96 protein-coding genes and 2 tRNA genes (1 of these 98 only partly in view) are annotated in these 108,386 nt (G+C 65.4%); 81 read left to right on the top strand and 17 right to left on the bottom strand.

Going from position 1 to position 108,386, the window contains the following annotated elements:
* The 18 genes from BLS91_RS05730 to BLS91_RS05815 form a co-directional block, all read left to right on the top strand.
* A protein-coding gene (locus BLS91_RS05730) for a peptidoglycan D,D-transpeptidase FtsI family protein (RefSeq protein ID WP_092339759.1) crosses the window boundary here: on the top strand, window positions 1-1,055 show its 3' portion. Its footprint begins 763 nt before the window's first position; 1,055 of the gene's 1,818 nt are visible here — the last part of the coding sequence; its start codon lies off the left edge, out of view; its stop codon occupies window positions 1,053-1,055.
* 15 nt (window positions 1,056-1,070) lie between these two features.
* Complete coding sequence (locus BLS91_RS05735; RefSeq protein WP_092339760.1) at window positions 1,071-2,615, top strand: Mur ligase family protein; 1,545 nt, start codon at window positions 1,071-1,073, stop codon at window positions 2,613-2,615.
* Window positions 2,616-4,025 (top strand): UDP-N-acetylmuramoyl-tripeptide--D-alanyl-D-alanine ligase, encoded by a 1,410-nt coding sequence (locus BLS91_RS05740; protein WP_092339761.1) that lies wholly within the window; start codon window positions 2,616-2,618, stop codon window positions 4,023-4,025.
* Window positions 4,022-5,113 carry a phospho-N-acetylmuramoyl-pentapeptide-transferase gene (mraY, locus tag BLS91_RS05745; RefSeq protein ID WP_092339762.1) on the top strand — a complete coding sequence of 364 codons (1,092 nt, stop codon included), beginning with the start codon at window positions 4,022-4,024 and terminating at the stop codon, window positions 5,111-5,113. The genes BLS91_RS05740 and mraY overlap by 4 nt, the downstream gene beginning before the upstream one ends.
* On the top strand, window positions 5,113-6,597 hold the full coding sequence (gene murD / locus BLS91_RS05750) for a UDP-N-acetylmuramoyl-L-alanine--D-glutamate ligase (protein WP_092339763.1): 1,485 nt from the start codon (window positions 5,113-5,115) through the stop codon (window positions 6,595-6,597). The genes mraY and murD overlap by 1 nt, the downstream gene beginning before the upstream one ends.
* A gap of 5 nt (window positions 6,598-6,602) precedes the next feature.
* Window positions 6,603-7,988 (top strand): putative lipid II flippase FtsW, encoded by a 1,386-nt coding sequence (gene ftsW / locus BLS91_RS05755; protein ID WP_092339764.1) that lies wholly within the window; start codon window positions 6,603-6,605, stop codon window positions 7,986-7,988.
* Window positions 7,985-9,076, top strand: coding sequence for a UDP-N-acetylglucosamine--N-acetylmuramyl-(pentapeptide) pyrophosphoryl-undecaprenol N-acetylglucosamine transferase (locus BLS91_RS05760; RefSeq protein ID WP_092339765.1), 1,092 nt, complete (start codon window positions 7,985-7,987; stop codon window positions 9,074-9,076). Before ftsW ends, BLS91_RS05760 begins: the two co-directional genes overlap by 4 nt.
* Window positions 9,077-9,136: 60 nt before the next feature.
* Window positions 9,137-10,558, top strand: coding sequence for a UDP-N-acetylmuramate--L-alanine ligase (gene murC, locus BLS91_RS05765; protein ID WP_092339766.1), 1,422 nt, complete (start codon window positions 9,137-9,139; stop codon window positions 10,556-10,558).
* Between the two features lie 313 nt (window positions 10,559-10,871).
* On the top strand, window positions 10,872-11,768 hold the full coding sequence (locus tag BLS91_RS05770) for a cell division protein FtsQ/DivIB (RefSeq protein WP_233197509.1): 897 nt from the start codon (window positions 10,872-10,874) through the stop codon (window positions 11,766-11,768).
* 410 nt (window positions 11,769-12,178) lie between these two features.
* Window positions 12,179-13,390 carry a cell division protein FtsZ gene (ftsZ, locus tag BLS91_RS05775; RefSeq protein ID WP_092339767.1) on the top strand — a complete coding sequence of 404 codons (1,212 nt, stop codon included), beginning with the start codon at window positions 12,179-12,181 and terminating at the stop codon, window positions 13,388-13,390.
* Between the two features lie 93 nt (window positions 13,391-13,483).
* The gene (locus tag BLS91_RS05780; RefSeq protein WP_174775004.1) at window positions 13,484-14,200 is read left to right on the top strand and encodes a YggS family pyridoxal phosphate-dependent enzyme; all 717 of its coding nucleotides are present in this window, start codon (window positions 13,484-13,486) and stop codon (window positions 14,198-14,200) included.
* 35 nt (window positions 14,201-14,235) lie between these two features.
* Window positions 14,236-14,778 (top strand): cell division protein SepF, encoded by a 543-nt coding sequence (locus BLS91_RS05785; protein WP_092339768.1) that lies wholly within the window; start codon window positions 14,236-14,238, stop codon window positions 14,776-14,778.
* A gap of 8 nt (window positions 14,779-14,786) precedes the next feature.
* A complete protein-coding gene (locus tag BLS91_RS05790) occupies window positions 14,787-15,089 on the top strand; it encodes a YggT family protein (protein WP_174775003.1) in 303 nt (100 codons plus the stop codon).
* A 148-nt stretch (window positions 15,090-15,237) separates the two neighbouring features.
* Window positions 15,238-15,840, top strand: coding sequence for a DivIVA domain-containing protein (locus BLS91_RS05795; RefSeq protein ID WP_092339770.1), 603 nt, complete (start codon window positions 15,238-15,240; stop codon window positions 15,838-15,840).
* Window positions 15,830-16,468, top strand: a complete 639-nt coding sequence (gene lspA / locus BLS91_RS05800; protein ID WP_241983184.1) for a signal peptidase II — start codon at window positions 15,830-15,832, stop codon at window positions 16,466-16,468. Before BLS91_RS05795 ends, lspA begins: the two co-directional genes overlap by 11 nt.
* The gene (locus tag BLS91_RS05805; RefSeq protein ID WP_092339772.1) at window positions 16,465-17,415 is read left to right on the top strand and encodes an RluA family pseudouridine synthase; all 951 of its coding nucleotides are present in this window, start codon (window positions 16,465-16,467) and stop codon (window positions 17,413-17,415) included. Before lspA ends, BLS91_RS05805 begins: the two co-directional genes overlap by 4 nt.
* Before the next feature lie 111 nt (window positions 17,416-17,526).
* The gene (dnaE, locus tag BLS91_RS05810; RefSeq protein ID WP_092339876.1) at window positions 17,527-20,994 is read left to right on the top strand and encodes a DNA polymerase III subunit alpha; all 3,468 of its coding nucleotides are present in this window, start codon (window positions 17,527-17,529) and stop codon (window positions 20,992-20,994) included.
* A 67-nt stretch (window positions 20,995-21,061) separates the two neighbouring features.
* Window positions 21,062-21,847 (top strand): lysophospholipid acyltransferase family protein, encoded by a 786-nt coding sequence (locus BLS91_RS05815; protein ID WP_092339773.1) that lies wholly within the window; start codon window positions 21,062-21,064, stop codon window positions 21,845-21,847.
* Window positions 21,848-22,050: 203 nt separating this feature from the next.
* On the opposite strand, the gene BLS91_RS05820 is transcribed toward BLS91_RS05815, so the two are convergent.
* Complete coding sequence (locus BLS91_RS05820) at window positions 22,051-22,605, bottom strand: flavin reductase family protein (protein WP_092339774.1); 555 nt, start codon at window positions 22,603-22,605, stop codon at window positions 22,051-22,053.
* 82 nt (window positions 22,606-22,687) lie between these two features.
* Between BLS91_RS05820 and hisD the strand changes: the two genes are divergently transcribed.
* The 7 genes from hisD to BLS91_RS05855 all read left to right on the top strand — a co-directional run bounded on the left by hisD (window position 22,688) and on the right by BLS91_RS05855 (window position 29,571).
* A complete protein-coding gene (gene hisD / locus BLS91_RS05825) occupies window positions 22,688-23,992 on the top strand; it encodes a histidinol dehydrogenase (protein WP_092339775.1) in 1,305 nt (434 codons plus the stop codon).
* 106 nt (window positions 23,993-24,098) lie between these two features.
* Entirely contained in the window at window positions 24,099-24,617 is a 519-nt protein-coding gene (gene nrdR, locus BLS91_RS05830; protein WP_092339776.1) for a transcriptional regulator NrdR, read from the top strand.
* A 13-nt stretch (window positions 24,618-24,630) separates the two neighbouring features.
* Window positions 24,631-25,671, top strand: a complete 1,041-nt coding sequence (locus tag BLS91_RS05835; RefSeq protein ID WP_092339777.1) for a quinone-dependent dihydroorotate dehydrogenase — start codon at window positions 24,631-24,633, stop codon at window positions 25,669-25,671.
* A 207-nt stretch (window positions 25,672-25,878) separates the two neighbouring features.
* A complete protein-coding gene (locus BLS91_RS05840; protein ID WP_092339778.1) occupies window positions 25,879-26,964 on the top strand; it encodes an ABC transporter substrate-binding protein in 1,086 nt (361 codons plus the stop codon).
* 179 nt (window positions 26,965-27,143) lie between these two features.
* Window positions 27,144-27,956 carry an ABC transporter ATP-binding protein gene (locus tag BLS91_RS05845; RefSeq protein ID WP_092339877.1) on the top strand — a complete coding sequence of 271 codons (813 nt, stop codon included), beginning with the start codon at window positions 27,144-27,146 and terminating at the stop codon, window positions 27,954-27,956.
* Window positions 27,953-28,765 carry an ABC transporter permease gene (locus BLS91_RS05850; protein ID WP_233197511.1) on the top strand — a complete coding sequence of 271 codons (813 nt, stop codon included), beginning with the start codon at window positions 27,953-27,955 and terminating at the stop codon, window positions 28,763-28,765. The genes BLS91_RS05845 and BLS91_RS05850 overlap by 4 nt, the downstream gene beginning before the upstream one ends.
* The gene (locus tag BLS91_RS05855; RefSeq protein ID WP_092339879.1) at window positions 28,762-29,571 is read left to right on the top strand and encodes an ABC transporter permease; all 810 of its coding nucleotides are present in this window, start codon (window positions 28,762-28,764) and stop codon (window positions 29,569-29,571) included. Before BLS91_RS05850 ends, BLS91_RS05855 begins: the two co-directional genes overlap by 4 nt.
* Before the next feature lie 20 nt (window positions 29,572-29,591).
* Here the strand turns inward: BLS91_RS05855 and BLS91_RS05860 are convergent, their stop codons facing one another.
* Window positions 29,592-30,665 (bottom strand): App1 family protein, encoded by a 1,074-nt coding sequence (locus BLS91_RS05860; protein WP_369831317.1) that lies wholly within the window; start codon window positions 30,663-30,665, stop codon window positions 29,592-29,594.
* A gap of 97 nt (window positions 30,666-30,762) precedes the next feature.
* Here BLS91_RS05860 and BLS91_RS05865 point away from each other — a divergent pair, with 97 nt between their 5' ends.
* The 5 genes from BLS91_RS05865 to BLS91_RS05885 all read left to right on the top strand — a co-directional run bounded on the left by BLS91_RS05865 (window position 30,763) and on the right by BLS91_RS05885 (window position 34,876).
* Window positions 30,763-31,440, top strand: coding sequence for a TetR/AcrR family transcriptional regulator (locus tag BLS91_RS05865; protein ID WP_092339780.1), 678 nt, complete (start codon window positions 30,763-30,765; stop codon window positions 31,438-31,440).
* A gap of 185 nt (window positions 31,441-31,625) precedes the next feature.
* Complete coding sequence (locus tag BLS91_RS05870; RefSeq protein ID WP_092339781.1) at window positions 31,626-32,531, top strand: ABC transporter ATP-binding protein; 906 nt, start codon at window positions 31,626-31,628, stop codon at window positions 32,529-32,531.
* Window positions 32,528-33,217, top strand: a complete 690-nt coding sequence (locus BLS91_RS05875; RefSeq protein WP_092339782.1) for an ABC transporter permease — start codon at window positions 32,528-32,530, stop codon at window positions 33,215-33,217. The genes BLS91_RS05870 and BLS91_RS05875 overlap by 4 nt, the downstream gene beginning before the upstream one ends.
* Window positions 33,214-33,969, top strand: coding sequence for an ABC transporter permease (locus BLS91_RS05880; protein WP_092339783.1), 756 nt, complete (start codon window positions 33,214-33,216; stop codon window positions 33,967-33,969). The genes BLS91_RS05875 and BLS91_RS05880 overlap by 4 nt, the downstream gene beginning before the upstream one ends.
* Window positions 33,953-34,876 (top strand): ABC transporter substrate-binding protein, encoded by a 924-nt coding sequence (locus BLS91_RS05885; protein WP_092339784.1) that lies wholly within the window; start codon window positions 33,953-33,955, stop codon window positions 34,874-34,876. Before BLS91_RS05880 ends, BLS91_RS05885 begins: the two co-directional genes overlap by 17 nt.
* A gap of 11 nt (window positions 34,877-34,887) precedes the next feature.
* On the opposite strand, the gene BLS91_RS05890 is transcribed toward BLS91_RS05885, so the two are convergent.
* Both BLS91_RS05890 and BLS91_RS05895 read right to left on the bottom strand, forming a co-directional pair.
* Window positions 34,888-35,877: a M56 family metallopeptidase gene (locus tag BLS91_RS05890; protein WP_092339785.1), complete on the bottom strand. Its 990-nt coding sequence runs from the start codon at window positions 35,875-35,877 to the stop codon at window positions 34,888-34,890.
* Window positions 35,878-35,921: 44 nt separating this feature from the next.
* A complete protein-coding gene (locus BLS91_RS05895) occupies window positions 35,922-36,308 on the bottom strand; it encodes a BlaI/MecI/CopY family transcriptional regulator (protein WP_092339786.1) in 387 nt (128 codons plus the stop codon).
* Between the two features lie 105 nt (window positions 36,309-36,413).
* Between BLS91_RS05895 and BLS91_RS05900 the strand changes: the two genes are divergently transcribed.
* From BLS91_RS05900 to cydC, 4 genes are read left to right on the top strand one after another with little or no spacing between them, the layout of a single operon-like run.
* Window positions 36,414-37,826 carry a cytochrome ubiquinol oxidase subunit I gene (locus BLS91_RS05900; protein WP_092339787.1) on the top strand — a complete coding sequence of 471 codons (1,413 nt, stop codon included), beginning with the start codon at window positions 36,414-36,416 and terminating at the stop codon, window positions 37,824-37,826.
* Window positions 37,827-37,838: 12 nt separating this feature from the next.
* The gene (gene cydB, locus BLS91_RS05905) at window positions 37,839-38,843 is read left to right on the top strand and encodes a cytochrome d ubiquinol oxidase subunit II (RefSeq protein ID WP_092339788.1); all 1,005 of its coding nucleotides are present in this window, start codon (window positions 37,839-37,841) and stop codon (window positions 38,841-38,843) included.
* Window positions 38,844-38,863: 20 nt separating this feature from the next.
* The gene (gene cydD, locus BLS91_RS05910) at window positions 38,864-40,540 is read left to right on the top strand and encodes a thiol reductant ABC exporter subunit CydD (RefSeq protein ID WP_092339789.1); all 1,677 of its coding nucleotides are present in this window, start codon (window positions 38,864-38,866) and stop codon (window positions 40,538-40,540) included.
* Entirely contained in the window at window positions 40,533-42,230 is a 1,698-nt protein-coding gene (cydC, locus tag BLS91_RS05915; protein WP_092339790.1) for a thiol reductant ABC exporter subunit CydC, read from the top strand. The genes cydD and cydC overlap by 8 nt, the downstream gene beginning before the upstream one ends.
* A gap of 4 nt (window positions 42,231-42,234) precedes the next feature.
* Here the strand turns inward: cydC and BLS91_RS05920 are convergent, their stop codons facing one another.
* The gene (locus BLS91_RS05920) at window positions 42,235-42,870 is read right to left on the bottom strand and encodes a DedA family protein (protein WP_092339791.1); all 636 of its coding nucleotides are present in this window, start codon (window positions 42,868-42,870) and stop codon (window positions 42,235-42,237) included.
* Between the two features lie 87 nt (window positions 42,871-42,957).
* Between BLS91_RS05920 and BLS91_RS05925 the strand changes: the two genes are divergently transcribed.
* From BLS91_RS05925 to holA, 5 genes are all read left to right on the top strand, one after another.
* A complete protein-coding gene (locus BLS91_RS05925) occupies window positions 42,958-44,394 on the top strand; it encodes an anthranilate synthase component I family protein (protein ID WP_092339792.1) in 1,437 nt (478 codons plus the stop codon).
* 97 nt (window positions 44,395-44,491) lie between these two features.
* Complete coding sequence (gene leuS, locus BLS91_RS05930) at window positions 44,492-47,077, top strand: leucine--tRNA ligase (RefSeq protein WP_369827367.1); 2,586 nt, start codon at window positions 44,492-44,494, stop codon at window positions 47,075-47,077.
* A gap of 137 nt (window positions 47,078-47,214) precedes the next feature.
* Entirely contained in the window at window positions 47,215-47,937 is a 723-nt protein-coding gene (locus tag BLS91_RS05935) for a helix-hairpin-helix domain-containing protein (RefSeq protein WP_092339794.1), read from the top strand.
* Complete coding sequence (locus BLS91_RS05940) at window positions 47,934-50,366, top strand: ComEC/Rec2 family competence protein (RefSeq protein ID WP_092339795.1); 2,433 nt, start codon at window positions 47,934-47,936, stop codon at window positions 50,364-50,366. Before BLS91_RS05935 ends, BLS91_RS05940 begins: the two co-directional genes overlap by 4 nt.
* A gap of 38 nt (window positions 50,367-50,404) precedes the next feature.
* A complete protein-coding gene (holA, locus tag BLS91_RS05945) occupies window positions 50,405-51,460 on the top strand; it encodes a DNA polymerase III subunit delta (RefSeq protein ID WP_134505348.1) in 1,056 nt (351 codons plus the stop codon).
* Window positions 51,461-51,475: 15 nt separating this feature from the next.
* Here holA and BLS91_RS05950 read toward each other — a convergent pair whose 3' ends face one another.
* The 4 genes from BLS91_RS05950 to BLS91_RS05965 form a co-directional block, all read right to left on the bottom strand.
* Entirely contained in the window at window positions 51,476-52,105 is a 630-nt protein-coding gene (locus BLS91_RS05950; RefSeq protein WP_092339796.1) for a hypothetical protein, read from the bottom strand.
* Window positions 52,106-52,349: 244 nt separating this feature from the next.
* The gene (rpsT, locus tag BLS91_RS05955; RefSeq protein ID WP_092339797.1) at window positions 52,350-52,613 is read right to left on the bottom strand and encodes a 30S ribosomal protein S20; all 264 of its coding nucleotides are present in this window, start codon (window positions 52,611-52,613) and stop codon (window positions 52,350-52,352) included.
* 258 nt (window positions 52,614-52,871) lie between these two features.
* Window positions 52,872-53,900 carry a S66 family peptidase gene (locus BLS91_RS05960; RefSeq protein WP_092339798.1) on the bottom strand — a complete coding sequence of 343 codons (1,029 nt, stop codon included), beginning with the start codon at window positions 53,898-53,900 and terminating at the stop codon, window positions 52,872-52,874.
* Between the two features lie 60 nt (window positions 53,901-53,960).
* The gene (locus tag BLS91_RS05965; RefSeq protein ID WP_092339799.1) at window positions 53,961-54,689 is read right to left on the bottom strand and encodes an alpha/beta fold hydrolase; all 729 of its coding nucleotides are present in this window, start codon (window positions 54,687-54,689) and stop codon (window positions 53,961-53,963) included.
* 115 nt (window positions 54,690-54,804) lie between these two features.
* Here BLS91_RS05965 and BLS91_RS05970 point away from each other — a divergent pair, with 115 nt between their 5' ends.
* The 6 genes from BLS91_RS05970 to hemW all read left to right on the top strand — a co-directional run bounded on the left by BLS91_RS05970 (window position 54,805) and on the right by hemW (window position 60,296).
* Window positions 54,805-56,028, top strand: a complete 1,224-nt coding sequence (locus BLS91_RS05970; RefSeq protein ID WP_092339800.1) for an amidohydrolase — start codon at window positions 54,805-54,807, stop codon at window positions 56,026-56,028.
* A 63-nt stretch (window positions 56,029-56,091) separates the two neighbouring features.
* Window positions 56,092-56,214 carry a hypothetical protein gene (locus BLS91_RS20935; protein WP_255410058.1) on the top strand — a complete coding sequence of 41 codons (123 nt, stop codon included), beginning with the start codon at window positions 56,092-56,094 and terminating at the stop codon, window positions 56,212-56,214.
* 7 nt (window positions 56,215-56,221) lie between these two features.
* Window positions 56,222-56,362 carry a YciI family protein gene (locus tag BLS91_RS19895; protein ID WP_158252883.1) on the top strand — a complete coding sequence of 47 codons (141 nt, stop codon included), beginning with the start codon at window positions 56,222-56,224 and terminating at the stop codon, window positions 56,360-56,362.
* A 183-nt stretch (window positions 56,363-56,545) separates the two neighbouring features.
* Window positions 56,546-58,396 (top strand): translation elongation factor 4, encoded by a 1,851-nt coding sequence (gene lepA, locus BLS91_RS05975; RefSeq protein ID WP_092339801.1) that lies wholly within the window; start codon window positions 56,546-56,548, stop codon window positions 58,394-58,396.
* A gap of 5 nt (window positions 58,397-58,401) precedes the next feature.
* Complete coding sequence (locus tag BLS91_RS05980; RefSeq protein WP_092339802.1) at window positions 58,402-59,052, top strand: DUF1990 family protein; 651 nt, start codon at window positions 58,402-58,404, stop codon at window positions 59,050-59,052.
* A 20-nt stretch (window positions 59,053-59,072) separates the two neighbouring features.
* Complete coding sequence (hemW, locus tag BLS91_RS05985) at window positions 59,073-60,296, top strand: radical SAM family heme chaperone HemW (RefSeq protein WP_092339803.1); 1,224 nt, start codon at window positions 59,073-59,075, stop codon at window positions 60,294-60,296.
* 22 nt (window positions 60,297-60,318) lie between these two features.
* Here hemW and BLS91_RS05990 read toward each other — a convergent pair whose 3' ends face one another.
* The gene (locus BLS91_RS05990) at window positions 60,319-60,705 is read right to left on the bottom strand and encodes a DUF4870 domain-containing protein (protein WP_233197512.1); all 387 of its coding nucleotides are present in this window, start codon (window positions 60,703-60,705) and stop codon (window positions 60,319-60,321) included.
* A 91-nt stretch (window positions 60,706-60,796) separates the two neighbouring features.
* Window positions 60,797-61,279, bottom strand: coding sequence for a DUF4870 domain-containing protein (locus tag BLS91_RS05995; protein WP_092339804.1), 483 nt, complete (start codon window positions 61,277-61,279; stop codon window positions 60,797-60,799).
* Window positions 61,280-61,518: 239 nt separating this feature from the next.
* Here BLS91_RS05995 and hrcA point away from each other — a divergent pair, with 239 nt between their 5' ends.
* From hrcA to era, 8 genes are all read left to right on the top strand, one after another.
* On the top strand, window positions 61,519-62,538 hold the full coding sequence (gene hrcA / locus BLS91_RS06000) for a heat-inducible transcriptional repressor HrcA (protein WP_092339805.1): 1,020 nt from the start codon (window positions 61,519-61,521) through the stop codon (window positions 62,536-62,538).
* Between the two features lie 66 nt (window positions 62,539-62,604).
* Window positions 62,605-63,711, top strand: a complete 1,107-nt coding sequence (dnaJ, locus tag BLS91_RS06005) for a molecular chaperone DnaJ (protein ID WP_092339806.1) — start codon at window positions 62,605-62,607, stop codon at window positions 63,709-63,711.
* A gap of 1 nt (window position 63,712) precedes the next feature.
* Window positions 63,713-64,453 (top strand): 16S rRNA (uracil(1498)-N(3))-methyltransferase, encoded by a 741-nt coding sequence (locus BLS91_RS06010; RefSeq protein WP_092339807.1) that lies wholly within the window; start codon window positions 63,713-63,715, stop codon window positions 64,451-64,453.
* A 19-nt stretch (window positions 64,454-64,472) separates the two neighbouring features.
* The gene (locus BLS91_RS06015; protein WP_092339808.1) at window positions 64,473-64,850 is read left to right on the top strand and encodes an HIT domain-containing protein; all 378 of its coding nucleotides are present in this window, start codon (window positions 64,473-64,475) and stop codon (window positions 64,848-64,850) included.
* 28 nt (window positions 64,851-64,878) lie between these two features.
* A complete protein-coding gene (locus tag BLS91_RS06020; RefSeq protein WP_092339882.1) occupies window positions 64,879-65,892 on the top strand; it encodes a PhoH family protein in 1,014 nt (337 codons plus the stop codon).
* Window positions 65,889-66,353, top strand: a complete 465-nt coding sequence (gene ybeY / locus BLS91_RS06025; RefSeq protein WP_092339809.1) for an rRNA maturation RNase YbeY — start codon at window positions 65,889-65,891, stop codon at window positions 66,351-66,353. The genes BLS91_RS06020 and ybeY overlap by 4 nt, the downstream gene beginning before the upstream one ends.
* Window positions 66,353-67,699: a hemolysin family protein gene (locus tag BLS91_RS06030; protein WP_092339810.1), complete on the top strand. Its 1,347-nt coding sequence runs from the start codon at window positions 66,353-66,355 to the stop codon at window positions 67,697-67,699. Before ybeY ends, BLS91_RS06030 begins: the two co-directional genes overlap by 1 nt.
* Window positions 67,696-68,613 (top strand): GTPase Era, encoded by a 918-nt coding sequence (gene era / locus BLS91_RS06035; protein ID WP_092339811.1) that lies wholly within the window; start codon window positions 67,696-67,698, stop codon window positions 68,611-68,613. The genes BLS91_RS06030 and era overlap by 4 nt, the downstream gene beginning before the upstream one ends.
* 135 nt (window positions 68,614-68,748) lie before the next feature.
* On the opposite strand, the gene BLS91_RS06040 is transcribed toward era, so the two are convergent.
* Window positions 68,749-70,635: an HNH endonuclease signature motif containing protein gene (locus tag BLS91_RS06040; RefSeq protein WP_092339812.1), complete on the bottom strand. Its 1,887-nt coding sequence runs from the start codon at window positions 70,633-70,635 to the stop codon at window positions 68,749-68,751.
* A 281-nt stretch (window positions 70,636-70,916) separates the two neighbouring features.
* Here BLS91_RS06040 and BLS91_RS06045 point away from each other — a divergent pair, with 281 nt between their 5' ends.
* On the top strand, window positions 70,917-71,210 hold the full coding sequence (locus BLS91_RS06045; protein WP_092339813.1) for a hypothetical protein: 294 nt from the start codon (window positions 70,917-70,919) through the stop codon (window positions 71,208-71,210).
* A 69-nt stretch (window positions 71,211-71,279) separates the two neighbouring features.
* Here BLS91_RS06045 and BLS91_RS19555 read toward each other — a convergent pair whose 3' ends face one another.
* The gene (locus BLS91_RS19555) at window positions 71,280-71,573 is read right to left on the bottom strand and encodes a GNAT family N-acetyltransferase (RefSeq protein WP_134505347.1); all 294 of its coding nucleotides are present in this window, start codon (window positions 71,571-71,573) and stop codon (window positions 71,280-71,282) included.
* A 650-nt stretch (window positions 71,574-72,223) separates the two neighbouring features.
* Between BLS91_RS19555 and BLS91_RS06055 the strand changes: the two genes are divergently transcribed.
* The 6 genes from BLS91_RS06055 to leuA all read left to right on the top strand — a co-directional run bounded on the left by BLS91_RS06055 (window position 72,224) and on the right by leuA (window position 82,723).
* Entirely contained in the window at window positions 72,224-72,700 is a 477-nt protein-coding gene (locus tag BLS91_RS06055; protein ID WP_092339815.1) for a DUF2975 domain-containing protein, read from the top strand.
* Window positions 72,700-72,948 carry a helix-turn-helix domain-containing protein gene (locus tag BLS91_RS06060; protein ID WP_092339816.1) on the top strand — a complete coding sequence of 83 codons (249 nt, stop codon included), beginning with the start codon at window positions 72,700-72,702 and terminating at the stop codon, window positions 72,946-72,948. The genes BLS91_RS06055 and BLS91_RS06060 overlap by 1 nt, the downstream gene beginning before the upstream one ends.
* Entirely contained in the window at window positions 72,945-76,694 is a 3,750-nt protein-coding gene (locus BLS91_RS06065) for an SCO7613 C-terminal domain-containing membrane protein (protein WP_092339817.1), read from the top strand. The genes BLS91_RS06060 and BLS91_RS06065 overlap by 4 nt, the downstream gene beginning before the upstream one ends.
* A 209-nt stretch (window positions 76,695-76,903) precedes the next feature.
* Entirely contained in the window at window positions 76,904-78,223 is a 1,320-nt protein-coding gene (locus BLS91_RS06070) for an alpha/beta hydrolase (protein WP_241983183.1), read from the top strand.
* Window positions 78,220-80,778, top strand: a complete 2,559-nt coding sequence (locus BLS91_RS06075; RefSeq protein ID WP_092339818.1) for a DUF2156 domain-containing protein — start codon at window positions 78,220-78,222, stop codon at window positions 80,776-80,778. The genes BLS91_RS06070 and BLS91_RS06075 overlap by 4 nt, the downstream gene beginning before the upstream one ends.
* A 178-nt stretch (window positions 80,779-80,956) precedes the next feature.
* Entirely contained in the window at window positions 80,957-82,723 is a 1,767-nt protein-coding gene (leuA, locus tag BLS91_RS06080) for a 2-isopropylmalate synthase (protein WP_092339819.1), read from the top strand.
* Window positions 82,724-82,849: 126 nt separating this feature from the next.
* Here leuA and BLS91_RS06085 read toward each other — a convergent pair whose 3' ends face one another.
* On the bottom strand, window positions 82,850-83,527 hold the full coding sequence (locus tag BLS91_RS06085; protein ID WP_198412839.1) for a hypothetical protein: 678 nt from the start codon (window positions 83,525-83,527) through the stop codon (window positions 82,850-82,852).
* 170 nt (window positions 83,528-83,697) lie between these two features.
* Between BLS91_RS06085 and recO the strand changes: the two genes are divergently transcribed.
* The 16 genes from recO (at window position 83,698) to BLS91_RS06160 (ending at window position 100,110) form a co-directional block, all read left to right on the top strand.
* Entirely contained in the window at window positions 83,698-84,438 is a 741-nt protein-coding gene (gene recO, locus BLS91_RS06090) for a DNA repair protein RecO (RefSeq protein WP_092339820.1), read from the top strand.
* On the top strand, window positions 84,435-85,253 hold the full coding sequence (locus BLS91_RS06095; RefSeq protein ID WP_233206245.1) for an isoprenyl transferase: 819 nt from the start codon (window positions 84,435-84,437) through the stop codon (window positions 85,251-85,253). Before recO ends, BLS91_RS06095 begins: the two co-directional genes overlap by 4 nt.
* A 61-nt stretch (window positions 85,254-85,314) precedes the next feature.
* Window positions 85,315-86,040: a DsbA family oxidoreductase gene (locus tag BLS91_RS06100; RefSeq protein WP_241983182.1), complete on the top strand. Its 726-nt coding sequence runs from the start codon at window positions 85,315-85,317 to the stop codon at window positions 86,038-86,040.
* A gap of 78 nt (window positions 86,041-86,118) precedes the next feature.
* Window positions 86,119-86,253 (top strand): hypothetical protein, encoded by a 135-nt coding sequence (locus BLS91_RS20940; RefSeq protein ID WP_276326787.1) that lies wholly within the window; start codon window positions 86,119-86,121, stop codon window positions 86,251-86,253.
* A 138-nt stretch (window positions 86,254-86,391) separates the two neighbouring features.
* Window positions 86,392-87,576: a tRNA dihydrouridine synthase DusB gene (dusB, locus tag BLS91_RS06105; RefSeq protein WP_092339822.1), complete on the top strand. Its 1,185-nt coding sequence runs from the start codon at window positions 86,392-86,394 to the stop codon at window positions 87,574-87,576.
* On the top strand, window positions 87,569-88,819 hold the full coding sequence (locus BLS91_RS06110) for a deoxyguanosinetriphosphate triphosphohydrolase (protein ID WP_092339823.1): 1,251 nt from the start codon (window positions 87,569-87,571) through the stop codon (window positions 88,817-88,819). Before dusB ends, BLS91_RS06110 begins: the two co-directional genes overlap by 8 nt.
* A gap of 317 nt (window positions 88,820-89,136) precedes the next feature.
* Window positions 89,137-91,008: a DNA primase gene (dnaG, locus tag BLS91_RS06115; protein WP_092339824.1), complete on the top strand. Its 1,872-nt coding sequence runs from the start codon at window positions 89,137-89,139 to the stop codon at window positions 91,006-91,008.
* A 217-nt stretch (window positions 91,009-91,225) separates the two neighbouring features.
* Window positions 91,226-92,860, top strand: a complete 1,635-nt coding sequence (locus BLS91_RS06120; RefSeq protein WP_092339825.1) for an ABC transporter substrate-binding protein — start codon at window positions 91,226-91,228, stop codon at window positions 92,858-92,860.
* 100 nt (window positions 92,861-92,960) lie between these two features.
* A complete protein-coding gene (locus BLS91_RS06125; RefSeq protein ID WP_092339826.1) occupies window positions 92,961-94,052 on the top strand; it encodes an ABC transporter permease in 1,092 nt (363 codons plus the stop codon).
* A 2-nt stretch (window positions 94,053-94,054) separates the two neighbouring features.
* Window positions 94,055-95,143 carry an ABC transporter permease gene (locus BLS91_RS06130; protein ID WP_092339827.1) on the top strand — a complete coding sequence of 363 codons (1,089 nt, stop codon included), beginning with the start codon at window positions 94,055-94,057 and terminating at the stop codon, window positions 95,141-95,143.
* Window positions 95,143-96,846: a dipeptide ABC transporter ATP-binding protein gene (locus BLS91_RS06135; protein WP_092339828.1), complete on the top strand. Its 1,704-nt coding sequence runs from the start codon at window positions 95,143-95,145 to the stop codon at window positions 96,844-96,846. The genes BLS91_RS06130 and BLS91_RS06135 overlap by 1 nt, the downstream gene beginning before the upstream one ends.
* A 5-nt stretch (window positions 96,847-96,851) precedes the next feature.
* Window positions 96,852-97,742 (top strand): ATP-binding cassette domain-containing protein, encoded by an 891-nt coding sequence (locus BLS91_RS06140; RefSeq protein WP_092339829.1) that lies wholly within the window; start codon window positions 96,852-96,854, stop codon window positions 97,740-97,742.
* Between the two features lie 230 nt (window positions 97,743-97,972).
* Window positions 97,973-98,045, top strand: a tRNA-Asn gene (locus BLS91_RS06145).
* A 122-nt stretch (window positions 98,046-98,167) separates the two neighbouring features.
* On the top strand, window positions 98,168-99,043 hold the full coding sequence (locus BLS91_RS06150; protein ID WP_092339830.1) for a sensor histidine kinase: 876 nt from the start codon (window positions 98,168-98,170) through the stop codon (window positions 99,041-99,043).
* Between the two features lie 21 nt (window positions 99,044-99,064).
* On the top strand, window positions 99,065-99,808 hold the full coding sequence (locus BLS91_RS06155) for an AzlC family ABC transporter permease (protein ID WP_092339831.1): 744 nt from the start codon (window positions 99,065-99,067) through the stop codon (window positions 99,806-99,808).
* Complete coding sequence (locus BLS91_RS06160; RefSeq protein ID WP_092339832.1) at window positions 99,805-100,110, top strand: AzlD domain-containing protein; 306 nt, start codon at window positions 99,805-99,807, stop codon at window positions 100,108-100,110. The genes BLS91_RS06155 and BLS91_RS06160 overlap by 4 nt, the downstream gene beginning before the upstream one ends.
* Here the strand turns inward: BLS91_RS06160 and def are convergent, their stop codons facing one another.
* A complete protein-coding gene (gene def, locus BLS91_RS06165) occupies window positions 100,111-100,683 on the bottom strand; it encodes a peptide deformylase (RefSeq protein WP_092339833.1) in 573 nt (190 codons plus the stop codon).
* Window positions 100,684-100,723: 40 nt separating this feature from the next.
* Here def and BLS91_RS06170 point away from each other — a divergent pair, with 40 nt between their 5' ends.
* The 5 genes from BLS91_RS06170 (at window position 100,724) to BLS91_RS06190 (ending at window position 104,776) form a co-directional block, all read left to right on the top strand.
* Window positions 100,724-101,638, top strand: coding sequence for a DMT family transporter (locus BLS91_RS06170; RefSeq protein WP_092339834.1), 915 nt, complete (start codon window positions 100,724-100,726; stop codon window positions 101,636-101,638).
* A gap of 155 nt (window positions 101,639-101,793) precedes the next feature.
* Window positions 101,794-103,074, top strand: coding sequence for a glycosyltransferase (locus tag BLS91_RS06175; protein ID WP_092339835.1), 1,281 nt, complete (start codon window positions 101,794-101,796; stop codon window positions 103,072-103,074).
* Window positions 103,075-103,107: 33 nt separating this feature from the next.
* Window positions 103,108-103,181 (top strand) — tRNA-Ile (locus tag BLS91_RS06180).
* Between the two features lie 54 nt (window positions 103,182-103,235).
* Window positions 103,236-103,589: a helix-turn-helix transcriptional regulator gene (locus BLS91_RS06185; RefSeq protein ID WP_233206253.1), complete on the top strand. Its 354-nt coding sequence runs from the start codon at window positions 103,236-103,238 to the stop codon at window positions 103,587-103,589.
* Complete coding sequence (locus tag BLS91_RS06190; protein ID WP_092339836.1) at window positions 103,586-104,776, top strand: tyrosine-type recombinase/integrase; 1,191 nt, start codon at window positions 103,586-103,588, stop codon at window positions 104,774-104,776. The genes BLS91_RS06185 and BLS91_RS06190 overlap by 4 nt, the downstream gene beginning before the upstream one ends.
* A gap of 149 nt (window positions 104,777-104,925) precedes the next feature.
* Here the strand turns inward: BLS91_RS06190 and BLS91_RS06195 are convergent, their stop codons facing one another.
* Complete coding sequence (locus tag BLS91_RS06195) at window positions 104,926-106,278, bottom strand: hypothetical protein (RefSeq protein ID WP_092339837.1); 1,353 nt, start codon at window positions 106,276-106,278, stop codon at window positions 104,926-104,928.
* Window positions 106,279-107,745: 1,467 nt separating this feature from the next.
* On the bottom strand, window positions 107,746-108,303 hold the full coding sequence (locus tag BLS91_RS21135; RefSeq protein WP_158253364.1) for an HNH endonuclease: 558 nt from the start codon (window positions 108,301-108,303) through the stop codon (window positions 107,746-107,748).
* Window positions 108,304-108,386: the final 83 nt, after the last annotated feature.

Here is a 108,386-nt window from a genome sequence, read left to right on the forward strand (position 1 = left end):
TCCAGTGGTTCGTGCAGCAGACCCTCGCGGCCCGGGCGCAGGAAACCGGGGCGGCCTGGGCGACCGCTGTCGTGCTGGACGCCAAGACCGGCAAGCTCCTCGCCGTTGCCGATTACCCTTCGGTCGATCCGAACAACGTCGGCGGTACCGAGAACCCCGAAGACCGCGGCTCCCGGGCCTTCACCCAATCCTTCGAACCCGGCTCGACCTTCAAAGCGCTGACCGCGGCATCCGTTCTCGATTCCGGCGTCGCCACCCTGCAGACCGGAATCGTCGCGCCTTACCGGTATTTGCCGGCCAACGGCGCGAACATCAATGACAGCCATTCGCACCCGGACCAGAACATGACCCTCACCGGCGTGCTGATCGACTCGAGCAACACCGGCATGTCCAAGTTCGGTGAGAAACTCACCGACCAGCAGCGCTACGACTACATGAAGGCGTTCGGCGTTGGCACCCCGACTGAAACTGGCTTTCCGCGCGAAGACGGCGGAATTCTGCACCCGGTCGACGAGTGGGACAACCAGACCAGCTACGCGACCATGTTCGGACAGGGTCTGACAACGAGCGCGCTGCAGGTCGCGAGCATCTACCAGACCATCGCCAATGACGGTGTTCGCATGCCGGTACAGCTGGTCGAGGGCTGCCGTCAGGCTGATGGCACCATGACTAACGTGCCCGATGCCACCGGAACCCGGGTGCTGTCCGAGACGGCGGCGAACGAAACCAGCGACGTGCTCGAGATGGTGTACCAGAAGAGCTGGGTGCAGAGTAAGTGGAACATTCCGGGCTACCGCGTGGCCGCCAAGACCGGAACAGCGCAGATGCCGGACGGCAAGGGCGGGTACTCTAACGGGTATCTGGTGTCGGTGTCGGGCTTCGCACCGGCCGACGATCCACAGTATGTCGTCTCGGTCAACATCGCCGACCCTGTTAAACTGAATACGTCTGCCGCACCGGCTCCGGTCTTCCAGGAGATCATGAGCCAGGTGTTGAAAAAGTACCGGGCGGTTCCCTCGGGCGCGACTGCGCCTGACCTCCCTTCCACCTGGTAAGAAAGCGAGCCCTGCGTGTCTGAATTGGCGCCGTCGGCTCTCCGTCCCGAGCACCCCGTTCCGCGGTCCTTGTCGGGATTGGTTGCCGAATTTGATCTGGAACTACGTGGAGACATCGACGGTCTCGAAGTCACCGGAGTGAGCCTGAGTTCGCGCACGGTGCAACCAGGCGACCTCTACGTCGGCGTTGCCGGGGCACACCAGCACGGTGCCACCTTCGCCGCGGCGGCCGCTGAAGCCGGGGCTGTGGCTATTTTGACCGACGAGGCCGGAGCGCTGCTCGCCGCGGCCAGCGGCCTGCCGGTTTTGCTGACACCGGATGCCCGCGCCGCGCTCGGCGCCGTCGCCGCCTGGATCTACCGCACCGACGACAATCCCGCGACCCTGTTCGCCGTCACCGGCACCAACGGCAAGACCAGTGTGGTCTACCTGCTGTTCGGCATCCTGAACCAACTCGGCGTCGTCTCCGGACTCACCTCCACCGCCGAACGTCGTATCGGCGACCTCGCCGTCACGAGTTCGCTGACCACGCCCGAAGCCAGCGAACTGCACGCCCTGCTGGCCCGCATGAACGAGGCCGAAGTGCGCGCCGTCGGCATTGAAGTCTCGGCGCAGGCCCTCAGCCGCTACCGGGTCGACGGCCTCGTCTTCGATATCGCCGCATTCACCAACCTCAGCCACGACCACCTCGACGACTACGCCGCGATGGACGACTACTTCCAGGCCAAGCTCGAGCTATTCCAACCCGACCGCTCGCACCGCGGCGTGATCACCGTCGACACCGACTGGGGCCGCCGCGTCGCCGACGAATGCCGCATTCCGGTGACGACCATCACCAACCGGGCCGATGTAGACGCCGACTGGCGCATGACCGTGGTCGGTGAAACCGCGTCCCACACCGACTTCGTACTCGACGGTCCCGACGGTCGCCGCCTGCACACCCGGGTGCCGCTGCTCGGCTGGTACATGGCCGCCAACGCCGCCCTGGCCATCGTCATGCTGGTCGAGAGCGGATTCGACCTCGACGCGATCCAGCACACGCTGAACCGCGACGGCGGCATCGTCGCGTTCATCCCCGGGCGCGCCGAGCGCATCTCCGGCGACCTGGGCCCGCTCGTCTACATCGACTACGGACACAGCCCCGATGCGTTCCTGAACACCCTCGCGGCCCTGCGCAAGTTCACGCCGGGCAAGCTGATCATGCTGTTCGGCGCCGACGGTGACCGCGACACCACGAAACGCGCCGATATGGGCCGAATTGCAGCCCAGGGCAGCGATATCGTGGTCGTGACCGACTTTCACCCGCGATTTGAAGACGCCGCGAGCATCCGCGCCGTACTGCTGAAAGCAGCGCGCGACGCCGTGCCAGACGGCGAGTTCTACGAGGTGGCCAACCCCCGTACGGCATTCCGTGCGGCGTTGTCACTCGCACACGAAGGAGACACCATTCTGTACGCCGGCCCAGGCCACGAGGACTACCACGAGGTACAAGGCGTGAAACTGCCGTATTCGGCCAGGGACGACTCCCGCCAGGCGCTCCGCGACGCTGGGTGGCTGTAAATGATCGCCCTCTCCCTGGCCGAGATCAGCCACGCCGTCGACGGTGCGCTGCACCTGACCGGCGCGGCCACCGCCGCTGACCTGATCGACGGATCGGTGCAGACCGACTCCCGCCTGATCGAACCCGGCTCGATCTTCGTCGCCAAGCCCGGCGCCGTCACCGACGGGCACGTGTTCGCGCCCGTCGCCGCCGCGCAGGGCGCCGCGCTGCTCATCGTGGAACGCCTGCTCGACCTGCCGGTCAGCCAGATCGTCGTCGCCGACGTCGTCGCCGCACTCGGTGCCCTCGCCTCCACGGTCGTCGCCCGCGTGCGCGCTGACGGAGCGCTCAAGATCGTGGCGGTCACCGGTTCCAACGGCAAGACCACGACCAAGAACCTGCTCCGCAGCATGCTCGAGCGGGTGGGCCCGACCGTCGCCCCGCGCGGCTCCTTCAACAACCAGGTCGGCGCGCCGATGACCATGCTCGAGGTGACCCCGGGCACGCGTTTCCTGGTGATCGAGATGGGTGCCAGCAGCGAGGGCGCCATCGCGCACCTCGTGCGTCTGGCGCGCCCCGACGTCGGCATCGTGCTCACCATCGGTCTCGCCCACGCCGGCGAGTTCGGCGACCTCGACGCCACCGTGCGCGCCAAATCCGAGATGGTCACCCACCTTCTTCCCACGGATGTCGCGGTGCTGAATGCCGACGATCCGCGCGTCGCGCAGATGCAGGCGATGACCCCGGCCCGTGTCGTTCGCTTCGGCGAATATGGTCAGGTTGATGTGCGGGCGAGCGACCTGCACTCCGGACGGACCGGCACCACCTTCACCCTGCACCTGGCGAGCGGGCAGAGAGCACCGGTCACCTTCCCGGTGCTCGGGGAGCACCACGTGATGAACGCCCTCGCCGCGGCCGCCGCTGCGGAGGTGCTCGGGGTATCACTCGGTGATATCGTCGCCGCTCTCGAGGCAACCACCCGGGCCGAACGCTGGCGCATGGAGGTGCTCGGCGGCAAGGATGACGTCACCGTCATCAACGACGCTTACAACGCGAGCCCCGACTCCATGAGCGCAGCGCTCAAGACGCTCGCCCAGATCGGCACTCCGGGACGGCGCACCATCGCGGTGCTCGGCGAGATGGCCGAACTCGGTGCACTAGCCGGTGAAGAGCACGATCGCGTCGGACTGCTCGCCGTGCGCCTGAACATCTCCCAGATAATCGTGGTCGGCCCCGCCGCCCGCCGCATGCACATCAGTACGATCAACGAGGGGTCCTGGGACGGCGAATCGGCGTATGTCGACACGCCCGACGAAGCCTTCGAACTCGTGCGCACCAGCGTGAATCCGGGGGACACCGTGCTCGTGAAGTCATCCAACTCCGCGGGTCTGCGATTCCTCGGCGATCGACTGGGAGACTTGTTCTCGTGAGAGTCCTTCTGCTGTCCGGAGCGTTTTCGCTCGCGTTCACCCTGTTTCTGACCCCGCTGTTCATTCGTTTGTTCAAGAAGTTAGGCTGGGGTCAGTTCATTCGCGACGACGGCCCCAAGAGTCACCACGCCAAACGCGGCACCGCCACCATGGGTGGCATCATCATTATTCTGGGCGTGCTGATCAGCTATTTCACAGCCATGCTGATCGAACAACGACCGTTCACCCCGTCGCCGCTGCTCGTTCTGTTCATGATGGTGGGCCTCGGCCTGGTCGGTTTTCTCGATGACTTTCTGAAGACCCGCAACCAGCGCAGCCTCGGCCTCGGCGGCTGGTCGAAGGTACTCGGGCAGGTCATCGTGGCCGGCGCCTTCGGTGTGCTGTCGCTGCAGTTCGTCGACCGTAACGGCCAGACGCCTGCCTCGACCAGCATCTCGTTCATTCGCGACCTGCCGCTGGACTTCATGAAACTCGGCACCTTCATCGGTATCGCCGTGTTCCTGCTCTGGATCTGCCTGATCGTCGCCGCGACGTCGAACGGGGTCAACGTAGCCGACGGCCTCGACGGCCTCGCCACCGGGGCCTCCATTTTCGCCATCGGTTCCTTCGTCGTGATCGGGTTCTGGCAGTCCAACCAGAGCTGTTTTGGGGGAGCGGATGCCTCAGACCAGTTCAAGTGTTACCTCGGCCCCGACTCCTTCGACCTCGCCATCGTCTCGGCGACCATCGTCGGCGGGCTGATCGGGTTCCTCTGGTGGAACACCTCACCGGCCAAGATCTTCCTCGGCGACACCGGGTCGCTCGCCCTCGGTGGCGCGCTGGCCGCCCTTGCTATTCTCAGCCGCACCGAACTGCTCCTCGTGCTCATCGGCGGCCTCTTCGTGATGGAAGCCGGATCCGTGATCGTGCAGCGTGCGTACTTCAAAATCACCCACGGTAAACGCATCTTTTTGATGAGCCCGATCCATCACCATTTTGAACTCAAGGGCTGGGCCGAAGTCACGGTGGTCGTGCGGTTCTGGATCATCGGCGGCCTGCTCGTCGCCGCCGGCGTCGGGTCGTTCTACCTCGAGTGGCTGTCTCGCTAATGAGCGACGCTGATCGCCTGAACACACTCACCAGCTGGCACGCCGACTGGAAGGGCCTGCGCGTCGCCGTGCTCGGCCTCGGAGTGACCGGTTTCGCCGCCGCCGACACCCTCGCCGAACTCGGCGCCGACGTGCTCGTGCTCGCGTCGCCCGGCCCCGACGAACGATTCGACCTGCTCACGGTGCTCGGCGTGCCGTTCGTGCAGGCTGACCTGCGCGAGGTGCCCGCGGAACTCGCGGCGCAACATCCGCACGTGATCATCGTCTCGCCCGGCTTCCACCCCGACCACCCACTGCTGGTCTGGGCGCACGAGAACGGCGTGCCAGTTTGGGGCGACATCGAACTGGCCTGGCGGCTGCGCGACAAGGTCGGCTCGCCTGCCGAGTGGTTGCTCGTCACCGGCACCAACGGCAAGACCACCACCGTGCAGCTCACCGCCAGCATGCTCGCCGCCCACGGCAGCCGCGTCGCCCCCTGCGGCAATATTGGTGTGCCCGTGCTCGACGCCATCCGCGATCCCGCCGGCTGGGACGTGCTCGTCGTTGAGCTCTCCAGCTACCAGCTGCACCACCTGCCGTTGAGCGGTCCGGGCGCCCTGCGGCCCTGGGCAAGCCTCTGCCTGAACGTTGCCGACGACCACCTGGACTGGCACGGGTCGGCCGAGGCCTATCGAGCTGCCAAGGCCAAGGTCTACTCGAACACGGCTGTCGCCTGCGTCTACAACACAGCGGATGCCGCGACCCTCGCGATGGTGCAGGACGCCGACGTGCAGGACGGCGCCCGGGCCATCGGTATCGGCCTCGGCGTGCCCGGACCGAGCGAATTGGGCATCGTCGACGGCATCGTCTGCGACCGCGCTTTTCTCGAGGACCGGTTCGAACGCGCCCTGGAATTGACCACCGTGCCGCACCTGGTCGCGGCCGGACTCGGTGCGCCGCACGTGATCATGGATGTGCTTGCCGCGAGCGCCCTCGCGCGCTCGTACGGAGCCCTGCCGGCCACCATTCACACGGCGCTGGAAACCTTCCACCTCGACGCCCACCGCATCGAAACGGTCGCCATCGGCGACGGCGTCGAGTGGGTCGACGATTCCAAGGCCACCAACCCGCACGCCGCCGACGCCTCCCTGGCCGCGTACGAGTCGGTGGTCTGGCTGGTCGGCGGGCTGCTCAAGGGCGTGGATATCGACCAGCTCGTGCAGAAGCACGTCGGCCGGTTGCGCGGCGCGATCATCATCGGCGTGGACCGCCTGGCATTACGCCAGGCATTCGCGCGACACGCCCCCGACCTGACCGTGTATGAGATCGACCCGGACGACACTGAACTAGTCATGACGCGGGCTGTGCGGCTGGCCGCCGAACTCGCTCGGGCCGGTGACACGGTGCTGCTGGCACCTGCCGCCGCATCGATGGACCAATTCGAGAGCTATGTCGAACGCGGGCGACTTTTCAATCAGGCAGTACACGACTTTTTGGGTAGGTGACGCGGATGGTACAGGTGCCGCGTAACCCCTCCTCCCGCACCCGGCCGACCACGCAGGCGCAGGCGTCGGCCTCCGGCTCACGACCTGCTGCCGGTTCACGATCCACGCCCGGATCACGGCCGGCCTCCGGTTCCCGTGCCGCTGCGGGGCGCCCGCCCGGGGCACCCGAAAAACCGGCGGCATCGGACGGCCCGGGCGGACCACAGGTGCGGATCAACCTCGGGCGGGTGTTCAAGTCCGAGGGCGGCAACTACTTTCTGCTGCTCGGCACCACCCTGTTCCTGGTGATCTTCGGCCTCGTCATGGTGCTGTCGTCGTCGTCGGTGGACTCGTTTTTGGCCGACATGGGCTTCTTCGGCGGACTGCTGCGTCAGGGCATGTTCGCGCTGATCGGTATTCCGCTCATGCTCGTGGTCAGCCGACTGCCGCTCGCGTTCTGGCGGCGCGTGGCCTGGCCGGCGATGCTCATCACCTGCTTCTTTCAGTTTCTGGTGGTGGCTACCGGGCTCGGCCGCGGTACCGGCGGTAACACCAACTGGCTGAACATTTTCGGCATTCAGTTCCAGCCGTCCGAGGGCATCAAGGTGGCCCTGGTCATCTGGCTCGGTGTGATCCTATCGAAGAAACAGCACCAGCTCGACGACTGGAAGCACGTGTTCATTCCGGTGTTCGGGGTGGGTGGCGGCGCCGCTTTGCTCGTCATGATCGGCGGCGACCTCGGAACCACCATGATCATGGCCGGCATTCTGTTCGGCGCTCTGTTCTTCGCCGGCGTCAAATTGCGCCTGCTCGCCGTGCCCCTGCTGGTGGGAGTGGGTGGCGCTATCGTTCTGGCCATTGCCAGCCCCAACCGTCTGACCCGCATCATGAGCTTTCTCAACGAGGGCTGCACCGAGCTGAGCGGTGAGATCTCCTCGAGCTGCTGGCAACCGCTGCACGGCACCTGGGCGCTGGCCAACGGCGGCGTCTTCGGCGTCGGCCTCGGCAACTCCAAGGCCAAATGGTCCTGGCTGCCAGCCGCCGACAACGACTACATCTTCGCCATCATCGGCGAAGAGCTCGGCCTGATCGGCTGCATAGTCGTGCTCGGCATGTTCATTCTGCTGGCCTTCGCCTTTCTGCGCGTCATGCGCACCGCCACGACCGTGCAGGCCAAGGTCTCCACGGCCGCCGCCATGGTCTGGATCATCGGCCAGGCTTTCGTCAACATCGGCGTGGTGCTCGGAGTGTTCCCCGTGTTGGGCGTACCGCTGCCGCTGATCTCGGCCGGTGGCACCGCTCTGCTCACCACCCTGGTCGCGATCGGCATCGTGCTCTCCTTTGCGCGCGGTGACCGCTCGAGCGAACCCCAGAACGATTTCACCGACTCCATTGAGGCTAACCGGGCATGACCACGTACCTTCTCGCGGGCGGCGGAACCGCCGGCCACGTCAACCCCCTGCTCGCCGTCGCCGACCGCATCCGTTTTTTTGAAGCGGATGCCACGGTGCTGGTTCTTGGAACCGCCGAGGGCCTCGAGGCTCGCCTGGTTCCCGCGCGCGGCTACGAACTCATCGTCGTTCCCCGGGTGCCGTTTCCGCGCCGCCCGAATCGGGCCGCCCTGCGCTTTCTGCCGCGCTTCAGCGCCGCCGTGCGACTGGTGAGAGACGTCATCCGCTCAAGGCACGTCGATGTCGTCGTCGGTTTTGGCGGGTACGTCTCCACACCGGCCTACCTCGCCGCCCGCCGTGCCGGGGTGCCGATCGTCATTCACGAGGCCAACGCCAGGCCCGGGCTGGCCAACAAACTCGGCGCTCGCTTCACCCGGCACGTCGGAGTCGCCTTCAGCGGCACGCCAATTCGGCACGCCCGGTTCGTGGGCATGCCGCTGCGGCCCGAAATCGAAGAACTCGACCGGGTGGAGGCGCGGCCCGCGGCGCTGGCGTTTTTTGGCCTCGACCCGGAACGCCCCGTGCTGCTCGTCACCGGCGGGTCGCTCGGTGCTCGCACACTCAACGCCACAATGGTCGCCTCGGCGCGGGAGATCGCGGCCGCCGGGTGGCAGGTGCTGCACATCACCGGGTCGAAAGCCGAGGTCGCCGACCCCGAGCTGCCGGATTACCACCTGCTGGCGTACTGCGACCGGATGGATCTCGCCCTCGCCGCCGCCGATTTCGCCGTGACGCGCGCGGGCGCTGCCACGGTGAGCGAACTGTGTGCGCTCGGTATTCCGGCGGTCTACGTGCCGTATCCGGTCGGCAATGGTGAACAGCGTTTCAACGCCGCGCCCGTGCTGGCAGCGGGAGGGGGCGTGGTGATCGCTGATGCGGACTTCGTGCCGGCCTTCGTTCAGGGTGAGTTGGTGACTTTGTTGGGTGACCGGGCGCGGCTGGGCGTTATGGCGCGGGGGGCGGCATCCGTTGGTGCGCGTGATGGAACGGCCCGCATGCTCGACCTGGTGCAGGGCGCGCTCGCGCCCATCGGGCGTTCGCACGCGTAACGTAGTTCCCGCAGCATCTGTTTTATTTGCCTCTAACTGCTATCGAGAAAGAGCACAACCGTGATCGCACCAGACCTCACTCTGACCATTCCCGACCAGCTCGGACGTGTGCACTTCGTGGGCATCGGGGGATCGGGCATGAGCGGTATTGCTCGTCTGTTTCTGGACCAGGGCTACACCGTCACCGGCTCAGACGCGAAGGACTCGCCCAACGTCACGGCGCTGCGCGATCTCGGTGCGACCGTGTTCATCGGGCACGAAGCGTCCAACGTCGGTGACGCCGACACCCTCGTGGTCACCGGAGCGCTCTGGCAGGACAACCCCGAGTACGTGCTCGCCAATGAACGCGGCCTTCCGGTGCTGCACCGGGCGCAAGCCCTCGCCTGGCTCATTCGAGCGCACCGGCTCGTGGCGGTGGCCGGTGCGCACGGCAAGACCACCTCCACCGGCATGATCGTCACAGGTCTGCTCGGCCTCGGCCAGGACCCCAGCTTCGTCAACGGCGGCGTGATCGAATCGCTCGGAGTCAATTCCGCCAGCGGCACCGACGACCTGTTCGTGGTCGAAGCCGACGAATCCGACGGCTCCTTTCTGCTGTACCACACGGCCGTTGCCCTGGTCACGAACGTCGATCCAGACCACCTCGACCACTACGGCTCCCTCGAAGCCTTCGAGGCCGCCTTCGTCGAATTCAGCCGCAACGCAACGGAGCTCGTCGTGATCTCCTCCGACGACGTCGGCGCGGTACGGGTCACCGGGGCCATCACCGCGGGCCTGAGCGCAGCGGATGCCGCCGCCCGCGTCATGACGTTCGGCGAGCACCCGGATTCCACCGTGCGCGTGCACTCCATCACCACGACGGGTCCGGTCAGCTTCAGCGTCTCCTGGCGTGGTCAGGATTACAACGCGACCCTGCGAATCCCCGGCAAGCACAACGCCATCAACGCGGCCGGCGCCTTCGCCGTGCTGGTCGGCCTCGGCTTCGACCCGGCGGCCAGCCTCGATGCCATCGCCGGGTTCGGCGGCACCCAGCGCCGGTTCGAGCTGCACGGAACGGTCGGCGGTGTCAGCGTCTACGACGACTACGCCCACCACCCGACCGAGGTGGCCGCAGCCCTCGCCGCCGCCCGCACCGTGGTCGGTGAGGGGCGCATCATCGCGGTGCACCAACCGCACCTGTACAGCCGCACCCGTCTGTTCGCGCGGGAATTCGCCGAGACCCTCGAAAGTTTCGCCGACCAGACCATCGTGCTCGGCATCTACGGCGCCCGCGAAGACCCGGAGCCCGGGGTCACCGGTGCGCTCGTCTCCGAACGATTCCGCGACCCGTCCCACGTCGCCTACGTGCCCGATTGGCAGGATGCCGCCGATTACCTTGCCAGCATCGCCCGCGACGGAGACTTCGTCGTGACCCTCGGCTGCGGCGATGTGAACCGCATCGTGCCCCAGCTGCTCGCCTCGCTCGAAAAAGTACGCGGATGAGGCGGCGGTGAGGCGGCCGGCCGGCTTCGACCGACCGAACGAGCCGCAGCCAGCGCGCCCGACCCCGACCGCGGCCCCGGCCGCGAAATCGCCGCGCGCCAAGCCGGCAGTGCAGCCACTCGCAGAATCTGACGACGCTCCGGCGTCAGCCCGACCGCCAAGGAAACGGGCTCCAGCGCCGACGAAACGGGCTCCAGCGCCGACGAAACGGGCTCCAACGCCGGCGAAACCGAAGAAAGCGCGCGGCGGCGTCGCAGCGCTCAAATCTACGCCGAAACCCTTTGATCCCTCCGACACGACGACGGAACCGATCGTGCTGGCCGGGGGAGGCGCATCCGCTTCGCCGGTCACGGTCAAACCGGTGCCGTCTGACTCGGCCCCGTCATCGGCACGGGCGGGCAGAAAGGCAGAATCGCTTGGAGAGGCCTCCGGCGGCACGCCCGGCGCCCGCGCGGCCCGGTCGGTGCTGCGGGCGGCCCAGCGCGCCCGCAAACGCTTCGAACGCGCCGAGGTGCGACGGTTCACCGGACGCACCCGGCGCCGGCGCACCGCGTGGATTCTCGGAGTCGGCTCGATCGTGCTTGCCTTCGGGCTCATCATCGGGGCGGCCTACTCACCGTTGATGGCCCTGCGCACGATCGAGGTCGTCGGCACCAGCCGGATTCCGGCGGCGGATGTGTCAGCGGCCCTCGCCGATCAGCTCGGCACCCCGCTGCCGCTCATCGACAGCGGCGTGGTCAAGGGCGAACTGTCGAAGTTCACGCTCATCCAGAGCTACGTCACGGAGAGTCGCCCGCCCGGCACACTCGTGGTGCGTATTGTCGAGCGGGTGCCGGTTGGCGTGCTGACCGGACCGACCGGATTCGACCTGGTCGATGCCGCCGGTGTCGTCATCGAGACGACGCCGGAACGCGCGGCCGGCTACCCGCTGATCGACGCGCCGGACGGCATCTCCAGCGCCGGGTTCAAGGCCGCTGCCGCGGTCCTCGCCGTGCTGCCGGAGAGCATTCGCACCCAGCTGGACTCGGTGACCGCGGTCACTACCGACGACGTCACCCTGAGCCTGCTCGGTGGCGAACGCGTGGTCTGGGGCAGCCCGGAAAAATCCGAGTACAAGGCCGTCGTGCTGGCCGCCCTGCTCGTGGGCCACCCAGCCGGCACCGTGAACGAATACGACGTCTCCTCGCCCGACAGCGCCGTGCTGCGCTGATTTTCGGCGTTCCGCCTCGCGACCGTGCCCGAAACGGATGCGCGCTACGGTAACCGCCGTAACGGCCACCTGTTTCGGGCGCGGTCGCGGTGAAGGGCGGCAACCGCTCGGCAAGATTCGGCGCGCCGCGATGCTGCACGAGCGGCTGAAAGCTGCTTGCGTGGCTGGCGCAGCTGGCGTGCCGTGCGCGCGAGCAGCATATGGGCGCGTGAAACCCAAAATGGGCGTGAAGGGGTTCGCGCGGAGCCCCGCAACGGGTCGCGGCAACGGATTCTTGGAGTTCTTCGCGACACGCGGGCGCGCCTCCCCAGCGACGCGCCGCGCCCGCATACTTTCGTAATCAGGAATTGCATACTCAGCATAACTTTAAACTTCGACTAGAGGTTTAGGGTTCCACCCGGAGGCCGGACGTGTCAAACAATCAAAATTATTTAGCCGTCATCAAGGTTGTCGGCATCGGCGGTGGCGGCGTCAACGCCGTCAACCGCATGATCGAACTGGGCCTCCGCGGTGTCGAGTTCATCGCCATCAATACGGATGCCCAGGCCCTGCTCATGAGCGACGCCGACGTCAAGCTCGACGTCGGTCGTGACCTCACCCGCGGCCTCGGTGCCGGTGCTGACCCTGAGGTGGGTCGCCGCGCCGCCGAGGACCACGCCGAGGAGATCGAGGAAGCCCTCGCCGGGGCCGATATGGTCTTCGTCACCGCCGGCGAGGGTGGTGGCACCGGAACCGGTGGCGCCCCCGTCGTCGCCCGCATCGCCAAGTCGATCGGCGCCCTCACGATCGGTGTCGTCACCAAGCCGTTCGGCTTCGAGGGCAAGCGTCGCCAGGCGCAGGCCGAGACCGGTGTCGCCTCGCTCAAGAACGAGGTCGACACGCTCATCGTCGTACCCAACGATCGCCTGCTCGAGATCAGCGACCGCGGCATCAGCATGCTCGAAGCTTTCGCGACCGCCGACCAGGTGCTCCTCGCCGGTGTGCAGGGCATCACCGACCTGATCACCACCCCCGGCCTGATCAACCTCGACTTCGCCGACGTCAAGTCGGTCATGCAGGGTGCTGGCTCGGCCCTCATGGGCATCGGCTCAGCTCGCGGCGCCGACCGTGCCATCAAGGCGGCCGAACTGGCCGTCGCCTCGCCCCTGCTCGAAGCTTCGATCGACGGCGCGCACGGCGTGCTCCTGTCGATCCAGGGTGGATCCAACCTTGGTATTTTCGAGATCAACGACGCGGCCCGCCTCGTGCAAGAGGCCGTGCACCCCGAAGCCAACATCATCTTCGGTGCCGTCATCGACGACACTTTGGGTGACGAGGTACGGGTCACCGTCATCGCCGCCGGCTTCGACGGCGGCGAGCCCGGCGCCAAGGCGGTCGAGGTTCGCCGTGCCGACCTCGTCGCGGCTGGCATCGCGGCCGGCGCCGGAACGGCTGCCGCCGGAGCTGCGGCATCCGCTGGCAGCGCCACGGGAACCCCAGCGACCGACTCGGGCAGCTACAGCGACGGCGAGCTCGCGGCCTCCGTCTGGGGCGGCTCCGACGCCGGCAACGGCGTGACCGTGGCCGACCCGGCCTTTGAAGAAGAGGCCGACGACCTGGACATCCCCGACTTCCTCAAATAAGGCGCGTTTACAGTAGTCCCGGGGACGATGTGTCAGAATGTCGACCCCGGGCGCACTGCCTTAATCGCACGTGACGAACAGAGCAGCATGAGCATGGCACTTCCTGACGCGGCGGCCGAACCGGCACCGGGCACAACGGCACCGAGCGATCTGGCCACCCGTCTGCAGACCGTGCGTGCTGGCGTCGCCGACGCCGCGGGTGAGGCTGGCCGTGACCCGGCCGACATCACCACGATCGTCGTCACCAAGTTTCACCCGATTTCATTGATCGAAGAGCTCTACGCCCTGGGTGTTCGCAACCTGGGGGAGAACCGGCACCAGGAGGCGCAGGGCAAGGCAGCGTCGCTCGCTGATCTCGACCTCGTCTGGCACTTCGTCGGTCAGATTCAGGGCAAAAAGGCGCGCCAGGTGCGGGCCTACGCCAACGTCATCCACTCGATTGATCGAGAGTCATTGGTGAGCGCTCTCGGCTCGGAGGAAGCGAGCGTTGACTGCTTCATTCAGGTGAATTTAACGGATGACGCGGCTCGCGGCGGTGTGGATCCCGCGAACCTGCCGGCCCTCGTCGACAGCGTTCAGGCCACACCGGGCCTCGTCCTGCTCGGCCTCATGGCCGTGGCGCCGCTCGGTGCTGAACCGCGACGGGCCTTTGCCCAGGTACGCGAGTTCAGCGAACAGATCCGCGGCCAGGCCCCGGACGCCACCGCACTGTCCATGGGCATGAGCCAGGACTACGCGGCGGCCGTGCTCGAAGGGGCGACACACCTAAGAATTGGCACTGCAATCACCGGCAATCGCCCGGTGCTCTAATAATCTCGAAGTAGCAAACCAACACGGAGGTCGACATGTCCAACCCGCTCAAGAAAACCATGGTCTACCTGGGTCTGGCAGACGAAGAGCTGGAGTACCAGGCACCCGCCGGTACCGGCAATTCCAACAGCGGCTCCAGTAACCATGCCGCTGCCAATCACGTGAGCGCCGTTCCCGCACGCGGGCACGACAGCAATGCCCCTCATGCCAACGCGGCCCACCATGATGCCGGTCGTGCACCGGTGACCCCCCTGCGTAAGACTTCGACCCCCCAGAATGTGGCTGCGTCTGAAATGAATGAGATTCTCACGGTTCACCCTCGCGCCTACAAGGACGCCCAGGTCATCGCCGAGTCCTTCCGCGAAGGGATCCCGGTCATCATCAACCTGTCGCAGATGAGCGACGGCGATGCTCGCCGCCTCATCGACTTCGCGAGCGGCCTGTCGCAGGGCCTGTACGGCAAGATTGAGCGCGTCACCGCCAAAGTCTTCCTGCTCTCGCCGTCCCACGTCGTCGTCTCCGGCGACAGCACCACCGAAGAGGGCGCTGAAGACAGCTCCTTCTTCGCGCAAGGCTAGACTTAAGCGTGACTGGTCTATCAATTCTGGGGAATCTTCTCTATTTCGTATTCTTCATGTACTTCCTCGTGCTCTGGGGTCGATTCATTATCGATCTCGTGCGCGGTGTCAACCGGGCCTGGCGCCCGTTGGGTTTCCTGCTGGTGCTCGTCGAACTCGTCTACACGCTGACCGATCCGCCGGTACGTTTCTTCCGTCGTCTGGTTCCGCCGCTTCGCATCGGGCCCATCGCTTTGGATTTCGGCTTCACACTGACGATGCTTTGCTGCATCGTCGGCATGACCGTGGCAGGAATAATACAACGCGCCTAGCGGGGCATGTATCCTTGTCGGATGACTGGTTCGCCGTGAGCCCGTACTCGCTCGTCGGCAGCCCGTAGTTAATAAAATACTTGAGCCACTCATGGGCTTGAGTCAGTCAAATGTTCACAATAAATACAAGTTTTGAGGGTGGAAAGCCATGGCGCTAACTCCGGAAGATGTAGTCAACAAAAGGTTCCAGTCGACCAAGTTCCGTGAGGGATACGATCAGGACGAGGTCGATGACTTTCTCGACGAGGTCGTCGTCGAACTGCGTCGCCTGACCAAGGAGAACGAGGAACTGCGGGGCCAGGTCGGCTCTGACGCTGCCCCGGCAGCTGAGGCTGCTCCGGTCGCTGCCGTGGTCGCTGAGCCCGTCGTGGTCGAACCCGTCGCCGCTCCTGTCGCCGCCGCACCAATCGACGAGACGGCCGGCACGACCAACCTGCTGCAGCTGGCTCGCCGCCTGCACGAAGAGCACGTCAAGGAAGGCGCCGAGAAGCGCGACGCCTTGATCGCTGAAGGCCACGCCACAGCAGCACGCGTCATTGCCGAAGCCGAGACCCAGCAGCGCGTGCAACTGCAGAAGCTCGACCAGGAGCGTTCAACGCTCGAGGGCAAGATCGACGAGCTGCGTACGTTCGAGCGCGAGTACCGCCTGAAGCTCAAGAGCTACATCGAGGGCCAGCTCCACGACCTCGATGCGACCTCGGTCGACGCCGGCAACGCGCCGAAGCCCAGCTTCCAGGGCTTTGGAGCCTAGGGCCCGAACGAAGAAGCGTTCGCGAGCGCTTATCGTTCTAGCCCTCGTCGCGCTGGGCGTTTACGCGCTCGATCAAGTCAGCAAGTACCTCGTCGTCGCTTCGATGACCGAGGGGTCCATGATTCGGGTTCTGAACGACGTGCTGCAACTGCACTTTGTTCGGAACCCGGGCGCGGCGTTCTCCCTGGCCAGCGGCTCCACTTGGATCTTCTCGATCATCGCCGCGGCCGTCGTCATCTTCATCGTCTGGTTCGCCCGGCGCATCCGCTCGTTCGCCTGGGGACTGGTCTTCGGGCTCCTACTCGGCGGAGTGCTCGGCAACCTGACCGACCGGCTGCTGCGCGAACCCGGCTTCGGCGTCGGGCACGTCGTCGACTTCATCTCCACACCGTGGCTGCTGCCGGCGATCTATAACGTCGCCGACATGGCCATCGTGAGCAGCATGGTCATCTTCATGATCTTGACCATTCGCGGCATCGGCCTCGACGGCAACAAGGTCGTGGCCGAAAGCAAGACCGCCACGCCAACACTGAAACAAACGGATGCTGTGACCCCCGATACCACCACCAGCGACACCGTTGCCCCCACCCGTGAACGGCCAGCCCCGGGCGCCGAGGCCCTGCGATGACCGGCTCCCCGGGCCTGTCCAGCCCCCCGGAGCGGCGATCACTGCCGCTCCCCGACGGTCTCGAAGGAGTGCGCGTCGACGCCGGCCTGGCCAAGCTGTTCGGTTTTTCCCGCAGCTTCGCTGCCGAGGTGTCCGAGGCCGGCGGAGTCGTGCTCGACGGCACCGTGGTGGGCAAGTCCGAACGTTTGCGGGCCGGCAGTTGGATCGAAGTGACCTGGCAGCCCAAACAGCCACTCCGCATCATCCCCATCGCCGTTCCCGACCTCACCGTTGTGCACGACGATGAGAGCATCATCGTGATCAACAAGCCGGCCGGTGTCGCCGCGCACGCGAGCGTCGGCTGGACCGGGCCGACCGTACCCGGGGCCCTCGCCGCTGCGGGTTTTCGCATCGCCACCTCCGGTGCCGCCGAGCGCGCGGGCATCGTGCACCGCCTCGACGTCGGCACGAGCGGTCTCATGGTCGTCGCCAAGTCGGAGACGGCCTATGTTGCACTCAAGAAGGCGTTCCACGACCGCGAGGTCGAGAAGATCTACCACACGGTCGTGCAAGGCCACCCCGACCCACTTGCCGGCACCATCGACGCCCCGATCGGCCGCCACCCGCGGTCGGACTGGAAGTTCGCGGTCATGGCCGACGGCAAGCCCTCGATCACCCACTACGAGACCCTCGAAGCCTTCCCCTACGGTTCCCTTCTCGAGGTGCACCTGGAGACGGGGCGCACCCACCAGATTCGGGTGCACATGACGGCCCAACGGCATCCGTGCGTCGGTGACGCCATGTACGGAGCCGATCCGTCGATCACCGCCCGGCTTGGTCTCAAACGCCAGTGGCTGCACGCTAAACAGTTGGCGTTCACTCACCCGGACAGTCACGAGTGGGTCACCTACAACGCCGACTACCCGGCCGACCTCTCGCACGCCCTCGCGGTGCTGCGCGGAGACTGACCGAGGCCGACTCGTCCCTAATCGTTTCACCAACTCGTCGGAGTCCCTGTGAGTAACCCGGTCAGTGCCACTGACAATTTCGTCCACCTGCACGTGCACAGCGAATATTCCATGCTCGACGGCGCCGCCCGGGTGAAACCCCTGATCAAAGCTGCGGTGGAGCAGGGGATGCCGGCGGTCGCGATCACCGACCACGGCAACGTGTTCGGCGCCTTCGACTTTTGGAAGAGCGCGACCGACGCCGGCATCAAGCCGATCATCGGCACCGAGGCGTACATCACGCCCGGCACCGATCGTCGCGACAAGACCCGGGTGCGCTGGGGCACGAGCGGGCAGAACCGTGACGACGTGGGTGGCGCCGGCTCGTACACCCACATGACGTTGCTCTCCGAGAACACGGCGGGCATGCACAACCTGTTCCGGCTCTCGTCGAAGGCGAGCCTCGAGGGCTACTACTTCAAACCGCGCATGGACCGCGAGCTGCTCAGCCAGTTCTCCAAAGGCTTGATCGGCACGACCGGATGCGTCGGTGGCGAAGTGCAGACCCGCCTGCGCCTCGGTCAGTACGAGGAAGCCAAGAAAGCCGCCGGCGATTTTCAGGACATCTTCGGCAAGGAGAATTTCTTCTGCGAGATCATGGACCACGGCATCGACATCGAACGCCGCACCATGACCGACCTGCTCAAGCTGGCCAAGGAGCTCGACTTGCCGCTGCTGGCCAGCAACGACCTGCACTACACCCACGCGCACGACGCCACCGCGCACGCCGCTCTGCTCTGCGTGCAGTCGGCATCGACCCTCGACGACCCGAACCGGTTCAAGTTCGACTCCAACGAGTTCTACCTGAAGACGGCCGCTCAGATGAGGCACCTGTTTCGGGACCACCCCGAGTCCTGCGACAACACGCTGCTCATCGCCGAGCGCTGCGAGGTGGAATTCAACACCCAAGCCAACTACATGCCCCGTTTTCCCTGCCCGGAGGGTGAGAACGAGGAAAGCTGGTTCATCAAGGAGAACGAGATCGGGCTGGCCAAGCGCTACCCGAAGGGCATCCCCGCAGATGTGCGAAAGCGTGCCGACTACGAAATCGGCATCATCGTGCAGATGGGATTCCCCGGCTACTTTCTGGTCGTCGCCGACTTCATCATGTGGTCCAAGCAGCAGGGAATCCGTGTCGGCCCCGGCCGTGGTTCGGGTGCCGGCTCGATGGTCGCCTACGCGATGGGCATCACCGACCTCGACCCGCTCGTGCACGGCCTCATCTTCGAACGGTTCTTGAACCCCGACCGCGTCTCCATGCCCGACTTCGACGTCGACTTCGACGAGCGTCGCCGCGGTGAGGTCATCAAATACGTCACCGAGAAGTACGGCGAGGAACGCGTCGCCCAGATCGTCACCTACGGCACGATCAAGGCCAAGCAGGCCCTGAAAGACGCCTCCCGCGTGCTCGGCTTTCCGTTCGGCATGGGCGACAAGCTCACCAAGGCCATGCCGCCGGCGATCATGGGCAAGGACGTGCCACTGACCGGTATGTTCGACAAAGACCACCCGCGCTACCGCGAAGCAGCCGACTTTCGGGCCGTGATCGAAAGCGACCCCGAGGCCCGCACCGTCTTCGACACGGCCCTCGGCCTGGAGAATCTCAAGCGCCAGTGGGGCGTGCACGCCGCCGGCGTGATCATGTCGAGCGACCCTTTGATCGACATCATCCCGATCATGAAACGTGAAGCGGATGGCCAGGTGGTAACGCAATTCGACTACCCCGCCTCCGAAGCGCTCGGACTGATCAAGATGGACTTCCTCGGGCTGCGCAACCTCACCATCATCGACGACACCCTCGACAACATCGCCGTGAACCGCGGCCACCGACCCGTACTCGAAGACCTCGGCCTGGAAGACCCCGCCGCGTACGAACTGCTCGCCCGCGGCGACACCCTCGGCGTGTTCCAGCTTGACGGCGGGCCGATGCGCGCCCTGCTGCGGCTGATGAAACCCGACAACTTCGAAGACATCTCGGCCGTCATCGCGCTGTACCGCCCGGGGCCCATGGGCGCCAACTCGCACACCAACTACGCGCTGCGGAAGACCGGCGTGCAGGAGATCATCCCGATCCATGCAGAGCTTGAGGAAGCCCTGAAAGATGTCATCGGCAACACCTACGGCCTGATCGTCTACCAGGAGCAGGTCATGTCGATCGCGCAGGTGCTCGCCGGCTTCACGCTCGGTGAAGCCGACCTGCTGCGCCGCGCCATGGGTAAGAAGAAGAAGTCCGAGCTGGATAAGCAGTTCGAGGGCTTCTCCAAGGGCATGCAGGACCGCGGCTATTCAATGGACGCCGTCACCACGGTCTGGAATATCCTGCTGCCATTCTCCGACTACGCCTTCAACAAGGCACACTCCGCCGCCTACGGCGTGCTCTCCTACTGGACCGCGTACCTCAAGGCCGTCTACCCGGCCGAATACATGGCCGCCCTGCTCACGAGCGTCGGTGACTCCCGCGACAAGCTCGCGCTCTACCTCAACGAGTGCCGCCGCATGGGCATCCAGGTGCTGGCGCCCGACGTGAACGAGTCGATCGGGTTCTTCGCGGCCGTTGGCACGGACATCCGTTTTGGTTTGGGTGCCGTGCGCAACGTGGGCTTCAACGTGGTCGAGGCCATTCGCGGTGCCCGCGAGGAGAAGGGGCGCTTCGAGTCGTTCCACGACTTTCTGCGCAAGGTGCCGCTTCCTGTCGCCAACAAGCGCACGATCGAATCTCTGGTCAAGGCCGGGGCGTTCGATTCGCTCGGCGCGACCCGGCGCGGCATGGTTGAGATTCACGAATCCGCCGTCGAATCGGCCGTCAAGATCAAGCGCGAAGAGAGCAACGGCAACATCGGGTTCGACTTCGACAGCCTGTTCGACGAACCGCAGGACACTGAGCAGGTGCCGGACCGGCCGGAATGGAGCAAGAAGGAGAAGCTCGCCTACGAACGCGACATGCTCGGGCTCTACGTGTCCGACCATCCGCTCGCCGGGTTGGAGATCCCGCTCGCCAAGCATGCCAGCACCACGATCGCCGACCTGATCGCCTCAGAGTCGACCGAGGACGGCGACACGGTGACCGTGGCCGGCCTGATCACGAGCGTGCAGCATCGCATCGCGAAGAAGTCGGGCAACCAGTACGGCATGATCCAGGTCGAGGACTTCGGCGGTGAGATCACCGCGATGTTCATGGGCAAGGCCTACCTCGAGTTCGCGCCGGAACTGATCAGCGACTCGGTCGTCGTGGTGCGTGGGCGGGTGAGCCTGCGCGACGACGGCATGAACCTGCACGCGTTCAGCGTGTTCCAGCCGGAGCTCGGGCAGGGTTCAGACCAGAGCATGGTCTCGATCACCGTGGGGGAGGCCCGTGCGACGACCGACACGGTAAGTGCGCTCGGTGAGATTCTCAAGCGCCACGCCGGCGACGCCGAGGTGCGGCTCAAACTGGTCAAGGGTGATGTGGCCCGGGTGTTCGAGCTGCCGCACCGGGTGAAAGTGAGCGCCGACCTGTTCGGCGAACTCAAGAGCATTCTCGGCCCGAACTGCCTGACCTGATCCTCGGACCGGATTTCGTCACCGCAGACCGCAGATGACTGACAGGATGCGAGCCTAGGCTGGCAGCATGCACAAGCGAGAGCCGATCTACCAGGCCGCCATCGGAGCCGGGCGAGCCCTGTTCGGCCTGCTTCGGGTGCGCCGCACTGTCACCGGGCTCGAGCAGCTGCCGGCGAGTGGCGGCGCCGTGCTGGCGGTCACCCACTTCGGGTACCTGGACTTCGCCTTGGTCGAGTGGGTGACTTGGCTGCACAACCGCCGCCATATCCGGTTCATGGCCAAGAAGGGCGCCTTCGACCAGAAGCTGGTCGGGCCCCTGCTGCGCGGCATGAAGCACATCTCGGTCGACATGGAGAGCGGCGGCGCGGCCTACGCGCAGGCCGTCGAGGCCCTGCGCGCCGGCGAACTGCTGGGAGTCTTTCCCGAGGGAGGTGTCAACGCCTCGTTCACCGTGAGGGAGCTCAAGACCGGTGCCGTGCGCATGGCACTGGCCGCGAACGTGCCGATCATTCCGGTGGCGGTGTGGGGCGGGCATCGGCTCATGACCAAGAACCATCGTTCGACGCTGAGGGAGCGGATCGGCGTGCCGGTCAGCATCCGTTTTGGGGAACCTTTTTCAGCGGATGCCGCTGGCCGCGTTGACGACGACGTCGCGGATACCACGCTACGGCTCCACGACACCCTGCAGGCCCTGGTTGATGCCGTGCAGGCGGAGTATTCGGTGCCGGGTACCGGCCAGTGGTGGCAGCCGGCGCACCTTGGCGGAACGGCGCCGACTCCGGCGGAGGCGGCGGTGGCCGAGGCTGAACGCCGTCGTCGCAAGGCTGCCGAGAAGCTGGCCGGCAAGAAGTAACGGCCGCGCTCCTCGAGCATGCAGTGGCTCTTGTCTAAAGTATGTCCAGGCTCAGGGGAGTCCCGCCCCGCCGCGAGACGACAGCTTCGGCCCCTTGGGAGCTCGTCGAGGGGCCGATGGTGTCGTCTCGCGCGGACGATAGGGCCGAAAGTGGCATCTCGCGCCAGAGTTGCCCCTGCGGTCCGCGCGGTGGCCGGGCTGGTCTAGACAGCGGCGCCCGGAACCCGGTAGGTGCGCTCGTGGTAGAGCAGGGCCTCGTCGTCGGTGCCCATGCCGCCGCCCTCGATCTGCACGACCACGACGGCGTTGTTGTGCACCGAAACCCGTTCGACAACGCGGCCGAGCATCCAGCTGGTCACCCCGGTCAACACGGGCAGCCCGTACGGGCCAGGCTGCCAGTGATCGCCGACGAAACGTTCTGCGTGCGGGCCGGCGAGCTTCTCGGCGATGGCCCGGTTGTGGGCACCCAACATGTGGATGGCCACGCGGTCGGCTGCGGCGATCGCAGCCCACGAGCTGGCCGACCTGGCCATGTTGAACGTTGCGAGTGGCGGAACCGCCGACAGCGAGGCCAGGGAGGTGGCCGTGAACCCGACGGGGCTGCCGTCGGGCGCGAGTGTCGTGATCGCTGCGACGCCGGCAGCGTGGCGGCGGAACGCGTGTTTGAACGCGGCAAGGTCGTCGGGCGCATTGGGGTCGGCGGCCAGCGGTGGGGCTGCCGGGAGAGTAGTCAGTGGGGGTTCAACGTTGCTTTGCATACTCAACCAACAATCTGTTTCAACCTCAGCCTATTCCCGCGCGCTGAGTGTTACGCCTCATGGACGGATAGGCTGGATCACGATGATCCAGACTATTGACCTTCGCGGAAGCGAGCCCACACCGGCCGCGCTCCTGGCCTCCGTTCCCCGCGCCCTGACCAGCGTGGCCGTCGCCGCCGATATCGCGGCCGAGCTGATCGCCGATGTGCGAGCGCGGGGCGGAGCCGCCCTGCTCGACCAGGCCGAACGCCTCGACCGGGTGCGCCCGGGCCAGGTGCGCGTTCCAGCCAGCCACATTGCCGACGCGGTCGCCGGGCTCGACCCGGACGTGCGCACCGCTATCACCGAGACCATACGCAGGGTGCGTCTGGCCAGTGCTGCGCAGGTGCCGCCGCACGTGACGACCACGATCGAGGCCGGAGCCACCATCACCCAGCGCTGGCAGCCGGTGAACCGGGTCGGACTCTACGTTCCCGGCGGCAAGGCCGTCTACCCGTCGAGCGTGGTGATGAACGTCGTGCCCGCTCAGGTCTCCGGGGTGCGTTCGATCGCGCTCGCCTCACCGCCGCAGAGTCACTTCGACGGCCGTGTGCACCCCACCATCCTCGCCGTCGCCGGCCTGCTCGGCGTCGACGAGATCTACGCGATGGGCGGCGCCGGTGCCATCGGCGCCCTCGCCTACGGCGTCCCCGACATCGGCCTCGAACCCGTGCAGATCGTCACCGGCCCCGGCAACGTGTACGTGGCCGCCGCGAAGCGGCTCATCCGTGGGCAGGCCGGTATCGACTCCGAGGCCGGACCCACCGATATCCTCGTGATAGCGGATGCCGCGGCCGACCCGCTGCTCGTCGCCGCCGACCTGGTGAGCCAGGCCGAGCACGACGAGCTCGCCGCCACCGTGCTGGTGACCGATTCGATCGAACTCGCCGATGCCGTGGCGGCGCGCCTGGCCGTGCTGGCGGCATCCACTACCCACAGTGAGCGAGTGACGGCGGCGCTCGGCGGCCGCCAGTCGGCCATCGTGCTCGTCGATAACCTGCACGTCGCGGCCGGTTTCAGCAACGCCTTCGCACCGGAACACCTCGAGATCCAGACGAGTGATCCCGACGCCGTGCTGGCCGAAATCGAGAACGCCGGAGCTATTTTTCTCGGCCCGTATTCGCCGGTGAGCCTCGGCGACTATGTTGCCGGTTCCAACCACGTGCTGCCGACCGCGGGAGCGGCCCGGTTCTCCTCCGGCCTCGGCGCCTATACGTTTTTGCGGCCGCAGCAGGTCGTGCGCTACGACCGTGCGGCGCTCGAAGCCGTCGCCGGTCACATCCGTGCGCTCTCCGACGCCGAAGCGCTGCCCGCGCACGGAGACGCGGTCACCGCTCGCTTCGAGTGAGCCCCATTCCGCGAGAGCGGGAATTTCGTAACTTCAGCCCAACCGAAGCAACATAATTCCCGCTCTCGCGAACCTCAGGGGCGCAGGCCGCTAGGCTGGAGGCACAATGTTCTGCCCGTTCTGTCGCCACCCCGATTCCCGAGTCGTCGACTCGCGCACGAGCGACGACGGGCTCTCGATTCGCCGTCGGCGGCAGTGCCCGGAGTGCGGCCGTCGCTTCAGCACCACCGAGACCGCGAGCCTGAACATCATCAAGCGCAGCGGCGTGGTCGAGCCGTTCAGCCGCGAGAAGATCGTCTCCGGCGTGCGTAAGGCGTGCCAGGGCCGACCGGTCACCGACTCCGACCTCGCCATGCTCGCCCAGAAGGTCGAAGAAACCATTCGCCAGACCGGCGCCTCCCAGGTCGACGCCAACGACATCGGCCTCGCAATCCTGCCGCCCCTGCGTGACCTCGACGAGGTCGCCTACCTGCGATTCGCGAGCGTCTACCAGGGCTTCGACTCCCTCGACGACTTCGAAGCGGCCATCACCCAGCTGCGCACCGAGCATACGGCCCGCTCGAACAGCCTCAAGACAGCGGATGCCGTGGACGCGTCCGCCGCCACCAGTTCCTCGAAAGCGTAAGGCCCAGGGCTCGATGTATCCGCTGTTCTTCAAGTACGTGCTCACCCGACTGGATCCCGAGCGTGCCCACCACCTCGCCTTCACCGTCATCCGGCTGCTGCCGACGCTCGGCATCGGTCGCTTGGTGCACCGTTTCACCCGCCCGCGCACCGACCTCGGGGTCGACACCCTCGGCCTGCACTTCACTTCTCCTTTCGGCGTCGCGGCCGGTTTCGACAAGGACGGCGAGGCCGTGCTCGGCCTCGGCCAGCTCGGCTTCGGCCACGTCGAGGTCGGTACGCTCACCGCCGTCGCCCAGCCGGGCAACCCCACACCGCGCCTGTTTCGGCTCGTGGCCGATCGTGCCGTCATCAACCGCATGGGCTTCAACAACCACGGCGCCGCTGCGGCCGTCGCCCGGCTGAGGCGAATTCGCGCTGCGCCGCATCGCCCGGTGCTCGGCATCAACATCGGCAAGAGCCGCGTCACGGCCGTCGAGAGCGCCACGGCCGACTACCTGCAGAGCGCCCGGACCCTCGCCGCCCTCGCCGACTATCTCGTGGTCAACGTGAGCTCACCCAACACCCCGGGCCTGCGCGGACTGCAGGAGCTCGACCAGCTCGCGCCGCTGCTCACCGCGGTCAAGGGTGCCGCCGGTGCCACGCCGCTGCTCGTGAAGATCGCGCCCGACCTGAGTGATGAGGAGGTCGCCCGCATCGCGACCCTCGCCGTCGACCTCGGCCTCGACGGCATCATCGCCACAAATACCACGATCTCCCGCACCGGACTGAAAACGGATGCCGCCACCGTCATCGCCGCCGGAGACGGCGGACTGTCCGGCGCCCCGCTGCACGCGAGGTCACTGGCCATTCTCCTGCAGATCCGCGCCGTCGTCCCGGCCGATTTCTGCGTCATCTCGGTCGGCGGAGTGGACACAGCGGCCCAGGTCGCCGAGCGCCTCGCGGCCGGAGCAACCCTCGTGCAGGGCTACACGGCGTTCCTCTACCGCGGTCCGCTCTGGGCGCGCCAGATCAACCGCGGACTCGACCGCATCCTGGCCGGAACCGGCCGCTAGCAGAGCCCGCAGAATTGGTCTAGTGGAGGCTATCCTCCTTTTTCCGACATCCGTTCGAAACAAAGTTGAACTCGAACTGATATATGACACGCCTAGACTGCCATTTCCGGGCGTTCTCCACTCGCAACAATTCCCGTCAGCCCGCGTTTCAGTACCACAGCTGCTGTAATCCCACAGAGCCCTTGCACCCTCGAGAGGAACCCCGCAATGACCCCATCCAGAGGCTCTTTCTATCGTCGAACGGCAACCCGGGTCGTGCGCGGTGTCGCGGTCGCGGCCGTGCTGGCCCTCTCGCTTGCTGCCTGTGCGGGCAGTGACGACGCGAAAGTGGGAGCCGATGGTGCCGCGGCATCGTTCGGTGACGCGAGCATTCAGTTCAGCTGGATCAAGAACGCCGAATTCATGGGCGAGTACCTCGCCGACAAGAACGGCTACTTCACCGAGGCCGGACTCGACAATGTCGACATGATCGAGGGCCCCGCCTCGATCGAAGCCGCCGTCATCTCGGGCAATGCCGACATGGGCATCGGCAATGCGATCTCCACCGGCACCATCATCGCCAACGAGGGCGCGCCGCTGAAGATCATCGGCGCCACCTACCAGAAGAACCCCTTCACCATCCTGTCGCTCGCCGACAAGGGCAACATTGCCACCCTTGACGACCTTAAGGGCAAGACGATCGGCGTGCAGGCGAGCAACCTGAGCCTGTGGGAAGCCTTCCTCAAGGTCAACGATATCGATGAGAAGTCCCTGACCACCCTCCCGGTGCAGTACGACCCGACCCCGCTGTTCAACGGCGAGGTCGATGGCTGGTTCTCCTACCTCACCAACGAATCCATCGACGCCGAGCTCAAGGGCCTGGGCCCGGTCAACCTGCCGCTGGCCGACTTCGGCCTGCCGTTCGTCGCCGAGACCCTCACGGTCACCGACGATGCCATCACGAACGACCGCGAGAAGCTCAAGGCCCTGCTCGTCGCCGAGATTCGCGGCTGGACCGACGCCATCAACGACCCGGATGCCGCCGCGAAGCTCACCGTCGACACCTACGGCCCGACCTTCGAGCTGACCATCGAGAAGGAGACCCGTCAGGCCGAGATCCAATCCGCCGACCTCGTCGTGAGCGCGGACACCGTGGCCAACGGCCTGTTCTCGATCAGTAAGGAACTGCAGCAGCAGAGCATCGATACCCTCGCCGCGACGGGCCTCACCATCACCGCGAGCCAGCTGTTTGACATGACCCTGCTCGACGAGGTCTACGCCGAGAACCCGGACCTGCTGGCCTACAGCAAGTAGCAGTGGCGCCCGGCCGGCCGGGCATCCGCCAGAACGCATCGAGCGTTTCAGCGGATGCCCGGGTGGAACCTAAAATAGGCACCTGCCCGAAATACCACGCAGACCCGCCAGCCGTGCAGATCTGCCAGCGCCAAGGAGCGAACCACGTGAGTAGTACTGATGCCGGAATTCTGGACTCGGTGACGGAGCGCGGTGCCGGGGGCGAAGCGTCGGGCACCGGCCTGCACATCTCCCAGCTGCACAAGGTCTTCGCGGTCGGGCGCAGAGATGTCGTCGCCCTCGACAACGCCAACCTGCACACCGACAAGGGCAGTTTTCTCTCCCTGCTCGGTCCCTCGGGCTGTGGAAAATCGACCATCCTGCGTATTCTGGCCGGCCTGGAACAGCCCACGAGCGGCACCACCAGGGTCGACGGCAAGAGCCCCCAGCAACTTCGGCAGGGACACCAGCTTGGCATCGCCTTCCAGGATTCAGCGCTGCTGCCCTGGCGCAGCGTGCGCTCGAATATCCGCCTCCCGTTCGAGGTCGCCCGCGTTCCCGTCGACGAGGCCTACATCGACGAACTGATCGCCCTCGTCGGCCTCACGGGCTTCGAGAAAGCCAAGCCGGCGCAGCTTTCCGGCGGCATGAAGCAGCGCGTGTCGATCGCTCGGTCGCTCGTGCTCAAGCCCTCTGTGCTGCTGCTCGATGAGCCGTTCGGGGCCCTCGACGATATGACCCGGCAGCGACTCAACCTCGAGCTGCTGCGCATCTGGACCCAGAAGCCGGCCACGACCCTCATGGTCACCCACGGCATCGCCGAAGCCATCTTTCTCTCCGACCACGTCGCGGTCATGAGCGCCAGGCCCGGCCGCGTCAAGGAAGTCATCGACGTCGACCTTCCGCGGCCCCGATTGCCCGAGATGATGCGTTCGCCCGAGTTCCACGCGCTGCACGACCGCGCCTCCGACCTGCTGTTTAGTGATGCCGCCGCGCCGGGCGCCGACCAGTGATCCGAGGTTCGCTGCGCGCCCTGCCCGCCTGGGCGACCGGCCTGATCGGCGGCGCGATCGTCATCGCCCTGTGGTGGCTGGGCGCGGTCACGGTTTTCGCCGAGGTTGGTTCCATGCCCGGAGGCGCGGTGCCCACCCCGTTGGACGTGGTCGTGCAGCTCGTCAGCGACGGCCCGGCGTTCTACCTGTCCCACGTCAGTGTCACCGTGCTCGAAGCGCTGATCGGCTTTGCCTGGGGCAACGGACTAGCCCTGGCCCTCGCCGCCCTCGTGCTGCTGCTGCCGCGCATCGAGAAGATCGCGATGCAGATCGCCGTGATCACCTATTGCATTCCCATCGTCGCCATTGGCCCGATCGCCTACATCGTGATCGGGGCACCGAGCGCGGGCGATCCGGCCGGTACAGCCGTCTTTCTCGCCGCGATGTCGGTGTTCTTTACGACCGTCATCGGCTCACTGGTCGGTCTCAAGGCAGCGGATGCCGCCAGCCTCGACCTCATCACCGTCTACGGCGGCAGCAAGTTCACCCAGCTTCGCAAGGTGCGCCTGATCGCCGGACTGCCGAGCGTGCTGACCGCGCTGCAGATCGCCGCACCGGCGGCGTTCATCGGAGCCATCCTGGGCGAGTACCTCGGCGGTGTCAGCCGCGGGCTGGGAATCGCCATGCTCGTGGCCGGTTCAACGGCCAACGTCGACCGGGTCTGGAGCCTCGCGCTCGTCGCCGGGGTCACGGCGGGTCTCGGCTACGCGATCTTTGCCGTCATCCTGCGTTTCGCCACCCCGTGGACGACCGGGCGGAGCAGCCGATGAGTTTTGCACGCGTGGCGCTCCTGACGGTGGCGCGCGGCCTGCTGACCGGGCTTATCACCCTCGTTCTCGTACTCGTCGCGTGGCAGGGCCTGCTCCTGCTGCTGGACGTGTCGCCGTTTTTGGCCAAGGGACCCCTCGACGTCTGGAAGTGGCTCGCCACCGTTCCCGAAGCCGCCGACAATCGGGCCATGGTCCTCGGCAACCTCGTCGTGACCCTGAGTGACGCATTTCTCGGATTCGTCGCCGGACTCACCTGTGCCCTGCTGCTGGCCGTGATCTTCACCCTGTCCCGGGGCATCGAGCACGCCCTCATGCCGATCGCCCTGCTGCTGCGCTCGGTGCCACTCGTGGCACTCGTGCCCATCATCAGCCTCATCACGGGGCGCGGACTCACCACCGCCGTGGTCATGGGCGCCATCGTGGTGCTGTTCCCGGCACTCGTGAACATCGCCTTCGGGCTGCGCTCCTCGTCACCCCAGATCAGCGACGTGATCACCGTCTACGGTGGCAGCGCCTTCACGACGCTGCGCAAGGTGGCCCTGCCGAGCTCCCTGCCCTCGTTCTTCGCCGCGGTGAAGATCTCGGTGCCCGGCGCCATCACCGGAGCGTTGCTGGCCGAGTGGCTCACGACCGGCCAGGGCCTCGGCAACTCGATTGTCGCCGCCGTCGCCAAGGTGCAGAACTCGGAGGTGTGGGCATCCGTCGTGGTGATCACCATCGTGTCCCTCACGCTCTACGGCCTGGCGCAGGTCGTGGAAAACCTGGTGCTGCGCCGCATGAGCATGGATCAGAGCATCACGAGCTGACCGGGCGCCCATCAGCCGGGCTAGAGCAGGCCGTGCGCGACGAGCTGGTTGGCGAGGCTGGAGCCGTCCGGCCCGTAGACCCACGGGGCCTCGGGGCTGCCGTCGATCAGCACGGCGTCGCGCGAGCGCCCGCCGGCCAGCACCGCCTCGCTCGGGGACAGCTGACGGATGGCCACGGCCGCGACGCTGCCCGGATAGTCGCGTTGAAAGTCGCTGTAAATGGCTTCGTCGTGCTGGCCGTCGTCGCCGATCAGAATCCAGCGCATGTCGGGAAACTGTTCGGCGAGGCGGCGCAGGTTGTCCCGCTTATGTGCGCTGCCGCTGCGGAACCAGCGGTCGTGCGTCGGTCCCCAGTCGGTCAGCAGCAGTGCCCCGGCCGGATACAGGTTGCGGGAGAGAAAACGCGACAGGGTCGGTGCTACGTTCCAGGCACCGGTGGAGAGATAGATGACCGGGGCGCCGGGCGTGAACGACGCCAGGCGTTCCAGGAACACGGCCATCCCCGGGGTCGGAACCCGGGCATGCTCGTCGAGCACGAACGTGTTCCAGGCGGCCAGCAACGGGCGGGGAAGCGTGGTGACCATCACCGTGTCGTCGACATCGGAGACGACGCCGTAGCCGACTGTGGGGGCCACGATGAAGAGTGGCGCTTCGGCCACGGCGGAGAACTCGGTGTGTAGCCGGGCCACGTGCCAGCCGGCAGGCAGGGATACCGGTACGACGGTGTCGACGACGCCGCCGCGATCCGCCTGCACCCGATGCGTCTGGCCGTCGATCTCAATCGTGACGGTGACGTCGTTGACCGGCACGCTCGTGAAGCTGCGCCAGCCTCGAATACCGGCGTCGCGGCCATCCGCTCGGGGGCGCTTGGTACGCTTCGCCGGCTTTTCCGGCTTGGCCAGAAGTACCCGGCAGAGGATGCGAACCCAGGCGGTCGAGCCGTAGCCGGTGTAGGGGATGACGGTGGGCTGGTAGCCGCGGCGACGAGCGGAATGCTCCCGACGGTCGTGCAGCCAGTCTTCGATACGGGCCGCACGGTGCATGATTCGCTCGGGACTTGGCGCACTCGGCGTGGCGTCTAGGGACTCTGGCACCCTCTCATTCTGCCATATTTGCTGTGCATCCCCCGATCAACCCTGTGGAAAAGGGGTTTTACCCCGTAGTATGGTGACTTATCTTCAAGGGGGATAAATGTCACTTGGTGGCCTATTGGGTGAAGAGACCGGTGCAGCACTTCAGCAAGTGCGCACCGAGCCGATTCAGCAGCGCAGCGCTGCACGTCTGTCCGGTTTGCTCGATGCGGCCGCCGCCGTTGTGGACGAGGTCGGTTTCGACCGCATCACGACCGCGATGATCGCGGAACGCGCCGGTGCATCCATCGGAACGGTGTATCGCTACTACCCGGATCGGGTTGCTGTACTGCACGCCCTGCACGAGCGTGCCGTGGTGCGCTTTCGGCAGCGCGTGGTCGATGAGCTCGGCGCTAGCACCCTCACCTCCTGGTGGGACGCGGTGGACTGCGTCGTGACGGCTTTTGTCGGCCTGTACCGCTCCGAACCAGGCTTTCGTATCGTGAACTTCGACGACCGCGACGCCGCTCCCGCCGCCGACGCGGTAGCGGATGCCGACTTCTTCGCCCGCCGCCTGGCTGACGTGCTCGTCAACGAGTTCGATCTGCCGGCCGGCGAGGCCCTGATTTTTCGACTCGAAGTCGCCGTCGAGATGGCCGACGCGCTGCTCGCCCGCGCCTTCCACACCGATCCGCTCGGTGACGAGCGTTTCATCGCCGAGTGCCGCCTGGTTCTGCGCGACTACCTCGATCGTTTCTACGGCCCGCAAGCACTGAACCTGCTGGCAACCGCGTCCTAACGGGCGTCACACGCCGGGCGACCCACTGGGTCGCCCGGCTTTTTTGGGTTTGTGGGCCTCGCGTGTTCGCTGTTGGATAAATCTTTTGTGAGCCAGCGTTTTGCCTGTCGCTTCGAATAGTGATTGGCTTAGCATCTGGTTTGTGTTGACCCGACCTGAACTGATGCGAGGAGCGAGCCACCAGGATGATTGAATTCCACTCGGTGACGAAACGGTTCCCCGACGGCACCCTTGCCGTCGATGATTTCAGCCTCGTTCTGCCCTCGCACAAGACCACCGTGCTCGTCGGAACGTCCGGGTCGGGAAAAACAACCCTGCTGCGCATGATCAACCGCATGGTTGATCCGACCAGCGGGTCGATCGAGATCGACGGGGCCGATATCGGTACCCTCGAGCCGGTCAAGCTGCGGCGCGGCATCGGCTACGTTATGCAGAACTCAGGGCTGCTTCCCCACCGCAGGGTCATCGACAACGTCGCCACGGTGCCGATGCTGCGCGGAATGGCCAAGAAGAAGGCCCGTGACGAAGCGCTCGCGCTGCTCGACACGGTGGGACTGGACCGTTTACTCGCCAACCGGTATCCCAGCCAGCTCTCCGGTGGCCAGCAGCAACGCGTCGGCGTGGCGCGCGGCCTCGCCGTCAACCCCAATATTCTGCTCATGGACGAGCCATTCGGTGCGGTGGACCCGATCGTGCGCGCCGAACTGCAGCAGGAACTGCTGCGATTGCAACGGGAATTGGGCAAGACCGTGGTCTTCGTCACCCACGATATTGACGAAGCCTTTCTGCTCGGCGATCAGGTGGTCATTCTGCGCACCGGCGGCAAGGTAGCCCAGGTCGGCTCACCCGCGGAGATCCTGGCGAACCCCATTGACGAGTTCGTGGCAACGTTTGTCGGCGCCGATCGCGGCAAGCGATCCCTGCACCTCGAGAACCACGGCGATGGCGACATCGTGGTTGACGAGACCGGTCGTCTGGCCGGCGTTCTCGTAGGCTCCGGCCCTTCAGCGTCGCCGTCAACTGTCAGCTCAGAGTCAAAGGCCGGCCCTCGCGGACCGGGTGCTTCGGCGCAGGGTGGGGATTCGCGGTGACCTGGATCTGGTCGAATCTGGACCTCATTTGGGATCGCACGTTCGATCACCTCATCCTCAGCGTGCCCTCGATCATTCTCAGTTTCCTCATCGCCCTCCCGTTCGGTTGGCTGGCTCACCGGTATCGGGCGAGCCGGGCGGTGATCCTCACCACGGTCGGAGTGCTCTACGCAATTCCGTCGCTGCCGCTGTTCATCGTGCTGCCCTTTATCGTGGGTACCAGCATCCGCTCGCCGTTGAACCTCATCATCGCGCTGACCCTCTACGGGGTGGCTCTGATGGTGCGGGTGGTAGCGGATGGTCTCGGTTCCGTCGACCGCGACGTGCAGCAGTCCGCGACCGCCGTCGGCTTTTCCGGCTGGACGTCTTTTTGGCAGGTTGAGCTGCCGCTGGCCGGCCCCGTGCTGCTGGCCGGGCTGCGCGTCGTAGCGGTCAGCACGGTGAGCCTGGCCACGGTCGGCGCCGTGATCGGCGCCCAGAGCCTCGGCAGCCTGTTCACCGACGGGTTTCAACGGGGAATCCAGGCGGAGATCATCGCGGGTATCCTTGCCACCGTGCTGCTGGCCCTGGCCCTCGACGCCGTGCTCGTTCTGATCGGGCGACTGCTGATGCCGTGGACCAGGCGCAGCGCGATCGGCGTCGTCGCTCGACCCGGTGCTGTCGCGCGACAGGAGGTCACCACGTGAGCTTTCTGACCGAAACCCTGGCCTGGCTGGTCGATCCCGCAAACTGGGTCGGCGCCGGCGGGATTCCTACCCGCCTCGCCCAGCACCTGCTGTTCACGCTCGTGACCCTGCTCGTCGCCGCGCTGATTGCCGTACCGACCGGCTTTTTGATCGGCCATACCGGTCGCGGCCGCGGACTGGCCGTGGCACTGTCGGGCGCATTCAGAGCCATTCCTACCCTGGGCCTGCTCACCCTGGTGGCCCTCTGGGTGGGCATCGGCCTGAACGCCCCGTACGTGGCCTTGACCGTGCTTGCCATCCCGCCCATTCTTGCTGGTGCATATACCGGTTTCGAGGCAATTGATCGCAAGATCATCGATGCCGCACGGGCCGTGGGCATGTCCGAGGCCCAGATCGTGCTGAAGGTCGAGCTGCCGCTCGGGCTGCCCCTGCTCATCGGAGGGCTTCGCTCGGCAACCCTGCAGGTGGTGGCCACGGCTACTCTGGCCGCCTACATCGCTAATTTCGGCCTCGGTCGGTACCTCTTTGAGGGACTGCGAATTCGCGACTACGGCGAGATGCTCGGCGGTTCGATCCTGGTGATCTTGTTGGCGATCGTGCTGGAGGGCGTGTTCGCCCTCGTGCAAAAATTGGTTGTTCCCCGCGGCGTCACAGCGGGACTCCCCATAGATATCCGTGACGGGTCATCCCGATCCCGCCCGGTGATGGAATCCACCATCGAGGAAGGAAACAGTCATGTTCACAGCGAATAGAGGCCGGCTCACGCTCATCGGCGTGGTCGCGGTTGGGGCCGTCGTAGCCCTTGCAGGGTGTGCGTCGGGGGACCCCCTGGCGGAACCATCGAGTAGCGCCGGCGGCTCCACCATCGTGGTCGGCTCGCAGGCGTACTACTCCAACGAGATCATCGCCGAGATCTACTCCCAGGCGCTCGAGGCCGGCGGTTTCACCGTTGACCGACAGTTCCAGATCGGCCAGCGCGAGGTCTACCTGCCCGATATCGAGGCCGGCAAGATCGACGTGTTCCCCGAGTACACCGGCAGCTTGCTGCAGGCCCTCGACAAGGCCGCCGTCGGCGGCACCAGCGACGCGACCTACGCTGAGCTCCAGACCGCCTTGCCCGACGACCTGCGGGTTCTCGACCAGGCCGATGCCTCAGACCAGAACTCCTGGACGGTCACCGCCGACTTCGCGAGCAAGTACGACCTCACCGATATCGCTTCCCTGACCAACGTCACCGAACCGATCACCGTCGGCGGCAACTCGGAGCTCGAGACCCGGCCGTACGGGCCGACTGCACTGAAGGACAAGTACGGCATCAGCATCGCGGGGTTCGTACCGGTCGAGGACAGCGGCGGACCGCTGACCGTCAAGGCCCTGGTCGACGGTGATATCCAGCTCGCCAACATTTACACGGCCGACCCGAACATCAAGACCAACAACCTGGTCGCCCTCTCCGACCCCGACGGACTGTTCTTCCCGGACAACGTCGTGCCGGTCGTCTCCCAGAAGATCGACGACAGTGCGGCAGCGATCCTCAACAAGGTCAGTGCCGCGCTGACGGCAGACACCCTCGTTGACCTGAACGCCCAGAGCAAGAACGACCAGCTCTCGGCGGACAAGATCGCGACGGCCTGGCTGACCAAGGCAAAGCTGATCTAGTTGCGGCAGTTCTAGGCACCGAACAGGATGAGCGCCGGCCCGACCAGGAGCACCGCCGACACGGTGAGTGCTCCGGCCGTGGCCGTGTAGTGCAGCGGCACGGTTGGATTAACCAGCCGCGCCACTCGCGGCAGGATCTGGTGCGCCGGGTGCTCGGGTTCTACCGCGAGTTCCAGGTTACGGTCTGAAGCGGATGCGGCGGCTTGCGCCGCAGCATCCGCTTCTTTGTCTGGTGGGGGAGTAGCGCCGGCCAGGGTGAAACCGACGAGAGCGATCGCACGGGCCAGGGTCTGGTCGTCAACGATGCGGCGGGCATGATCGTCGGCGAGCATCTCGACCAGCAGGGCGACGGCGTTTTCGGCGCGGTTGGCGATGGGGAACCACGGCAGCGCGCTGTGCCAGCTTTTGAAAGCGAGCAAGACCAGGTGGTGCTGCTGTACGAGGTGCGCCTGCTCGTGCGCGATCACGGCACGCACCTGGTCGGCGTCGAGCAGCCGGAGCAGGCCATTGGAGAGTACCGTCGCCGAGTGCCCGGCCCCGGGCAGGCAGTAGGCGACTGGCGCCGGATGGTCGATGACCCGCATGCCAGGCTGACCGTGCAGGGGATCGCTGAGCAGGGCAATGAGGGTGTGGTGATGTCGGCGCTGCCGCTCGGCGCGGACGAACGTCGCGAGCAGGTTGAGCAGGAGGTGGCCACCGAGCAGAATGGCCGCGCCGATGGCGAGCATGTGGGTGAAGCTCGTTCCATCGGGAAGCGTGCCGGCCGTGAGGTTGCCGCCGAGTGCGACCAGACTCTGGGCAAGGGTGGTGCCGAATGGGGTCAGGCCGTAGAGCAGCAGTGACCCGATCATGGACATGCCGCCGGACAACGCGATGGCCTGCCAGAGCACCAGTGCCACGCCGGGGGAGCGCGCGGGCCAGCGCGACCGCCCCAGCAGGAGCGGAACGGGCCCGGCCAGCAGCACGGCGATGGTACCCAGGAGCAGGGCGGCGATGGTCACGCGCGTGGTCGGGTGGTCAGGGACGCAGCGTCAGGCACGCAGTGTCAGGCATTGTCGGACGGCGCAACGCCGAGGAGGTGCCGCAGGGTCTCAGCTTCCTGCGGCGAAACGGAGCCGATGAACCGGGCCAGGGCTGCCTGGCGATCGGGCACCTGCCCGAGCACCTCGTGCATGAGGCCAGCGGTGTGTTCGGCGCGGGTCATCACGGCGGAATAGGCGTGCGGACGCACGCTGCGATCGCGCGTGACGAATGCCTTCGTTTCCAGCCGGGACAACACCGTCAAAACGGTCGTCGTCGCCAGCGGCTTGCCCGGCGTGGCTGAAACTGCGGGCCGCAGCAGAGCATCCTTGAGTTCGTTCGCTGTCAACGGTGCCGTGGAGTCCCACAGGATATCCATCATTAACCGTTCGAGCACACCCAAATTTCCCATGTGGTTAATATTACGTCGCGAAACTGTGATTTCTACACAGTGTAGAAGAGTAATCTTCTACGTAGCGTAGAAAAACGGACGCTGCACAATAATGCTGGAGGGCATATGAACGAGTGGTTGGATCCTTTACTCCTATCACGGTGGCAATTCGGTCTCACGACCGTGTATCACTTTCTTTTCGTCCCGCTCACGATCGGTCTGGCCCTCACGGTCGCGATCTTTCAAACGGCCTGGGTGCGTACCGACAAGGCTAAATATCTGCAGCTGACGCATTTCTTCGGCAAGATCTTTCTGATCAACTTCGCCATGGGCGTCGTGACTGGCATCGTGCAGGAATTTCAGTTCGGTATGAACTGGTCGGACTACTCGCGTTTCGTCGGTGACGTCTTTGGCGCTCCGCTCGCCTTCGAGGGGATTGTCGCCTTCTTCCTCGAAGCTACGTTCGTCGGCCTCTGGATCTTCGGCTGGGACAAACTACCCAAGAAGATTCACCTCGCCACGATCTGGCTCACCGCGATCGGTTCGATCGCGTCGGCCTACTTCATCCTCGCCGCGAATGCCTTCATGCAGAACCCGATCGCCTACACGATCAACGAGGAAAAGGGGCGTGCCGAACTCACCAGCATCTGGGAACTGCTCACCAACCCCATTGCCCTCGCCGCCTTCCCGCACACGATTTTCGCCTGCTTCATGGTCTCGGCCGGACTCATCATCTCGGTAGCCGCCTGGCACCTGTACCGCAACCAACACCTCGACACCATGCGTCCGGCGCTCAAGTTCGGCCTCTGGATGATGGTCATCGCCGGCGTGCTCACGACACTCGCCGGAGACCAGCTGGGCCTGGCCATGGTTGAGGCCCAGCCGATGAAGATGGCCGCTGCCGAAGCGCTGTACCACACGGCGACCGGTGCCAACGCGAGCTTCTCCATCTTCACCCTTGGTACGCCGGACGGCGTGCACGAGTTGTTCTCCGTGCGCGTTCCCTACCTGCTCTCCTTTCTATCGACCCACACCTTTGACGGCACGGTCGAGGGCATCAACAACCTGCAGTCGCAGTACGTCACCCTGTACGGCCCCGGCGACTACACCCCGACCATCTGGATAACCTACTGGGCGTTCCGCTGGATGATCGGCCTCGGTCTCGCGCACATGCTCGTTGCCGTCGTCGGCCTGTGGCTGACCCGCAAGGGGCGCAGCCCGAAGCGCACCTGGGTATGGAAGGTCGCGATCTGGAGCTTCCCTTTCTCCCTGCTCGCGATGAGCGTCGGCTGGGTGTTCACCGAAATGGGTCGCCAACCCTGGCTCGTGTTCGGAATGCTCAAAACCGAAGACGGCGTCTCGCCCGGCGTCAGCGGCGTGGAGATTCTGATCTCGCTGATCGCCTTCACCCTGCTCTACGGAATTCTCGCGGTAGTCGAGTTCCGACTCATCCTCAAGGCCGTTCAGAAAGGCCCGGACGATGCACCGGTACCCGACGCCGAATCCGGCGCAGTCACGCACGCTGCCACGGTCTACTAACAGGAATACACAATGGATCTCACAATTCTCTGGTTCTGGATCATCGCTGCGTTGTTCATCGGGTACTTCGTGCTCGATGGCTTCGACTTCGGGGTCGGAATGTCCCTGCCATTTCTCGGCAAGGACGACACCGATCGCCGCGTTCTCATCAACACCATCGGCCCGGTCTGGGACCTCAACGAAACCTGGGTCATCGTCGCCGGCGCCTCACTCTTCGCAGCGTTCCCCGAGTGGTACGCGACCATGTTCAGCGGCTTCTACTTGGCTCTGCTGCTCATTCTCGTTGCACTGATTCTGCGCGGTGTGTCGTTTGAATACCGCCACCAGCGCCCCGAATCCACCTGGAAGAAATGGTTCGACGGCATGATCATCGTCGGTTCGGCCGTTCCGGCGCTGCTCTGGGGTGTCGCCTTCGCCAACGTCGTGCGGGGCGTCAAACTCGACGCCAACCACGACTACATCGGCACCTTCTTCGACCTGCTAAACCCGTACGCCCTGCTCGGCGGCGTCACCACGCTGCTGCTGTTCTTCGTGCACGGGGTCGTCTTCGTCTCGCTCAAGACCGAGGGCGACATTCGGGTTCGGGCGCGAAAGCTCGCCACCAAGGCCGGAATCGTGACGATAGTGGTCGCGGCCAGCTTCCTGGTTTGGACAACCTTCGCATATGGCACCGTGGCATCCGCTATCTTCGCCGCTCTGGCCGCTGTGGCGCTGATCGCCTCCTTCCTGGCCAACCTGCGCGGTGCCGAACGGCTCGCGTTCGGCCTGATGGCCGCCACGATCGGTCTCGCCGTGCTCACCCTGTTCGCCTCGCTGTTTCCCGACGTCATGCCGGCCAGCAACGACGCGGCGAACAGCCTGACCATCACGAACGCCTCCTCATCGACCTACACGCTCGGTGTGATGAGCTGGACCGCACTGATCGGGATGCCCGTCATCCTGCTCTACCAGGGCTGGACCTACTGGGTGTTCCGCAAGCGCATCGGCCGGGCGCAGATTGAGGTCGCCGTACACTAGCGCTGTGGCAGACTGAGCCAGTGCGCCCCCTCGATCCTCGCCTTCTTCGTTACGCCCACGCAGCGCGCCAATTTCTTCTGATCGGCGCGCTGCTGGGCTTCGCGCAAACCCTCGTCGTCATCGCGTTCGCCTGGCTGCTGACCCGGGCGATCACGCTCACGGTCGCGGGGGAGCCCCTGAGCACGATCATGCCGACCCTGGCCGCCCTCGCCGGGGTCGTTGTGCTGCGCTCGGTGCTCATCTGGCTGCTCGAAGTGGCGGCCAACCGCGGTGCCGCCCAGGTCAAGAGCCAACTGCGGGCCCGCGTCATGACCAAGCTTGCCGAACGCGGCCCCGACTGGGTCGCCTCCCAGCAGAGCGCTCGCCTGTCGACCGTCGTCACGACCGGTCTCGACGCCCTCGACAACTACTTCGCCCGCTACCTGCCGCAACTGTTGCTGACCATGATCGCCACACCGATCCTGATCGCGGTCGTCCTCTGGCAAGACCTCGCGAGCGGCCTCACGGTCATCATCGTGATTCCGCTGATTCCCGTCTTCATGATTCTCATCGGCAAGGTCACCCAGTCGGTGCAGCAGGAACAATGGCAGGCGCTGCAGCGCCTCTCCACCGGATTTCTGGACGTGGTCGGGGGCCTCGGCACCCTCAAGATCTACGGTCGGGAACGACGCCAGTTCGACCGGATCCGTTCCATTACCGAGGAATATCGCACCCGCACCATGAAGGTGCTGCGCGTCTCGTTCCTCAGCGGCTTCGTGCTCGAACTCGCCGCGAGCCTCTCGGTCGCCCTCCTCGCCGTGTCGATCGGCCTGCGGCTCATCGACGGTGCCCTGCTGCTCGGCGTCGGTCTGTTCGTTCTGCTCCTCGCCCCGGAGGCGTTTCTGCCGCTGCGCCAGGTGGGCGCACAGTTTCACGCTGCCGCCGACGGGCTCGCGGCCGCCGAAGAGCTGTTCACCATTCTCGACGATGACTCCATCGCGACGGTCGCGACTGTCTCCACAGCGGATGCCGCGGCCGGCGCCGGTCTCGCAGCACCCCACGCTGGTCAACTCGGGCAGGCAGCCGGCGCCCTTCGTCTGGCGGGTGTCACCGTTCGGCGGGGCGACTCCGTGGTGATCCACCAGTTGCACGCGGATTTTGCCCCCGGCCAGCTGAGCGTGCTGCGCGGAGTCAGCGGGGTCGGCAAGTCGACCCTCGTAGCCGCCCTGCTCGGCTTCGTGCCGTACACCGGCGCCCTCACGCTCGGCGGCGTTGCCGTCACGGCCGGCGCGCCGCGCCCCTGGCTGGCCTGGGCCGGCCAGCGACCGGGCCTGTTCCGCGGAACGGTGGCCGAGAATGTGGCGCTGGGGGCGGCATCCGCTGAACCCGGCCTGATCGTGCAGGCCCTCGACTGGGCGGGAGCCGCCGAGGTGTTGCCCAGCAACGTTCTCGGGGTGAACGGCGACGGGCTCTCCGGCGGCCAGGCGCAACGCGTCGGAGCGGCCCGCGCCATCTACCGTGCGCTGGCGACCGAGTGCCACGTGCTGATTCTCGACGAACCGAGCTCAGCGCTCGACTCCGACGCCGAAGCCGGACTGCTGGCCGGCCTCCGCCACCTCGCCGACCAGGGACGCGTCGTGATCGTCGTCAGTCACCGGCCGGCCGTCGTCGCTGCCGCAGACCACGTGATCGAATTGCAGGAGCTCATCCATGTCTGACGTCACCACGGCTTCCCGCGACGTGCTGCGCCTCGCCCAGCCGCGCCCGCGCTGGTTTGCCCCCGGGCTGCTGGCCGGCATCGGGAGCGCCGTCATGGCCGTGGCGCTGCTCGCCTGCTCAGCCTGGCTGATCACCCGCGCGGCCGAGATGCCCTCGCTGGCGTTTCTCGGCCTGGCCGTCGTGGGCGTGCGCGCATTCGCCATCTTTCGCTCCGTGCTGCGCTACCTGGAACGCCTGACCAGCCACGATGCTGCCTTCCGGCAGCTGGCCGAACTGCGGCTGGGCATCTTTCGCCGCATCGTTCCGGTAGCACCGGCGGGCTTGGCGAGCACCGGTCGCGGCGACCTGCTGACCCGCCTGGTGCGTGACGTCGACGACCTGCAGGACCTCCCACTGCGCGTCCTACAGCCCCTGCTGGTGGCCGGCGTCACCGCGGCGCTCAGCGTGATCGGCATCTGGCTGATCCTTCCGCTGGCCGGCCTCACCCTGCTCGTCTGCCTGCTCCTGGCCGGGGTGCTCGGAACCGTGCTGCCTCGCAGTCTGGCCGCTCGGGCCGACCGCGAGCTCGCCCCGCTCCGCGGTGCCCTCGCCGACGAAGTGCTCGAAATCGCCCTGAACCTCGATGTGCTCACCGCCTTCGACGCCCTCAGCCCGCGCCTGGCGCAGCTCGCACGCACCGATGAGCGCCTGCGGCGCGCCACGCTGCGCCGGTCGGCCGGGGTGGGCGTGCAGTCCGCCGTCGTGGCCCTGTTCGCCGGAGCAGCAACGCTCGGCGCGCTCTACTTCGGGATCCCAGCGCTCGAGCGCGGGGGTGGGCTGCTCAGCCCGGACCTGCTCGTGCCCACCCTCGTCGTCGCCGTGCTCGTGCCGATGGCCGTGTTCGAGGTGTTCGGCATGATTCCCCTCGCGGCCGGGGCCTGGCGTCAGGTCCGGGTCAGCGCGCGTCGCGTCGCCGACGTCGTTCCGCAGGCTGTGCCCGCCGAAATTCCCGTCGACGTGGTGAACCCGCAGGAGCTTTTTTCTCCCGACCAGGCCCTCGGCCCGGTCGTACTGGAACTGACCGATCTAGGCGCGCGCTGGCCCGGCCAGGTCGACGCTGCTGTGGCCGGCGTGAGCCTGCGACTCGCGCCGGGGGACCGCGTGCACCTTGCCGGCCCAAGCGGCGCCGGCAAGACGACTCTCGCCCAGACGCTCGTGCGCTTTCTGAATTACACCGGTTCCTACCGGCTGAACGGGGTCGAGGCGCGCCTGCTGGCCCAGGATGAGGTGCGACGCGTGGTCGGACTGTGCGAGCAGCGACCCTGGTTGTTTGACGACAGCATCCGTCAGAATTTGCTGTTCGCCCGCGACACGGCCACTGACGCCGAACTCGAGGCTGTGCTCGCCCGCGTCGGCCTGGCCGTGTGGGCTGCCCAGCGCGGCGGACTCGAGGCCCGGGTGGGCGAGCGCGGCGCGCTCGTCTCCGGTGGACAGGCCCAGCGCATCGCCCTCGCCCGGGCCCTGCTGGCCGATTTTCCGGTGCTTATCGTCGACGAGCCCACGGCCAACGTCGACAGTGCGGGGGCGGATGCCCTCGTGCGCGACATTCTGACGGCCGCCGCCGACGCGCACCGTGCCGTGCTGCTCATTTCGCACACCCCCGTACCGGACGAGCTCGTAACAGCGCGGGTGACCCTGCCGGGCCGATAAGACGTCAGTCCATGTGGCGCTGTTCGCGTCGGTGCAGCCACTTCTTGATCAGGAACACCGCCAGGACGAACAGCGCGATCACGCCGACGAACAGGTAGCCGGCGAAGTGCAGCCGGCCGCTCAGCTCGCGGTAACCGCCGGCCGCCGCCGACCCCACGCTGACATAGGCGAGGGACCAGATGACGCAGGCCGGCACGGTCCAGGCCATGAAGGTTCGGTAGCGCATGCGGCTCGCGCCGACGGTAACCGGAATCAGTGAGTGCAGCACCGGAAGAAATCGGGAGATGAACACGGCGACACCGCCGCGCCGGTCGAGGTAATTCTCGGCGCGAATCCAGTTAGGTTCGCCGATACGTCGGCCGAGTCTGCTGCCGCGAATGAACGGTCCGAAGTGATGTCCGAGGGCAAAGCCGATGCTTTCCCCGGCCAGGGCGCCGACGATCACGGCCGCTACAAGCGTGATGAACTCGACCGGGCCGTCGACCGCCGTGCTGGCCACAATGACGATCGTGTCGCCGGGAACGACAAGTCCCACCAGCACCGAAGTCTCCAGGAGCATGCCCAAAAAGGCCAGAAGCGTTCGAATGACCGGGTCGACGCCGGAGACGGTGTCGAGGATCCACGTGAGGATGTCATTCATTTCGCCCAGCCTACGTGCTCGGCGCGATTCAACAAGTCGCGCTGGCCGCCTTCGGGTACGGGCACCGCGCAAAGCTAGGCTGTTCTGGTGACCGGCCCCGTGCAGAGCAGACTCCTAAGCAGCTGGACGGACCCCGCGACGGCTTTTGCGGCCCTCTATTCCGACGCTCCCTACGCGTTCTGGCTCGATGCCGGCCCGGGCGCTCGCACCGGTGTCAGCTACCTCGGCGCAGCCTCGCCCCGCTCCCGGTTCGTGATCGCGTCGGTGATCGAGGGAACGGTCACGTCCGTCTTTCCAGCGGATGCTGCGCCGCCGGTCGTCACACACGAGACCGTTTTCGAGTTCCTCCGCCGCGACCTGGCCGATGATGAAACGTCGAGCCTCTCTGGGATCGAGGGGTTCGACCTCGGCTGGGTCGGCTGGCTCGGCTACGAACTCGGCGCGCACACTGTCGGCACGCCCGTGCACGAATCGCGCTACCCGGATGCTGCCCTGCTGGAGGTCGACCGGATGATCCGGTTCGACCACGACTCCCGCACCGTGACGCTTGTGGCGAGCCGGGGCGCGGATGATTCGAGTTCGGCCGATCCCAACTCGGTCGTGACCGAGTGGTTCGACCAGACCGCCGCAGCACTGGCGGCGAGCCCGCGCGGGCCGGCGGCGGCCCGCGCGGCCGTACCCCGGGCATCCGCCGCTTCACCGCACTGGAGGCACGACGAAACCGAGTATGCCGCGCTGATCGAGACCTGTTTGTCGGCCATCCACGATGGCGACGCATACCAGTTGTGCCTGACCAATGAGATTCGGGTGCCGGGCCAGTGGCACCCGATCGAGACCTACGACGTGCTGCGGGCCGGCAGCCCCAGCCACCACGGCGGCGTGCTGCGCTTCGGTGACCTGGCGCTGCTCAGCGCGAGTCCGGAGCAGTTTTTGCACGTGGGCCGGGATCGACGCGTGCGTACCAAGCCGATCAAGGGCACGAGGCCGCGCTCGAAGGAGCCCGACGAGGACGAGCGGCTGAAAGTCGAACTTGCCCAGAGCGACAAGGAACGTGCCGAGAACCTGATGATCGTCGATCTCATGCGCAACGACCTCGGACGCATCGCCGAGCTCGGCACCGTGGCGGTGTCCAGCCTGCTCGCGGTGGAGAGCTACCCACACGTGCACCAGCTGGTCAGCACCATCGAAGCGCTTCTGTCACCGGGCGTCACGGTGGTCGACGCCATCCAAGCGTGCTTTCCGGCCGGGTCCATGACGGGCGCACCGAAGCGGAGCGCGATGACCATTCTGGACTCGCTGGAGACCGGGCCGCGGGGCGTCTACTCCGGGGCGTTCGGCTATGTCGGGCACGGCGGCGTCGCCGACCTGGCCATCGTCATCCGCAGTATCGTGCTCGATTCGTGCTGGGCCAGCATCGGCACGGGCGGCGGAATCACGGCCCTCTCCAACGCCGCCGACGAGATCGAGGAGACCCGAATCAAGGCGGCCGCCCTGCTTGCGAGCCTCGGTGTCGCCTGGCCCTAGTAATCTAGACCTTGTACACGTGCGCTTCGTCGCGCGTGCGCCCGAGCGAATGCTCCCGCATCGATCATGTTCAACCCCTGCAATGAATGAGAGTCACGTGGCACACGAGCACGAAAGCCTACGCATTGACGCGCGCGATGAGAGCAGCGAAGAAGTGTACGACTTCGCGGCGATCCAGGCGAAGTGGCAACCCATCTGGGAAGAGTTGGCCCCGTTCAAGACGAGCGGCGAGGGTGACACCCGTCCGCGCAAATTCGTGCTCGACATGTTCCCGTACCCCTCGGGCGACCTGCACATGGGCCACGCCGAGGTCTACGCGCTCGGAGACGTCGTCGCCCGCTACTGGCGCCACCAGGGCTTCAACGTGCTGCACCCGATCGGCTGGGACTCCTTCGGGCTACCCGCCGAGAACGCCGCCATCAAGCGCGGCATCGACCCGCGCGGCTGGACCTACGACAACATCGCGCAGCAGAAGAAGAGCATGAAGCTCTACGCGACCAGCTTCGACTGGGATCGCGAACTGCACACGAGCGACCCCGAGTACTACAAGTGGACCCAGTGGCTGTTCCTGCAGCTCTACAAGAAGGGCCTGGCCTACCGCAAGGACAGCTGGGTCAACTGGGACCCGATCGACCAGACCGTGCTCGCCAACGAGCAGGTGCTGGCCGACGGCACGAGCGACCGCAGTGGCGCCGTCGTGGTCAAGAAGAAGCTCACCCAGTGGTACTTCAAGATCACCGACTACGCCGACCGCCTGTTGGATGACCTCAACCAGCTCGAGGGCACCTGGCCGGCCAAGGTGCTCAACATGCAGCGCAACTGGATCGGCCGCTCCATCGGAGCGGATGTCGACTTTGCGATCGAGGGCCGCACCGAGCGCGTCACCGTGTTCACGACCAGGCCCGATACGCTGTTCGGCGCGACTTTCATGGTCGTCGCCCCCGATTCGGATCTCGCCGCCGAACTGGTGGCCGACTCCTCACCTGCGGTGCAGGAAGGCTTCCAGGAGTACCTCGTGCAGGTGCAGCGCAGTACCGAGATCGAACGTCAGGCCACCGACCGGCCCAAGACCGGCGTGTTCCTCGGCCGCTACGCGACCAACCCGGTCAACGGCGAACGCCTGCCCATCTGGGCGGCCGACTACGTGCTGGCCGATTACGGCACCGGGGCGATCATGGCCGTGCCGGCGCACGACCAGCGCGACCTCGACTTCGCCCGCGCGTTCGACCTGCCCGTGCGGGTCGTCGTCGACACCAATTCTCCGGCCACCGGCATGATCCCGGTGATCACCCAGGGCATGATCGACGGCACCGAGGAGCTGCCCTCGCTCGACCCGCTCAGCACCGGCATCGCCTTGGCCGGTGAAGGCCGGCTGATCAACTCGGGCCCGCTCAACGGCCTGAGCAAGATCACCGCGATCAAGCGCATCGTCGAGCAGCTCGCCGCCGACGGCTTGGGCCGCGCGGCCAAAAACTATCGTCTGCGCGACTGGCTGGTCTCCCGCCAGCGCTACTGGGGCGCTCCGATCCCGATCATCCATGGCGCCGACGGCACCGAGATCCCGGTGCCCGAAGACCAGCTGCCGGTGCTGCTGCCGCCCGCTGAGGGCCTCGACCTGAAGCCGCGGGGCACCTCACCGCTCGGCGGAGCGACCGACTGGGTCAATGTGCCCAACCCGATCGACGGCACGCCAGCCCGCCGCGATGCCGACACCCTGGACACCTTCGTCGACAGCTCCTGGTACTTCCTCCGGTTCCTGAACCCGCAGGACGACACCAAGGCCTTCGACCCGAAGGAGGCCGAGAAGTGGGCGCCGGTCGACCAGTATGTCGGCGGGGTCGAGCACGCCATTTTGCATCTGCTATACGCGCGCTTCATCACAAAGTTTCTGTTTGATGAGGGCTATGTGAGCTTCACCGAGCCGTTTACCGCGCTGCTCAACCAGGGCATGGTCATTCTCGACGGCGCCAAGATGAGTAAGAGTAAGGGCAACCTGGTCTACTTCACCGAGGAAATCGAACGCCACGGCGTCGACGCCGTTCGCCTGACGATGGCCTTCGCCGGCCCGCCGGAAGACGATATCGACTGGTCCGACGTGTCCCCGGTCGGCTCGGCCAAGTTTCTGGCCCGCGCCTGGCGCGTTGCCCGCGACGTCACCAGTGCCCCCGACGTGGAATGGAAGACGGGCGACCTCACCCTGCGCCGCGTCACCCACCGCTTCCTCTCCGATGCGCCTGGCCTGGTCGAATCGTTCAAGTTCAACGTGGTCGTCGCTCGACTGATGGAACTGGTCAACGCCACCCGCAAGGTCATCGACACCGGCGCCGGGCCGGCGGATGCCGCCGTGCGCGAAGCCGCCGAGGCCACCGCCATGGCGCTGAACCTGTTCGCCCCCTACACAGCTGAGGACATGTGGGCTCACCTCGGCTACGAGCCGTGCATCGCCCTCGTGCCGTGGCGCAAGGCCGAACAGACCCTGCTCGTGCAGGAGTCGGTGACGGCGGTCGTTCAGGTGGACGGCAAGATGCGCACCCTTCTCGAAGTCTCGCCGAAAATCTCCAGCGAAGACCTCGAGAAAATGGCGCGGGACGCGGCCGCGGTCATCCGATCGATCGGTGATCGCGAGATCATCAAGGTGATCGTGCGCGTGCCGAAGCTCGTCTCGTTCGTCACTCGCCCGTAGCGGTCAGCGACATACCGGCCCCGGTCGATCCGGCCTGACCGGTCAGGGCCTTCTCCACAGGGCTGCCCTTGGCCGGGCTGTGCACAGATCGGGTGACCGGCGGCAAGTGGATTCTGCGCGCGGCCTAGCCTGCCATCATGCAGCCCGACCGTTCCCCCTTCGACCTGGAGCGCCTCGCCCCCGCTGCCCGCGGGCGCCCCCGCCTTCGGGTCGGCGTCGGTGCGGCCGTTGTGTTGCTGCTGCTCGCCCTCGTCGTGGCCGTCATCGTGTCGGCCATCGGCCAGCAGGCCGGTCAGCGCACGGTCGGTACGGGATCGGTATCGATTCCGTCGGGTTCGACCTCAACCTTTGCGCCGTTCGACGCGGGTGCGAGTCCGGCACCTACCGATACCGGCGCGGGCGCTGGCGGGGGCGGCGCCATCATTTTCGTGCACGTCCTCGGAGCAGTGGCCCAGCCCGGACTGTTCCAGCTGCACGATGGTGCCCGGGTGATGGATGCGATTGCCGCTGCCGGCGGTTTGACCGCCGAGGCCGATCCGGCCGGAGTGAACCTGGCCCGCATCGTCGGTGATGGCGAACAGTTCTACGTTCCCCGGCAGGGCGAGGTGCCACCGGCGCTCCCGGCGGCAGGCGGGACCGGAGGAGGCGGCGGGGGTGGTGCCCCAGCGGCCAAGGTGAACCTCAACACGGCCACGGTGGCCGACTTGGATTCCCTGCCCCGCATCGGCCCTACTATGGCGCAGCGCATCATCGACTACCGCACCAAGAACGGCCGGTTCGCCAGCGTCGATGGGCTCCGCGACGTCACCGGGATTGGTGACAAAACCTTCGAGGCTCTCAAAGACCTCATCACGGTATGAGCCTCGACCTGCGGCTGGCGGTTCCGGCCCTCGCCGTATGGCTGACGGCCGGCCTCCTGATTGGAACTCCCGAGGCGGTCGGGGTCGTTGCTGTGACGCTCTGGCTGCTCGCCGGCGGCTGCACCGCCCTACTCGTCCTCAGTCGGATGCCGCGGCGCGGCCAATGGCCGGGGGCGCCGCGGGCCGGGCGGTGGCAGACCCTCGGTGGCACCCTGGTGCTCTGCTGTACCGGCGCCGCGCTCGTGGCCACCGCCGTCGGTGTCTGGGCACCGGTGCGACTGCCATCCGAGGTGCGGGGCGCTGCCGAATCGCACGCGACGATCACGGCCACCATCACCGTGTGGTCAGTTCCGGTGGCGGCCAAGGCGTTCATCGGCAGCGGAACTTCGGGGCGGGTACGCTTTAAGGCCACGCTCACGCAGCTTGAGAGCCGGGGCGAGACCACGCCCGTCTCGAGCCCGGTCGTGGTCTTTGCCGAAGCGTCCCGGAGCGGGGCTGAACCAGAGATCGGTTCGAGCCTCGTGGTGCGCGGCACGCTGCGCACGACCGAACCGGGCGATGCCACGGTCGCCCTGCTGTTTGTGAACGAAACGGCGCGCGGTGTCGCCCCGCCGCCGTGGTGGTTGCAGTGGGCCAACGAGTTGCGGGCCCGGTTCAAGACAGCGGCGACGAGCCTCGCCGGCGACGGGGGAAACCTGCTGCCCGGCCTGGCTATCGGTGACACGAGCGCGGTCAGCCCCGGCCTGGATACCGCGATGAAAACCAGCTCACTCAGCCACCTCACCGCGGTATCCGGAGCTAATTGTGCCATCGTCATCGCCTCCATCATGCTGCTCGGTGGCTACCTCCGGCTGCGTCGTTCCTGGCGCATCGCATTGTCGCTGCTGACCCTGCTCGGTTTCACCATCCTGGTCACACCGGAGCCGAGCGTGCTGCGCTCGGCGGTCATGGCCACTCTCACCCTGGTCTCGATCGGTGCCGGTCGCCCAGGGCGCGGCCTGCCGACCTTGCTCGTCGTTGTCATCGCCCTGTTGGTGAGCGATCCGTGGCTGGCCCGCAACTACGGTTTCGCACTCTCGGTACTCGCAACGGCCGGGCTGTTACTCCTCGCCGGTCCCCTCGCACGCGTTCTGGCCCAGTGGATGCCGTCTGCACTCGCCGCGATCATCGCGATTCCCCTGGCCGCCCAACTGGCCTGCCAGCCCGTGCTGATTCTGCTGAACCCGAGCCTGCCGCTGTACGGAGTTCCTGCGAACATTCTCGCCGGTCCGGCCGCGCCGATTGCGACGGTGGTCGGGCTGATCGCCTGCCTGATGTTGCCGCTCCTGCCGGGCGTTGCCGCGGGCCTGCTCGCCGTGGCCTGGCTGCCGTCGGCCTGGATCGCCGCGGTCGCCCAGACGGTGTCGATGCTGCCCGGCACCCGGCTGCCCTGGCCCGGCGGTGCACCCGGCGTGCTGTTGCTCGCGGTCGTCACGGTGCTCACCCTCGTGGTCGTGCTGCGTGGCCGGGCCGCCACTCCGGCCCGCTGGCCGGCCGCGGTACTGGTCGTGCTACTCATCGGCCTGGGCGGTTACGCCGGGTCGCTCATCGGAACCGGCATCGGCCGTGTCGTCTCCTTCCCGCCCGACTGGCAGATCGCCGCCTGCGACATCGGCCAGGGTGACGCCGTCGTCGTGCGGGACGGCGATCAGTACGGACTCGTCGACGTCGGGCCGGACCCTAAACTACTTTCCGCCTGCCTCGGCACCCTCGGCATCAGTCGCATCAACCTACTCGTGCTCACTCACTACGACCTCGATCACATCGGCGGAGTCGACGCCGTGATCGGACGGGTGGACACCGCGCTGGTCGGCGTGCCGGAGAATGCCCAGGACGTAAGCCTGCACGAGCGGCTCGCCGCGGGCGGTGCCGCCGTTCGGCAGGCCGCGCGCGGCGATTCCGGTAACCTGGGCAGCCTCACCTGGAACATTCTCTGGCCTATTCGGGGAGCGACGACGATGCAGGTGGGCAACCCGGGAAGTGTCACGATCATGTTCGACGGGCGGGGCATCCGTTCTATCTTTCTCGGCGATCTCGGGCAGGAGGCGCAGGATGGCCTGCGTCGCGCATCATCGCCCGGCCGGGTCGATGTGGTGAAGGTCGCGCATCACGGCTCGGCCGATCAAAGCCCCGAACTGTATGCGGAGCTGCGGGCGCGGGTGGGGCTGATCTCGGTGGGGGTGAAGAACACCTATGGGCATCCGACCGAGAAACTGCTGAATATTCTCGCTTCGGTGGGCACGCTGTCGGTGCGCACCGATCGGGAGGGGATAGCGGTGGTCGCTCCGGGGCCGGGCGGCACGCTCGTGCTCTGGACCGAGAAGGTCGCCGACCATGGTCCGCCGGCGAACCCCACGCCGGCTGCCGAGAGCGTCGGTGGTGCGGGATAGGCTTGGTCGACAGCCGCACGAAACCCAAGGAGATCGCTTTGGCCGCACGACCCGCCACGACCGGTTCCCGGTCCGGAAAGGCTGCCCCGGCCCGCCCCAATAAGGGCACCGTCATTCCCCAGTTGGGCTGGCATCAGGTGCGTCCGGCACCGATCGTGCTCGTCTCCGGCACCGAAACGTTCCTCGCCGAGCGATCCATCCGCCAGCTGCGCGACTTTCTCAAGCTGGAAGACCCCAGCCTGGAAATCAGCGATGTGCAGGCCGACAGCTATGCGCCCGGTGAGCTGCTCACCCTGGCGAGCCCGTCGCTGTTCGGTGAGCCCCGCCTGATTCGGGTCAGCAACGTCGAGAAGTGCAGCGACACTTTTATGGCTGAAGCGCTCGACTACCTCGAGAACCCGGCCGACGACACCTATGTCGTGCTGCGGCACGGTGGGGGAGTGCGCGGCAAGAAGCTGCTCGATACCATTCGCAGCGGACTCGGCGGTGCCATCGAAATCGTCTGCACCGAGCTGAAGAAAGACACCGAGAAGTACGAATTCGCGACCAACGAGTTCAAGGCGGCGGGCAAGCGCGTCACGGCCAGCGCCCTGCGTCAGCTCGTCGCGGCCTTCTCCGACGACTTGGCCGAACTCTCGGCCGCCTGCCAGCAGCTCATTTCGGATGCGACCAGCGAGGTCACCGAGACCACGGTCGACCGGTACTACGGCGGTCGGGTAGAAACGAACGCCTTCAAGGTCGCCGACTGGGCCATTGCCGGTCGCAACGGTGAGGCGCTGGTCACCCTGCGGCACGCGCTGAGTTCCGGGGCGGATCCGGTACCGATCGTCGCGGCGTTCGCCATGAAGATCCGCACCATGGCCAAGGTATTCGGCGCCAGGGGCGGGTCGGCGCAGCTCGGCGCTCAGTTCGGCCTCGCTCCGTGGCAGGTGGAACGCGCGCAAAAAGACCTGCGCGGCTGGAGCGATGAGGGTCTGGCGCGCTGCATCCTCATGCTGGCCGAAACGGATGCCGCGGTGAAGGGTGCCGGGCGCGACCCGGTCTTCGCCCTCGAACGCCTGATCGGCGTCATCGCCCGTCGCGGCGAGGAGTAATCCGGTTCTTTTCCCTCAGCGGTCGTCGGCGTCCGCGACCGTGATGGTGGAGCGGTTCAGGTAGAGCCAGACTCCGTGCTGAAAGCTCGGGTTGCCACAGACCCGGCTGGCAACCCACACCGGCAGCAGGGTTGACGAACTGGCCAGATCGGTCGGTTTGGCCAGGGCCTCGAACGAGGACGGCAGGCTCGGGCAGTACTCCAGCTGCACCCGGCCGGTGACCTCGGAGAACTGCACCGAGACTGGTCGTTCGGCCGGGGGTGCCAGAATGCGCAGCGCCCCGAGTCCGGCAATCGCCATCACGGCAGCGATAGCGAACACGGCACCGAACCCCGACAGCGAGCGAATGCGTCGAATCGTTCGCGCTGCCCGGTCGACTTCCAAATCCGAGCTGATCGAGCGGGCAGTGGCAATCGATGCCGCAAGGTAGAACGTGATTCCAATAAGTAGAAGCGCGATCGAGGCCAGTGCGAGGAACAGCTGGGTGCGAGTAGCGCCGGAAACATCTTCGCCCGTGTTGAGTGCCAGCCACACGGCAACGGCGAGGGCGGCGGCGCAAAACAGCGCGGCCAGAAACCGAGCGTGTGCGCGTCGATGGGGGCCGCTGCTATCGGGGATCAAACTGGCCGGTGGGGTGCTCTTCACCGCGTCAGTCTAGTGGGGTCGCTCGCACCATCCCGCTCGCCGCCAGCAGGATCATTCGGGGTGTGTCGCACGAGCGCACAGCGGTCACCGGTCGGGTTCGTTCGGGTGCGGGTTGAACCGGCCGGGCTCGGCTGAGTGCAGAAAACCCCCGCCATGATGGCGGGGGTTTTCTGTGCGACGAGGGGCGGCATCCGCTCTGTGCGAGCCGACGCGGTTGCCGACGTGCGGGTGGAGCCAGAACGGATCAGACGAGTGCGGAAACGGCCTTCGCGATGGCCGACTTCTTGTTCGCAGCCTGGTTCTGGTGGATGACACCCTTGCTGACGGCCTTGTCGAGCTTCTTGGAAGCAAAGGCGAGACCGACGACGGCCTTATCCTTGTCGCCAGCGGCAATCGCGGTGCGAGTCGCGCGAATCGCGGACTTGAACTCGCTCTTAACGGCCTTGTTGCGCTCCTGGGCCTTCTTGTTGGTGCCAATTCGCTTGATCTGCGACTTGATATTTGCCACGTTTTTACGCTTTCGTTAGATTTTGTATGGACAGCCGCGAAAGCGGTAGAGGGCGCTCGAACGGCGAAAATCGTGCGGGGTGGGACCCAACACGCAAGCCAACCGCTAACGCTACCAGCAATCGTCCCGACCCCCAAACCGACTGCGCCTCCGCGCGCGAATACCTCGTGAGCGGATGACCGCCCCCGATATGGGTGCGCGCTACGCCGGCTTACCGTAGCGACTGCCCGTATCGGGCGCACCCATGCCGATGCCGCGCTACCGCAGGGACTGCTGCAGAAACTGCTCAGTCTCCGTGAAGACTAGCCGGCCAAGTGCTCCGTTGACGATGGGCAATTGCGGCGGGACGTGCCCGCATTCGACGTTTCCGATGATGGGAAGACCGAGCGTACCCAGGGCGTCCAGCACGGCCTCCAACTGCGTCAGCGTGGGGGAGTCCTTCGCTCCGGTCCGGCCCACGAGCACGGCGGCCGCTCCGTCGAAGAAGCCGGCCAGTCGCATCCCGTGCAGGTATCGGCAGATGGCGGTCGCCTCGTCACCGGCGGCCTCGATGTAGACGAGGGTGGCGATATCCGTTTCTCCGCGCAAGGGGGACATGTCGGCGTAGCGCGTTCCGGCGAGGTTGGCCATCGTTTCGATGCAGCCGCCGATCAATCGCCCGGTTACATCGACGGGGCCGGTGCCAGCGTCGAGGCGCGCCCACCGGCCGCGGCCGTTCCAGGCCTGCTCGGTGACGTCAGGGTCGGCAGACCAATCATCCCGGTCGTTCAGGCGGTGTACATTCGGCGACGACTGGTGAAAGGACGCGCCAACGGGCTGTCGTGCGATCTCGAGCCAGTGCACCAGGGACGCCGGTGTCGCATAGGGCGTATCCATGAGGTTGCTGCCGTGCATGGTGGCCATTCCGGTGAGGAGCGTGATCGGCGTGAGCAGCGTGGAGATGTCCGAATAGCCGACGATCCAGGTTGGATCAGCGGCGGCGATGGCATCGAAATCCAGGTGCGCGATGAGATCGATCGCCGTCTCGCCGCCCCAGGGCGGCACGATAGCGCGCACTCGTGGGTCGAGGAGCATCCGCATGAACTCGGCGGCGCGCTGCTCCACCGGCGCGCTGATATGGGTCGCGCCGTCCAGACACTCACCGACATCAACCTGGAATCCCTGGTCCTTCAACCCCTGAATCGCGAAGTCCAGCCGCGCCCGAAGCCGTTCGGGGACACCGCTCGACGGCGCCGTAACTCCGATCAGGTCGCCGGCAACGAGTGGTCGGGGATAGCGGATGTCCATCACTCGATAGTCGCAGGTCGGCCCGCCCCACGTCCACCACTGCGAGCGGATGCCGCAGCCTCAGTCCGCCCGCCACACTTGCTCGGCGACCCGCAGCAGGATCGCCGTGAACCGCTCCGGCTGGGCCAGGCTCGACAGGTGCGTCGCCCCCGGCACCACAACGACCTCCCCGTTTCGGCAGGCCGCGAGAAAGCGCCGTTCGTTCAGCCGAAAATGATCGAGGGCACCGTTGACCAGCCAGATCGGGCCCGGATACGCCGCCAGGCTCGTCAGAGGAGTCAGCGTCGAGGTCGCGCGCAGCCCGGCATCCATTACGTCGAGCGCCGCTCCGCCGGCGAGTACATCGCGCGCGCCCGCCGCGGGCAGAAGCCGGCGCGCCATGGTTTCGTGCAGCCACAGCCCTCGATCGGGCAGGCGATGAATTGAACGGGCCAGCAGTCGATACCCCTCAAGCAGCGGGCCTTTCGGAACGGCGCTGCAACCGGCGGCGACGAGTCCGGCCACGCGGTCGGGGTGTCGGGCAGCGTAAGCCACGGCGTAATAACCGCCGAGCGACAGTCCCACGAGCAGCACCCGGCCACCGAGCGCCTCCACCCCGGCGTCGATGGCGGCGAGCGCGGCCGACACTGTGAAGGGCTCATTCATGCGCTGCCCGTGACCGGGCAAATCGATCGCCAGCACCGGATACCCGGCTGCCCGCAGCTTGTGCTCCTGAAAACGCCACATCGTGGCCGACGCGCGAATGCCGTGCACGAGCAGAACCGGCACGCGGGCCTCGGGAATCTCCATAGCGTGAGCCTAGTCAGCCGCGGCCACAGTCGGCTGCGCACCGCCGGGCCGCAGGACGCCTGGCGATCCTCTATCGGGCCCCCGGGCTTCCGAGCACCATGTTTAGGGTAGAACCATGACTATTACTCCCGCGTCCACCCTGACCGCCATCATCAACGCCCACGTCGTACCGGTTGTCGGCGACCCCATCCCGAACGGCACGGTGCTGATTGAGAACGGCAAGATCACCGCGATCGGCGCCGACCTGACCGTTCCGCCCGCCGCGCGAATCATCGACGCGACCGGCAAATGGGTGCTTCCCGGCTTCATCGAAGCGCATGGGCACGTTGGTATCCACGAAGAGGCAAATGGATGGGCCGGCGATGACACCAACGAGATGACCGGCCCGAATATGGCCGCGGTTCGCGCCATCGACGCCATCAACATTGACGACGAAGGTTTTCGTGACGCACTCTCCGGCGGAGTCACCACGGTCGTCGTCAAGCCCGGCTCCGGCAACCCGATCGGCGGCCAGTCGGTCGCGATCAAGAGCTGGGGCGGTCGCACCATTGACGAGCAGGTGATCAGCGACTCGGTAAGCATCAAGAGCGCCCTCGGCGAGAACCCGAAGCGGGTCTACGGCGACAAGAAGCAGACCCCGAGCACCCGCCTCGGCGTGAGCCTGATCATTCGGCAGGCCTTCGTCGACGCCCAGAACTATGTGACGGCGCGCGATGCCGCCGCCGAGAAGGGCGACACCTTCACCCGCGACCTCGGCAAGGAGGCCCTCGCCCGGGTGCTCTCCGGCGAACTGGCCTGGGACCAGCACGTGCACCGCCACGACGACATTGTCACGGCCATCCGTTTGGCCGAAGAATTCGGCTACCGCCTCGTGATCAATCACGGCACCGAGGGCCACAAGATCGCCGACGTGCTGGCCGAGAAGAAGATTCCGGTCATCTTCGGACCCATGCTCACCGCGCGTACCAAGGTGGAACTCCGCGACAGGGCGATCGGCAACCTCGCCGTGCTCGCCGCCGCCGGCGTGCTCGTCGCCATCACGACCGACCACCCCGTCGTTCCGGTGAACTTTCTCGTGCACCAGGCGTCCCTCGCAGTGAAGGAGGGACTGCCGGTGCAGACCGCGCTCGAGGCTCTCACCGTCAACCCGGCCGTCATCCTCGGGCTCGACAGCCGGGTCGGCTCCCTCAGCGTCGGCCTCGACGCCGACGTCGTGATCTGGTCGGGCGACCCGCTCGACCTCGGTTCGCGCGCCGAACTCGTGCTCATTGCCGGCACCCCGGTCTACCGCTACAGCGACGGCTTCGGCCAGGTCGTCGAGCGAGCCAACCGCGCCTAATTTTTCTTGAGCAGGAGTGTCGATTCCGGCCTGTCTCGATCGTCATGTCGGTGTCACTATCAAATGATCAGAAGGGAAACCACCCTGCAGTGTTCATTGCTCGTCCTGAGCCAGGAAGCCGGCGACGCCCAGGTTGACGAAGCGGCCATGGAATGGGGTCGCAAGGCCTTTGACGCCTACGCGTAGTCACTCGATGCCCGACCTCGACGCCGCCATCGGCTGGGCGCGGCAGTGTTCGGCGGCCCTCTACGGCGTCGTCGAGATTCGCCCGTCGGCGGTCATCTTCCGGGATGGACAATGGCAGACCCCGGGCAGCGAAACGGCCCAGGCCTGACCAGCAGAACGGATGCCGGGGCGCGGGCCGAGCAGGTGGCCCGCGCCCCGGCGAGCATCAGCTTGCGGTCGGTGACGGCCGGGTGGACGAACGGGCCGGTGTCAGTCGTTCCGGTAGATCTCCGATCGGTGACCGAGCGCAGAGACGGTACAACCGCTCCGAGCATGGGACAATGGACGAACTATGTCACCGAGAGCCCTTCACGCGCTGGAACCGGCCGCCACGGCCCCCGAGTTCATCCGCAACTTCTGCATCATCGCCCACATCGACCATGGCAAGTCGACGCTCGCCGACCGCATGCTGCAGATCACCGGCGTCGTCGACGAGCGTTCCATGCGGGCCCAGTACCTGGACCGCATGGATATCGAGCGTGAACGCGGCATCACCATCAAGAGCCAGGCCGTGCGCATGCCGTGGGAGCTGGACGGCGTTACCTACGCGCTGAACATGATCGACACCCCCGGTCACGTCGACTTCACCTACGAGGTCTCCCGCAGTCTCGCCGCCTGCGAGGGCGCCATTCTGCTGGTTGACGCGGCCCAGGGCATCGAAGCCCAAACCCTCGCCAACCTTTACCTCGCCCTCGAGAACGACCTCACGATCATTCCCGTGCTCAACAAGATCGACCTGCCGGCCGCCGACCCCGAGAAGTACGCCCGCGAACTCGCGAGCCTCATCGGCGGGCGCCCGGAAGACGTGTTGCGCGTCTCCGGTAAGACCGGCGCCGGCGTCGAGGAACTGCTCGACCTCGCCACCACCATGATTCCGGCGCCGAAAGGCAACCCGGATGCCGCCGCCCGCGCCATGATCTTCGACTCGGTCTACGACAGCTACCGCGGCGTCGTCACCTACGTGCGCATGATTGACGGGCACCTGAAGGCCCACGAAAAAATTCAGATGATGTCGACCAAGGCGACCCACGAGATCCTCGAGATCGGCGTCATCTCGCCGGAACCGGTGGAGAGCAAGGGCCTGCGCGTCGGCGAGGTCGGCTACCTGATCACCGGCGTGAAAGACGTGCGCCAGTCCAAGGTCGGCGACACCATCACGACCGCCGTGCGCCCCGCCACCGACGCCCTGCCCGGCTACGACGAACCTCAGCCCATGGTGTTCTCCGGCCTGTACCCGATCGACGGCAGTGACTACCCGGCGTTGCGCGAGGCCCTCGACAAGCTCAAGCTGTCTGACGCCAGTCTCGGGTACGAGCCGGAGACATCCGTTGCGCTCGGTTTCGGTTTTCGCTGCGGGTTTCTCGGACTGCTGCACCTGGAAATCATCACCGAGCGTCTCGAACGCGAATTCAACATCGACCTCATCACGACCGCGCCGAGCGTGCCCTACGAGGTCACCACCGACGACAAGCGCACCATCACGGTGACCAACCCGAGCGAATACCCCACCGGCAAGATCGCCAAGGTGCTCGAACCCATGGTGAAGGCGGCCATTCTCGCGCCGAAAGACTACGTCGGCGTCATCATGGAACTGTGTCAGAGTCGCCGCGGCACCCTGCTCGGCATGGAATACCTCGGCGAAGACCGGGTCGAGATTCGCTATTCGATGCCGCTCGGTGAGATCGTGTTCGACTTCTTCGACATGCTCAAGGGCCGCACCGCCGGCTACGCCTCGCTCGACTATGAGCCCTCCGGCGAGCAGGAAGCCGACCTGGTGAAGGTCGATATTCTGCTGCAGGGCGAGCAGGTCGACGCCTTCAGTGCCATCGTGCACCGCGACAAGGCCTACGCCTACGGAGCGCTCATGACCGGGCGCCTGCGCAAGCTTATTCCGCGCCAGCAGTTCGAGGTGCCCATCCAGGCCGCGATCGGTGCCCACATCATCGCCCGTGAAAGCATCTCGGCGATGCGCAAGGACGTGCTCGCCAAGTGCTACGGCGGTGACATCTCGCGCAAGCGCAAGCTGCTCGAGAAGCAGAAAGAGGGCAAGAAGCGCATGAAAATGGTCGGCCGGGTTGAAGTTCCCCAGGAAGCCTTCATCGCCGCTCTGAGCGGCGATATCGAGACCAAAGACAAGAAGTAGAGCGGATGCGCAGAACCACCTTCACCGACGCCGCCGTCAGCTACGCTGCCATCGGCGGCACGCTCGCGCCCGACCTGATGAGCTATCCGCCGAGAGGCTACCGCCCGATGGAGCAGAGCGTGAAGCTCGGCAGCTCCCAGGATCGGTTCGAGGCCGCGACCAAGTTGCTGATGACCTGGGGAATCCAGCGGGGCAGCGGCATGGAGGTGACCGACCTCGAAAACGGCACCGGCGTGCAGTACACGCCGGTGACCTTTGGGCCCGACGGCGCCCCGGCGGTCGGCCAGCAGCATCCGGTCAACGAAGCGACCTTTGCCGATGACGGCACCCCGTACATCGCCAACGGCATGACGGCGACGCTGAAAATGAAGGTGTGGCTGTTCCGCGTCACCGCGCCGGTCCGCGTCGTCTACGTGATCGACGAGGCGGCCCGCATCGGGTTCGCCTACGGCACCATGGCCGGTCACCCGGAAAGCGGCGAGGAATCCTTCATCGTCGAGCACCGGGAAGACGACTCGGTCTGGCTGACCATTCGCTCGTTCTCGCGGGCCAGCACCTGGTATTACCGGCTGGCCTGGCCGGTGCTGCGCTTTCAGCAGGCCAAATTCACCCGGCTCTACCTGCGGGCGTTGCACCCCGTTGGCGCCATCAAATAGAACGTACTGGAGCACCACCCATGGCCGGACCCCACCCCGTCGGCGATCCCGCACCCGACGATGGCCTCCTTCCAGCGTCGGCGGCCGTTGACGCCTTCGTGCGCGATTTCGGCGTGTACCTGCACGTGCCGTTCTGCCGAGTGCGCTGCGGCTACTGCGACTTCAACACCTACACCGCGACCGAACTGCGCGGCGTCAAGCAGAGCGACTACGCCAGCCAGGCCGTGCTCGAGGTCGAAGCGGCCGGGCGCATCCTGACCGCATCGGGCGTTCCCAAACGCTCCGTCGCCACCGTGTTCTTCGGCGGAGGTACGCCAACGCTGCTGCCGGTGACCGACCTCGCGAAGATGCTCAGTGCAGTGCGCGACCTGTGGGGCCTGGCCGCCGGGGCCGAAGTCACCACCGAGGCCAACCCCGACTCGGTCGACGCCGCCTACCTCGGTGCCCTCGCCGATGCCGGATTCACCAGGGTGTCCTTCGGCATGCAGTCGGCTGTGCCGCACGTGCTCGCGACGCTCGAGCGCACCCACGATCCCGAGAGGGTTCCGCTCGTGGTCGAGTGGGCCCGGGCCGCCGGGCTCGATGTGAGCCTTGACCTCATCTACGGCACGCCGGGGGAGTCGCTGGCCGACTGGCGCGCCAGCCTCGAGCAGGCGCTCAGCCTGCACCCAGACCACCTGAGCGCGTATTCGCTCATCGTCGAAGACGGCACCAAGCTGGCTCGGCAGATTCGCCGCGGCGAGATCGCGCCGACCGACGACGACCAGCAGGCCGACTTCTACGAACTGGCCGACGAGCTTCTCGCCGCCGCCGGGTACGACTGGTACGAGGTCAGCAACTGGGCCACGAGCGACGCGCACCGCTCCCGCCACAACCTCGCCTACTGGACCGGCCAGGACTGGTGGGGCGTCGGCCCCGGCGCACACAGCCACGTCGGCGGGGTGCGCTGGTGGAACGTGAAGCATCCGGCCGCCTATTCCGAACGGATGCTCGGCGGCCTGTCCCCGGCCGCCGGCCGCGAGACGCTCGACGCGCCCACCCGCGAGCTCGAACGCATCCTGCTGCAGAGCCGCATCCGCACCGGAATTCCGGTGGCGTCGCTGTCTGCTGCGGGCCGGATCGAGGTGGCCAGCCTTATCGCCGACGAACTCATCAACGCGAAAGCGGCCCTCGCCGGGACCATCGAACTGACCCTGCGCGGACGGCTGCTGGCCGACGCCGTGGTGCGGCGGCTGAGCGACTAGAGCTGAGCGACTAAAGCGGGGCTTAGCTGACGAACTTGATCGTGAGTGGGTAGGTGTAACCCTGTCCACGGTTCGCGGCCAGCGCCGCCAGAATCATGAACACGACAGCCACGATCGCGAGCGGTATGTAGAGAATGCCGCCGATGCCGATCGTGACAATCGTGATCGGAACGAGTACCGCCACGTAAATCAAGAGGGAGATCTGAAAGTTCAGGGCGGTCGCGGTGTGCGCGCGGATGAACGGTCCGCGATCTCGCAGCATGAGGTAGCCGATGAGGGCCGGCACGAAACCCAGGGCTGCCGCGCTGAAGATAATCCCACCGACGTGGATCAGCGTCGCCCACAACTTCTCGTCCGCGGGGCTCATCGGGGTGGCGGGGGTGGACTGGTACGGATTCTGCTCAGACATGAGGGCCTCTCGCTGTACGGCCGGTCACTGGCACGGCGGTGCCAGTGACCTCCAGACTAATCGCCCCGCCGCCGGTCGGAGCCAGGAGGCGCTACTTGATCAGGCGCAGCGCGAACGGGTACCGGTAGTTCTTTCCGTCCTTGGCCTGTACAAATCCCATGATCGAGAAGATGACCCCGGCCAGCCAGACGATCCAGCCCAGGCCCGCGAGCAGCCCGCCAATGCCGAACGTGACCAGGGCGAGGAAGGTCGACACCACGGTGATCGCGACATAGGCGATCAGCAGGGTGATCTGAAAGTTCAGTGCCTCCTTCGCCTCGGTGTTGGTGAAGCGCCCTCGGTCCTTGAAGACCAGCCAAATGATCAGGGACGGAAGAAAACTCAGGATGCCGCCGAGGTGTGCCAGCGAAGCCCACTGGCGATCGTCGGCCTCCGAGAGCGGGGCCGCCACGACCGGCGTGGAATAGGGACTTGCACCGGGCTGGCTGTTCGGCGGTTGGCCATATTGCGGCTGGCCGACGTTGGGCTCACGGTAGTTGGAATCACCGGGAGGTTGTGCCTGTGGATCGCTCATGATCGTGCCTTTCGCTCAAAGAGGTGGGAGCGTATACCGGTAATTAAACGCTCACTTCGGGGTACTGGCAATGGGTGTACTCAGCCGGAACCCGGCCGGTCGCGATAGGATTGGCAGTCAGTGGATGCGAGTGCCAACGGCGTGCCAGCAAACCTGCGTTCCAGGGTGCCCAGGGCGCGCGAGGTGAGCGGCATCCGTTGGGCCGAAGCTCTACCTCAAGAATCAGGAAGGCGGGTGCAATGGTTTCCGACCGTGGCCTCGATGTTCTGCGCGTGATCGTGCAGGACTACGTTGCCTCCCGTGAACCCGTCGGCTCCAAATCCATCGTGGACCGGCACTCCTTCGGCGTCTCCGCCGCCACCATTCGCAACGATATGGCCCTGCTCGAAGAAGAAGAGCTCATCGCGGCACCGCACACTTCCTCCGGTCGTATACCCACCGACAAGGGGTACCGCGTTTTCGTCGACCACCTCGCTGATCTGCGTCCACTCACCCCGGCACAGCGTCAGGCCATCGAAACGTTCCTCGGCCACTCCGCCGACCTCGACGAGGTGCTCGTGCGCAGTGTGCGGCTGCTCTCGCAGCTGACCCACCAGGTTGCGCTCGTGCAATACCCCTCTCTGTCGCGCGCCAAGGTTCGCCACATCGAGTTCGTACCGCTGACCGAAACCCGCATCCTGTCGGTACTGATCACCGATTCCGGTGGCGTCGAACAGCGCGTGATCGATCTGCCGCGCGCGCTCGACGAGCAGACACTCGGCGAGGTGCGTGCCCGTCTCAATGTTGCCGTGGTCGGGCTCGGCATGGCCGAGGCATCCGCTGCCCTCGCCGCCAGCGTCTGGCCGGGGTCACCAGCGTTGCAGCCGATCGTCGACCTCATCACGAGCACCCTCGCCGACCAAGTCGGTTCCAACCGGCAGGACAAGCTCGTCATGGCTGGTGCGGCCAACCTCGTTCGCACCGAAGAGGACTTCTCGGGCAGCATCTACCCGGTGCTCGAGGCCATCGAAGAGCAGGTGGTGCTGTTGCGCCTGTTCGGCGAGATGGAGACCGACCAGCACGGCGTATCGGTGAGTATCGGCCGCGAGAACGCGGCCTTCGGGCTACCGGAGGCGAGCGTGCTGACCAGCGGCTATACGGCCAACGGCAACCTGGCCCGTCTGGGCGTGCTCGGGCCGACTCGCATGGACTATTCCAACAACATGGCGGCGGTGCGCGCCGTCGCACGTTACCTGTCTCGCCTGCTCGGCGAGACCTAGAGCTTGGGCCGCCCGGCGGCCTCTTCATCATTTCGAACAACCATCACAACTCAAGGAGAGCCACCTTTGGCTGACCACTACGAAGCGCTGGGCGTTGACCGCGACGCGACCACCGATCAAATCAAGAAGGCGTACCGTCGCCTGGCCCGCGAACTGCACCCCGACGTGAACCCCGGCGCCGAGGCGTCGGAACGGTTCAAGAGCATCACGCACGCCTACGACGTGCTGAGTGACGCGAAACAGCGCCAGAAGTACGACCAGGGCGGCGGCCAGAACGGCGGCTTCGACGGGCAGAACTTCGGCAACTTCGGTGACATCTTTGAGACCTTCTTCGGTGGGGGAGGCGGCAGCAGCCGCGGCCCGCGCTCCCGCCGCGAACGCGGCCAGGATGCACTCATTCGGGTCGAGCTCGACCTCGACGAGGTCATCTTCGGCACGCACCGCGACCTCGAGGTCGACACCGCGATCGTCTGCGACACCTGCAAGGGCTCGTGCTGCGCGCCCGGCACGTCACCGATCACCTGTGATATCTGCCACGGCACCGGGAGCATCCAGCGCGCAGTGCGCTCCCTGCTCGGTAACGTCATGACGTCGAGCCCGTGCGGATCCTGCCGCGGCTACGGCACCATCATCGCCACGCCGTGCATGACCTGTTCCGGCCAGGGCCGCGTGCGCGCCCGCCGCACGGTTCCGGTCGACATCCCGGCCGGCGTTGACACCGGCCTGCGCCTGCAGATGCCCGGGAGCGGTGAGGCCGGCCCGGCGGCCGGCCCGAACGGCGACCTCTACCTCGAGATGAAGGTGCGCCACCACGACGTGTTCAGCCGTGATGGCGACGACCTGATGTGCTCGCTCGACGTGCCAATGACCAGTGCCATTCTCGGCACGAGCGTCACCGTGAAGGCCCTCGACGGTGACATCGAGGTGGAGATTCGCCCCGGTTCGCAAAGCTCAGAGGTACTCACTATCAAGGACCGCGGCATCACCAAGCTGCGCGGCAGCGGTCGTGGCGACCTCAAGATCGGCATCCACGTACTCACGCCGACCAAGCTCGACCACAAGGAACGCGACCTGATCGAACAGTTCGCCGCCCGGTATTCAGCCCCCGCACCCACCCTGAGCCAGTACCAGCAGGGTTTGTTCGCCAAGCTGCGCGACCGGTTCCTCGGCTAACGTGGCACATTTCTACCTGCAGGAAACGCTCCGGGCGGCGCAGTGTCGCCCGGGGCAGGTCGTTTCTGTCGACGGCGCCGAAGCACGGCACGCGGTCACGGTCAGCCGGGTTCGTCCAGGGGACCGGCTCCGCCTGGGTAATGGGGCCGGGTTGTTGCTTGAGGGAACGGTGCTGACGGCGGACGCCGCGGTGTTGACCCTGCGCGTCGACGAGGCGAGCGAGACGGCGGCGACGACGCCGCGCATCCGCTTGGTGCAGGCCCTGGCCAAGGGCGACCGTGACGAACTGGCCATTCAGGCCGCCACCGAACTCGGCGTCGACGGCGTCATTCCCTGGGCCGCCGCGCGCTCCATCACCAAGTGGGAGGGCGCCAAAGTCGCCAAGGGCCACGACCGTTGGAGCACGATCGTGCGCGAGGCCAGCAAACAGTCGATTCGCGCCTGGCTGCCGAGCGTCGCGCCGCTCGCCAGCACCAAACAGCTGGCCCTGCTGGCCGTCACGACACGGATGCTGCTTCTCGACCCGACCGCGACCGGTCGCCTCACCGAGGTCGCCCCGCCCACCGACGACCGCGACATTCTGCTCGTCGTCGGCCCCGAGGGCGGAATTTCCCCGGCCGAACTGCTCCTGCTGGAGCAGGCCGGCGCCACCCAGGTGCGCCTTGGCGACACCGTGCTGCGCACGTCGACCGCCGGACCAGCCGCTCTCGCCATCCTCAACGCGACGCTCGGCCGCTGGTAGCGCCGCTTAAGATAGAGGCATGTCTTCTTCCGGTTCCCAGCCGTCCATTTTCAGCCGCATCATCGCGCGTGAGATTCCGGCGACGATTGTCGCCGAGACCGAGCACATCATCGCGTTCCTCGACATCGCCCCGAAAGCACCGGTGCACGTCGTCGTCACCACCAAAGACCCGCAGTACCAGAACGTGGTCGAGCTCGCCGCCGGAAACTCGGCCCTGCTCGCTGAACTCGTGGCCGTGGCCGAGCAGATCGCCGCGGAGCGCACCAACGGGCAGTTCCGTCTCGTCTTCAACACCGGTGCGGCCGCCGGCCAGACCGTCTTTCACGTGCACGCTCACGTCATGGGCAGCCCGGAACTGACCGACCATCTCGGGGAGGACTCGCTTGGCACACTCTGAATTGCGTTTCACCGTCGATGGCGTCGCCATGGTGCGCCTGCTCGGCCCTGAAGACCGCTTCCTGAGCACCATCGAGGCCGAGTACCCCAACGTTGACGTGCACGTGCGCGGCAACGACGTCACCCTGGGCGGCTCAGCCGATGATGTGGAAGCCGTGCGCCGCCTGATCGAGGAACTGCAACGTGCCCTTCGCGCCGGCCACGACCTCGGCGAAACCGAGGTCGCCACCTCGGCACGGATGCTTGCCGCCGACAGCTCCGTGAGCCCCTCCGCCCAGCTCGGTGCCCCCATCCTCACGGCGCGCAACAAGAGCATTCGGGCTAAATCGATCGGCCAGAAGGATTACGTCGACGCCATCGACGAGAACACCATCGTGTTCGGTATCGGCCCGGCCGGAACCGGCAAGACCTACCTCGCCATGGCGAAGGCGGTGCGCGCCCTGCAAAATAAGGAGGTCGAGCGCATCATTTTGACCCGGCCCGCCGTCGAGGCCGGCGAACGGCTCGGTTTTCTGCCCGGCACCCTGACCGACAAAATCGACCCCTACCTGCGGCCGCTCTACGACGCGCTCGGTGAGATGCTCGACCCCGAACTCATCCCGAAGCTGCTCGCCGCCGGAACCATCGAGGTCGCACCGCTCGCCTACATGCGCGGGCGTACCCTCAACGCAAGCTTCGTCGTGCTCGACGAAGCCCAGAACACAACGCCGGAGCAGATGAAGATGTTCCTGACCCGGCTCGGCTTCGGTTCGAAGATGGTCATCACCGGCGACGTCACCCAGATCGACCTGCCGGCCGGCACGAGCGGTCTCAAACTGGTCACCCGCGTTCTCGACGGGATCGACGACATCCACTTCGCCTATTTGAGCAGCGCCGACGTGGTGCGTCACTCGCTCGTCGGCCGCATTGTCGACGCCTACACCGAGTACGACGAGAAAAAGCAGGCCCTCCGCCAGGAGAGCGCCGAAGCGCGTGAATTTGTTAATCGCGGTCCCCAGCGCGCCAGCGCCGCCGGTCGCAACCCGAAACGGAGTTCCAGTTGAGCATCGAAATCAACAACGAGTCGGCCATCCCGGTCGATGAGGCGGCCATCCAGCGCCTCGCTGCCTTCGCGCTCGACACCATGCACGTGCACGCCGACGCCGAACTCGCCATCGTGCTCGTGGATGAGGGCGCGATGGAACAACTGCACGTGCAGTGGATGGACGAGCCCGGCCCCACCGACGTGCTGAGCTTTCCCATGGACGAACTTCGCCCCGGAACCGAGGAACAGGAGACCCCGCCGGGTCTGCTCGGCGATATCGTGCTCTGCCCGCAGGTCGCCAAGGAACAGGCGGAAACCGCCGGCCACAGCACCCTCGACGAGCTGCTGTTGCTGACCACCCACGGCGTGCTGCACCTGCTCGGCTTCGACCACGCCGAACCCGACGAAGAAAAGGAAATGTTCGGCATTCAACGCGACATTCTCATCGGCTTCGCCATGCAGGAACGACAACGCCACTGATGCTCCACGTGTGGTTTATTTATGCGGCGGTCATCCTGGTGGTGTTCGCCGGGCTCATGGCCGCCGTTGATGCCGCGATCACGACCCAGTCCCGGGCCGACATCGCGAGCCTGGTGGCGAATCATCGCGCCAAACGGTCGCTCCAGGCCATCGCCGACGACACCGGCGCGCACCTGAACGCGATCAACTTCATTCGGATCACCGCCGAGACCACCGCGGCCGTGCTGGTGACGCTGGTCTTTGCAACCACGATCGATGCCCTCTGGCTGGCACTTCTGCTGTCCGCGCTCATCATGACCTCGGTTTCGTTCGTGTTGGTCGGGGCGAGCCCGCGCAGCGTGGGCCGCGCGCATCCGGTTAATTTGCTGACCGCGACCGCACTGCTCGTGCACGTCGCCCGCGTGCTGCTCGGACCCGTAGCCAATGCCCTTGTCGCCCTCGGCAACCGGGTCACACCTGGGCGTACCAAACTGGCCACCTTCACCTCCGAAGACCAGCTGCTCAGCATGGTCGACGAGGCTACCGAGTTGGACGTGATCGAGGAAGATGACCGCGAGCTCATCCACTCCATCTTCGAATTCAGCGAGACGGTCGTGCGTGAGGTGATGATTCCGCGTACCGACATGATCACCATCGACGCCGACGCCACCATCGACGCGGCCATGGGCCTATTCCTGAGCAGCGGCACTTCGCGGGTGCCCGTGCTGGACGGCGAGGTCGACGACGTTGCCGGCATCCTGTACCTGCGTGACGTGGCACGGCTGGTGTTCGAGCGGCCGATCAACGCGCTGCAGCTCACCGTGGCCGACCTGGCCAGGCCGGCCGTGTTCGTGCCCGAGTCGAAGAAGGCCGACGACATGCTGCGACAGATGCAGCTGGAGTCCAACCACCTGGCCATGGTCGTCGACGAGTACGGCGGAATCGCCGGCCTGGTCACCCTCGAAGACCTGATCGAGGAGCTCGTCGGCGATATCTCCGACGAGTACGACCGTGACGTGGTCGAGGTCGAAGACCTCGGCGACGGCCATTTTCGGGTGAGCGCCCGACTGCCGGTCGACGAACTGGGTGAGCTGTTCGACCTGGAACTCGACGACGACGACGTCGACTCGGTGGGCGGCCTGCTGGCCAAAGCCCTCGGGCGATTGCCCGTGGCCGGCTCGGTCGCGTCGGTCAGTGGACTCAATCTCACCGCTGAACGCACCGAAGGCCGGCGCAGACGCATCAGCACCGTGCTGGTGGAACGCGATGAAGCTTTGATTGATGCGCAGACCGCATTCCTCACGGTACCGACTGCTAACACCAGCAGCACAAGCACAGCGTCTGATGATGAAGGAGAAAGGTCATGACCGAAGCTACACCGGCACACCCTGCCGATTACCGAGCGGGATTCGTCTCGTTTGTGGGACGCCCCAACGTGGGTAAGTCCACCCTGACGAACGCGCTGGTGGGGGAGAAGGTCGCGATCACGTCGTCGAAGCCGCAGACCACCCGCCGGGCCATCCGCGGCATCGTGCACCAGAAGAACGGCCAGCTTATTCTGGTGGATACCCCCGGCATCCACCGCCCGCGCACCCTGCTCGGTGAGCGCCTCAACAGCCTCGTCACCGCCACCCTGGCCGGCGTCGACGTGATCGGCCTGTGCATCCCGGCCAACGAGCCGATCGGCCCGGGCGATAAGTTCATCAATGAACAACTGGATGCCTTCCCGCGGGCCAAAAAGGTCGCCATCGTCACAAAGATTGATGCGTCCTCCAAGACCAACGTCGCCAATCAGCTGCTCGCTGTTTCACAGTTGCGGGACTGGGAGGCGATCGTGCCGATCTCCTCGACCAGCCGGATCCAGCTGGATACCCTCGCCACCGAGCTGCTGCGTCTGCTGCCACACGCGGATGCCCCCCTCTACCCGGCCGACACTGTCACCGACGAGACCCTCGAGTCCCGCATCTCTGAATTCATCCGCGAGGCCGCCCTCGAGGGCGTCACCGACGAGCTGCCGCACTCTATCGCCGTCACCATCGATGACATCATCGAGCGCGACGACCAGGAACTGGTCGAGATCTACGCCAACCTGTTCGTCGAGCGCGACAGCCAGAAGGGCATCATCATTGGCAAGTCGGGCAGCCGGCTCAAGGATGTCGGTACCCGCGCCCGCAAGCAGATCGAACCGCTCGTCGGCAAGCGTGTGTTTCTCTCGTTGCGGGTGAAGATCGCCAAGGAATGGCAGCGCGACCCGAAGCAGCTCGGCCGCCTCGGCTTCTAACAGCTCTTCGGTAGCCGTCAGTACCGCGCTGGTCGAGGCGCGAGGAACGAGTGATCGAGACCGCACCCACCCGCGTCATGCCCGGCTGGCAGCGGCACCAGTGGCAGGATGCCGGGCATCGGACACCGTGAAAGTTCAGTTTCGGTCGTCGTCGTGCGGACGGCCGGGTGTCGGGTCGTCTCCGTTTCGTTGGGCGAGTTGGGCGAGACCGCCATCCCGTGACGGGTGGCTGTCTGCGGTGTCTGCCCCGGGGGGCGTCGGTAGAAGCTGGTCGAGCCGGAGGTGTTCGGCCATGAGTGGATTCTTGCTGGGTAGGGCGATCAGCGTTTGTTCGGGGTCGATTTCGATCGGGGGTTGTAGCCAGTACTGGTCGTTCTGGAGATGGATCGTCCAGTGTCGGTTGTGCAGCAGCATGTGATGGTGTGCACACAGTGAGATGGCGAAATTGATGTTGGAAGGTCCCTGATCAGACCACATTTTTATATGGTGAGCTTCTGTCCACGATGGTGGTTGGTCGCAGCCGGGCCAGCGGCATCCGCCGTCGCGCGCGGCGAGGGCTCGGCGTTGTTCACGGTTGAAGAGACGTTCGTCTCGTCCGACGTTGAGGGGTTGCCCGGACTGACTGAACAGGATTCCGAGGTATCCGGTGTCGCAGAGGTGCCGGTCGATCGTCTCCGCGGACACCGGAGCGGGGTTGCCTTCGAGGTAGCCGAAGGCTGATGTGGCGCTTCGGCTCCCGGAAGTGCCGCTCTGCGTCGTGCCGCTTTTCGTGGTTTCAGCCGCGGGGGTCGGGCCAGCCGCAGGGGCCGGGGCAGTGCGGGCCGGGCCAGCTGTCGGGCCGGCTGCCGGGCCGGCTGTCGGTGCCGCCGTTGTGTCGGCTGCTGGGTCAGCAATGGTGGTGGGGCGGTCGGGTTCGGTGACGATGATCTGCACGACCGGGCGGCGTCCGCCAAACATGGTGTTCGGGTCGGCGTCGGCGCCGAGTTTGAGCAGTTGGGTGAAGGAATCCGCGGCGATTTGGTCGAGGGTGCGCGGGTCGTCCTTGACGCGCTGTGCCCAGGCGGCGCGTTCGGGGTCGACGAACCGCACGCCGCCGCGTCGCGGGCTGGTCAGGGCGTCGTAGGTTGCCATCCACATTTCGCCCTGCTCGGGTGCCAACAGGGCGTGCAGGGTCACCATGCCGTCGGCTCGCCGCCACAACGACCAGGTCGTGTCGTCGCGGGCCTGCTTTTCCCTGGCCTGGATGCCTGCGGCGTCGAGGTCGTCGCGCATACGCCGCGCCCGCTTGTAGGCCTGCTCGGTGTGCATGCCTGGTACCTCGACCAGCAACACTCGGAGAGCGGCGGCGAGTTTCTCGGCTGTGATGGCCTGATCCAGTGTGCCCAGACCTCGCAGCAGGGCGTCGCCGACGCCGGGCGAGAATGTGCCGGCGGTGACAGCGTGCAGAATCGGTGCCTGCCACGGCACCACCACCGGCTCCACCGGATCCACGGTTGCCATGGGTAGTACCGGGCGGGGCGCGGCCACGGGCAGTGGCGGCAAGTCGGGGTGCAGCGTCGCCCACGCCGCCGCGCGCTCCGCCTCTCGAACGGCGTCCAGCTCGGCGGCGCGCTCGGCGTCCGCGAGGGCGTCGGCGGTCGCCTGCGCGACCCGCTCGACTTCCCGAGCGGCTTCTTCCGCCCGCCGTTCCGCGGTTTCGGTTTCGTTCATGAGGACGCCGACGGCCAGCAGTCGGCCGGCCTCCATACGGCTGAGTCCGGTGGCGTCTTGCACCATCAGCGTCGGGGTGCTAAACCCGTGCCGAGCGGCCAGGCCCGACTGGCCCAACTCCGGGCGGGACCGGTGCGCGATCGTGCCGGCCAGAAGGGCCGCCGCCGTGTTGCTCAGTCGCAGGAGGTCGGCGATCGGACCGCGAGCGGCGAGTACCTGCGCATCTGTCAGGGTGCTGAACTGAGCGCTGGAACTACCGAGCGCGGCGACGGCCGCTGCTGCCCGGGCGAGCTCCATCGCCATGATGTTCATGATTCAACTCAACACCCGACCACCGACATTCCCGAGGAAAAATCACGCCTATATGCCCGAAATCGACCGAATCCGGCAAAGAATACCCAAAGAAATGTTTTGAGAGCCGGCACGTCCCCGGCGAGGGCCGTAATGGAAGCTCCCGCACCGGCCTGCTGCATGAAAGTAGGCACCCGAGATCGCTATTGCACGGTCGTCCGTGACACGTTGAGACGGCGGGCGACGTCCGGGTTGCAGTAGCCTGCGAGGGCGGGCACGATCGATCTGGGGGGATAAACGTGATGGCACGGAAGCTTTTCGGCGATATGTCGCCCGTCACGTATCGAAGCCCATTGCGCAAGTTGCTCATGCTGCGTCAGCTGAGAAATCTGCTGCGCGCCGCCACGGCGATGATCCTGGTCGAGGCTATTGCAACAGCGGTGGCCGCCACGTTGGCGAGCGCTGTCGTCGGGCGAACCGTCGCGCAGAGCGGAGGCACGGACCCGGCCGTAGTCGTTTTGATGTTGACCGTCATGGGCGCGGCTTCGGTGGTCTGGCTTGCTCGCCGCGCTGTGGCGACCGACGCAGCACCCTGATCGCGACTTCGTCGCAGCCGCGATCCTATCCACGCGTTGCTGACGGCTCCGCCGGCGACCAGGAGCCTCTTAGTCGCTGGTCGTACTTTTCACGCGCCAGGCCGTGCGTTCGACGATGGTGAATCCCAATCTGGCCAGGTTTCGAACGCTCGGTGATCTGGGAGCCGCGGTGGCCGCAGCCAGCGGACAGCCGAGAGCTCTTGCGACGCGGATTCGGTGCCCGAGGAGGGCGCTTTGGGCTCCAGCGCCTCGTGCTGCAGGGAGTGTGGACGCCCCGCCGAGCACCGCGACGGCATTCTGCACGGACATGGCCGCAGCGGCGAGGGGCTCGCCGTTACGAAAAGCGATGAATGCTCGAACCATCGGAAGGGCGTGTTCCGTTCGGATCAGCGATCGCACGTTGTCCGTTGCCGCGTACCCAGCGTCGAGTAGGTCCGCGAAGAGTGCTGCATCCGGGGCGGAAGAGACTTCGCGTATCTGCCACTGGTTCCGGTCCGTGCCGTCCGGGCGGATTGCTCCCACACGCAGGACGGCAGTGGGACGCACGGGGGGCGAGCTCGTAACCCTGGTCGAGCATCCGGTCGTTGAGCGTCTGCGACGGCGACGTTGCGATAATGGTTATTTGGTGTCGGTTCGCGAATCGGGTCAGAACCTCAGGCAGGTGCTCGACGGAATGTTCGTTCAGGCCCTCGACAGTGTTGAGAAATCCGTATCGATTGGCCGTTGCGATGCTCGCCCGCAGGCCGCCCAGGCGGAATGATTGGAACGCGCCCGGTAACCCTCCGGCCGCCGCCGCATCCAGGGCTAACGACTTACGCTCGAAAACAGCCAGCTCAGCGTCGTGAACAGGGTCCTCGACGGTATCCGGCATCTCTGAAGCCTAGGGGCTGTGCATGCGCACGCTGTCCCGGCGGTGAATTTCGGTCGCGGAGTATGCCCGTGCTCGTGTCGCTCGCAAGAATGTGTGTATATTGTTTATCGATAGATTCACACCGATAAACGATAGGATTCACATGCATCGCTCGGCGATCGTCACCCTGAAAACACTCATCTTCGTGCTGATCACACTGCTTCTGGCGTGCCAGGTCTTTGTGATCCCAGCGGTCGCGCAGCAGATGGTCGAAAAATCTCCCCCACTCGACTATCTCCAGGTGCCCGGGATCATGGTCACGGTGGGGTTCGTGCTCTGCGTGCAGGTCGCGCTCGTCTGCGTGTGGCGGCTGCTATCGCTGGTGCGGGCATCCATCATTTTCAGGGAAAACGCGTTCAGGTATGTCAATATCATCCTCGGCCTGGTCGCGCTGGCGACCCTCCTCATCCTCGGGTCTTTCATCACCCTGGCGGTCGCCGGTGTTGCCTCGCCCTCGGTCATCATGCTGTGCTCGCTCGGAATCGTCGTCGGCTCGGGACTGGCCTTGATGATCGTGGTCATGCGCGGGCTCCTCCATCAGGCTTCCCAACTCGAACGCGACCTGGCGGAAGTGGTCTGATGCCCATCGTGATCAACCTCGACGTCGAACTGGCTAAGAAGAAGATATCGGTCGCCGACTTCGCCGCAGCGATCGACATCACACCGGCGAATGTTTCCGTGCTCAAGAACGGCCGGGCGAAGGCCGTGCGCTTCTCCACCCTCGACGCCATTTGCCGTGTGCTCGACTGCCAACCTGGCGACATCTTCATGTGGGTGCCTGAAGATGACGGCGCCGCAGAAGCAAATTCAGCGGTGGCGGGGTCATGAGCATACCGCGAGCTGTTCAGCCTTGGAACGACGTCGCGATTCGCCATCTGCTCGACCGCACGTCGTGCCCCGTCTGCGCGGTCGCGCTGCCCGACAACCCCTGTCGCAATTGCGGTGCCGAACTCGTCGGTGTTCTGGCGGCAGAACTCTGGTCAGCTTCGGAGGCGGCCGCCGCGGCGCTCGTGGCACGACAAGAGGCACTTGTCCTCGTGTCGCATCCGCCCCGTGCGATCGACGCCGAAGACAGCGCCGTGCCGACGCCGGCACCGATTCCACAACGGATTCCCGCGCAACCTGGCGCGGGCGCTTCGGCCACTGCGGGCCGTCGGTCGAGCGCGACGGTGCAGTCCGTGCTGGCCATCGCGGGCGCTGGACTGTTCGCCGTCTCCGCGGTCGTCTTCACCTTCTTCAACCCCGACCTCAAAGATCACGCCCTGCGCAGCGTGATCGTCGGGCTGATCACCGTCCTCTTCCTCGGCGGCGCGTGGCTGCTGGCCCGCCGCAAGCTGCAATTCTCGGCCGAAGCCGTCGGCGGCCTCGGGATGGTCTTCGTGGCCCTCGACGTCTACGCGTTCTCGGAACTGGCGCCCAGCGGGGTTAGCCCGTGGGTGCTCGCCGCCGCCGGAACACTCTTCAGTGGCGGTGTCATGGTCATGGTGTCGACGCTCGCGCGCATTCGCGGCTGGCTCTGGATCTCGCTCGCCGGACTCACTCTCGCTCCAGCGATGCTGGGCTACGCGGGCGAATCGACACTGGCGGCGACCCTGGGACACCTCGGAGTGGCCTTCGTCGCGCTCGCCCTGTTCAGGACGACACCGATGCTGGCGCAGCGATTTGATGGGCTCCTCCGGTTTGAGCGGATGACGCTTGCGACGATCCAAATCGTCGCGACCGGCATCCTGCTGGCCCAGATCGGGTTCATTGAGTTCACCACCACAACCGAATACTGGCTGACGATTACCGCAGTGCTGACCGGTGTCGCCCTGCTCGCCCTGCTCACGATTCGGCAGGTGGCCAAGTTGTTCTGGAGCGCCGTCACGGGCGTTGCCGCGATGGCCGCCGCTGTCAGCCTTCCCTTCGCCCTCGACCTCGGCGCGCACGGCGCGGGCGAGTGGTACCAGGCCGTCGCTCCCGCAGCGGGTGCCGCCGCACTGCTCGTGCTCCAGGGGTGTGCTCCGAGAGCCCGCGCCCTCGACCGCCGAGCATTCCTGGGTGGTGCATTCGCCATTGCGGGGGTGAGCGTGCTCGTGCCCGTTCTCTCCGCCGTGCTGATCGGGGCCGCAACGGTACTCGGCTCACTGAGCGGCTCGGACCTCGGTGCGATCGGCCTCTTGCCCGCGCACGGCTTTCTCGCCGTTGTGCTCGGACTGGGTGCTATGTCGGCCGGACTCGGAGCGTTCTCGGTGCTAACCAGTCGCGGTGATACCGCGAAAACGGATGCTACCCCGAAGCTGGCAGCGTGGACCGGATCACTAGCGATCGGGCTCGCCGCCCTCGCCGGGCTGGTCTTTGCCTGTCAGCCCATCTTGCCGCTCTGGTCGCGCATCACGATCGCCCTGTGCCTGGCCGTGGCAACGAGCAGTGCGCTCGTCGCCGTTCCGCGCCTGCGCAGTGCCGCCCTGAGAATGCGGCTGCCACTCGTGCTGGGCACCCATTTCGCGGTGCTGCTGGCCGTTATATTCTCCTCGGCCGATGATGGTGCCACCGTCTGGGCTGGCATCGCTATCGTCGCGACCATCGCCGTCATTGCGCAGACCGTGCCGCCCGGGATACGGTTTCTGCACGTCGGCGCGGGTTATGCCTACGCGCTCGTCATCGTCGCGATTGCACTCGACCAACTGGGCCTCGGCACCATCGCCGTGCTCTGCCTGACCACATCGCTCGGCTCGCTCGGCGCGATTGCCGCAACCTTCCTGCGACGGGTCGGGCCTCCGGCCTGGTACGCGATTCTGGTCGTGACGATCGTGCCGTTCATGATCGGCGTTGCGCAGGTGCTCTTTGAGCGCAGCGGCTGGACAGCCCTCTCCACCGCCCTCATCTTCCTACTGGCACTCACCCTCCTCAATACTCGACGCGCGGGCCTCGGAATCGTGCTCCGCACGATCGCCGCCGGCCTCCTCGTTCCTGCTCTTGCCGTCGTGGTGATCTGCCTCGGCGCGCAGGTGCTCCTTGGCAGCGCGTCTCCGGTGACGCTGCCGGTGATCGCGGCCATTGTCGCTATCGTGCTCCCGAGCACCGGCCTGATTGAGTCGATGCTGGGCCTGCGGGGGATTGGGTCGAGGGATACCGCGGCGGCCCGGATCGCGATTGAATCGTCGACCCTGCTGACCGCGGTGATCGCGGTCCAGCTGGCGCTCGTACGCGTCGCTGCCGGGCTGCCGACGACCTTCATCGTGCTGGTCATCCTCGGGCTCGGCACGGCAGCCACAGCTTTCTGGGCGAAACGCCGCTACGGGTGGTGGGTCGCCGCCGCCTCATTCACCGGCGCACTCTGGTGCCTGTGGGCCCTCGCCGAAATCAGCGCGCTCGAACCATACCTGCTCCCGCCGGCCCTGGCCGCCGCAATTGTCGGCCTGATCCTTACCGCACGAGGTTCCCGCGCCGTGCCGCTCTACGCGTTGGGCCTCGTCGTGGCCCTCGCACCGATCCTGGTGATGCTGGCGGTATCCGGCACCGGGGCTGCCGCCCTGGCTCCGTGGCGTGGCTATGGGCTCGTCGTCGCATCGTGGCTCCTGCTTGGCGTCGGCCGTGTGCTCGGCCGAGGCTCTTCGGTGCGTGCCGAACTGCTCCGAGCGCTGCAGATTCCAACCCTGGGCGTAGCGATTGCCGCCGGGGCGGCCGGCGCGATTCAGGGGGTCAGATTTGGTTTCGGTGCCGACCCGATCCTGACCGGAGGTGTGCCGCTCGTTCTGCTCTGCTTCGGAATCGGCCTGGCTGGAGCACTGCCGGCGGCCCTCGGCGCGGGCGCCATCCGCAGGGTCGCGCCGGAGGGGTCGCGGTGGGCCCGCACTCGCTGGCTCTATGCGCCCCCGGCGGCGTTCGTCGCGGTCGCCACCTGGTCATCGATCGAGCGCGATTGGTTCACAATCTGGATGATGTGGGCTCTCATGCTCGCCTACCTCGTGACTGTCGTCGTCATCGCCTGGCGGCTGCGCACCCGAACAACGAGCCTGCCACCCGTGTGGTTCGTCTTCGCCATCGCGTTCGTCACGGCGATCGTGGCGTGGAGTCCGCGAGACCTGCGCGTCGAATGGTTCTCGCTGCCGCTTGGCCTCTTTCTGCTGGCGGCCGGCGCCATGGTGCTGAATGGTGCGCGAGCGGATGCCGCGCGCGTGCATCCAGTCGATGCCAGCACGAGAGGCACCATCAGTAGCTGGCCGGCCGGCTGGAACGGCTCCTGGCCCCTGCTCGCCCCCGGAATCGTGGCCCTTCTGTCGGCTTCGGTCACGGCCACCTTCACTGACCCGCAGACCTGGCGGGCGATCCTCGTGATCATCATTGCGCTCGTCGCAATTCTGATCGGCTCGAGTCGCAGGCTCGCGGCCCCGTTCCTGATCGGAATCATCGTGCTTCCGCTCGAAAACGTTCTCGTGTTCCTAGTGCAGATCGGTCGGGGGATCGAGTCGATGCCGTGGTGGATCACCCTGGCCGTCGTCGGTGCCGTGCTTCTTATCATCGCCGTCACCTATGAGCGACGTGCGGGTGAAGAAAACAGCATTACTGATCGATTGCGGGACCTGCGCTAAGAGCTGGCGCAGCGACGCTCAGCCAGCAGAGCATGCGCCGATGGTCGGGGAGTAGGCGCGCCCGTCCCGCGACCGGCAGGCGCGGCATCCGCTTGCCGGCTGGGAGCGGACTGTCAGCCAGCCATGACTTTTCCGGGCACTGGCTGATAACTCAGCGATGCCCGTCTATGAACCTGCCGGTGGTGCCAGAGTGGTCTCGGAGGCTCTGGATGAACTCGCTGCTCTCGGACATTAACCCGCTCGATCTCAACCTCATCGACGCACCCCTCCTCGCAGCGCTCTATGGCGTCACCGGTCTTGTACTGCTGCTCGTGTTGCTCGGTCCGACGGGCGTGCGTCGCGCGGTCATGACCGTCATCGGTGCCGTCGTCGGGGCAGCCGCCGGTTGGCTTCTGGCCTGGCTGGTCAGCGACGTCTGGGATCCCTGGGGCGTGTCGCTGTCGATCGGCACCCGGCTCTGGACCGAAGCACTGGGTGCCAGCGTCGCCATTGTGCTGCTGAATCTGCGCGGCCAGGTTCGGTGGCGACGCGTCGTCGCTATGTGCGCTCTGCCGCTCTGCCTGCTCAGCGCCGCGGCTGGGATCAACGCCGACGTCGGCCAATTTCCCACGCTACGAGTAGCTCTCGGTCTGGCTAGTTTTCCGCAGCTCGACCAGGCTCTGGCGACGGCTCGCAGCGACACTCTCGCGGCCGGTACGACGACCAGCACGGGCGACGGAATCGTCGGCACCGTCACCATCCCGGCGACGGTCTCCGGGTTCGCCGCACGACCCGCCCTGGTCTATCTTCCGCCCGCAGCGACGGCAACCAACCCGCCGGCGCTTCCCGTGGTCGAGATGCTGTCCGGCCAACCCGGCAGCCCGAGCGACGTGTTCACGGCCGGCGGCCTGGCCCGCATTCTCGACCGGTATGCCCAGGCGCACTCCGGCCTCGCCCCCATCGTCGTGGTTCCCGACCAGCTCGGCGCGCCCGACAACAATCCGATGTGCGTGGACTCGAAACTGGGCAACGCGGCCAGCTACCTCACCGTCGATGTTCCCACCTGGATCCGCGCGCACCTGCACGTGGTCGGCCAGCCCCTGGGCTGGACCATCGCCGGGTTCTCCCAGGGCGGTACGTGTTCAATTCAACTCGGCGCGGCGCACCCGCAGCTCTACGGTACGATTTTGGACATCGCGGGAGAGCTCGTTCCCAGCAACGGAAGCGAGGCGCACACGGTGGCAGCCGCTTTCGACGGCAGTGCCGCTTCGTATGCCGCGGCAGCACCATCAGCCATTCTCGCCGCCCACGCACCCTATGTCGATCTCGCCGCGATTTTTGTGGTCGGTGACAGTGACCTGCGCTTTCTGCCGAGGGTTCGCGCGGTAGCGGATGCTGCCCAGCGCGCCGGCGTCGACAGTCGCCTCTTCGAATCATCGGGCACAGCCCACGACTGGCACACCGTCGACTACGCATGGACCACGGCCCTGCCCATCATCGCCGCCCGAACGGGGCTGCTCGCTCCGCACGTGGTGGCGATGACACGATGACCGGCGAACGGATCGCGCACGAACCGGCCAAGCGCATCCGGGTGGACCTGGCCACGCGCCCATCGCGAACGCGCTCGGCCGTGACCTCCTTCCGCGGGTTGGCCGCGCAGCGGCCGTTCGCGGTCGCGTTCGCGATCGTCCTTCTGCTCGTCGCGCTGGTCAGCGGGGTGATTTCGGGGCCGTCGCGGGGCATCCGTCTCCTTTTCGGAACCGGCTACGAGTCGGTCATCGACCGCGGACACTGGTGGTCGCCGCTCACCTCGGTGTTCTTCGTCGACAACGGTGCCGAGTTGTTGTTGGCGCTGGCCGGTGCGCTGGTTCTGCTGGGATTCGCCGAACGACTGATGGGAACCCGGCGCACCGTCATCGCCTTTCTGATCACGTCGATTCTCGGTGCCGGAATCGGCCTCGGCGCCCAATACCTCGGCGTGGCCGGCGGCGAGATGTGGTCGCGCGGCGTGAGCGAGTTGTGGTCGATCGACCCCTTCACTCCCATGTTCGGCAGTGCCCTGGCGGCCAGTTACTTCGCCGGGCCGCTCTGGCGGCGGCGTATTCGGGTGCTCGGCCTGTCGACGGTACTCGTGCTCGTGCTGTATTCAGGCCAGCCCTCCGACCTCTACCGGATGCTGGCCGCGGTCGTCGGGCTCGGCGTCGGCTGGCTGTGGCGCCCGCCGCTGCGTGTCACGTCGTGGCGGCGCAGCTCCGACCACGAAACTCGCACGCTGCTGTCCGCCATCGTCGGCATGGTCGCGGTCGGACCGGTCATCACCATCTTCTCCGGTGCCCGGTTCGGTCTGCTCGCGCCGCTCGGCATGCTGCTCAGCCAGGACGTACCTACGGCCGGGGAGGTCGTCGACCGCTGTCTGCTGGGTGACGTGACCCGGCAGTGCGTGCAGGAACTCAGCCTTGAACGCATCGGCGGGGCCGGCCCGGTGCTGGTCAGCCTGCTGCCGTTACTCACCCTCGTCGTTGCCGCGTTCGGGCTGTCCCGCGGACGGCGGTTCGCCGCGTGGCTGGCGATCACCATCAACACCGGGCTGGCCCTGCTCGCCGCCTGGTATTACGGGCTGCTGCCGATGTCCGGGCAGGCCTACGTCTGGCAGTGGCAATCCGGCCGGTACTGGGAGGTCACGCTCATCCTCGTGGTGTCGGTGCTCGTGCCGCTCGCCGTTGCCCTCGTTATCCTCGGCCATCTGCGCCGTTTTCCGGTTGCCTCCCGCACCGGCGTGCGACGTCGGTTCGTGCTCGTGACTTTGGGTAGCCTCGCTGCACTCGCCGCGTTCTACATCGGCATCGGATGGCTGCTCCGCGACCATTTTCGCCCAGCCGTCACGCTTCTCGACCTGCTCGCGGACGTGCCGGAGCGCTTCATTCCGGTCGGGTTCCTGCGCCTGGAGCGGGTGTCTTTTCTTCCGGCCGACCCGCTTGCCACCGCCCTGTACGACGGTGTCGGTGCTGCATTCTGGATCGTTGTCTTCGTCGGGGCGATCCTCTGCCTGCGGAGCGCGTCGGTCGGCCCGACCGCCGACGCGCCGGAGCGGCTGCGCACCCTGCTCGCCGACCACGGCGGCGGATCGCTCGGGTTCATGACGACCTGGACCGGTAATTCCCTCTGGTTCACCGCGAGTGGGCGTACGGCGATCGCCTATCACGTGGTCAACGGCATCGCCATCACCACGTCGGAACCGGTCGGACCGCCCTCCGAGGCCGCTGAGGCCGTGGCCTTCTTTGCCCGCATGTGCGACGACCACGGTTGGGTGCCGGTGTTTTACAGCCTGCATGAGAGCTGGCACCCGGTCTTCAACGCGATGGGCTGGCACACCATGCAGGTGGGGGAGGAGACACTGCTCAATCCGAGCGTCTGGAACACCACCGGAAAGAAGTGGCAGGACATCCGCTCATCCGTCAATCGGGCCGACCGCGCCGGTGTGCGGGCGGTCTGGACCAGCTACCGGGCGCTGTCGCTGGCGCAGGCAGCGCAGATCGCCGAAATCTCGGAGCAGTGGGTTCAAGAGAAAGAACTTCCCGAACTGGGGTTCACCCTCGGCGGCCTCGACGAACTGCGCGACCCCGCCGTGCGGCTCATGCTCGCCGTCGACGATGCACAGCGCGTGCACGCCGTCACCAGCTGGCTGCCGACCTACCACGCCGGTGAAATTGTGGGCTACACCCTCGACTTCATGCGGCGCCGCCCGGACAGCATCAACGGGGTGATGGAATTTCTGATCGCCCAAACGGCCGAGCGGATGCAGCAGAGTGCGCAGATCGAGTTTCTCAGCCTGTCCATAGCGCCGCTCGCCCCGGCTGCCGGGCGCCGGCCGGGCGGAGTGGCCGATCGACTGCTCGAATACCTCGGGCGCACGCTCGAACCGGTGTACGGGTTTCGGTCGCTGCTCGCGTTCAAACGTAAGTTCCAGCCGGAGTTCGCGCCCGTTTTCATGGCTTTTCCCGACCCGGTCGCACTGCCGGAGATCGGGTTGGCCCTGGCCCGTGCCTACCTGCCGAGTCTGTCGATGCGGGAGGTCGTCACCTTGATGCGCGGGCTGAGCCAGTAGCATCCGATGGCCGAGGCGGTGCCAGTAACGGTCGTATCAGCGCTGCCAAACGGTGCTAGCCTGAAAATGTGTTGAACGGTGCGCTCCTCCTTAGCTGCCGCGACGAGTCCTAATCTAAAGGCCTCCCTCGTCGCGGCGTTCGTCGTTGGCTGTACGACACCCACGAGGAAACAGGACCATGAAGAACAATCAGACCGCATCCACACTGCCGATCCACCGCTACCGCCCGTACCACGAGCAGTTCGCCGTTGACTTGCCTGACCGTACCTGGCCGAGCAAGCACATCACGGTTGCTCCGCGCTGGTGCGCGGTCGACCTGCGTGACGGCAACCAGTCGCTCATCGACCCGATGAGCCCCGAGCGCAAGCGCATCATGTTCGATCTGCTCGTGCGCATGGGCTACAAGGAGATCGAGGTGGGCTTTCCCTCGGCGAGCCAGACCGACTTCGACTTCGTGCGCAGCCTGATCGACGAAAACGCGATCCCCGATGATGTCACCATCCAGGTGTTGACCCAGGCCCGCGAGCACCTGATCAAGCGCACCTATGAGTCGATCACCGGCGCCAAGCAGGCCATTGTGCACCTCTATAATTCCACCAGCATCCTGCAGCGCGAGGTTGTCTTTCGCGAACAGAAGCAGGGCATCGTCGACCTGGCCCTGTACGGCGCGCGCCTCTGCAAGCAGATGGAGTCGACCATTCCCGGTACGACCATCTACTACGAGTACTCGCCGGAGAGCTTCACCGGCACCGAGCTCGACTTCGCCGTCGACATCACCAACCAGGTCGTCGAAATTCTGGAGCCCACTCCGGAGCGCAAGGTCATCGTCAACCTGCCGGCCACGGTCGAAATGGCCACGCCCAACGTGTACGCCGATTCCATTGAGTGGATGGGCCGTCACCTGACCCAGCGCGAGAATATTCTCATCTCCTTGCACCCGCACAACGACCGCGGAACCGCCATCGCCGCTGCCGAGCTCGGCTACCTGGCCGGTGCCGACCGCATCGAGGGCTGCCTGTTCGGTAACGGCGAGCGCACCGGCAACGTGGACCTCGTCGCGCTCGGCGTCAACCTGTTCACGCAGGGAATCGACCCGCAGATCGACTTCAGCAACATCGACGAGATCAAGCGCACCGCCGAGTACTGCAACCAGTTGCCGGTACCCGAACGCAACCCGTGGGCTGGCGACCTGGTCTTCACCGCGTTCAGCGGCTCGCACCAGGATGCCATCAAAAAGGGCTTCGAAGCAATGGATGCCGACGCCGCCAAGCAGGGCTGCACCGTCAACGACCTGGTCTGGGCCGTTCCCTACCTGCCGATCGACCCCAAGGACCTGGGTCGCAGCTACGAGGCCGTGATTCGGGTGAACTCGCAGTCGGGCAAGGGCGGCGTCGCCTACCTGCTCAAGACCGACCACGCCCTCGACCTGCCGCGCAAGCTGCAGATCGAATTCTCCGGCGTCGTGCAGGCCAAGACCGACGCCGAAGGTGGCGAGGTCACGAGCGAGCAGATCTGGGACATCTTCAACGATGAGTACCTGCCAGCGGCGATCAAGAACCCCGAATCCAAGTGGGGTCGGTTCGAACTGCACTCCACCCGCACCTCGAGCGATCTGACCGGCACGGTGGATCTCGCCGTCGAACTGCGCGACGGCGACACCGTGGCGCAGGCCACCGGGTCCGGCAACGGCCCGATCAACGCGTTCCTCGGAGTGATGGCGGAGCGTGGCATCGCCATCACCCTGTACGACTATGTCGAGCACGCGCTTTCCGCCGGTGGCGACGCGCAGGCGGCCGCCTACGTCGAGCTCGACGTGAACGGCAAGAGGTACTGGGGCGTCGGCATCGACGCGGACATCTCCACTGCCTCGCTGAAGTCGGTGGTGTCTGCGGTCAACCGGGGAATCCGGGCCGAGATCAGCGACCTGGAGCTGGCCGCCGTTTAGCAGCATCCACTTTTCGCACCAACACGAAAGCCCAGAACCGTCAGTTCGGTTCTGGGCTATCGTTGCACCATCCGGGTGCGGCCTGGTGTTGGTCTGTGCAGGGGTTAGTGTGATCGGTTGCCCTGATCAGGCCAGGGCGGGCAGGTGCATCGCGCGATCCGTGCTACGTGCACCGAGCAGGGCGCGGCAATCGTTGATCGCGTGGTCCAACAGGGTGTACAGCCGGGCGTCCGGGTCGGCAATGCAGGCCTCACCGATACCCTGCACGGCAACGCGAATAATCGTGTCGGCCGTGCGCGGAGTGAACTTGGTGTGCGACCAGGAATGCACACCTCCGATGAAGTCACGCGCCCAACGTTCGGCATCCGGTGCTTCATCGAGAGCGGCCCGAATGAGCGGGCGCATCCGCTCGGCCAACGCCAGATCAAGACCGGATGCGTTCCGCTCGCAGGTCAGCACGCCCACCGCGAGCGCGCGCTGGCGTTCCAGACTCGCCACTGGAAGCGCTTCGCACCCGGCGCGCAGGGCAACAGCAACCTCAACGCGCTTATCGGAACCGGTCAGCCCGATGACTGACGGAATCAGCAGTGCGAGCCGCGACCTGGCGTCGTCGGAACTGCAGTCATTGACCATGCGAGCAAGCGAGGCGAGCACCGGATGGGTGCAGGCGGGGTGGTCACTCCAGGACTCGCCGGCGAGGTAGGAGGCGAATTCCATGAAGCAGGCGCCGCTCTTCGGAGTGCGGTGTTTGCCGCGTGAAAGCACGGGCATAATGTCGGGCAGGCTGCCCTGGACTGGTTTCATGAAAACCTCCATACCACGGGGACTAGGTGACCTTAAGTGTCCCCCCGTCCGGCCCGAAAAACCAGAGCCAAGGCAGACTAGTGACAAAATTTCAGGGCTAAATGAGCATCCGTTTTGTAGGGGAGGTCAGCCGTGACCGTACTTACAGCAACGGGGTGGGATAATTACCTGTGCCTGTCTACCGAGATGAAGCCGTGGTGCTGCGCACCCACAAGCTGGGTGAAGCCGACCGCATCGTCACCATGCTCACCCGAGCGCACGGCAAGGTGCGCGCTGTCGCCAAGGGCGTGCGGCGTACCGGGTCCAAATTCGGCGCCCGGCTCGAACCGTTCATGGTCGCCGACGTGCAGCTCTACGAGGGCCGAAGCCTCGACATCATCACCCAGGCAGAGTCGCTCGGCTCCTACGGCGCCCTGATCACCGCCGACTACGGCAGTTACACCGCCGCGAGCGTCATGGTCGAAACCGCCGACAAACTCACCGAATCAGAGGGGTCGCTGCAGCAGTACCTGCTGTTGGTCGGCGCCCTGCGATCGTTGTCCCGCCAGGAACACGGCTCCCACCTCACCCTCAACTCCTATCTCTTGCGCGCCGTGTCGATGGCAGGCTGGGCGCCGAGCTTTCTGGACTGTGCCCGCTGCGGCGCCCTCGGCGAACTCGGCATCGGGGGTCAACACAGTGCCATGGTCGTGCAGATGGGCGGCCTCGTCTGCGATGACTGCGCCCCTCCCGGTTCGCCCCGGCTCGACGCTGCGACGATCGCCCTGCTCAGCGCTCTGCTCACCGGCGACTGGGAACACGCGAGCGCGAGCCCCGAACGTACCCAAAGCCAGGCGGCCGGCGTCGTCGCCGCCTACACGCAGTGGCACCTGGGCCGCGGGCTTCGTTCGCTGGAACACGTCGCCCGATGATGGCGAGCCTGTTCGGCTTCAAGGGTGCCACTCACAAAGATTCCGTTCCATTCAAACCGCTCGACTGGACCGGCCTCTACCCGCCCGATCTGGCCCGCAAGGTCGTGCCCGAGCACGTCGCCGTCGTCATGGACGGCAACGGCCGCTGGGCCAATGGCCAGGGCCTCACCCGCATCGAGGGGCACAAAGCCGGCGAGGCCGCCCTGCTCGACGTCGTGGCCGGCGCCATCCAGATCGGCGTCAAACACCTCAGCGTCTACGCCTTCTCCACCGAGAACTGGAAGCGCTCGCCCGAGGAGGTGCGTTTTCTCATGGGCTTCAACCGTGACGTCCTGCATCGCCGCCGCGATCAGCTCAACGAGTGGGGCGTGCGAATTCGGTGGGCGGGGCGCAAGCCGAAGCTGTGGGCATCCGTCATCAACGAACTGCAATTCGCCGAGAAACTCACTGCCGGCAACGACGTACTCACCCTCACTATGTGCGTGAATTACGGCGGACGCACCGAAATAGCGGATGCCGTGCGCGCGCTGGCCGAGGACGTCGCCGCCGGCAGGCTGAAGCCATCTGGCATCACCGAGAAGGCCATCGCGAAGCAGCTCTATGTGCCCGAACTCCCCGACGTAGACCTGTTCGTGCGCAGCTCGGGGGAGCAACGCACGAGCAACTTTCTGCTCTGGCAGAGCGCCTACGCCGAGATGGTCTTTCTCGACACCTTGTGGCCGGACTTCACCCGGGTCGACCTCTGGCGAGCAGTCGAACTGTATGCCTCGCGCAACCGACGCTACGGCGGAGCGGTCGACGCCCCAACGTCCTGAATGCCGCCTGCCAATATTCCCTGCGGGGAATACACGAGCGCAGGGCCCCGTTGGCCCGAGTGTGACTGACACAACTGCTACCGACATTTCTGCCCCCACGAGCTCCGACCCGATCAAGGTCGATATCTGGAGCGATGTGCAGTGCCCCTGGTGTTACATCGGCAAACGCAAGTTTGAAGCCGGAGCGGCCCAGTTCGACGGCGCCGTCGAGGTTGAGTACCACAGCTTCGAGCTCTCACCCGACACCCCGGTCGATTTTGTCGGAAACACGGTCGACTATCTCAGCCAACACAAGGGGATGCCGGCCGATCAGGTGAAGCAGATGCTCGCCAACGTCACCGAGATCGCCGCGAGCGTCGGCCTCGACTACGACTGGGACTCGGTGCACCAGACCAACACCGTCATCTCGCACGAACTGCTGCACTACGCCAAAGCGCACGGCCGCCAGCTCGACATGATGGAACGCCTGCTCAAGGCCTACTTCATCGACGGCCGCCACGTGGGCCGGGTCGAAGACCTCGCCGACCTGGCCGCGGAGATCGGACTCGACCGGGCCGACGTCGTGCGGTCACTGACCGCCAACGAGCACCTCGCCGCGGTCAAAGCGGACGTCGCGCAGGCCGGTGCCTACGGCATCCAGGGCGTTCCGTTCTTCGTCATCGACGGCCGCTACGGCATCTCGGGCGCGCAGGACCCGACGGCGTTCGCCCAGGCCCTCGACCAGGCTCGCGCCGACCGTTCGAAGGATGCTTCCACGAATACTTCCACCGGCGCTGCTTCCGCGTAGCAGCGATACCCAGCCGCATCGCGTAGCCTGACGGGTAAGTCTTTCACCGATCCACCCAATTGATTCAGGAGATAACTCATGACTGACACCATCGCCACCACGCCGCCCGTCTTCACCGACGCTGCCGGCCGTCCCACCATTGAGCTCCTGGGCGCCCCCGATGCGACCGACGAGGCCGCCGGCTCCTGCTGCGGTGGCGGCGGCTGCAGCTAATTTGAACTCATTTCAACACGAACGCAGCTGCCGCAGGCCTGGTCACCAGGCGCGGCAGCTGCGCTTCTGCGTGGGCTGCGGCATCCGTTCTGCCAACGATTCGAAGCATGCCTCGCTTTCTGGGAGAATTGGCGCAACATGACCTCACCCACCCACACTGTCGGCCCACCTGTCGACCAGGTGGTGCCGACCGGACCGCTGCGAATCGGCCCGCTCACGCTCGACGTGCCCGTGGTGCTCGCTCCAATGGCCGGCATCACCAATACGGCGTTCCGCAGGCTCTGCCGCGAATACGGCGCCGGACTGTTCGTCAGCGAAATGATCACCTCACGCGCGCTCGTTGAACGCAACGCCGAGACGATGCGGCTGATCACACACCACGAGAGTGAAACCACCCGCTCCATTCAGCTCTACGGCGTTGACCCTAAGACCGTCTCCGAAGCGGTGACCATGCTCGTCTCCGAAGACCGCGCCGATCACATCGACCTCAACTTCGGCTGCCCGGTGCCCAAAGTCACCCGTAAGGGCGGGGGAGCGGCCCTGCCGTGGAAGATCGGCCTGTTTCGTCAGATCGTCGAAGCCGCTGTCACCGCCGCCGGCGCGGTTCCGTTGACCGTGAAAATGCGCAAGGGCATCGACGCCGACCACCTCACCTACATCGAGGCCGGTAAGGCTGCCGCCGGAGCCGGCGTCGCCTCCATCGCGCTGCACGGGCGAACGGCTGCGGAGTTCTACTCCGGCCACGCCGACTGGTCGGCCATCGAGAAGCTCAAGAACGCCATCAGCGACGTACCGGTGCTCGGCAACGGCGACATTTGGTCAGCCGATGACGCCCTGCGCATGGTGCGCGAGACCGGATGCGACGGCGTCGTCGTCGGGCGTGGCTGTCTCGGCCGTCCGTGGCTGTTCGGGGATCTCGCCGCGGCCTTCCGCGGGCAGGAACTCAAGGCCGAACCCGGCCTCGGCCAGGTCATCAACGCGTTCCGCCGCCACGCCGAACTCCTCACCGAATACTTCGACAGCGAAGACCGCGCCTGCCGCGACATTCGCAAGCACGTTGCCTGGTACTTCAAGGGCTACCCGGTGGGCGGCGACCTGCGGGCCAGCCTGGCCATGGTGCAGACCCTCGCGCAGCTCGACGACCTGCTCGGCACCCTTGACGCCTCGTTGCCCTACCCGGGAGCAGATGTCGAGGGCCCGCGCGGTCGGGCGGGAACACCGAAGAAGCCGTCTCTGCCGGAGCACTGGCTCGAATCGCAGGATCTTTTCGGTGCGGAGCGAGTGAATTTGACCGAGGGCGAAGGGGACACCAGCGGTGGCTAACTCAAACGGATACAGCGAGAACGACGAGGCCCGTTGGTTTCCCGAAGAGCACTACTCCAGGCGCAGCGACTTTGCCCGCGACCGGGCACGCCTACTGCACTCGAGCGCTCTGCGCCGCCTTGCGGCCAAGACGCAGGTGCTCAGCCCCACGGCGGGGCTCGACTTTGCCCGCAACCGGCTGACTCACTCGCTCGAGGTCGCCCAGGTGGGGCGGGAGATCGCCTCGCGCCTGAACGTCGACCCCGACATCGTCGATACCGCCTGCCTGGCACACGACATCGGGCATCCGCCCTTTGGCCACAACGGTGAGAAGGCACTCAGCCTGTGGTCGGAAGACATCGGCGGGTTCGAGGGAAATGCTCAGACCCTGCGCCTGCTCACCAGGCTCGAGCCCAAGGTATTCGGGCCCGACGGTCACAGCTATGGCCTCAACCTCACCCGGGCGAGCCTCGACGCCAGCTGCAAGTACCCCTGGCCGGAGGGTTCCTCGGTCTATGACCCGAGCGGGCGTGCCAAGTTCGGGTTCTACCAGGACGACATTGCCGCGTTCGAGTGGCTGCGCGAGGGAGCCCCCGACCGCCAGCTCTGCATCGAAGCGCAGGTAATGGACCTCTCCGACGACATCGCCTACAGCGTGCACGACTTCGAGGATGCCATTGTCAACGGCTACGTCGACGTCGCGGCCCTGAGCAGCCGCACCGACCACGACGAACTCCTCGCGACCATGTCGGAATGGATCGGCGACGAAACCAGTGCAGACGACCTCGCGGCGGCGTTCAACCGGCTCGACTCGCTCGATGTCTGGATGGACTCGTGGACGGCCGGGCGCCGCGACCAGGGCCACCTCAAGAACCTCACGAGCCAGCTCATCGGTCGGTTCAGCGGTGCCGCCGTGCATGCCACCAAGGAGGCGCACCCGGGCGCGAACATGCTGCGCTTCGGGGCCAATGTAATCGTGCCCCGCGAGATCCAGGCCGAAATCGCGGTACTCAAGGGCATCGTCGCGGCCTTCGTCATGACCCGCAATACCCGCAAGCCCATTTACGTGCAGCAGCGTCAGGTGCTCACCCTGCTCGCCCAGACCCTGCACGACTCCGGTGACGAACACCTCGACCCCGGCTTCCGCGAGGACTGGCACGCTGCCGCCGACGATGCCGCCCGCAAGCGTGTCATCGTCGACCAGGTGGCAAGTCTGACCGACCAATCCGCCCTGGCCTGGTACGAGCGCCTGGTCCAGGGCTAGCCCCGCCCCCGCTCCGCCTTTACTGTGGACGGGGCCCGGGCCCCGTCCTTGGGCCCAGTTTATAAACTGGGCCCAGGGTCACAACATGGGCCCGGCGCCAAACTCGTTCTGGACTGTGGCGGAGACGGGATTTCCGCGGGGTGGCGAGTTTTGAGCGTTTGCGGGGGTCGCCGCACGCTCCTCGCGGTGGTCCCCGCAAATACTCAATGTCTGAGCGCGGAGCGGATGTCCCGTCCCTGCCGCCCATCTCAGGAACAGCCACATACAAGACCCACTGGTGAACGAAGCCTGTCAGACCGAGAAGATAGAATTCAGATATGGCTGGACTGATTCGACAAAGTGACATCGAAGAGGTCAAGGCCCGCACCAATATCGCCGACATCATCGGTGACTACGTCACCCTGAAGTCTGCCGGTGTCGGCTCGATGAAGGGTCTCTGCCCCTTCCACGACGAACGCAGCCCCAGCTTTCACGTGCGCCCGCAGGTCGGTTTCTACCACTGCTTCGGCTGCGGCGAGAGCGGCGACGTCTATTCCTTTCTGCAGAAGATGGACCATGTCAGCTTCAGCGAAGCCGTCGAACGCCTGGCCGGCCGGGTCGGCCTCGACCTGCACTACGAAGACGGCTCCGGCGCCGCCCCCGACCACGGCAACCGTGCCCGCCTGCTCGCTGCCAACCAGGCGGCATCCGATTTCTTCATCGAACAGCTCGGCCGCGCCGGTGCCGAGGTCGGCCGGGCCTTCCTCGGCCAGCGCGGCTTCGACGCCGCAGCGGCGACCCGGTTCGGAGTCGGCTTCGCTCCGAAGAGCTGGGACGAACTGACCAACCACCTGCGCGGTCGAGGTTTCACCACCGACGAGCTCACCCTCGCCGGCCTGGTCTCGAGCCGCGAGGGATCCAGCGGCATCTACGACCGCTTTCGGGGCCGCCTGGTCTGGCCCATTCGCGACATCACCGGGCAGACCATCGGCTTCGGCGCCCGCAAACTGCTCGACGACGATAAAGGCCCGAAATACCTCAACACCCCGGAGTCGCCGGTGTACCACAAGGCCCAGGTGCTCTACGGACTCGACCTCGCCAAGCGTGACATTTCCCGCAGCCACCAGGTCGTCGTGGTCGAGGGCTACACCGACGTCATGGCCTGCCACCTGGCCGGCATCACCACGGCCGTCGCAACCTGCGGTACGTCGTTCGGCGTTGACCACATCAAGGTGCTGCGCCGCGTGCTCGGTGACGACTCGGGCGTCGGCGAGGTCGTCTTCACCTTCGACCCAGATGCCGCCGGTCAAAAAGCCGCCATGCGCGCCTTCAGCGAGGAACAGCGCTTCTCCGCCCAGACCTACGTGGCCGTGGGGCCGGAAGGCCTCGACCCCTGCGACCTGCGCCTGCAGCGCGGTGATGACGCCGTGCGTCGCCTGGTCGACTCGAAGAAGCCCATGTTCGAGTTCATGATTCGACAGATTCTCTCCCAGTACAACCTCGACACCGTCGAGGGCCGAACGGCCGCCCTGCGCGCCGCCGCCCCCGTCGTCGGCGAGATTCGCGACCCGGTGCTGCGACCCGGCTACACCCGGGAACTCTCCCGCATGCTTGGCGTCGACATGGGCGACGTCGCCAAAGCGGTGACGAATGCCCAGTCCGGCGCACGCGCATCGGCGAGCGGCGGGCCGAACGCGCCCCGGCACGGCGGCGTGATCGAAGTCGTGCCGGAACGTCCGTTCTCGCTGGTCGAACTGCCCACCGATCCGGTCACGAGGCTCGAACGCGACGGCCTCATGGCCATGCTGCAGCGACCCACGCTGATCGGCCGGGACATTCTCGACAGTGCGGTGCAGACCTCCTTCGCTAATACCTCCCTCGCGGTCGTTCGCGATGCGATTGCCGCGAGTCTGTCGCACTTCGAGGCGGCGGACTGGCTCGAGCGGGTCGTCGCCGAGGTGCCGGACGGTTTCAAGAACCTCGTGCAGGAACTCGCCATGGCGAACCTGCCCGAGCGCACTGAGAAAGACGTCGCCCGCTACGTGCGCGACATCACGATCGTGCTCATCGACAAGGACCTACTGAGGCTCAAAGCCGAATTACTCGGTCGCCTGCAGCGAGCGGATGCCGACGACACCGAGATGTACCGCACCCTCCAGCGTGAACTCGTGCGGGTCGAAGCCGAGCGCCGAGCCCTTCGCGACGAATAGCACACCCGCTGGCGCGCACACTCGAAGCAACATCTGAGCACTGAATTTCAGACTGCAACATATGAGCCCGACTTTGTTGCAGATATGTAAAGAAGCTGCGGCTGAGCGTGGCTACCTGCGAATTCTGTGCTAATTCTTACCTAACAGCAATGAAAAGTTATGCCCATTTTTTGGGCGTTCCGGTTCATGAGACTTCTACAGGAAGAGGACGACGGATATGACATCCGCATTCACTAACGGCAAGCGTGCTCTCGTTGCCACAACCGGACTCGCGGTCGCCGCACTGGTTCTTTCCGGGTGCGCTTCCGGCGGTAACACCACACCGGCGGCCACCGGCGGCCCGATCACGATCGGCACGACCGACAAGGTAACCACGCTCGACCCGGCCGGCTCCTATGACAACGGCTCTTTTTCGGTGCAGACCCAGGTCTTCCCATTCCTCATGAGCAGCAAATTCGGAACAGCGGATGTCGAACCCGACATCGCCGTCAGCGCCGAGTTCACAGCGCCCACGGAATACACCGTCACCCTCAAGCCCGACCTCAAATGGGCCAATGGCAACGCACTCACCGCCTCTGACGTCAAGTTCAGCTTCGACCGCCAGCTGGCGATCGCGGCCGATACCGGCCCGTCGTCGCTGCTCTACAACCTCGACAGCACTGCTGCTGTGGATGACACGACCGTCGTCTTCACGCTCAAAGCCGGGAACGACCAGATCTTCCCGCAAATTCTGTCCAGCCCCGCTGGCGTGATCGTGGATGAAGACTCCTTCTCCGCAACGGAGGTCACCTCCGACGATGACATCGTTGCCGCTGAGGCCTTTGCTGGCCAGTACGTGCTGACGAGCTACGACTTCAACAACCTCCTCTCCTACAAGGCGTACGAGGGCTACGAAGGTCTGCTTGGCGCTGCCAAGACGGATGTCATCAACGTCAAGTACTACACCGACGCTTCGAATCTGAAGCTCGACGTGCAGGAAGGCAACATCGACGTCGCATGGCGCAGCCTCTCCGCGACCGACATTGACGACCTGCGCGGCAACGACGCTGTCAAGGTCGTTGACGGCCCCGGTGGAGAAATCCGCTACATCACCTTCAACTTCAATACGCAGCCTTTCGGCACGACGACCGCTGACGCCGACCCGGCCAAGGCCCTCGCCGTTCGTGCCGCAGTCGCCGACGTTGTTGATCGCGCCGAGCTCGCCGATCAGGTCTACAAGGGCACCTACACCCCGCTGTACTCCTACGTTCCCGCCGGAATGACCGGTGCCACCGAATCGCTCAAGGGTCTCTACGGAGACGGCAAGGGCGGGCCGGACGTCGAAAAGGCCAAGGCTGACCTCGCCGCAGCCGGCGTGACCACGCCGATCGCACTCAACCTTCAGTACAACGCCGACCACTACGGCCCCGGTTCGAGCGACGAATATGCGCTGATCAAAGACCAGCTGGATGCCTCCGGCCTGTTCACGGTTAGCCTGCAGTCGACCGAGTGGGTGCAGTACTCCAAGGACCGCGTAGCAGACGTGTACCCCGCTTACCAGCTCGGCTGGTTCCCGGACTACTCCGACGCTGACAACTACCTGGCCCCGTTCTTCGCCGAGGGCAACTTCCTCAAGAACCACTACGACGACGCCGACGTTACTGCCCTGATCCAGAAGCAGGCCGTCACCACCGACGCCGCAGAGCGTACCGCGCTCATCGAGGAGATCCAGGACAAGGTTGCGGCGCAGCTCTCGACCGTGCCGCTTCTCCAGGGCGCCCAGGTTGCCGTCACCGGAACAGACATCACCGGAACCGGGGACACACTTGATGCCTCCTTCAAGTTCCGTTACGGCGCGCTGGCTAAGGGCTAGACCGTACAGCGACTAGAGTTTTCTCTAGTTTGATCACCGGGGGTGTTCAGCGACACGATCGCTGGATGCCCCCGATTCTTTTTGCAATTGTGAGGTAGTAATGACCACTGTGGCGATGAAGCCGCCCGTACCGGCGGCCGGGCGTGTTCCCAAGAAGAAATCCAGCCCGGGCGGTGGAATAGGCCGTTACCTTCTCATACGCTTCCTGCTCATCTTCCCCACCATTTTCATCCTGGTGTCGATGGTGTTCTGGCTCATGCGTACGACCGGAGACCCGATCACCGCCGCTCTCGGCGGCAAGCTCGGCCCGGATCAGCTTGCCGTACTCATTCACGAAGCCGGCTACGACCGACCGATTATTATTCAATACTTCGAATACCTCGGCCAGGTCTTCACCGGCAACTTCGGCACGACCATCAGCACGAATCGTCCCGTGTCTGAAGTCCTGCTCACCTACGGATCCGCGACGGCCGAGCTCGTGTTCTACGCACTCATCGTAGCCTTCATCGTCGGAATCCCACTCGGTATGGTCGCTGCGTACTGGCGCGACAAAGCACCGGATGCCTTTCTCCGCGTGTTCGCCATCCTCTGCTACGCCACCCCGGTATTTTTCGCCGGGTTACTTCTCAAGCTCGTCTTCGCGGTTTGGCTCAAGGCCTTACCCGTTGCCGGCCGAGCCACCGTCGGTTCCGAATTGCAGATGCAGTTTCTTCCGGACAAGACCGGTATCTATCTAATCGACGCAATCAAGACGGGCGATCCCGCCGTACTGGGTGACGTTCTGCTGCACGCCGTGCTTCCCGCGTTAGCGCTCGGACTCCTGACGGCCGGAGTGTTCCTGCGACTCGTGCGCACCAACGTCATCGGAACCCTCGGCACGGACTACGTCAATGCCGCTCGCTCCCGGGGAGTGAATGAATTCCGTCTGGTCAGCAAGCACGCCTATCGGCCCGCGCTGATTCCGATCATCACCGTCATCGGATTGCAGGTGGCGCTGTTGTTGGGCGGAGCCGTGCTGACCGAAACCACCTTCGAATGGAAGGGCCTGGGTTTCATGCTCATCGAATTCATCAAGGCCCGTGACTTCGTAGCGGTGCAGGGAATTGTTGCCCTTCTCGCCGTGATCGTGGCCCTGTCCAACTTCATCGTGGACATCATCGCCGCGCTCATCGACCCGCGAGTGAGGTACTGACCATGACAACGCTCACTGAAACCACCCACGCCCCCAAAGCGCCACTGTGGACACGACTGCCCGTCATACACCAGCTCCGGCAGAGCGTTGGGCTGCAACGAGGCATGCTCGTCGTCGGCCTCGTGATCACTGGAATCTTCATCCTGACCGCGATCTTCGCCCCGCTCCTGGCGCCTTACGGCTTTAGCCAGCTCCGCGATGCGAACGGAACGTTCGGCGCCCAGCAGTCACCGGGCGGCGCTCACTTTCTGGGCACCACCGTCGGTGGTTACGACGTGCTCTCCCGTGTCATCTGGGGGTCGCAGACCGCGATCACCGTGATGGTCATCGCTGTTGTGCTGTCGATTTTCGCCGGCGTGGCCCTGGGTCTCGTCTCCGGTTACTTCGGCGGCTGGCTCGACCGGGTACTCGTGGTCATCTGCGACGCCGTCTATGCCTTTCCGGCCCTGCTGCTCGCGATCGTCATGGGCATTGTCATCTCCGGTGGCCGATCCGGTCTGTGGGGCGGAATTTTCGCCGCCGCGATCTCGATCACCGTGGTCTTCATCCCGCAGTACTTCCGGGTGATTCGTGCTGAGACCGTGCGCATCAAGGCGGAAGCCTACGTGGAGTCGGCCCGCGTTCTCGGTGCCAGCAACGGGCGTATCATGTTTCGTCACGTACTGCGTAATGCCACCCGCACCCTGCCGCTGATCTTCACGCTCAATGCCTCTGAGGCACTCCTGACCCTCGCGGGACTCGGCTTCATCGGCTTCGGCATCGAACCGTCGTCGGCCGCCGAGTGGGGCTATGACCTGAACAAGTCACTGTCCGACGTGACCAGCGGCATCTGGTGGACGAGCCTGTTCCCAGGTCTGGCAATTGTTCTCGTGGTTCTCGGCATCACCCTCGTTGGTGAAAGCCTCAACGACCTCGCCGACCCGCGCCTGCGCAGTCGACGTGCTCCTGGCAAAACCGCCGGAGTCGTCGCCGCAACGAGCGTTGTTGCCGGTGGAACCCTGTCCGCCGGCCCCGGAGGAATCGAGGGGCTCGAACCCGACGCTCCAGCCGACAACCCGCACCCGAACGACGACCCATTTGAGGCCAAATAATGAGCGCTCAGTCCCTTCCCGACGTCGTTCGCATCGACAACCTCAATGTCACGTTTGCCACCGACGGTGGTGCCGTCAAAGCAGTCGACGGGGTGACCCTGCGGGTTGCTCCGGGCGAGATTCTCGCCATCGTGGGGGAGAGCGGCAGCGGCAAGAGCGTCACGGCCAAGACCATCCTCGGGTTGCTGCCAGAAACGGCAACCGCGCACGGTACCGTCATCCTCAGCAGCAAGGACGGTTCTGATTCCAACGACGTTCTCGCGGTGAGCAAGCAAAAGTTGCGCCAACTGCGGGGAACGGATGTTTCCATGGTGTTCCAGGAGCCGTCTACGGCCCTGAACCCCGTGTTCACCGTCGGTTGGCAGATCGCCGAGGGTATTCGCGCCCACGGTGAGTTCAGCCGCAAGGAAGCCCGCGCGAAGGCCATTGAGATTCTCGGCCGCGTCGGCATCCCCGACCCGCAGAGCCGTGTCGACTACTACCCGCACCAGTTCTCCGGCGGCCAGAAGCAGCGCGTGGTTATCGCCATGGCACTCGTGCTCGACCCTGGGCTGATCGTGGCCGACGAACCGACCACCGCGTTGGATGTGACGGTGCAGGCCGAGATCCTCGACCTGCTGCGCCGTTGCCGCGATGAATTCGGCACCGCCATCGTGCTCATCACGCACAACATGGGCGTCGTCGCTGACCTCGCCGACCGCGTCGTCGTCATGTACGAGGGCAAGATCGTGGAGGAAGCGCCTGTGCACGAACTCTTCTCAACACCGCGACACGACTACACCAAGCGACTGCTCGGCTCGGTGCCCCACGTCGGCCAGGGCACCATTCGCGCGACCCAGCGCGCTCTGTCCCGCGAACCCGGCTGGGCAGCCGAACCCCCGGTCGTCGTGGCCGACAACCTGAAGATCCAGTACCCGGGCCGGTTGGGGAAACCCGGTTTCACCGCCGTCGACGGCGTGAGTTTCGTCATCCGCTCTGGCGAAGTGCTCGGTCTGGTCGGCGAGAGCGGATCGGGCAAGACCACGATTGGCCGTGCCATGGCCGGACTCACCCGGGTGACTGATGGTTCCCTGAGTGTGCTCGGGCACGAGATGAACGGATTCAAGGAACGCGCCTTCAAGAAGGTGCGCAGCGACATCGGCTTCGTCTTTCAAGACCCGGCGTCAAGCTTCAACCCGCTTCTCACGATCGCCGAGTGCGTCGCCGAACCGCTCGTCGTGCACGGGCGCGCCGCCAACGCCGGGGCCGCCCGTAAGCGGGTCAACGAACTGCTCGAGGCGGTGCAGCTGCCGCGCGCCTACGGCGACCGATACCCGCACGAGCTCAGCGGTGGTCAGCGCCAGCGTGCCAGCCTCGCCCGCGGCCTCGCGCTGGAACCGAGTCTGCTGATCGCCGACGAGCCCACCAGCGCGCTCGACGTGTCGGTGCAGGCCAAGGTGCTCGAGCTCTTCGCCGAACTCCAGAGGGAGTTCGGCTTCGCAGCCCTGTTCATTAGCCACGACCTCGCGGTCGTCGACATTCTCGCCGACCGCATTGCCGTGCTGTATAAGGGGAAACTGGTCGAGGAAGGTACCGGTGCTGAGGTGCTCGGTGCCCCGAAGGATGCCTACACCCAGCGTCTCCTCGCCTCGCTGCCGGTTCCGGATCCGGCTGCCCAGGCGCTGCGCCGGAACGAACTCCGCATTCTGCGGGCGGCGGGATAGTCCGTATGAGGCATGGCGCGGTATCCGTTCCCCCAATCCAGACCAGCGATCTGACCATCGAATACCCACCCCACGGTGCCAGCCCGGCGTTTGTCGCGGTGCACGGGTTCACCCTGCGCATCGAGCCCGGTGAGGTGGTGGGGCTGCTCGGCGAGAGCGGTTCCGGCAAGAGCACCGTGGCCCGGGTGCTCTCCGGTGACGCTTTTGTGAGCGACGTGACCGGCATCCGTCCGCAGATCACCGGGGGAGACGCGACCGTGCTGGGGTTCGGCCTGCGCCGCATCAGCAAGCGCAAGCTGGCCCGGCTCACGTTCGGGGTCGGGCTGCTGGCCCAGGACGCTGCCGATACCCTGCCGTCGACCATGACGGTGGCCGAGATCGTCGCTGAGCCCGTGCTGGAACGCGATCGACGCTACAACCGTCGCGCCCTCGGCGCCCAGGTGGCCACCATGATCGACGCGGTGCGCCTGCCCCTGACGGTTCTAGGACAATACCCTTACGAGCTCTCCAGCGGCCAGCGACAGCGTGTGGCGCTGGCCCGTGCGCTCGTGTTCGGTCCGGCGCTGTTGATCGCTGATGAGCCCACAGCAGGCGTTGACGTACTGGTGCGCGACGCGGTTATCGACCTGATCAGCGAATTACAGCAGGAACGGTCGTTCTCGGCTCTCGTCATCAGTCACGACCTGGCCGTGCTGCAGCGGGTGGCCAACCGCATCGGTGTCATGCATCAGGGCGTGCTCGTCGGCCTCGGCACCATCGACGACGTCTTTCGAGACCCGTGGCATCCCTACGTGCGCGGACTAGCCGCCGCCCTGCAGCATCCCGCAAGCGCTGCAACCGACACTGCCGCAGCCACCGCCAGCGACGATGAAACGGATGCCGCAGCCGCGAGCTGATCGCCGGTTGCGACCGATCGCATCCGCTTGATGCGCGATCGGTCGCGGCCGGCCCGACACGCCCGACCGGCTTTTGGCGCGTCAGACTGCTCATTAGTTGCAAGCGGCCCACCTTTCGGGGGATGCAGGGCCTTTGAACTGGCAAATCGGGCACGTCAGAGCCGATCGGCAGTCGACGTGGTTTGGGACAGGCAAGAAACCTTGGTAAAGTAGCAACGCTGTTCAAGCATTCCTCGATAGCTCAATTGGCAGAGCAGCGCACTGTTAATGCGCAGGTTCTTGGTTCGAGTCCAAGTCGGGGAGCGAAAGGCCACTCAGGGCTCCACCCCGGGTGGCCTTTTTTGTCGGTTCGTTTTGTGCCGACAAAAAAGGTTCTTCCAATTTCGACAGTGCGCCGGGCTTGGCACACGAGACGGCGGTCAGCAGTGGATTTCTCGCAACTTCTGGTACCAGCACTCGGCGTACTCTCCGGGGCGCTGCTCGTGCTGTGGGCCATCTCGCTAATTCGCTCACGCCGGGTACTGTTCGACCGCAATGCCGCCGAACGCGTGCGCATCGAACTGGAGCTCTCGCTCGCCGAGCAGCAGGGACGCTTGGCCATCATCCGCGAGCTGCAGGATGGCGCCGTGCTCACCATCGCCCGCCTTATCACCCGCGCCGAGGGTGCCCGCTACACCGCCGAGAGCGACCCGTCGACGGCTGTGCGCGCTGCCACGGCGCTCGTCGATGACGGCCGGGTGGCTCTCGCCGACATGCGCCGCGTGCTGACCATCGTGCGCGAGGGCGAGACCGTCGGCGCGCTCCAGCCCGGCCCGCAGTCGACCCGTGACCTGTTTCGGGTGATGCGCGACGCCGGGCTCGTGGTGAGTTTCATCGAATCGGGCGAACGCTTCGCACTCAAGGCGGGCGCCGAGCTCGCCATCTTCCGCATTCTGCAGAGTGCCCTCTCCAACGCGCTCAAGCACGGCGGCGTCGGTACCGAAGCTCGCGTGTCGTTCACCTGGACCCGCGACGGGCTGCAGCTGCTCGTCGACGACGACGGCATCCGTGCTGCAGCCCGTCGGGACGGCAAGGATTCCGGCGAGCAAGCCGCACGCACCCCGTACACGATCGAGGACGACCTCAAAGCCCTCAGCGAGAGCATTGCCGGCCCCGGCATCACGCAGATGCGGGAGCGCGCCCAGCTGTTCGGCGGCGTGTTCAACGCCGGAACGGTGCCCGGTCTGGGTTTCTCGGTTTCGGCTGTGTTCCCGTCACTGCGCTTTCACAACGGCGTGCACGGCGTCGACCTCACCCGGTGACCCCGGGCACCCCTCCTCACCGTGCCTGCGACCCACCCCGACGACGAGACACGCCAGCAACGCCTGGCCGTTCGTGAAGGTCTGGCCGTGGGGCTCGCGACCGCTGCCTATGGGGTGTCGTTCGGTGCACTTTCGGTCGCCGCGGGGCTCGACATCTGGCAGACCAGTTTCATTAGCATCGTCATGTTCTCCGGGGGCTCGCAATTCGCCCTCATCGGCGTGCTCGCTGCCGGTGGGGTCGCCGCAGGCCCGGCAGCCATCGCGAGCGCAGCGCTGCTCGGTGTGCGCAATGGCATCTACGGCATGCGTACCGCACCGATCGTCGGCGCCGGCCTCTGGAAACGCCTGGCCGCCGGGTGGATCACGATTGACGAATCAACCGCGGTCGCTCTCGCCCAGCCGACACCGCACAGCCGCCGGGTCGGCTTCTGGGTCACCGGCGTGGCGGTCTTCATAGGCTGGAACGCGACCACCCTGATCGGCGCACTGATCGGCGATGCCCTCGGCGATACCCGGGCATACGGGCTCGACGCTGCAGCAGCGGCCGCGTTCGTCGGCCTGCTCTGGCCCCGCCTCAAGCGGATGCAGGCGGTCGCGGTGGCCGTCGCGGCTGCGGTCGTCGCCGCCACGCTCACCCCCGTGCTCATGCCGGGTCTGCCCGTGCTGGTCGCCGCCCTCGTGGCGGTCGTGGTCGGACTGTTCAACTGGCTGGGCGGGCCGACCGTGCCCGGCTGGGCATCCGCTCGAACGAAGTTGCGCTCATGACCCTGTGGCAGATCATTATTGCGGCTTCCATCGCCGTGCTCGCGCTCAAGCTGGCCGGCTATCTCGTGCCGCCGGCCCTGTTGCAGAAGCCCACGCCGTCGCGCATCGCCGACCTGCTGACGGTGGCGCTGCTGGCGGCGCTGATTGCCGTGCAGACGCTCGGCAGCGGGCAGGCACTCACCGTGGACGCTCGCATTCCCGCCGTGATCGTGGCGGCCGGGCTGTTCGCGATCAAAACGCCGTTCATCGTGGTCGTGATCGTGGCGGCGCTGGTCGCCGCGGGGCTGCGCGCGCTGATCTAGCTAGCCCTCGAGGTCTTCGATGCCGGGGGTCCAGCTCAGGCCGGGCACGCCCCAACTCTTCTTGCGTTCGACCTTGGCCGCCATTTTCGCGTAGACGTGCTCCAGGCGATCCACATAGAGCGTGCCGTCGAGGTGGTCGTATTCGTGCTGGAAGATGCGGGCGAGCCAGCCATCAGCTCGAATCTCGAAGGGTTGCTGCTCGGCATCAACGGCCCGCAGAATGGCGGACTGGGATCGCTTCAGGGGAAAACGCTCGCCCGGAAATGACAGGCAGCCTTCGTCTTCGTCGACATCTTCGTCATCGACGGGCTCGGCCGACACCGGCGTGATCCACAGTTCGGGGTTGATCGCAACGCCGCGCCACGATACCTCGTCGTCGTCCTGGTAGCTGTAGGTGAAAATGCGTAGCCCAACCCCCACCTGAGTGGCGGCGAGACCGACCCCCGGCGCGGCATCCATCGTCTCGAACATGTCTCGAACCAATTCGCGCAAACTATCGTCGAAATCGACGACGGGAGCTGCGGGGGAGTGGAGAACGGGGTCACCTGAAATTACTATCGCGCGCACGGCCATTTCTCCAGAATATCGGCAAGCTTGTCGATAGGGTCATCAAGTGACCTCCGACCTAACCGATCTGGCGACAGAAATCGCTATCGATCCACGTCAGGCCATCGGAATTCCGCTGGCCTTGGTCGGTGCGGTTTTTCTCTCCCTCGGCGCTCAATTCCAGCACCGTGGCGTCACCAAAGTCGAGGCGCGCACCGAAGAGGTCACCGGCGGACTCAACGTACGCCAGCTGACCCTGCTGCTGGCTCGGCCGTCGTGGGTATTCGGTTCGCTCATGCTCGGCCTGGCCATCGTGTTCCAACTGACCAGCCTCGCCTTCGCCCCCATCATCGTCGTGCAGCCGCTCGGGGCAGTCGCCCTCGTGATCACCGCCGTGCTGAACGCGAGAGTCAGCAAAGTCAAACTCAATCGGGCCAGCATTATCGCCATCTCGATGTGCGTGGGCGGGGTCGGCCTGTTCGTCACCGTTGCCGCGTTCACCGCAGTCGACAAGCCGGTCACCGACCAAAACCTGGTGACCATCCTCTTCGTGCTTGCGGCCGTACTGCTGGCCTTTGGGCTCGCCTTTGGGTTTCTGCGCCGACGGTCCCAGGCGATCTTTTACATTCTCGGCGCCGGTGTGCTGTACGGATTCGTCGCCACCCTCGCAAAGGTCGTGATCAACCGCACCCAGCACGGCAACTTCGAGTGGCTGACCCTCACCTGTGTGCTCGGCCTGCTGTTGGCCGCAGCGCTCGGGGCCTACTTCGTGCAAAACGCCTACGCGTCCGGACCGCCCGATCTGGTCATTGCCGGGCTCACCGTCGTCGACCCGCTCGTCGCGGTGGGAATCGGAATCGTTGTGCTGGGTGAAGCCAGCCAAGCCCCACCCGCAGCCGCAATCGCCTTCGTCGTTGCCGGCGCGATCGCCATTTGGGGCGTCTTCCTGCTCGCGCGCTACCACCCACAACTCGATCGCTGACCTCCTGCGAATTTCGGCCGCCACGGTGCGGGGCGCCGCGCGGGTGGCACGGTTTAGAATAGGGTTCGAGTGCGCAGCGTCATTTCTTGCCGCGCGCACCCGAGATATCCTGCCGGACGATGATCCCCGGCCCAACAACGTAGGGACCACTCCACTTGTCAGATTCGACCGACTTGCTGAGCAGCCCGACTCCGGGCGATGCGCCCGAGAGCGCGACGGATGCGCCGACCGAGAAACCTCGGATTCGCGTGCTCATTGCGGCCGACACATTTGCACCCGATGTGAACGGTGCGGCACGATTTGCCGAGCGGCTCGCTGCTGGCCTCGTCGCCCGCGGCCACGAAGTGCAGATTATGGCGCCGGCCGCGTCGCGCAAGCACGGCAGCTGGACTGAGATGCACGAGGGCCAGGCCATGGTGGTGCACCGCCTGCACAGCTGGCGCTGGTACCCGCACGACTGGCTGCGATTCGCCCTGCCTTGGCTGATTCGCGGCGAAAGCCGGCGCATTCTCGATTCGTTCCACCCCGATGTCGTGCACTTTCAGTCGCATATCAACGTGGGGCGTGGTGTGTCCATCGAGGCGGCGAAGCGCAACATCCGCTTGGTCGGCACCAACCACTTCATGCCGGAGAACATGGTGAAGTTCTCCCTCGTTCCGGTCGGTTTGCAGGATCGAGTCATCAAGGCCGCGTGGCGGGCAGCCCGCCGCACCTTCGGGCGCGCCGCAGCGGTCACGACTCCGACCCGCCGCGCCGCCCAGTTTCTTGAGAAATACACCGGCCTCACCGGGGTATACGCCATCTCCTGCGGGATCGATGCCGACAACTACGCACCGAATTTTGAGCCGCGCACCGAGAACCGCATCCTCTTCGTCGGTCGCGTCACCGGTGAGAAGCAGATCGACGTCCTACTTCAGGCTGCAGCGCTGCTGTCCGCCGATCTCGATGCTCAAATTGAAATCGTCGGCGGGGGCGATCAGAAACGCAACCTGGAGCACCTGGCCGACACCCTCGGCATCCGCTCGCGTGTCACGTTCACCGGTTACGTGACGGATGACGAGCTGCGCGCCGCCTATTCGCGCGCCACGGTGTTTGCCATGCCCTCTGTCGCCGAGCTGCAGAGTATCGCCACGATGGAGGCGATGGCCTCCGGACTGCCCATTGTCGCGGCGGATGCCATGGCGCTGCCGCACCTCGTGCACGATGAGGCGAACGGGTACCTATTCAAGCCGAGCGACGCGCAGGATCTGGCCGACAAGCTGACCGTGGTTCTCACCGCGCCGCCGGATCGCCTGGCGGAGCTCAAGCGAGAGTCACTCAAGCTCATTGCCGCGCACGACATCAAGCGAACGTTGAACACATTCGAATGCCTGTATCGTGGGGAGCCGGTGAGCGATCTGGTCCCCAATGGGGCCTCGTCGCAGTCGCCCGAGTAATATGTGTTGGTACAACCGTTGGTTGTGCCTTTTGGGGCGGTAGCTCAGCTGGTTAGAGCAGCGGACTCATAATCCGTCGGTCCCGGGTTCAAGTCCCGGCCGCCCTACTGTAAATTTGACCTGGTCAGGGTTTCTTGTCTGTACCGAAAGGGCAAGACTTGATGCACTATCCGTTTATTGGTCTTTTATTCATAAATATCCGCTATCTCTGGCCGCTCATAGAGAAGGTGCACGACCCGGTTCGAGTCATCTGGAATGACCTCGAGCACCTATGGGTTATGGACAGCGAACGACACTTCGGCCTCGGCCTCGAGCCGGTTTTAACGACAAGCGAGCTCGCCGAGTACCTCGGCTTGCAGACGCAGGCGATCTACGACCTGCGCACCGACGGACGTGGTCCCTTGGGCATTCGAGTGGGCCGGGAGATCCGCTTCCGCGTTTCCGACGTGGTGCAATGGCTTGACGGGCTTCACGAGCCAGAGACTCCCGTAGTTGACCACGGGGCCAAACAATGATGGCCGGACGACCGCGGCTGCCAGTCAGCACGTTCGGTGCCATCACGACTCAACAGGTCAGTCAGGGGATCTTCCGAGCGATTACTCGCTTCCGCGACTGGGATGGTCAAACGCGGAGGGTGATGGCGACCGGACCGAGTCGTAACGCTGCGCAGGCTTCCCTCAAAGCAGAACTCGCGGCCCGCCTGAGAGCCGGCGGCAGCGGCGACTCACTCACCGCGAGCTCACCATTTCTGCTGCTCGCGGCCGCTTGGATGGAGGACGTGATGCTCGATGTCGACCGTGCCCAGGGTACGAAGGACACCTATCGACGCGAGTTGCGCGTGCTTGTCCTGCCCTACTTTGAGAACTTTGCGATTCGGGAGGTGACTGTTGGTCGCATCGAGCTCTTCCTGAGGCAGCAGCGAGTGCAGTCGTATACGCGAGCGAAGCATTCACGAACAATCCTCGGCATGATCCTGGCGTTCGCAACGCGGCGGGAGATCATTCCGCGAAATCCGATGAAGGAGACCTCGCGCATGAAGAGTCCTCCGCACACGCCGAAGGCGCTCACGAGCGACCAGATTGCCGCTATCCGCGTGGCAGCCCGCGAATGGCGCACAGAGGACGGCAGGATGGGGCCGCGGTCCGACGGCCAGGTGCGCGACATCATCGAGGTGATGCTCGGCACCGCCACGCGCATCGGAGAAGTGCTCGCCATTCGGCAGTGCGACGTCGACCTGGATGCCGACCCCCCGCGGGTAAGCATCAGCGGCACGCTCGTCGTGCACAACAGGGCCGGCGTGCACCGTCAGGAGCATCCCAAGACCCACGAGTCGAACCGGGTCATCGGCATGCCGCCCTTCGCGGTCGAGGTTATCCGCCAGCGTTTGGCACTGCTCGATCCGGAGGATGCGGAGCACCTGATCTTTTACTCGAGGGTGGGCACTCCGCTCGCGCCATATAACGTCAGGCGCACGTTCCGCGAGATACTCCGCAATGCCGGGCTCGAGGGCCTGAACATCACACCGCACTCCTTCCGCCGAACGGGCGCGACGTTGCTCGCCAACGAGCTCGGTATGCAGGCGGCGGCCGACATGCTCGGGCATACGTCGACGTCGACGACGAAGGCGCACTATGCGGAGCCTGACCGCACGGTGAAGTCGGGGCCGGCGGAGGTGATGCAGCGGTTGGCGCCACCCATTTGAGATCCGCTACTTTGTCTGTATTTCCAGGTGGGGTCGCTGCTCCCGCCTCCACTAGCACCTAGGCGACCTGAAATATCTCCTTTTTCTACTAAGAGGTTTGGATGTAGGCGATGTCAAGTATGGCTGGCAGGCGCTGATAACAGCAGCTATCAGCTGCTGTACAGCTTGACTGCCACGTGGTTGACGACGATTCGTTGATTCTCCTTATCGAGATCGAAGTGGATTCGCCCCACTTCGTTTGGCTTGACGCCGTCTCGAACTTTCACGTGCATAACTTGGCTGTATTCGCGGCCCTCAAAATCAAAGGTCCGTAGCTTTGGAGATCGAGAAATGGTCTGATCGGAAGATGCCACCTTGAGTCCACGTTGGGCAAACCAGTCATCGAGGTGGCCAATTGGTCCACTATCTGGTCCATACAGATCTACCGCCCCACGAGCCAGCATCTTAAGTTTTAGGGTCATGTCCGCGGCGTCAGGATAGGAGATGCTTTTCCACGATCGCTGCGCTGAGTCGGTAAACACGATCCGATCCTGTGCCGCGTCTTCCAGGGCCCGAAAAGTTGCCTGGGGATCGCTGCGGGCCACGAGTATGGGGACTAGGTCCCAAACGTCCACGACATCCTCCGTCACAGACCTCGTTACAGCCGCCTCATATTGCTCGCGCCAATAGTCGGCGTTTCTGATTGCATCCTCTGCATTCTCAGCAAGTGATTCTGCTTCAACTCGCTTCTCCTCAGATTCTTCCGCGATGGACTGCCAGAGATTCAAGTCATCTTTTAGCCCCGACACTTGTGACCGTAAAGCTTCTACCTCGCCACTATGATCGTCTGATTCGATGGCACGGAGAACCCGTTCCTCAGCGGCTGAGCGCGCCATCTGCTGTGTTGCTGTGCGGGCGGAACGCCACCCCTCGTCGATTCCCCGAGCAAGAGCCGATATGGCGGCCAGTCGGCTCATGAGGCGAGCGCGAACGTTGTCAATTCCCCTAAGGGCGATCTCCTCGCCCGTGAAGGAAACTCCCCGTGCATTCAGGTCGGACCAAACCAGCAGTGCTCCACCGAAAGGGACATTTACAATTGGAAGGCTGGCGAAGATCTGGCGGCTTGTCGAATGGTTGAGAGTAATTACGCGAGCTAAACCTATCAACCTCGTAGAGAGCAGCCGGGCGAGGGCCCACGACTCCGGACTTCTCAGGTGAACGAGCACGATAGGCAATCTCTGCGATTTGCCCATGCTGTGCACTAATAGTTCGGCATCGCTGGCTGTTCGAATAGGCAGGTAGCTGTCATCGATTCTTTGGGCACCGATGGACACGTTCAGCCGGTCATCCCTGACGACCATGCCCAGCACTCCCGGTTGGAAGATTGGCGTATCCCGTACTGGACTCAGATATCCAGCGGTTTGTTCCCGACTCAGCCCGACTCTGAACCATGTCTTCTGCATCACGGTTGCCACAGTGACTCTTGTGGTCAGTTCGACGTCAGCGTCAACGAGTTGTGTCACTGACACACGCAAAGCTCGAGCCCCACCGGCTTCGACTACCTCCCAAGACGCACTCCGCGTGGTGGAATGACGCTCACCGACGGAGCGCGGAGGGAGGAGCGCAGAGCCTGATCTGGCTAGATCGTCAGCCGTGACCTCACCTGAAGAACCGTTGCTCAGCCACCGGGCAATGTGCTCACTCAACGCCTGGTGTCTTTCGTTTGGCTCTAGGGGCCCACCGATCTCAAAGTCGACAGCATATAAAACCTGCATTTGTCCCCCAAATGTTGACACATCGGCGCGATTCCGGTGTAGACCTGTGGCTTAGTCTGTCGCAAAACTTTGAGTCGTGTGAAGGCATAGGCCGTGCTGGTCCGCCGAGCTCGCGACCGTGTCCCTTCGAACGCAGGAGGCTAACTGAATAATGCCGAGTTTTTAGCTAGAAAATCACACGGGCGGCGTGCCTGTATCTTCGCTTGGCACGCCTGAGCCCGTATGATTGCGATCACTTCAGGTACGGCCAGTGCAGAGAAAGGGGTGCCATGCGGCTCACGAAAGATGTACGTGTGCAACTGCTTGAACAAAACGAGGGCTTCTCGACGAGGACGAGCTATACCGCGAAGAACTCCAGCGAGGACCGTACGTACACAATCACGGGTGGTGAGCTTCACGTGCATGCTACGGGTAATACTTCCTGGGCCGACAGCCGCTACACGAACGATTTTATTGCCGATGACGAGCAGACACATCGGTACCTATTTGACAATCTCCAACAATTGAATCGGGACGACGTTATCTAGAGGATGGCCCGTCGAGAGGAGGGCGGTCTTCCAGACAGGTGGAGGCGAACCATGCGCGCGCACTGTCAGGGACGATTGAGGAGCCAGCGTCGACGCTGAAAATTGAGCCACGTGTTGTGGGTTCATTGTGCCCCTCCGGGCGCTGACGGAAGGAAGCCAGTTGGGCGCGGCGAAGTCGTAGCAACGCAAAAACGGGCGGTATGTACGAGTCGTTCTTCGGTGATGCTGGATCTGACATGTCCAAACGGCTTTGCAGCCTACGTGATCTCTGCGGTGGACCGCTTTCGCCAACCGCGGCGGTCGAGCAGATGTACCGTTGCGATCCCTTGTCTGACCCGCCGTGGTTCAAGTAGTGTCTCCGTCATGAAACCGTCGTGGTGGGATGATCTGTCGCCTGGATCGCGACAGGAAATTCTGCGCTTTCCAAGCCTTGGAGTTGTGGCAAGCATCGCAATTGAGCTTCGTGGCCTGGGGGTGATTGTGCCTAGGGATTCGCACTGGGTCAATGACGGCCCGCACCGGTACACTCCCAATTTTGACGACGAAACGTTGGGGTGGATTCGTGAAGAATCGAAGCGGCATGGCCTCAGCGACTGACGTATCTCAGCGAAATCAGCGTCGTTCCTTCACCTGGACGACCACGCGGCATGCAGACCCAGTGGACGTGTTTCTAACTGGGACGCCGAGCTTACGAGACTAGATCGGCGTCGGACGCACCGAGGCGATTGGCTATGATCCTCGAGCTGTCTGCGCGGAGCCGAGCAAACATCACGAGCTGAACGAGGTGTCGCTTGTCGGTGCTGGCCACCCGGAAGTTTGACAGAGATGCTTTCAACTCGTCTGCAACGGAATCGTACTCTCGCGTCCTAGCGACCATGACATCGGCTCTTGTGATTCCACCGAGGTACCGCGTGGTCTCGAGATCGGTGATCCGTCGCGCCCAATCAGTAGACAGGGGAAATCTACCGTCCGCCAGTTCCGAGTTGCAGGTTCCGTGGACAACGCGTACGTTTCCCCAGACGTCGGGACCGCCGTATGTTGTCGCCTCAATATGATCGATCTGAATTCGTGCGGGATGCCCCGTGGGCAACGTTGCGTCGATGGCGCGGTCGCAGAGCTCGCATACGCCACCGAACTCGGCATGCAAATACAGCGCGGCCAGGCGCCGCAGTGGGACGGATTTTGGGAGTCGTGTTGAACCGTCCCGGGTTTCATGCCGCCGTTTTGATGCTCCTATTGATGTCAAGTGGTAATTGTGGCCGATTGTTGGTCTAGCCAGGTGCGGTAGTGCCGGGCGAGGTCGTAGTTGACATTGATGCCGCGTTCGAG

The sequence above is a fragment of the Cryobacterium flavum genome, assembly GCF_900103805.1.
GTDB classification, from domain to species: Bacteria; Actinomycetota; Actinomycetes; order Actinomycetales; family Microbacteriaceae; genus Cryobacterium; species Cryobacterium flavum.

Excerpts from the sequence above, each read along its gene's own strand:
- BLS91_RS06020 (WP_092339882.1), top strand. The coding sequence starts at position 64,879 with ATGGTGCGCCTGCTCGGCCCTGAAGACCGCTTCCTGAGCACCATCGAG.
- lepA (WP_092339801.1), top strand. The coding sequence starts at position 56,546 with ATGTCACCGAGAGCCCTTCACGCGCTGGAACCGGCCGCCACGGCCCCC.
- hemW (WP_092339803.1), top strand. The coding sequence starts at position 59,073 with ATGGCCGGACCCCACCCCGTCGGCGATCCCGCACCCGACGATGGCCTC.
- BLS91_RS20940 (WP_276326787.1), top strand. The coding sequence starts at position 86,119 with ATGACTGACACCATCGCCACCACGCCGCCCGTCTTCACCGACGCTGCC.
- BLS91_RS05970 (WP_092339800.1), top strand. The coding sequence starts at position 54,805 with ATGACTATTACTCCCGCGTCCACCCTGACCGCCATCATCAACGCCCAC.
- BLS91_RS06125 (WP_092339826.1), top strand. The coding sequence starts at position 92,961 with ATGACCACTGTGGCGATGAAGCCGCCCGTACCGGCGGCCGGGCGTGTT.
- BLS91_RS05965 (WP_092339799.1), bottom strand. The coding sequence starts at position 54,689 with ATGGAGATTCCCGAGGCCCGCGTGCCGGTTCTGCTCGTGCACGGCATT.
- murD (WP_092339763.1), top strand. The coding sequence starts at position 5,113 with ATGAGCGACGCTGATCGCCTGAACACACTCACCAGCTGGCACGCCGAC.
- nrdR (WP_092339776.1), top strand. The coding sequence starts at position 24,099 with ATGTTCTGCCCGTTCTGTCGCCACCCCGATTCCCGAGTCGTCGACTCG.
- hisD (WP_092339775.1), top strand. The coding sequence starts at position 22,688 with ATGATCCAGACTATTGACCTTCGCGGAAGCGAGCCCACACCGGCCGCG.
- BLS91_RS19555 (WP_134505347.1), bottom strand. The coding sequence starts at position 71,573 with ATGGTTCGAGCATTCATCGCTTTTCGTAACGGCGAGCCCCTCGCCGCT.
- BLS91_RS06070 (WP_241983183.1), top strand. The coding sequence starts at position 76,904 with ATGAACTCGCTGCTCTCGGACATTAACCCGCTCGATCTCAACCTCATC.
- BLS91_RS05870 (WP_092339781.1), top strand. The coding sequence starts at position 31,626 with ATGATTGAATTCCACTCGGTGACGAAACGGTTCCCCGACGGCACCCTT.
- cydC (WP_092339790.1), top strand. The coding sequence starts at position 40,533 with ATGTCTGACGTCACCACGGCTTCCCGCGACGTGCTGCGCCTCGCCCAG.
- BLS91_RS05820 (WP_092339774.1), bottom strand. The coding sequence starts at position 22,605 with ATGCAAAGCAACGTTGAACCCCCACTGACTACTCTCCCGGCAGCCCCA.
- BLS91_RS06130 (WP_092339827.1), top strand. The coding sequence starts at position 94,055 with ATGACAACGCTCACTGAAACCACCCACGCCCCCAAAGCGCCACTGTGG.
- BLS91_RS06055 (WP_092339815.1), top strand. The coding sequence starts at position 72,224 with ATGCATCGCTCGGCGATCGTCACCCTGAAAACACTCATCTTCGTGCTG.
- BLS91_RS06045 (WP_092339813.1), top strand. The coding sequence starts at position 70,917 with ATGGCACGGAAGCTTTTCGGCGATATGTCGCCCGTCACGTATCGAAGC.
- era (WP_092339811.1), top strand. The coding sequence starts at position 67,696 with ATGACCGAAGCTACACCGGCACACCCTGCCGATTACCGAGCGGGATTC.
- BLS91_RS06085 (WP_198412839.1), bottom strand. The coding sequence starts at position 83,527 with ATGAAACCAGTCCAGGGCAGCCTGCCCGACATTATGCCCGTGCTTTCA.
- BLS91_RS05960 (WP_092339798.1), bottom strand. The coding sequence starts at position 53,900 with ATGGACATCCGCTATCCCCGACCACTCGTTGCCGGCGACCTGATCGGA.
- BLS91_RS05940 (WP_092339795.1), top strand. The coding sequence starts at position 47,934 with ATGAGCCTCGACCTGCGGCTGGCGGTTCCGGCCCTCGCCGTATGGCTG.
- BLS91_RS05795 (WP_092339770.1), top strand. The coding sequence starts at position 15,238 with ATGGCGCTAACTCCGGAAGATGTAGTCAACAAAAGGTTCCAGTCGACC.
- BLS91_RS05785 (WP_092339768.1), top strand. The coding sequence starts at position 14,236 with ATGTCCAACCCGCTCAAGAAAACCATGGTCTACCTGGGTCTGGCAGAC.
- BLS91_RS06015 (WP_092339808.1), top strand. The coding sequence starts at position 64,473 with ATGTCTTCTTCCGGTTCCCAGCCGTCCATTTTCAGCCGCATCATCGCG.
- BLS91_RS05980 (WP_092339802.1), top strand. The coding sequence starts at position 58,402 with ATGCGCAGAACCACCTTCACCGACGCCGCCGTCAGCTACGCTGCCATC.
- BLS91_RS05840 (WP_092339778.1), top strand. The coding sequence starts at position 25,879 with ATGACCCCATCCAGAGGCTCTTTCTATCGTCGAACGGCAACCCGGGTC.
- leuA (WP_092339819.1), top strand. The coding sequence starts at position 80,957 with ATGAAGAACAATCAGACCGCATCCACACTGCCGATCCACCGCTACCGC.
- BLS91_RS05895 (WP_092339786.1), bottom strand. The coding sequence starts at position 36,308 with ATGGGAAATTTGGGTGTGCTCGAACGGTTAATGATGGATATCCTGTGG.
- BLS91_RS06140 (WP_092339829.1), top strand. The coding sequence starts at position 96,852 with ATGAGGCATGGCGCGGTATCCGTTCCCCCAATCCAGACCAGCGATCTG.
- BLS91_RS06190 (WP_092339836.1), top strand. The coding sequence starts at position 103,586 with ATGATGGCCGGACGACCGCGGCTGCCAGTCAGCACGTTCGGTGCCATC.
- def (WP_092339833.1), bottom strand. The coding sequence starts at position 100,683 with ATGGCCGTGCGCGCGATAGTAATTTCAGGTGACCCCGTTCTCCACTCC.
- BLS91_RS05990 (WP_233197512.1), bottom strand. The coding sequence starts at position 60,705 with ATGTCTGAGCAGAATCCGTACCAGTCCACCCCCGCCACCCCGATGAGC.
- BLS91_RS05805 (WP_092339772.1), top strand. The coding sequence starts at position 16,465 with ATGACCGGCTCCCCGGGCCTGTCCAGCCCCCCGGAGCGGCGATCACTG.
- cydB (WP_092339788.1), top strand. The coding sequence starts at position 37,839 with ATGGATCTCACAATTCTCTGGTTCTGGATCATCGCTGCGTTGTTCATC.
- BLS91_RS05780 (WP_174775004.1), top strand. The coding sequence starts at position 13,484 with ATGGCACTTCCTGACGCGGCGGCCGAACCGGCACCGGGCACAACGGCA.
- BLS91_RS06040 (WP_092339812.1), bottom strand. The coding sequence starts at position 70,635 with ATGAACATCATGGCGATGGAGCTCGCCCGGGCAGCAGCGGCCGTCGCC.
- BLS91_RS05815 (WP_092339773.1), top strand. The coding sequence starts at position 21,062 with ATGCACAAGCGAGAGCCGATCTACCAGGCCGCCATCGGAGCCGGGCGA.
- hrcA (WP_092339805.1), top strand. The coding sequence starts at position 61,519 with ATGGTTTCCGACCGTGGCCTCGATGTTCTGCGCGTGATCGTGCAGGAC.
- BLS91_RS06030 (WP_092339810.1), top strand. The coding sequence starts at position 66,353 with ATGCTCCACGTGTGGTTTATTTATGCGGCGGTCATCCTGGTGGTGTTC.
- BLS91_RS05900 (WP_092339787.1), top strand. The coding sequence starts at position 36,414 with ATGAACGAGTGGTTGGATCCTTTACTCCTATCACGGTGGCAATTCGGT.
- BLS91_RS05935 (WP_092339794.1), top strand. The coding sequence starts at position 47,215 with ATGCAGCCCGACCGTTCCCCCTTCGACCTGGAGCGCCTCGCCCCCGCT.
- BLS91_RS05835 (WP_092339777.1), top strand. The coding sequence starts at position 24,631 with ATGTATCCGCTGTTCTTCAAGTACGTGCTCACCCGACTGGATCCCGAG.
- dnaE (WP_092339876.1), top strand. The coding sequence starts at position 17,527 with ATGCTCGACGGCGCCGCCCGGGTGAAACCCCTGATCAAAGCTGCGGTG.
- BLS91_RS06060 (WP_092339816.1), top strand. The coding sequence starts at position 72,700 with ATGCCCATCGTGATCAACCTCGACGTCGAACTGGCTAAGAAGAAGATA.
- BLS91_RS05740 (WP_092339761.1), top strand. The coding sequence starts at position 2,616 with ATGATCGCCCTCTCCCTGGCCGAGATCAGCCACGCCGTCGACGGTGCG.
- BLS91_RS06095 (WP_233206245.1), top strand. The coding sequence starts at position 84,435 with ATGATGGCGAGCCTGTTCGGCTTCAAGGGTGCCACTCACAAAGATTCC.
- BLS91_RS05885 (WP_092339784.1), top strand. The coding sequence starts at position 33,953 with ATGTTCACAGCGAATAGAGGCCGGCTCACGCTCATCGGCGTGGTCGCG.
- BLS91_RS19895 (WP_158252883.1), top strand. The coding sequence starts at position 56,222 with ATGCCCGACCTCGACGCCGCCATCGGCTGGGCGCGGCAGTGTTCGGCG.
- BLS91_RS05760 (WP_092339765.1), top strand. The coding sequence starts at position 7,985 with ATGACCACGTACCTTCTCGCGGGCGGCGGAACCGCCGGCCACGTCAAC.
- BLS91_RS20935 (WP_255410058.1), top strand. The coding sequence starts at position 56,092 with ATGATCAGAAGGGAAACCACCCTGCAGTGTTCATTGCTCGTCCTGAGC.
- dusB (WP_092339822.1), top strand. The coding sequence starts at position 86,392 with ATGACCTCACCCACCCACACTGTCGGCCCACCTGTCGACCAGGTGGTG.
- dnaG (WP_092339824.1), top strand. The coding sequence starts at position 89,137 with ATGGCTGGACTGATTCGACAAAGTGACATCGAAGAGGTCAAGGCCCGC.
- BLS91_RS06185 (WP_233206253.1), top strand. The coding sequence starts at position 103,236 with ATGCACTATCCGTTTATTGGTCTTTTATTCATAAATATCCGCTATCTC.
- BLS91_RS05855 (WP_092339879.1), top strand. The coding sequence starts at position 28,762 with ATGAGTTTTGCACGCGTGGCGCTCCTGACGGTGGCGCGCGGCCTGCTG.
- BLS91_RS05995 (WP_092339804.1), bottom strand. The coding sequence starts at position 61,279 with ATGAGCGATCCACAGGCACAACCTCCCGGTGATTCCAACTACCGTGAG.
- BLS91_RS06135 (WP_092339828.1), top strand. The coding sequence starts at position 95,143 with ATGAGCGCTCAGTCCCTTCCCGACGTCGTTCGCATCGACAACCTCAAT.
- BLS91_RS05865 (WP_092339780.1), top strand. The coding sequence starts at position 30,763 with ATGTCACTTGGTGGCCTATTGGGTGAAGAGACCGGTGCAGCACTTCAG.
- ftsW (WP_092339764.1), top strand. The coding sequence starts at position 6,603 with ATGGTACAGGTGCCGCGTAACCCCTCCTCCCGCACCCGGCCGACCACG.
- BLS91_RS06075 (WP_092339818.1), top strand. The coding sequence starts at position 78,220 with ATGACCGGCGAACGGATCGCGCACGAACCGGCCAAGCGCATCCGGGTG.
- BLS91_RS06120 (WP_092339825.1), top strand. The coding sequence starts at position 91,226 with ATGACATCCGCATTCACTAACGGCAAGCGTGCTCTCGTTGCCACAACC.
- BLS91_RS06160 (WP_092339832.1), top strand. The coding sequence starts at position 99,805 with ATGACCCTGTGGCAGATCATTATTGCGGCTTCCATCGCCGTGCTCGCG.
- BLS91_RS06065 (WP_092339817.1), top strand. The coding sequence starts at position 72,945 with ATGAGCATACCGCGAGCTGTTCAGCCTTGGAACGACGTCGCGATTCGC.
- BLS91_RS05920 (WP_092339791.1), bottom strand. The coding sequence starts at position 42,870 with ATGAATGACATCCTCACGTGGATCCTCGACACCGTCTCCGGCGTCGAC.